Genomic DNA, 115,343 nt, shown 5'->3' with positions numbered 1-115,343 from the left:
TAAGTAACTATACCAATATAGTGTGCGTAGTCCTCTTAATTTTATGTCCGATTTACAAACCCCAACCTCTACCCCTCTTACCGAATCCTTCGCCGCGCTGTTTGAAGAATCACTCGCTCGCCAGGATATGCGCGCGGGTGAAGTGATTTCCGCCGAAGTGGTGCGTTTTGACCATAATTTTGTGGTCGTTAATGCCGGTCTCAAATCTGAAGCCTATATTCCAGTTGATGAATTTTTAAATGATCAAGGCGAACTTGAAGCTCAAGTAGGCGATTTTGTTTCAGTCGCAATCGATGCACTGGAAAACGGTTATGGCGACACAGTTTTATCGCGTGATAAAGCTAAGCGCCTTGCTTCTTGGCTCTCGCTTGAAAAAGCGCTGGACGATGCCGCGCTGGTCACTGGCACAATTACCGGTAAGGTTAAAGGTGGTTTGACGGTTATGGTAAACGGCATTCGTGCCTTTTTGCCAGGTTCATTGATTGATACGCGTCCAGTTAAAGACACCACGCCTTATGAGGGTACGACAACTGAGTTTCGTGTTATTAAATTAGATCGCAAGCGCAATAATGTGGTGCTATCGCGTCGCGCTGTGATTGAAGCCTCACAAGGCGAAGAGCGCGCGAAACTGCTAGAAACGCTCCAAGAAGGCGCAGTGATTGAAGGCGTAGTTAAAAATATTACCGACTACGGCGCATTCGTTGATTTGGGCGGCATTGATGGATTATTGCATATCACTGATATTGCTTGGCGGCGTGTGCGTCATCCAAGTGAAGCGCTGACTGTAGGCCAAACGATCACAGCCAAGATTCTCAAATTTGATCAAGAAAAGAACCGTGTTTCGCTAGGGGTTAAGCAGCTCGGTGGCGATCCATGGGAAGGCATTGCGCGCCGTTATCCATCTAGCACGCGTTTGTTTGGTAAAGTCACTAATATTACCGACTATGGCGCATTTGTTGAAGTTGAATCCGGCATTGAAGGTTTAGTGCATGTGTCCGAGATGGACTGGACGAATAAAAACGTTGCTCCGGGTAAAGCCGTACAATTGGGTGACGAGGTTGAAGTGATGGTGCTTGAGATTGACGAAGACCGTCGCCGTATTAGCCTTGGCATGAAACAATGCAAACCTAATCCATGGGATGATTTTAGCCGTAACTACAAAAAAGGCGACAAAATCTCAGGCGCGATTAAATCCATCACTGATTTTGGTGTATTTATTGGCTTGCCTGGCGCGATCGACGGTTTAGTGCACTTGTCTGACCTGTCATGGAATGAAGCCGCCGAAGAAGCCGTGCGCAAATTTAAGAAAGGCGACGAGGTTGAGGCCGTGGTCTTAGGTATCGATGTTGAAAAAGAACGCATTTCACTCGGTATTAAGCAGCTTGAAGGCGATTCATTTAATAACTATGTTGCAGTGCATGACAAAGGTTCAGTCGTGCAAGGCACAGTTAAATCAGTGGACGCTAAAGGCGCTGTGGTGGCGCTGGCAACGGATGTCGATGCATATTTGCGTGCTTCTGAGATTGGCCGCGATCGAGTTGAAGACGCGCGCACTGTGTTTAAAGAAGGCGATGCGGTTGATGCGATGGTCATTAATATTGACCGTAAAGCGCGTAGCATTAATCTATCAATTAAAGCAAAAGATGCCGGCGTACCGCCTGATTTAAACCAACGTGATAGTGCAGCAGCAAGCGGGACCACCAATCTTGGTGCATTGCTTAAAGCCAAGCTGGATAGTCAGAACCAATAAGCGGGCATGACCAGATCTGAATTGGTCGCGCAACTCGCTGCGCGCTTTCCGTTACTTGTGCTTAAAGACACGAGCTTGGCGGTAAGCGCGTTACTCGATGCGATGTCTAGAGCGCTGGCTCAAGGCTATCGCATCGAGATTCGTGGTTTTGGTAGTTTTTCTGTTAATCGTCGTCACCCAAGAGTTGGTCGCAATCCAAAGTCAGGCGAGAAAGTCTTAGTGCAAGGGAAATACGCACCGCACTTTAAACCAGGCAAAGCATTGCGTGAGCAAGTGGATCGCTGAGTGCGCGAAGCTCTCTCCTCTCATTCGATTTCCCTATTAAATAAATAATTATAATCAATTTCTAATTTTAATTAGAAAAATCTATAATAATCCTCATAGCGTATAAACATATGCGCGGTAGTGAGTAGTTTTTCTCTCAGGAAAATTTGTGCAGATGCGCGAACTGGGCTGTGGAAAAGCACTCAAAGGGTTAGATTTTTCTTTTTTTAAGGTGATTGTGATGATAGGCGGATGTAGAAGTAAAAGAGGTCAGTGTCCTACTATAGTGGAGGAGAGCGAGTTAATTCAACGGACGCCTATATCTTTAACCAGACCCTCGCCAACTGCCTCCCAATTAGTACGTTTTGGAAATCTTGCACGCAATAGACCCTATGCTCCCCCATCAAATGAATGGATATTAATAAGTTCCGCATCGGCAAGAGTGAAACAAAGACGATTGCCTAAGTCAATCGAGCCTAAGCCTTTTGCAACGGTACTTCTGGGCTCATTAGAACCAGTAGGTTCGGTGCAAAACCAAAACCTTCTTGACCATAATATGAATAGCTGTGGCTCAAAGTTTACAGTTAAAGGGCCTTTATATGAGCAGCCAGCCTGCGTGGCTAGGCAGGTAGATTCGGCAGGATGCCAAACGAAAGTTTCATACAGACAAAAAGTAGGGCTGATTTTCGATCAGGCACAGCGTAAAATTTTAGGGAGAGATAAACAAAAATTTCATACGAGTAGTAAGAATAAAGTGAATATGAAACAAGCTCCTATTTCACATATCGGAATATCTTCAATAGATATTAGCCGGGGCGATGCTGATCTAAAACAGCTACGCCAGCAGCGATCTATCGAATGCGCATTAGTAGGGATTAATAAATTATTTACTACGGATGCAGATGGTGTATCCAATATACAAAAATTTCAGGAGTGGCTACAAAAGCAAGATATAGAAAGTGTAGCAAAGCTTAAAAAAAATGCAGATGCAAGTGGATTTATGCGCTCTTTTACTACTGCGCTAAAACTAGGTATAACTCTTTTAGAACAAAAAGAAACAAATTTTCCACAAAGTGAGAGGCAAGATGCGTTAGTAGAAATCGCGGAATTTTACAGAGAAAATCAAAAAAAACTTGTGCCGCTTGGTGATGGAAGTACCTATAGCGAAGAGTTTTTTAAAGGTTTGGTTAAGGATAAAAATAGCATTCGTGAAATAATGATTTTGATTAGAAAGGGTGTTGAACTGTTTCGGCCATTTTCGCAAGCTGAAGATATAGATGGGGTCCTACCTGAAAAAGAAGAGATTGACGCTATGTGGCTTCGCATGGATATAAATCCTTTATCTGCTGCGGAAAAAATATGGCTTGCAGAAACTCCAGAAAAGTCCCATTCATTCAAGCTCAAAAAAGGTATGTCTCGCCAGCCAATGACGAGCTCTCATTCCCTTAGATACTAATATGTAATCGTTATCAAAAAATCAGGGTCTAAAACGAAATAGCGGATAGGCTCGCCAAGCCTCCTTGTATCATTCTTTCTGCGATGGTTAGCTTTCCGGCAAAATCATTTTTCAGTTGTTCGATTGAAGAATAGAGTTTTCGTCGGAATGCGACCTGGTAAAACTCTTGCAGGATAGTTTTATGAAATCGCTCGAAAATTCCATGGGTCTTCGGGTGTCGAACCTTGGTCTTGGTGTGCTCAATGTCATTGAGATAGAGCCAATTTTCTAAGGATCGTTTTGCTTGATAACAGTAGCACGTCTGACTAATTCCAAATACCTCGCAGGCAAGCTGGATACTTACCACTTTTTTTGCATGGCTTCCTGAATGATTTCTGACTTCAATCTTTCTTCTGCATACATCTTCTTTAAACGACGATTTTCTTCTTCAACATCCTTCAACAATAAGATACAGCCAAGCGTGATAGTCTTGTATAAGAGTACGCTACTCCACTATAATTAGCTGCCTCTGACTTACTTTTAGGAAACTGCATGACTACCCCGATAAGCAACGCGCACCATGCGCACTACTCTAACTCTGCGATAGCTAGAATCCAGCCTGTCTCTCAAGATGATACGTTAGCAGCCCGCTCTTCGGAGGCAACGGGATCTGATTCAACAAGTGGTGGAGAAGCTCTGGCCAAAAAGTGCCCACCAGAAATATTACTCAACATTTTTAACAGGCTTCCTTTGAAGGATATAAAAGAAGCAAATCAAGTCTGTAGAAGTTGGGAAATAGCAGCGAGAGAAAGGATTAACATCGTAGTCAAGGTAGAGGCTGACAAAGTCTTAACAGAGGCGCAAGATTCATTGATGAGGCCAGATGCATTTAGGCCAGGAAGAGAATTTGATATCGAAATCAAATGTGGTCATCTTGCTTTCTTGAACACGTCTAAATCAACGCTCAATTGGGAAAATATAGCGCCTAATGAAGGGGCAAAAAGTTTAAATCTTTCCTTTCATGTTGAGCCTTCAAATTTTACGGGTAAAGAATTCGCTTCTTTGCTAAAAAAATTCCCTAATCTGGAAAAGTTAACCTTTCGTGGCTGTAGCTCTCGCACTTTTAACTCGGACGATGCGCTGTCCACTCTCGAAAATATAAAAGAATTAGACTTTTCTAATAGTGGTGAGCTCACCGCCGAGATACTCACTGTTTTTCTAAAAAAATGCCCCAAACTGGAAAAATTAAAACTTAGTGGCTGCCGCGAGCTCAGGCTTGATTTGATAGATATTTCGCTTGAAAATTTAAAAGAATTAGACCTTTCTAATGATAATTTGGGTTTCGCTGGCAATAATTTGAATCTCACCGGCAAGCAGTTCGTTGCTTTGCTACGAAAATACCCCAAACTGGAAAAATTAAGCCTTAGTGGCTGTCGTGATTTCGAGTTTGATTGGGTAGATAAGTTGTCCTTTTTTGAGGGGCTCGTTTTTCAAAATTTAAAAGAATTAGACCTTTCTCGTAATAAGCACACCGACGAGCAGTTCGTTGCTTTGTCACAAAAATTTCCCAAACTGGAAAAGTTATACATTGCTGGCTGTTCCTCTCTCACATTTGATTCGATAGATACGTGGCCCGTTTTTGGAAATGTAACAGAGTTAAGCCTTGCTTCTAATCCTCAGCTCACCGACGAGCAGTTCGTTGCTTTGCGACAAAAATTCCCCAAACTGGAAAAGTTAAACATTAGTGAGACTAGTCTCACGTTTGATTCGTGGCCCACTCTCGAGAATGTAACAGAATTAAACTTTGCTCGTAGTCGTCAGCTCACTAACGAGCAGCTCGTTGCTTTGCCACAAAAATTCCCCAAACTGGAAAAGTTATACATTAGTGGGTGTCCCGGTCTCGGGTCTGATTGGTTGGATGCGTGGCCCACTCTCATCAATGTAAAAGAATTAGGCTTTTGGGATAATAAGCAGCAGCTCACCGACGAGCAGCTCGTTGCTTGGTTACAAAAATTCCCCAATCTGGAAAAGTTAAGCCTTGGTCATTGTCCCGGTCTCAAGTTTGGTTCGGTGTATGCGTGGCCCACTCTCAAAAATTTAAAAAAATTAGACTTTGTTCGTGATCGCCTGCTCAGCGACGGGCAGCTCGTTGCTTTACTACAAAAACTCCCCAATTTGGAGCGACTCAATGGTAAAGACCCTGAGGTTTTTAAGTACAGTGGCGGCACTAGAATCCAACTGGACAGGGGCTTGGTATTGCGGAGAGGCATGTAGTCGCTATCGGTTATAAAATCCTTTAATCTACCAGTTCACAATATCAAGTATCAAGGCGAGCGCATGCTATAGCATGCGCTCGCCTTGAGGAATTTAAAAAAGCTTTACATAGGCGCATTGAGTATCCCAACAGTTTGCTTTCCAGCTCATGGATTGAACGAAGCCCTGAGAAGCCAGTAAGCGGCGAGATTTCTCACTGGCGTACTGAGATTGTAGAAGAACCTGTCGGCGGTTTTTGTTGTTACGCAACGTATCACACACAAGTAGGGCCTTCATGCGTCACTCATTGACTTGCCTACAATACGCCGATTCGCCAGATCGAGCACGCAGGCCTCGCATGGAGGGCTGCACTTGTTTATCAAGCGTTTCATTGGCTAAAGTTCGAGGGCTAGGGGCACGTGTGCATCATGAGTGAAGTCGCTACGAGAAACGTGCAAGCCGGCACATACGCAAAACCGGGTACAGAAGCGATGTATTTCAATCCAGGCGGACTTCACCGCAACCCCCGCGCGAAATACGCCCCCGCTTTTTTGAATATTTCATTATCCAGTTGTCACGACGCCTAGGCTTTTTTTAGTTCTCGCAACTCTACTTCTCGCTCTCCAGATGGTCGTTTAGCTGATACGCTCAATTTCCCTCTGTGATTAAATATTTTTATGCCCTCCGGCTAGTAGTTGCTTCGTTTATAATACGCTTTTGCTTCCTGCGCTGATAGGCGATTAAAGCCTTTCCGTTTTCCTGATCGAAGCATTCATGGGCTTATTTGCATGCGCTTTCTAGTTTGGTTGGTTCGTCTTCTTGTGTTTGCAGTAATGTTGTTATTGGCACTGGCTAATACGCAAACCGTAATCTTGAATTTTTTTGCGGGATATAGTTGGCAAGCACCTTTAATTACGATTGGGTTTGCTTTCTTTGCCGTAGGTGTATGCGCTGGATTACTTTTTACGCTTCCTACAAATTTTCACCGGCAATTTGAAATTGGGCGCCTTAAGCGTGAGCTCAAGCGTGTACGTGAACTACCGAATGCGCGTGATGAATTGCCGTCGCCATTGATCTAATCACAACTATAAGTACGGTCTGCGCATGGATCTTGATTTCTGGTGGCTGCTGGTTATTCCGCTCATTTTTGGTTTGGGCTGGATGGCGGCACGTTTTGATCTTAAACATTTGCTAGCGGAGGGGGCGAATCTGCCGCGCTCTTATTTCCGCGGCCTTAATTTTTTGCTAAGTGAACAACACGATAAAGCAATCGATGCTTTTATTGAGGTTGCCAAACTCGATCCTGAAACCACGGAACTCCATTTCGCGTTAGGCAATTTATTTCGTCGCAGAGGTGAAACGGAGCGTGCAATTCGAGTTCACCAGAATTTACTTAATCGTACTGATTTGCCAGTGGCTGAAAGGGATCATGCGCTTTATGAATTAGGGCAAGACTTTCTGAAAGCCGGTCTTTTTGATCGCGCCGAAGCCGCGTTTGAGCTGTTGGTGACAGGAACTTATGCAAGTGAAGCGCAACGTAGTTTATTAACAATTTATAGTATTCAAAAAGATTGGCGGCGGGCCATTGTAATTGCCGAGCGGCTCGAAGCGTTGGGCGTGCAGCCTTGCCGCAAGCAGATCGCACAGTTTTACTGCGAGCTCGCTGAGGAGGCTTTGCAGCATAAACAAATCGACGAGGCGCGTAGTGAGCTTGAGCGTTCGCTGGTGGCTGATCCGGCCAATCCACGAGCAATTATTCTGCAGGGTGACGTTGAATTTGTGTTGGGAAACCTAACCTCTGCTATAGATGCATGGACGCAAATTGAGAAAGCAAACGCGACATATCTGCCACTCGTCGCTGAAAAGTTAATGCGTGCTTATGAGCAATTGGGGCACGCGGAACAAGGTAGCCGCTTATTGATTGACTATCTTGAGCGCTATGCGTCAAATGATCTATTAGATATTGCGTATCCTTATATTGCGGAGCAGCAAGGAATTGAGGCCGCGCATGCATTGGCACGAGCGCAAATGCAAAAAGCGCCCAATTTAGCCGGCATGATTAGACTGCTTGAGGCGCAACGGGCCACGGCTACAGAGGCACACCGAAGCGAGTTTGAGTTAATGCGTAGGCTATTAGTCCAGCGTACAAAAAATTTGCCACGCTATATTTGTCGGGATTGTGGTTTTCGCGCTCGGCTGTTTTATTGGCAATGTCCGGGATGCCGTGGCTGGGAAACCTATGCGCCGTGCCGTACTGAATCTATGTCGCATGGCTAGACTTGGATTTTCTTTTCGCTAACAGTATTGACTCTATTGAGTTTTATCAAAACAAATAAGAACACATGAAGATTACGATTATCGGCACGGGTTATGTGGGTCTAGTCACCGGAGCTTGTTTGGCGGAGACGGGCAATCATGTATTTTGCATTGATGTCGCGGCGCATAAAATCGATCTTTTGAATCAGGGTGGGGTTCCTATTTATGAACCTGGACTACAAGAAATAATTGCGCGTAACCGCGCAGCCGGCCGGATTCATTTTTCGACTGATCTTGCAGCAGGTGCCGCGCATGGTGACATTTTATTCATCGCTGTAGGTACGCCGCCGGACGAAGATGGGTCGGCCGATCTGCAATATGTGTTAGCGGCGGCACGTAATATCGGCCAACACATGCAGGGTTTTAAAGTGATCGTGAATAAATCGACAGTCCCGGTTGGCACTGCGCAACGCGTACAGCAAACGATTGCAGTAGAGCTTGCCGCGCGTGCAGTAGAGCACTCGTTTTCCGTTGTCTCGAATCCTGAGTTTCTGAAAGAAGGTGCGGCGATTGGTGATTTTATGCGACCAGACCGGATTGTGCTGGGTTGCGACAATGATCAAAATGGCGCGCGTGCCGCCGAAATCATGAAGTGCTTATATGCGCCATTTAACGGTGACCATAAGCGTATTTTGCAAATGGACGTGCGTTCGGCTGAATTAACCAAGTACGCGGCGAATGCAATGTTAGCAACCCGTATTTCTTTTATTAACGAACTGGCTAATTTGGCTGAGTGCATGGGAGCTGATATTGAAGCAGTGCGCCGTGGCATTGGCACTGACCCGCGGATTGGTGATCATTTTCTATCAGCAGGATGTGGCTATGGCGGCTCTTGTTTTCCAAAAGATGTGCAAGCTTTAATTCGCACCGCCAGTGAATATCATCAATCTTTACCTCTCTTGTCTGCAGTTGAAGCGGTGAATGATGAACAAAAGCAGGTGTTAGTGCGAAAAATGGTTGCGCGCTTGGGTGAGGACTTGTCCGCTTTTCGGTTTGCTGTTTGGGGGCTGGCATTCAAGCCTAACACCGATGATATGCGCGAAGCGCCAAGTCGAATATTGATTGCTGCATTATTAGCGCGTGGCGCTCAGGTGGTGGCTTACGATCCGGTGGCAATGGACGAAGCTCGGCGTGTTTTTGCGCTTGATTTGCAGAATGCGCCGGCTGCATATGCCCGTTTGTCATTCTTGGATGATCCTATGCAAGCCGTCGAGGGAGCAGATGCGCTGGTGGTGGTTACAGAATGGGATGAATTTAAGAATCCTGATTTCCAGCGTTTACGTGCACAGCTCAAAAAACCTTTGATTTTTGATGGCCGCAATGTATATGAACCTGCCGAGATGAGCGAATTAGGCATTGAATATCATGCTATAGGTCGGGTTTATGAAGGACTTTAATGTATTTGCTGCCTTTACTGAAAAAGGGGGGCTATGACGATTGTAGATGAGAAGGTGCTGAGGCAAACTTGCCGCCGTACATCAGCGGTGGGGGAGCAACTGGCCCTCGCGCATGTATTGGTGGTGGGAGATGTGATGCTTGATCGTTACTGGTTTGGCGATACGGCTCGTATTTCTCCTGAAGCGCCAGTGCCGGTAGTGCATGTCCAGCGTTGCGAGGAGCGTCCAGGCGGGGCGGCTAATGTTGCGTGCAACATTGCGGTGCTTGGTGCGCAAGCGAGCTTAATTGGCGTAGTGGGTGATGATGAAGCGGGTCGCCAGCTCGATAAGCTACTGGCTGAAAGTGGCGTTGCTGCCTACCTTGAGCGTGATTGCACGCGTCTGACAACAGTTAAGCTGCGTGTTGTATCGCGCCAGCAGCAATTATTGCGCGTTGATTTCGAAAAAAAAGTAACGCCTGAAACGCCGTCAACTGGATTGACAGACTTTAAAGCATTGCTGGCCAAGCAAGCCGTGGTATTGCTGTCTGACTATGGCAAAGGGTATTTAGCGCCTTATATTGCAGATATGATTGCCACCGCCCGTTCTGCTGGCAAGCCGGTGCTGGTCGATCCGAAGAGCGATGACTGGACGTCTTATCGCGGCGCCACGCTGATTACTCCAAACCGCGCCGAGCTGCGTGCCGTGACGGGTAACTGGCAATCGGAAGACGATCTTAGGCAACGCGTTACGCAGTTGTGTTTGGCGCTTGATATTGAGGCTTTATTACTCACACGCTCAGAAGAAGGCATGACGCTTTATCACGGTGAGCACGTGTTGCATATTAATACGGTGGCCAGCGAAGTTTATGATGTGGCAGGTGCGGGAGATACGGTGATCGCTACATTGGCTGCCCTATTGGCAGCAGGGATGCCGCTGGCTGACGCAGTTATTTATGCGAATCGGGCGGCGGGCATTGTCGTTGGTAAATTTGGCGCAGCGGCGGTAGAATACGAAGAACTTTTCCCTACCTCTGACGAAAAAGTGAAGCAAGTTTGATGCTGCATAGGTGATCAGATGTCTTGCCACGAGGTAGCTTAAAACTGTAAGGAATATATTGATGACTTTGATTGTAACGGGTGCCGCGGGTTTTATTGGTAGTAATCTGGTCAAAGCTTTAAACGCGCGTGGCGAAGATAATATTATTGCAGTCGATAATTTAACGCGTTCTGATAAATTTAAAAATTTAGTGGAGTGTGAGCTCGCAGATTATCTCGATAAAACTGAATTTATCGAACGTTTTGCGCGCGGTGCGTTTGGCAGAATACGTGCGGTTTTTCATCAAGGCGCGTGTTCGGATACGATGGCTAGCGATGGTCGTTATATGATGGAGAATAACTTTGCGTATAGCCGCTCATTGCTCGAAATCTGCGGTGTGCAACAGATTCCTTTCTTATACGCATCATCTGCGGCGATTTACGGAGGGAGCCAGCACTTCACCGAAACGCGTACTTGCGAGCGGCCACTGAATGTTTATGGCTACTCTAAATTCTTATTCGATCAATTTGTACGTCGCAAATTGCCGATGACACAAACTCAGATTGCTGGTTTTCGCTATTTTAATGTTTATGGACCCGGTGAAGCTCATAAAGGACGTATGGCCTCGGTCGCTTTGCATAATTTTAATGAATTTCGGGCGCAGGGCCGGGTGAAACTATTTGGCGAGTACAATGGCTATGCAGCTGGGCAGCAGCTGCGTGATTTTGTATCGGTCGAAGATGTCGTCAAAGTGAATTTGCACTTCTTCGATCATCCTCAGCAATCAGGCATTTTTAATTTGGGGAGTGGCCGAGCTCAGCCTTTTAATGATATTGCGGTAAGTGTGGTGAATGCTTTGCGCCGCGCCGGTGGTGAAGCGGCTTTACCGCTTGCAGAGCTGGTGGCGCAGGGCTTGATTGAATATATCCCTTTTCCAGATGCGCTACGCGGCAAATATCAATGTTTTACCCAAGCTGATTTAACGCAGTTACGCAAAATTGGCTATAGCGCCCCATTTTTGAATGTTGAGCAAGGCGTTACACGTTATGTAAATTGGCTGATTGGCCAGCTATAATTGATTGCGCATAGCGCCTACACTGGTCTCCTTAAGCAATGCTAACTAGGGCATTGCGTTAATCACACTGCCAAAGGAGAGCCAGCATGCTCAAAAATCTGTTATTTATTGTATCCATCCTAACAACCTTCATCAGCGTTATCCATTCCGCCTATGCGCAAGTCGCAGTCGATGTGAATGCGGCTAATGCAGCCACTTTGCAAAGCATAAAAGGGGTTAACTCGGTCAAAGCAGAGGCTATTGTTAGAGAACGTGATACGCATGGCCCATATCAAGATATGGCCGATTTAGCTGCGCGCGTGAAGGGATTGGGCCAAAAGTCAGTGGCTAAGCTCCAACAGCAAGGGCTGGCCATTGGCACTGCAGTAAAATCACCGATTACTGTCAAATCAAATATAGTCGGCAAGTCTCGCCCCGCTGATAAAAAATAATATCAATGCGTGAAAACTGGCATCCTTTTTGCGCTAAGAAAAAATTGCTTAGTGTGTGAGGGAGTGCCAGAAGGGCGGCTCACGATATTCGGGGCAGCATCTTCCTTATCCGCTAAACCTCTAAGGAGTCGTTATTCAAACGACTTCGCTTCACGTACCATAATTTCGGTTTGATCGCCCAGATTAAGTACGGCTTGCTTATGCTCAAGGCATATTTGAACTCTGCATTGCCTAGAAGTAGTCGATGCGCTAACTAAGAGAGAGCATGATGACCTACCTTGATTGTGATGATGAAGTGATCTGGGGCTTGATCGATGTGATTAGTGCTGCGCTTGCTGGCGACGGCACTTTTCAAGCAAAAGATGGTGATGGGCCAGACCCAGGTGATATTGAATTGATGATCAACGTTGTACGCATTTTGCGGCCGAATTTACTTGAGTTTGAAGTCTATGACGCCATGCTACTTATGAAGCGAGGCTTACTTGATGATGCGGTCAGGACGCTTAATCGCATTATTAGTCTACGGCCCAATTTTAATTATGGTAAAGCCCTCTTGGCTTTTTGCTTATTGAGGCAGCGAGATCCTAAATGGAGCATTCTGGCTGACGAAGTGATAGAAGCCAACGAACCGCCAGAAGCGGTGAAATTGATTGCTTTGCTGCAAGAATACATAGCGTTTGCTGAGGGTAGGCTTGACCCCAATGAAATACAAACGGTTAAGAGTCTGGAAGAGGGCTCAGCAGCGCAGGTAGAGGCTCTTAATACAAGTACTGAATATTTCCCACGTGCCTAATGTTTAAATTTTAGTGAGTTTTGAGGAGTATAAATCATGGATCCTTTCTTAACTGCGCAGGTAACTTCTGCCATGCCGTCTGACTTAACCTCGCTTAGCAATCCGACTTATGTTGCCCAACAAAACGAAGCGCAGGTACAAAAATTTGAAGGAATGTTAAATGGCGATAGCCTACTCGTTGCCTCGGAACAGACTTCGCACGGTGTATCCGTGATTGGCCAAGTTGCACAAGAACAAGATGCAATGCTACGACATTCGATGCAAAATGCGATTGGCTTGATCGATAATATGCCCAATATGAGTCCACAACAAATGCACGCGGCCTCGATGCAAGTTTCGCTAGAAATGATGACGACTAACTTTAATATGCAAGGCAAATTAGCCGTCGTAGATGGTGCTAAAAAATCAGTTGAGACTCTTTTCAGGAATCAATAACTATGTTTTATACCCAGTTTGGCAGACGTTGGCGCTTGTTCGCCGCGATTGCGCTAATAGCGCTGCTGGCGGCTTGCCAGAAAGAGCTTTATGGCAACCTGGGTGAACATGACGCAAATGAAATGATCGTTGCGCTACTGCAAGCAGGTGTGGATGCGCGTAAATCGAGTCCTGATGGTGGCAAGACCTGGAGCATTGCTGTTTCGGGCGATCAAGTGGTGCGCGCAATGGAAGTGTTGCGCGCTAAAGGACTACCTCAGCAAAAGTTCTCTAATTTAGGGGATATGTTTAAGAAAGACGGTTTGGTATCGACTCCAACTGAAGAGCGGGTGCGTTTTATTTATGGTGTTTCACAAGAGCTTTCACGCACGCTATCAGAAATAGATGGCGTAGTGACCGCTCGTGTGCATATTGTATTGCCTAATAATGATCCGCTAGCGCAGCATGCACAACCTTCTTCGGCATCGGTATTCATTAAATATCGCCCTGACGCGAATGTCGCTACGCTCTCGCCGCAAATCAAAAATTTGGTGGTGCATAGCATTGAAGGCTTATCTTACGAGCAAGTGAGCGTAATTACTGTACCTGCGGAGCCCATTAATACGGCAATCGCTAATCCAGACAATGCCGTAGGCTGGCTAAAAACACTCTGCATCGTGTTCATCGCGTTACTAGTTGGAGCGGGTGCCGTATTAGCTTGGTTAAAACGTGATGTGCTGATGGCAAATCAACATTTACGTAAAATTGTGCAGCAAGTCCAAACATTGACAAAAGGTTCACGCAAGAAAAATGCGAGTGGGTCATAAATTTGACTCTAATCAAAAGCAAAATGGGAGTTGGGCACCATGGTTGCACAGGAGTCGCTACTTGCTACACACCAAGAGTATGCTGCATTAATTGCCGCTTATAGTAGAAATCTTACGGTGTTGCCGCGCTATATTCATGCCTCTTGGTGGGGTGGATTAGCTAAGCTGGCGGGGCTCGGTTACCAGGGCGAGGGACTTAAATGTACGCGTGCTTTATTTGCGCTGGCAGATATAAAACTCCCTCGATTGCACGACTTCCAAGGGCTGTCAGGTAAGTTAGGCGCTTTAGCGAGTCCCCAGGCATTACAGTGTTTCCGTTTGCGGGCATTGGCGTTTCGTCGTAGTGAGCTGCGTCACAGTATTGACCGGAAAAGCCGAGCACTACTGCGTACTTGGCTGGATGCGGCGGAGTTGGATCAACTGATGGCTTTACCCGGATCTCCGCAAACAGGGCTGTTGGAGCGTTCGTTTGAGATGAAACCGTTCGCTGCTTTGCAGCAAGCAGAGCTTGAATGGGAAGGGCTTTGTTTATTTGGGCGTGATCGCATATGGGTGCCAACCGGCCCGTTTGCTTGGTTGAAAATGCATTTTCCACGCGAGCAGGCACCGTTGCCATGGGTCATGGCGACGCGCAAGCAAGATGGCGGTATTGATGCGCGATTTGATCCTAATGGCAGTGAGGCGGTGTTGGCAATGTTGCCTGATTTAAATGGGGGGGAGCTATGTTGATCTGGCTGCGCTATCCAAAGCGCGCTAATGCTGCCAAGCTCGCGCAAGCAGGCATCGGCATTGAGGGAGAGGTGATTCCTGCTGCTGCGCTTGGGCGTTTGCTTGAGCTGGAGGATGGCTTTGCAGCACTCGCTGGCGAGCGAGAACAAGGGCAGCGCGAACTCGAAGAGAAAGCTAAAGAAGCATATGAAAACGCTTACAAAAAAGGGTATGCGGAAGGCCAAGCGCAGGCGGTTGAGGAATGGTATGAACGCGCTTTAGCGGCCATGAGTGATTATCAGCAGATTCGTTTGCGCATGCGCGAGCGGCTGGCAGGATTGGTCATCTCAGCGGTTGAGCAAATAGTGCAAACAGAAGATACCAAAACCTTATTTGTGCGCGCTCTGTCGACTTTGGATCAAATTGTTGAGGGCGCTTCTTCGCTTGCTGTCTCGGTTAATCCATCTCAGCTCGAAGCGGCTCAACAGACCTTTGAAAAATTTGTCAGTAAGCTAGGTCAATTAGGCCGGCCAATCAAATTAATTGTGCGCTCAGATAGGCGACTTGCGCTCGGAGCGTGCATCTGTGAATCTGATTTTGGCATTGTCGATGCAAGTTTAGACATTCAATTGCAAGCGCTACGCGCTGCTATTGAGCGAGCTCTCACCACAGACATTGCGCAAGCGCCCCACGCTGTAGCCAGCGAGGTGAATGTAGATGAAGAAGCATTCGATGAGCAGCAGTTAGAGGAAGAAGAGTTTAATGAAAATCAAGAAGAGCTGGATGACGAAGATTTAGACGAGGAAGATCCAGACGAGGAAGATTCAGACGAGGAAGATTCAGACGAGGAAGATTCAGACGAGGAAGATTCAGACGAGGAAGATTCAGACGAGGAAGATTCAGATGAGGAAGATCCAAACAAGGAAGGTTTAGATGAAAAAGATCCAGACAAAGTCAGTTCTGAAAAAGTTTCTACAAAACCTCATCCACCGTCTGCAGGTTAGATCAAATGAAACAATTGCGCGATTTTCAAGGCCTGACTGATTTAATTGAGCACGAGCTCAGGTTACGGCCGTCTGTCCAGCAAGCTGGCAAAGTCATCGAAGTCACCGGTACGCTGATTCGCGCTACAGGTATTGAGGTTAAACTGGGCGAGATGTGCGAATTGCGCAGTCCAGAGGGCAAGCTACTGCAATATGCTGAAGTGGTTGGTTTTGCCCAGAACGTTGCAATTCTTTCCCCTTTTGGTAGCTTAACCCACCTCTCACGCGCTACCCGCGTAATGGGTCTAGGGCGTCCGCTATCCGTTAAAGTTGGGCCGCAACTGTTGGGCCGTGTGATTGATGCGCTAGGCGCACCTATTGATCAGCGTGGTCCACTTGAATATGAGGCACTGCGGCCGATTTTAGCCGATCCACCTGACCCAATGAGTCGTCGGTTAATCGACGAGCCGTTTTATACGGGTGTGCGCGCAGTGGATGCATTTATGACATTCGGCGATGGTCAGCGAGTAGGGGTCTTTGCCCCGGCCGGAGTAGGCAAAAGCACGCTGATGGGCATGTTTGCGCGAGGCTCAGCCTGTGATGTGAGTGTCATCGCATTAATTGGCGAGCGCGGTCGTGAAGTACGTGAATTTATTGAGCAGATCCTTGGCGAAACAGCGTTAGCGCGCTCGGTGGTTGTCTGTGCAACCTCAGACCGTTCTTCAATTGAACGCGCGAAGGCCAGTTATGTAGCGACTACGATTGCTGAATATTTTCGTGATCAAGGATTACGTGTTCTGTTAATGATGGATTCCTTGACTCGTTTTGCGCGTGCACAGCGTGAAATTGGGTTAGCGGCGGGCGAGCCGCCTACCCGGCGTGGCTTTCCCCCTTCGCTATTTGCGGAATTGCCGCGTTTGCTAGAGCGTGCAGGCACATCAGATAAAGGTTCTATTACAGCACTCTATACGGTGCTTATGGAAGATGAAGATAGTAGCGATCCAGTGGCTGAGGAAGTGCGCAGTATTCTTGATGGCCATATTATTTTATCGCGTGAGATTGCTGCCCGTAATCAGTACCCGGCAATTGACGTGCTGGGCAGCTTATCGCGCGTTATGCATCAGGTTACTCCAGAGTCGCACCGGGAGGCGGCGGCGCGCGTGCGACGTTTATTGGCCAAGCATCGTGAAGTAGAAACCCTATTACAGCTTGGTGAATATCAACCAGGCAGTGACCCTGTGGCAGATGAGGCAATCTCAAAAATCGAGGCGATCCGTAGTTTGCTAACGCAGCGCACAGATGCGCTTGCCGATCCGATGGAGACCATTGAAACGCTACAGGAGCTCGTCAGCGAATGAAAGATCGTCGAATGATAGCGTTTACTACATTGCTCGCTGCGCGTAAGCGGCTCGCGGAAAAGCTAGAAAAAACCTATGCTATGCAACGCGCCGAATATGCTGAGCGGATGCAAGCAGTTGCCGCAAAGAATGACGAAATCGCTGAGCAATTGCAAGAGCAGCAAACACGTACGACTGTTATTAGTCATATGATGAGTGGCGAGGTGTTGCTTAAAATCGCTGAATTGGAAGCGGCCTGGCAGTATCTTAATCTGGTGAATGAGCGGCATAAGCAGCTAGAAGCTGAGTTAGTACCGCTCCAAAAAGCGGTGCAAGCCAAAGAAGCAGAAATACGCGAGACGCGTCAACGCATAGCCAAAAACGAGGCGCAAATTGAGGCTTATTCTAAGCTGGTGAGCGTAGCGCGCCGTGCACAATTGCGTGCTGCTGAGAATGCACTAGATGAAGAGGCGGAAGAAGCTTTATTAGCGCAACGGCGCTTACGCGATGACGCAAAACATAATCTCTAGGAGTGGGTTATGGAAGACTTGCTATTGTTGCACCATCTTACGGAATCGTTCATTGGGTTGTTAATGACGATTGGATTATGCAGTGTGCGAATTTTGATTGTCCTAGTGGTTTTGCCCGCTTTAAGCGACCAAATTTTGCAAGGTACGGCTAGAAATGGTGTCGCCATCATGTTTGGTTCTTTTGTTGCTTATGGCCAGCCAGTGAGTTTGCAAGAAATGCCTGCGCTGATGATGCTGTTAGTCGTAGGCAAAGAGGCTATGTTAGGGTTAATACTGGGTTTTGCTGCTTCGACTATTTTTTGGGCGGCTTCTGGTATTGGGGTATTAATTGACGATTTGGCGGGTTTTAATAATATTCAAATCAGTAACCCAATGCGTCAAGATATTAGTACCCCTATTTCTTCTTTGTTAGAGCAACTTACAATTGCCGCTTTTTGGGTTTTGGGCGGTATGATTTTCTTGCTGGGCGCGCTTTACCAATCTTTCCAATGGTGGCCGATTGGGAGTTTAACGCCTGTAGCAGGCTCGATACTTGAATCATTCGTCTTGCGTCAGACAGATACATTGATGGAAATTATTTGTAAGCTAGCAGCGCCAATGGTGCTGATTTTAGTTTTAGTCGATTTGTCGTTCGGATTTTTAGCTAAAGGCGCGGAAAAATTGGATCTTATGGCATATGGTCAGCCTGTCAAAGGAACCATCACATTGTTTATGTTGGCGATTTTTATTGGTATTTTTCTGAACCAAGTTCAGGCGCAACTATCCCTCAGAGATATTGCGGCCCAGTTTCAGAATTTGAGCAAGCCGCATTGAGTGGGTAGCCGTAGTATCGTTATGCTGGAGCAAATGTGTCAAATGTGCATTGATAGCAGATAACCTTGGGCATATGCTGAAGCTTGAATTGCCTCTCATTGCGGAGTTATAAGCAAAAATCGATATTGGCTTTTATAAAAAAAACCTTTAAAATGCGTGCTTCTTTAGGCTCGTAGCTCAGTTGGTTAGAGCACCACCTTGACATGGTGGGGGTCGTTGGTTCGAATCCAATCGAGCCTACCAACGAATATTTCATTTGATTGACACTAATGCGGTCTTAACGGGAGATGGTTAAGACCGCATTTTTTGCTATTCTTTTTTGTATAGCTGCGCTAGAAGTTATTGGCTTCTAAATGGCGGCTAGGAGCGCTTGATGATTTCAGTACATTTACTTGATGGCTCCGTGCGTGACTTTGAGCGCCCAGTCTCGGTGGCTGAAGTGGCGGCCTCAATTAGCCCCGGGCTTGCTAAAGCAGCGCTTGGCGCGCGCCTTGATGGAAAGCCGGTTGATACTTCAGCGCTCATTGAACGTGATGTATCTTTGGCGATTATTACAGGTCAGGATGAAGAGGGCCTGAACATCATCCGTCATTCAGCAGCTCATTTACTTGCTTATGCAGTTAAAGACCTTTATCCGGAAGCCCAGGTGACGATCGGACCTGTGATCCAAAATGGGTTTTATTATGATTTTGCGTATAGTCGCCCGTTCACGCCAGAAGACCTTGAGAAAATTGAAAAACACATGCGCGAGCTAGTGAAGCGCAACGAAGCGGTGTTGCGCCGAGAAATGCCGCGCGAGCAAGCGATTCATTATTTTAATGGGATTGGCGAACATTACAAAGCTGAGCTTATCGAGTCAATTCCACCAGGCGAAGTGATTACATTGTATTCGCATGGAGATTTCACGGACTTATGCCGCGGCCCGCATGTGCCGAACACGGGTAAATTAAAAGCCTTCAAATTATTGAAAGTAGCTGGCGCATATTGGCGGGGCGACGCGCGTAATCAACAGTTGCAACGGATTTATGGTACGGCTTGGGCGACCCAGGAACAGTTAGATGCTTATTTGTACCAGCTAGAAGAAGCTGAAAAGCGTGATCATCGCAAACTTGGCAAGCAGCTTGATCTTTTTCATTTGCAAGATAATGCTCCGGGCATGGTATTTTGGCATCCGTCAGGCTGGGCGATATGGCAACAAATTGAACAATATATGCGAGCTCGCCTTACCGTTGCTGGCTATCGTGAAATTCGTACGCCACAGGTGATTGATCGTGGGTTATGGGAACGCTCCGGTCATTGGCAGAACTATCGTGAAAATATGTTCACGACTGAATCTGAAAAACGTGACTATGCGATTAAACCGATGAGTTGTCCGGGGCATGTCCAAGTTTTTAATCACACGCTGCACTCATATCGTGATTTGCCACTGCGCTTGGCGGAATTTGGTTCGTGTCACCGTAATGAGCCATCGGGCGCATTACATGGCTTAATGCGTGTACGCGGTTTTGTACAAGACGATGCGCATATTTTTTGTACGGAAGAACAAATTATTGCTGAATCGATCGCCTTTAATACATTGGCGATGGAGATTTATAAAGATTTTGGTTTTACGGACATTGAAATTAAATTATCGCTACGCCCTGAGCAGCGCGCGGGTTCCGATGCAGATTGGCAGCGTGCAGAAGAGGGTTTGCGTCAGGCTTTATCCGCCTGCAATTTAAAGTGGCAAGAGTTGCCAGGCGAAGGCGCTTTTTATGGGCCCAAGATTGAATATCATATTAAAGATGCGCTGGGCCGTTCATGGCAGTGTGGCACGCTGCAACTTGATTTCGTCTTGCCAGAAAGATTAGATGCTGAATATGTAGCAGAAGATAATAGCCGCCGCCGACCAGTGATGCTGCATCGGGCTGTATTGGGGTCAATGGAGCGCTTTATTGGAATTTTAATTGAACACCATGCTGGTGCGTTGCCGGTATGGCTCGCGCCAATTCAGGCGGTGGTGTTGAATATCGCCCAAAGTCAAGCGACTTACGCGGGCGAGGTTGCTGAAACACTGAAAAAGCAGGGCTTCAGGGTTGAAGCTGATTTGCGCAATGAAAAAATTAACTATAAAATACGTGAACATACGTTACGTAAGGTCCCGTATTTGCTGGTTGTGGGTGACCGGGAACGGGATGCTAAAACGGTCGCTGTGCGTGCGCGTAGTGGCGTAGATCGAGGTGTGGTCTCGCTTAACGACTTTGTTGTGAGTTTGCACAATGAAATGTCGTGCTTTAAATAACATCGCTTAAAAAGCGCCTTTTATAATAAGGTAGTTTTATAACGCGTTTGGTTAAGTTAAGCGTATTCAGCACAGTGGTTTTTTGAATTTAAAAAGGAAATAACATCGCTACAGATAAGTCTTTGCACCGCCTAAATAGCGGAATTACAGCGCCCGAAGTGCGTTTGTTGGGTGTGGATGGCGAGGCCATTGGTATTGTAAAGTTGGCTGAAGCTTTGCGTTTAGCGGAACAAGCCGAGATTGATTTAGTCGAAATTGCGCCTCAAGCGGCCCCGCCAGTGTGCCGCTTAATGGATTATGGTAAGTTTAAATACCAGGAAGCCAAGAAAGCGCATGAGGCAAAGCTGAAACAAAAAGTGATTCAGGTCAAGGAAGTCAAATTCCGCCCGGGCACAGATGATGGCGATTACAATGTCAAATTGCGTAATTTGACGCGCTTTCTTGAAGAAGGCGATAAAACCAAAGTCACTTTGCGTTTTCGAGGCCGTGAAATGGCTCACCAGGAAATTGGTATGCGTATGCTTGAGCGTTTGCGCGCTGACCTGGAAGAGCATGGTCAGGTTGAGCAAATGCCCAAGATGGAAGGGCGACAGATTGTGATGGTGTTATCACCTAAGAAGAAAAAATAGCTGAATAGCTTAATGGCTATGTAGCGCAAGGTTTTAGCGATGACGTGGTAAGTTTGCGGGGTCGCTAAAAAATTCGGCGGATAATTGCCGGTATAAGTGGTCAAAGGTTGTTTAAGGGTAGCGTAGATAAGCTGCACACCTTTGATTCATGTTCGAAAAACAGGAGTTGTAATGCCTAAAATGAAAACCAAGAAAAGCGCAGCTAAGCGCTTTGTGGTGCGTCCAGGCGGAACCGTTAAACGGGGCCAAGCTTTTAAGCGCCATATCCTTACCAAAAAGACGACTAAAAATAAGCGTCATTTGCGGGGTAGCACACAAGTGTGTGCGGCTGATCTGGGCGCGGTGCGCGCCATGCTTCCATTTGCTTGATCTCACACTCATAGGAACAGGAGAAAACCATGCCTCGAGTTAAACGTGGGGTCACTGCACGGGCCCGTCATAAAAAAGTCATTGATGCTGCTAAAGGGTATCGTGGCCGTCGTAAAAATGTCTATCGGGTTGCCAAACAAGCCGTTATGAAAGCGGGGCAGTATGCCTACCGCGACCGCCGTAATAAAAAGCGCGTTTTCCGCGCTTTGTGGATTACACGTATCAATGCAGCAGTGCGCGAGCATGATATGACGTATAGCGTATTTGTGAATGGCCTGAAAAAAGCGGCGATTGAATTGGACCGTAAAGTTCTAGCCGATATGGCGGTGATGGATAAAGCCGCATTTGCAGCGATTGTTCAGCAGGTTAAAACAGTGGTTGTAAACTAACTATTACCCTATTGAGGCGCCTCGCGCAATTGTGTTGAGGCAATTTTATAGTGCTTTGAAATATGGGGTTCTTGCTGAACCCCATTTTCATTGTAGCGTTTGCAGCAACGTTATATTTGGAAAAACTGATGGATTTGGAGCAGATTGTCGCTGATGCTCGTCATGCTTTCGCGCAAGCAGCCGATACGGTTTCGCTCGAAAATGAGAAAGCCCGTTTTCTTGGCAAAGCGGGACAGTTGACGGAGCTTTTAAAAGCACTTGGCCGGCTTGATGCGGAGACGCGCAAGCGCGAAGGGGTACAGATTAATCTCGCCAAGCAGCAAGTGGAAGAAATGCTGCGCACGCGGCGTGAGCAATTAGCGGATAAGCTGATGCAACAGCGCCTTGCGGCGGAGGCGATGGATGTCACCTTACCTGGCCGAGGCGTGCGTAAGGGGAGTTTGCATCCTGTGATGCAGACCTGGGAACGGGTAGAACAGATCTTTCGCTCGATTGGCTTTGATCTAGCCGAAGGGCCTGAAATTGAAACGGACTGGTACAACTTTACTGCGCTGAATAGCCCGCTAAATCATCCGGCGCGCTCAATGCAAGATACATTTTATATCGATGCACGGGATGAGAATGATCAGCTTTTGCTATTACGCACACATACCAGCCCGATGCAGGTTCGCTATGCACGTATGAAGCAGCCACCCATCAGGGTGATCGCTGCAGGACGCACGTATCGCGTAGATAGCGACGCAACACATTCTCCGATGTTTAATCAAGTAGAAGGGCTTTGGATTGATGAAAACATCAGCTTTGCTGATCTCAAAGGCGTTTATACAGAATTTTTGCGGCGCTTTTTTGAGCGCGATGATTTGCAAGTGCGTTTTCGTCCGTCTTACTTTCCATTTACTGAGCCTTCTGCTGAAATCGATATGCTGTTTGAGCAAGGCAAAAATGCTGGAAAATGGCTCGAGATTTCTGGCGCAGGCCAAGTCCATCCAAGTGTGATTCGCAATATGGGTTTTGCCCCAGAGCGCTATACCGGCTTTGCCTTTGGCAGTGGTTTGGAGCGACTGACGATGTTACGTTATGGCGTGCAAGATCTACGCCACTTTTTTGAAGGCGATGTGCGCTTTTTGCAGCAGTTTGCTTAATTTTCTATCGATTTATTTTTACAGAGTGTGTCATGCAATTCCCGCAATCCTGGTTAAGGAGCTTGGTTGATCCAACTTTATCGACGGAGTCATTGGCCCATACGTTGACTATGGCGGGGCTTGAAGTTGAAGCGCTGCGCGTCGTCGCGCCACCGACCTCAAAGGTGGTTGTGGGGCAAATACGAGAAGTGGTTAAGCATCCAGATGCGGACCGGCTGAATGTGTGCCAAGTTGACGTTGGCGTGGCTGAGTTACTTACCATTGTCTGCGGTGCACCCAATGTTGCCGTGGGTTGTAAGGTGCCATGTGCGCTGATCGGGGCGGAGTTGCCCGCGGCAGAGGCGGGTGGCGCGCCTTTTCGGATTAAGCGGAGCAAGTTGCGCGGCGTAGAAAGCCAGGGCATGTTGTGTTCGGCGCGCGAGCTTCAAATCTCAGGTGATGGCGTCGGTTTGCTGATTTTGCCAGCAGATGCGCCGCTTGGGCAAGATATTCGGCAAGCGTTGCACCTGGATGAGATGATTTTTGACATTAAACTGACGCCTAATCGGGCAGATTGTTTGTCGATTTTAGGAATTGCCCGCGAAGTCTCAGCGATCACTGGCGCACCTTTGCGCCAACCTCAGTTTGAGTTCGTTGCCACGACTTTGACGGAAATTCTGCCGGTTCAAGTTGCCGCCCGCGATTTTTGCGGGCGTTTTTCAGGGCGGGTGATGCGCCATGTAAACGCGCGCGCGCAAACTCCTAAATGGATGGTAGAACGTCTTGAGCGTGCCGGTCAGCGCAGTATCTCAGCGTTGATCGATATTTCCAATTACGTAATGCTGGAATTGGGTCAGCCAACGCATATCTTCGACCTTGATAAACTGCAAGGCCCGCTTGAAGTGCGTTGGGCACAGGGTGGCGAATCGCTCAAATTACTCAATGGAAATACGGTTGAGTTGGATCAGACCATCGGCGTGATTGCTGATCAACAGGCTGTGCAAAGTATGGCTGGCGTGATGGGTGGGGATTATGCCGCGGTCTCGCTAGATACATGCAATATCTATCTCGAAGCTGCATTCTGGTGGCCAGATAGCATTCGTGGGCGTGCACGCCGGTATAATTTCACCACTGAAGCCGCGCATCGTTTTGAGCGCGGTGTGGATTATGCGGCTACCGTTGCTCAGCTTGAATATATGACCCGCTTGATTGTCGATATTTGTGGTGGGGAAGCTGGGCCGATTGACGATCAAGTGATTGCGCTGCCAGACCGTGCGCCAGTGGCGTTAGACGCTACCCGCGCGAGCCGTATCATTGGGGTGGCTATAAGCGTCAATGAAATTGCAGAAATATTGACGCGTCTTGGTTTATCTTTCGAGTTTCAAGATGAGCAATTTATTGTTACGCCCCCATCTTATCGTTTTGACCTTGAAATTGAAGCCGACCTGATAGAAGAGGTGGCGCGCGTTTATGGCTTTGAGAAGATCCCAGCGCGCCTGCCAGTTGCCCTTAATATCATGCGTGAGGCGACGGAGACTCGGCGTTCAGTGCATGCGATCCGGCATCAATTGGCTGCGCTTGGCTATACGGAAACGATTAATTTTAGTTTTGTAGATGAAGCATGGGAGCAAGATTTTGCTGGCAATGCGGCACCCGTGCGGGTATTAAATCCGATTGCAAGTCAACTCTCGGTGATGCGTAGCACATTGCTTGGCGGCTTAGTCAATCAGCTGAGTTATAACCTCAAGCGTAAAGCTGCGCAGATTCGCCTATTTGAAGTGGGGCGAGCATTCTCTTTAGACCCAGCTGCGCCAGCAGGCGCTTTAACGGTGGCTGGGTTAAATCAGCAATCATTGGTGAGCGCGTTAGCCTATGGGCCGGTGTGGCCGGAGCAATGGGGGGTGGCGACACGTTGGGTGGATTTTTTTGACCTTAAAGGGGATTTGGAGGCGCTTTTTGCGCCGGCTACGCCGCGCTTTACGGCAGCGGAGCATCCTGCCTTGCATCCAGGGCGTAGCGCACAGATTGAGCTGGCAGGCAAGCCGGCCGGTTGGCTGGGTGAGTTACATCCACGCTGGTTACAAAAATATGATTTACCGCGTGCGCCTATTTTCTTTGAGGTTGATCTAAACGCGTTGTGCGAACGGGCTGTGCCAACGGCGCTTGAGGTTGCCAAATTCCCGCCTGTACGGCGTGATATTGCGGTGCTTGTTAGCGATCAAATTAAGGCGCAGGAACTGCTTGACGAAATGCAAAAAGCGCGAGCTGATGAAGCCTGCAAATATGTACAGCAGATTACACTGTTTGATGAATTTCGCCCTCAAGCAGAAACGGATGCGCAACTTCCGCAGCAAAGAAGTCTTGCGTTTCGAATAACCTTGCAAGATACTGAAGGAACTTTGCAAGATGCAATGATTGATTTAGCCATTAAAACTTTGGTTGATCGCCTGGTGCACGCCTATGATGTGCGCTTGCGTAATTGACAGCTTAAAAAGTATGAATGCCATAGAATGGAGCGCAGATTTAGTGGAGCAACGGGCGATGTTAGAGCAGGAAAAGTTACCAGAAGATTCACCTAACAGCTTATGCGAAAGCGCTCAAAGTGAAGCGTTGGTTGAGAGAGAAGGTGAAACGCCAACCCTGACCAAAGCCGAACTGGCTGAATTTTTATTTGATCAGGTAGGTTTAAATAAACGTGAAGCCAAAGAAATGGTGGACGCTTTTTTCGAATCGATTGGCAGCGCACTTGAAAGAGGAGAGAGCGTAAAGCTATCCGGCTTTGGCAACTTCCAGTTACGTGATAAGCCGCAACGGCCTGGGCGCAATCTGAGGACTGGAGAAACGATCCCAATCGCGGCGCGCCGAGTCGTCACGTTCCATGCCAGCCAAAAACTTAAGACACTGGTTGAATCTAATATGCCGTCGGTGCAGGCATCAGCGTATACGCCGCTTTGATAGCCGGTTGAGGTGAGTTCAGTGGTGCAGCAAAAAGTAACATTGCTTCCGATTCCTGCAAAACGCTACTTTACGATTGGCGAAGTGAGTCAACTCTGTGCTGTAAAGCCGCATGTATTGCGTTATTGGGAGCAAGAATTCACTCAGCTTAGGCCGGTTAAGCGGCGTGGCAACCGGCGCTACTATCAGCATCATGAAGTCCTCTTGATTCGCCGCATTCGGGAGCTACTCTATGAACAAGGTTTCACGATTAATGGCGCGCGCAATCGCTTGGATAGCCATCAAATGTGCGTTGAGGGTAACCCATTGACGAGCGAGTTTGAATCTCCACCGCAAACTCATGCGCTGGATCTTAGTCAGTTACGTGCTGAGATTGAGCAAGTGATTAAAATTTTGCAAAAATAATCCGTTAAAACAACTTTGTTTTATTCGAGAAACACCAACCCACATTTTTGCTCTGTTATAATTCTTGCCTTCTTCGGGGCGTAGCGCAGCCTGGTAGCGTACATGCATGGGGTGCATGTGGTCGGAGGTTCAAATCCTCTCGCCCCGACCAATAAAATCAATGGCTTACAGATTCGCGTCTGTAAGCCATTGTTGTTTTCCGGCTTACGTTATCGTCTGGTTATCGGAATGTCGCCAACTTCTGGGGGGCAGTTCAAGAGGAGGTAACTCCAATACGAGTTTGCTCCTAGTTCTCAAACAATTAACTACAAACTTCAATACGCCCCAGATGGCGCTCAACGCCCTCGAAACCCTATCGCTAAGTCAGGAGGAAAAGCTTAAAGAACTCCCGAATCCCAGGCTATTCATCCTAAATGAACAGCAGTCATATCTCTTTAGGAATAAGTAGAAAGAAAGGAAGGGAAGGGAAGATTTTGCGCTAGAATGAAATTTCTCAAAATTAGAGAAAGCGCTTGAAAATAGGTAGCTTATCACTGGCGCTAGTAGAGAGCGCAGGTAAAAGAATTCCAATAAGGGGGCCGCTGTAGTGCAATTGAACCATATCATTCAACAGCAATACACAGATGCGCAATGCGAAGAGCATACGCTGAGCGTCAAACTTGAGCCGCTTGCATGGGAAAGTGAATTTTTCGCTCGCAATTGCGCCAGGCTGGTTTTTGATAATAAAGGCGCTCCGCCAGCGCAAATAGCGTTCACAGACTTTGATATAGTACAGAGCAAGATTCCAGCCAATCGGCTGGAGTTAGTCGATCAGCTCACTCCTCTTGGTTTCCAATTTGTCGAAGGTGAGGCTGATTTCATATTACCGATTGATACATTGGCCGATAAGCCACTTTATCGTGTTGCCTCGGAACAGGATATCCCCGCTGTACGCGCTATCGTAAAAGGGCTATTTTCTTTTAGTCGTTTCCGCATGCCTTGGTACACTAACCAGGAGCGCGATCGCTTCTACGAAGTTTGGGCGGAAAACGCGGTACACGGTCTTTTCGATGATGTGAGCCTTGTGATTGAAGACAAAATCGGAATTCATGGGTTTATTACTTTGCGTAAATTGGCGCACGATGTAGCGCGTATTGGCCTGCTAGCAGTCCGCCATGAGCGGGCTGGCTGCGGTTCAGGTAAATCATTAATCCAGTCTGCACAGCACTGGTGTGCGGGACTTAATATTAAGCAATTGTGCGTGGCAACCCAGACAAGCCATCTTAGGGCAATGAATCTTTATATTGCGAGTGGCGCTAAATTGGCTGGAATTTCCTATTGGCTCTATAAGTAAAATTATGATTCCATTTAACACCCCAGCTGTGGTCGGCACTGAATTAGCCTATATCCAATCTGCGTTGGCTAGCAATGTGCTGAGCGGCGATGGCAACTTTACGCAACGCTGTCAGGACTGGTTCGAACAGTATACGGGTAGCCATAAAGTGCTGCTTACGCCTTCTTGTACAGCAGCCCTGGAAATGGCGGCTATTTTGCTCGATATCCAGCCAGGCGACGAAGTGGTGATGCCCAGTTACACCTTTGTGTCTACGGCTAATGCTTTCGTGTTGCGCGGAGCCAAGATCGTTTTTGTTGACGTGCGCCCTGACACCATGAATATAGATGAGACTCAAATTGAAGCTGCATTAACCAGCAAGACGCGAGCTATTGTTCTAGTTCATTATGCCGGTGTTGCATGTGAGATGGATATCATTATGGCGCTGGCTGAGAAATATCAACTATGGGTCGTAGAAGATGCGGCACAAGGGGTAGCCGCGAGTTATAAAGGCCGTGCGCTTGGTAGTATCGGCCACATTGGTTGTTATAGCTTCCACGAAACCAAGAATATTACTGCCGGTGGTGAAGGGGGGGCTATTCTGATTAACCACGCTGAACACGTAGAACGCGCGGAAATTATTCGTCAGAAAGGGACGAATCGGAATCAATTTTTGCGTGGCCAGACGGATAAATATACATGGCGAGACATTGGCTCTAGCTATCTGATGTCCGAATTGCAGGCCGCTTATCTGTGGGCGCAACTGGAGGCAGTAGAGCAGATCAACAGGCGCCGCCTTGAATTATGGCAGGGCTATTTTCAGGCTTTTCAGTTTTTGGCGGAGCAAGAGCGCTTTGCACTGCCGGCTATTTTGGCAGACTGCGACTATAACGCGCATATCTTTTATCTCAAACTGCGTAATATCGAGGAGCGCAATGCTTTTATTAGCACGTTGCGCCATGCTGGTGTAATGGCTGTTTTTCACTATGTTCCGTTGCATACTTCTCCCGCAGGGCAGAAGTTTGGCATCTTTCACGGTGATGACAGATATACCACTCAAGATAGCGAGCGTTTGGTGCGGCTACCCTTATTTTATAATATGACAGATGCTACCCAGCGCGTTGTGATAGACGCTGTGATGAGCTACTCCGCCTGAATTTTCGCCTGGCATGCGTTATTTCGCCAAAAAAGTAACCAGCGGGGTACCTTAAATCGCACGATACAAGTATAAAGCCAGATATAGGCTGCAATAAATACTGCGACAAAACAAACCAGCAATGGGGTATGCCGCCAAAAAAGTGTCGCAGGAATCACTGCAATCAAATATAACAACCATAGATAAGGTGCGGTGAGTGCATTACACCGCGTAAACGTGCGCACACTGTGCACGCTAGCGGTTGGGCGTATAAGCCGTTTATAAATCAACGTATGTAAATGCCTGGCATCTGCTGTGATGATTGAAGTGTGGTGTAAGAAACGCCTGCGGTAAATTGAGAAAAGAACCTCAAAAGTTGGGTAAAGCAGCATCAAGACGGGATACCAAGCGGAAACTTCAGGGTGCTGCATGACCAGCAAGATAGATAATTCACCTAACATGAAGCCAATAAAATAAGCTCCACCATCACCTAAAAAGATCTGCCCTGTCGGAAAATTCCAGACAAAAAAACCGAAAATGGCTCCCATCATGATCAGTGCTGCCGAGAGTATGGTGGTGTCGGACACTTGGTAAGCAACATAGGCAAGTGATGCGGACATCATAAACGTGATCATTGAAGCTAAGCCATGAATGCCGTCGATAGAGTTAATCGCATTGGCCAATCCTGCTATGACAAGTAAGGTGAAGCAGCAGCCGATGGCAGGATAAGCAATCATTGCGTCAAGCAGTACAAGGCCGGTGCGTGTTACATGGAGGCCAAGCAAAAGGTAGGCCAATAAGGCAGCAGCCAGTGTACAGAGAAGACGGGCCAATGGAGTTACACGTTTAGTTAAATCTTCAGCAAGTCCTGATAAGAAAGCGGGCAGCCCGCAGGCAACGATCGAGAGTATGCCAAGAGCAAGATTTGGATCATTGAAATAAAGCTGGCTGGTCGCTACCACCAAGCTGACAAAGATGCCAATGCCACCGATACGGGGCACGGATTGCTGATGAATTTTTTGGGCTCCGGATGATGGAGCTTGATCAGCGGATAAATGCTCATGCAAATGCCTATAGCGCACAAGTAGTAGAATGACCAAAGTGGAGACAATAAAACTGAGTATGAAATTAAGCATAAGTTAGTTTTTTTATAAGATGACGCGTTTAACGTAATACTTCTTATTTACTTAGACTTAATGGTGCCGAAGTCTTATTGGTCTTATCCATCACAGCCATCTATATATAGAGGAAGATTGATAAAAAATCAAATTTCCAAATAGGATGAGTTTCGAAGGGGGATAGAATTTCTTATGACGCGCCGTTATTTTTTAAGTACAGCTCTAGGTATGGCGGCCGGTGGTTTGGCTTTGGCACCTTTAAAATTAAATGTCTCAAAAAATACAATCAGGCAAGTTGGGACAGTTGCTGACTTGATCGAGTTGGCTCTTACGCAACCCGTTAACGGTACAGTTGTAATTACACTAGGCTATTACAGTCCCGGCGATGGAGGAGGTCTGCTCGTTTATTGGGATGCTGCTTCAGAACGTATGAGCAACGGCGGCACGGTTATCGGTGCTGAGGGCAATGCTAAAGGACGTTGGATCCAATTGCATGAAGGTGTCGTGGATTTTAGGCAATTTGGGATTTTCGATGCACAGGTCAATGCCGATGATGCGCTAGAGACCATGGTGAATGATCCTTCGATTCATTGTATCGAAGCGCATACTCCACTCAATTTTGTGCGCCGCCATCATTTTTATCGCAGTAATCTCACGCTGGATTTTGGAGGACAGACGGTCACTACGGTTGGTATTGAGCCCGTTGTTGCGGGGCAAATTAACGCATTGGCGGCTGTGTTGTTTTTTGGCGGTAAGCCTCTTGCTAATACAATGACTGTTACATTGGATAGAGTATTGCCGGAACAGACGGATATTTTTCCGGTAACAGATTCAAGTCAGTTTTCTGTTGGGCAGTGGTATCAGCTTGAGTCGGACGCACGGGGTGGGCGTTTAGAAAAAGAGCTGCAAAAATTAGTACAAGTGACACAAATTGTCGATGCGAAGCAGGTTAGGGTCAATTATAAAAATGGCTGGGCCTTACCTATTGGACGGCAGCTCCGTTGGTCTCAGGTCAGTATTGTGGAACAAGTGCATATTAGCAATATGCGCTTTATCGGACACGGCACGGCTCCAAATACAAGTTCTCACCCGATTGCGTTTGAATATGCAGTGTCTTGCAATATATCTGAAGTTCATGCGGAATCAACTTTCTGGAGCGTTGTCATCAGGCGTTGGTGTACGAACTTTCGCACTGAACGGTGCTCATTAACCAATCCTGTAAACATAAAGTATGGCGGCGCAGGCTATTTAGCTCAGCATATTTATTGCCTCTACGGACATATTTCCGGTTGTAGCTCCGCCAATGCCAGACATCTGAATGATTTTGTTGCGAGTGCATATTGCACAGTGGAAAACTGCTGCAGCAACGGTGATAACGATGGAACTTTTGTGACTCACGGACAATATGAGCATGACCTGGTGTATTCAGGAAATTCGGGAGCGATCTCTTTTGCGAACTCAGGAAAGCAGTGGGGCGCATCAGCTAAACGCATTGCAGTGCGAAGCCATATCTGCACACTTTTTATAGCTAATGAGAAAGTGACTGATCTGACATTGGATGACGTCTATGTGCGCCGGGTAAATGGCCAGCCCACTACGGGTATTATGCGGCTTAATGCTGATGGCCTGCAAATCCGAGGCTGCACGGTCGAGAGTGAATTAACCCTGGTTCAGCACACGGATTTATCCTCTCGGCCGAACACCTTTAATGGGTGTAGTTTTAGATTGGATAGCCGGCACGATTTAACGAGCAGTGCCGAGGACCCTCTCGGGCGGTATTGCCAAACGCATTTGCCGCAAGTCGAAAGAAACTCGATTGATGCCCAGCGCGCGATTTTCTTTAATAACTGTACTTTTGAAGGCAATCAAGCGACGGCTTCTCTTTGGATCGCGGCGCATAAAGTGGCGTTAGATGCGTGCCAGATTAAAAACCTTGCTCTCTGTTTGACTGGCATGGCTGAACAGCACTTCACCTTATCTGGCAATACAACTTTGTTAAATACAACGAAGCAAGGTGTTCTATTATCTCGTACCGGGAACAATCGCCTTATTCATTGGCGCTTAGGGCCTTACCAAAGTATCGTAGCGCATCCTGACGTGATACATATTCAATTGATGAATGGAGTGAATCGCTATCAGGCAACCCAGGTTCATTTTGTGCGGGGCAAAATTTTGCTGGCACCGGCTGCTTTTAATGCGCCGTCATTTTTAGTTGAAACGGGGCGTATCGAAGAAGATAAACCTCATGCAGTTGGCCCCCCATTGGGTGACAGGGTAAGCATTCGGGGAACATTATTTGTCTAAATAACCGCAACTATACTGCGTTATTTTATTTAATAGGTTTTAAAGAGGCTATCTGCTATGCTCATCTTCCAATAAACCGACGACATCGATCAATAATACCGATGGTTTAAACAGCTCAGCCACTGCCTTGAAGGCATCGTGCTTGACTAATAGGGCGACCACGTCGGCTTCTGCTATCGCCTGCTTTAAATTTGCTAAGCGGGCGCTGGCAAGCTCAGCCGGTAATTCGTCAATAAAAGGTTCCACTAAAATAAAGCGTGCCTCTGAAGTTGTGACGAGTTTTCTTGCAATATGAACTGCTGGGCTTTCCCGAAAATCGTCAATATTTGGCTTAAACGCTAATCCTAGAAGAGCAACGACAACGTTTTGGCGGGACGAGCGTTTACCATTTGCAAGACATTGATCAATGGCTGTGTTGACTTTGTTAACAACCCACTCTGGTTTGTAATCATTAATTTCTCTGGCGGTTCGAATGAGTTTTGCCTGCTCAGGGGTTTTATTTACGATAAACCAAGGGTCAACTGCAATGCAATGGCCGCCGACTCCTGGACCCGGCTGTAATACGTTGACACGGGGATGATGATTGGTGAGTTTAATCAATTCCCATACATTAATCTTGAGCTGGTCACAAATCAGTGAAAGCTCATTGGCAAATGCGATATTCACATCACGGAAAGCGTTTTCCGTCAACTTGGCCATTTCTGCTGTGCGCGCATTGGTGGTTAGCAGTTCTCCCGTCACAAAGATACGATATAACATCTGTGCGCGCTGTGCGCAGTTCGCTGTGACGCCGCCGATAATGCGGTCGTTTTGCACCAATTCACGTATCACTTGGCCTGGCAGTACGCGTTCAGGGCAATAGGCAATATTAATATCAGGTGGTTCGTTTTTGTGATGCGAGGTAGGGAACGATAAATCAGCACGAGCTGCTTTGAGCCAGCTGATCATCTGATCAGTCGTTCCGACCGGTGAGGTAGATTCCAGTATCACGAGGTCACCCTGCTTGAGTACCGGGGCAATTGACTCGGCAGCTGCTCGTACATAACTCAGATCAGGGCTATGGTCTTCCTTGCTGGGCGTCGGGACAGCGATAACGAATGCGTCAGCCGCTTCAGGTTGAGCCGATGCTTTCAGGTATCCTTCTTTCACCACGGCGTGTACGATGATGTCAAGTTCTGGTTCAATAATATGAATCTTGCCTTCATTAATCGTATCGATTGTGTATTGATCGATATCGATTCCAGCAACTCGTATTTTTCGGGAGGCGAACATAGCGGCGGTAGGTAAGCCAATATAGCCAAGACCGATGACACATACTTTCTTAAAATGTGAATGTCTCATAGAAGTTTTTGTAAAAGATCCACAAGTCTTTGATCATGTTATTGAAAGGACCCAGTTGAACTGCCTGGTCAATTATATTTGATGGGTCGCGAGTGTTTGCACGATACGCTCAGCTGCCTTGCCGTCTCCGTATAAGCAATGTGTATCAGAGCTCATCTGGCTATATTGAGTGGGGTTGTCAAGCAGCCAGCTGACCTGTTGGCATAAGGTATCGATATCTGTACTGACAAGACGTACAATACCTGCCTCCAATGCTTCCGGGCGCTCAGTGTTTTCTCGCATTAACAGGACTGGCTTGCCGAGCGATGAGGCTTCTTCTTGCACCCCTCCTGAATCTGTCAGGATGAGCGTTGAGCGCATCATCAGGTAGACGAATGGTAAGTAATCCAGTGGCTCAATCAGGTGAATATTACGGATGCCTTTGAGGAAATGTTGGACAGGCTCTTGTACATTCGGATTGAGATGAACCGGATAAACGAAATCAACCTCTGGATAGCGTTTGGAAAGGGCTGCAATTGCTGTACAAATGCGTTTGAAGCCATCGCCGAAATTCTCTCTGCGATGTCCGGTAATTAAAATCAATTGCCGTGAGTGATTTAACTGTGGAAATTGTCTGGCAAGGCTAGCTGCCAGTCTAGGGTTCGTGGCGATTTTTTGTTTGACTTCCAAGAGCGCGTCAATCACGGTATTTCCTGTCACCACAATACGATCAGCGGCGATATTTTCTCTCAAAAGATTCTCGCGTGATTGCGCTGTTGGGGCAAAATGTAAACATGCGAGGGCGCCTGTTAATCTACGGTTTGCCTCTTCTGGCCAGGGTGAATACAAATTACCGGTGCGTAAACCTGCCTCAACATGTCCTACTGGAATTTTCAAGTAATAAGAAGCGAGCGAGGCGGCAAAGGTGGTTGCAGTATCGCCATGGACCAGAACAAAATCGGGTTGGTATTCCATTAGCACATGTTTAAAGTTTTCAAGAATGTTGGCTGTGATGGAAAAGAGATTCTGCCCGGGTTGCATAATATTTAGATCGAAATCGGGCTTGATCTTGAAAAGATCCAGTACTTGATCAAGCATCTGGCGATGTTGCGCGGTCACACATACTTTGGCCTCAAATTGTGTGCGCTTGCTAAGAGCGCGTACAACAGGCGCCATTTTGATGGCTTCCGGACGTGTGCCAAAAACAGTTAATATTTTTTTCATTGATCGCCTGCTTTTGATTTGGAATTGACCCATGCAGAGACAGATTTAACGAATGACGCTGTCTAAGCGCCGAATTTTCCCCCCCACCTGATTCTACGCTAGAATAACATCTCTTAAATCGGGGTGGGAAGTCTAAAGCAAATAGGTAGTAGTCCTATTGGTCACATTTATAAAGAGTACAGTATAGAAAATACTAATAGAGAGGCAGGCGGGATGCAATTCAAAATTAAATTACGTCACTCATGCCATCTCTAGCGCGAGCATGGGTTTGGTCTGCAGCCTCTATATTGATCAAATTGGGTGCAGGGCTGCTGTTGATCAAATGGTTAGCGCTCGCTTTTGGTCCAGAGGGGATGGGCCGGGCCGGAAACTTTATGGCGCTTATCACCGTGTTGAGCGTGTTATCTGGTGCGGGTATTTACAACGGGGTGATCAAATACGTTGCTGAATTTCAGTTTGATGTAGTTCGCCTGCATCGTCTGTTCAGCACCTCTATGGTTATCGTGCTGGGGTCTTCAACCTTGCTGGCGCTGGTGTTGATATGCGCGGCCGCTCCTCTTAGCCGATTACTGTTTGGCGATGAAGGTTTGCAGGATGTGTTGCGTGCAACAGCTTGCATTCAATTCGGGATTGCTTTTGCCAACTTTTTTTTGGCTATTCTTAAAGGTTGGCGTGATGCAGCGGGCACTGCGCTGTCGGTCATCGGCGGCAGCTTGCTCGGCCTGTGTGCATATTGGGCAGCTTTCCATTTCGGCGGCTATGCTGGGGCTTTGATAGGGTTGGTCTTGATGCCGGCGCTATTAGCATTACCGGCAGGGGTCGTATTGTTTAAGCGTGGTATTGTATCGCTGAGTCGGTTAAGGCTAACTTGGGATAAAAAACTGGCTCACGGTCTTTTCAAGTTTACCGCAATGGCGGTCACGACTTCCGTTACGCTGCCGATTGCTTATTTCATAATAAGAAAATTGCTGGCCGCTCATTATGGCTGGGAGGAGGTTGGCATTTGGCAGGGGATGAATAAGATATCGGATGCTTATCTACAATTGATCACGGCCCCTTTTACCGTGTATTTGCTGCCCACCCTATCCAGGCAAAAAAAACGAGCAGATTTGGCCCATGAGATTGGTCGCGCCCAACGCTTCTTGTTACCCCTGGCGCTGGCCATGAGTTTAAGTATATGGTTGCTGCGCGATATGGTCATCGCTTTGCTGTTTTCAGCGGACTTTAGGCCAATGCGTAACCTTTTTGCTTGGCAACTCAGTGGCGATATATTCAAGGTCGGCGCTTATCTGTTTGGCTATTTGATTATTGCTAAAGCCTCGCTACGATTTTATGTATTAGCAGAATTTACTCAGTTTAGTTTAATTATACTTTTTTCGTACTGGTTAATTCCAATGAGTGGCGCATTGGGAACTGTGCAGGCTTATGCGGCGACGTATAGTGTTTACTTTGCTGTGTGTGCGTGCGTATTTCTCATCTACTGTAAAAGGGGGGAGTGAGTGTCTGTAATCCATATCCTGGGCTCCGAGATTGAGCATCACAATCGAACAGTGTTGAATTTTTTCAATCAGATTTTAGCGCCAAAGCTATTGCAATCTCAAATGCCATTACGTTTTTGGGTGGTTGCCCGAGAGCCGACAAGTTTGGGCGATTACTCCGCTTTGCAGGTGAAGGTATTGCCGGATAGACGCACATTGGCGAAAGCCGTAGCGGCGTTAGCGAAAGAATGCCGTGCCCAACATTTCTTTTTTCATGGACAGTTTAATCCAGGCATTTGGCTTCTGCTCTTGACTGGCCGCATTCGCCCCGCACAAGCGAGCTGGCATATTTGGGGCGCAGATCTTTATGAGGATGCGACAGGCTTTCGATCTAAGCTGTTTTATTTGTTGAGACGGCGCGTACAAGGATGTTTTGCGCACGTGTTTGCCACGCGTGGAGATCTTGCTTATTATCAACAACGCTATCCACGGGTTCCTACGAGTTTGCTTTATTTTCCAACCCGCATGCCAGAGGTGAAAAATCTTCCTCGACCCCGGAAACCGGACACAAAGCTGTTCACGATTTTGCTCGGTAATTCCGGTGCCCGTTCTAATCGTCATATTGAAGCACTACACACGATTCATAAACAATTTGGCAAGCAGGTGCGTATCTTGGTGCCTTTGGGTTATCCGCTAGGCAACCCGCTATATATCAATGAGATCCGTGTAGAAGCTGAAAAACTATTTGCGCCGGGACAGGTAGAACTCTTAAATAGAATGATCGATTTTAACGAATACCAAAAGCTTTTAGAACAATGTGATCTGGGTTATTTTCTTTTTCAGCGGCAGCAGGGGGTGGGGACTCTATGCTTGCTGATCCAGCACGGTATTCCATTTGTCATTAGCCGACAAAATCCTTTCCAACAAGATCTTTTTGAGCAACGCATACCCGTATTATTTTATGGCGATGATTTGAGCCGAGAGATGGTGCGTGAAACCCAGCACCGCCTGGCTCAATTAGACCAGACCCAGATTGCTTTTTTTAGTCCCAATTACATCACAGGCTGGCAACGTGCTTTGGCAATTACGGATGGAAAGAAAGATTCTCTATGACATTAACTCATTGCATGATGCTTTTAATGCTCTGGTTAGCAGCCGGTTCATTTATTTTTGCGCTGGTCTGGCGTGAATTCCGGTTAGCTGGATTTAACTTGAATCTATGTTTCTCGCTGGCTTATCTATCCACTTTTTATCTTGGCTTTCCGTTATCCGGTTGGCTAGTGCTGTATTTTGGATTGCCTATCTCGCCGCCGAATTATTTAGCTTATGCACTGTTGCTGCCAGCCTGTTTCTATGCGATCTATTATGTAGTTTATAAAGCGAAACTCCCCCCCTTTTGGCGCGGGGCGCCACTGCCGGCAATGAAGCGTAAAGAGACCCATTTGTTGTGGGTGATTTTGATGCTGATTGCGGTCGCGGCATTGCTCATTTTTATTCTAAATAATGGCTTTCTATTTTTTAGCCCGCGTAGTTATGGTCAAAGGCTCTTTTCTAAAGACCTTGTTTTACTGCCCCTTAAGCGTCTTTTCTATTTTTTTATACCCGCCATGCTGGTGCTTTATTTTCTCCGGCCAAGCTTTAAATCCTGGGTGGTATTTCTTGCTATGACCATGAGCTTTGGAGTCCTGACTTATTTTGCTGTGGGTGGTACACGCGCTAATATCGCCTTGTCGTTCGCATTGTTTTTATTTATTGGCATCGCCAACCATCATATTCGCTTGAGAACGCTGCTGCTTACTGGAGGGGTAGCAATAGGTGTGATGACGTGGCTGGCGCTGCAGCGTTACGGGTTGAAGGTTCAGGGCGCGGAGCGGATAGAGACACTGCTTTACTTGACCCGTGATACTTTTTCGCCTTGGGAAAGTTTGGCATTATTGCTAGAAAAGTATCATCAAATCGATTTCCAGGGATTAGCGCCGATTATTCGCGATTTCTATGTCTATATTCCGCAGTGGTTATGGCCTGAGCGTCCGAATCTGGTTCTTAATACGGCTAATTACTTTACTTGGCAGGTGCGGGAATACTTTGCTGTAGCAATTTCACCAACCCTAATTGGCTCGCTTCTCATTATGGGAGGAGCGTGGTCCTTTGTGTTTGGAGCGATGGTGGTTGGCCTGATTATAAAATGGCTTGATGGTTTATACACTGCAGCCAGGCACGCACAGAATCGTTATACGGGTGCCACCATGCAGGCGTTTTGTTTTGGTCTGTTATTTCACCTTGTTGTGTTAGCGAGAGAGGGGTTAGATTCCTTTGTTTCGCGTCTAGGATTTTATTGCTTGATATTTGGCTTATGTCTGTTATTGGCCAAATTATTGTACCGTCTATATATGGCTATGGCTGGTCTGCGCCGGCGAGAAGAAATTGGAGGAGCTTGATGGATTCTATTCCAAAATATAATATCCGCGGCATCGACATTTGGGGATTTCAGAGAACTGTAGAACTTGCCGACTACCTGTTAGCTGATGGAGCATTAAAAACAGGTATGTTAGTGGCGATTAATGCTGAAAAAGTGATTTTAGCGGAACAGGACCGGGCTTTGTGCGAGCTGATCCAGGCCGCCAAATATAAATATGCGGATGGGGTCAGCATCGTTCGTTCGATTAAGAGAAAGTATTCTGACGCCTCATATCTACAACGCATTGCTGGAATCGATTTGTGGCTGGCGTTGATGAGGCGCGCTGGCGCGCGAGGGATACCGGTATTTCTCGTGGGCGGTGAGGCCGGAGTATTGGCCAAAGTAGAGCGGAAACTTATGACTGATTGGGGCGTCAAGATTGTGGGTAGCCATAATGGCTATTTTAAAGATGAAGAGCGTTCAACCCTGTTTCAGTTGATTCAAAAGAGTGGTGCAGCGTTGGTCACAGTTGCTTTGGGTTCGCCCAAACAAGAAATTTTTATGAGGCACTGCCAAAAGGTTTATCCAAAGGCACTCTATATGGGGGTGGGGGGCACGTTCGATGTCTTTAGCGGTAAGGTTAAACGGGCACCAAAAGCATGGCAACATTTAGGCCTGGAGTGGCTTTACCGAATTCTGGCCCAGCCGACACGCCTGCGGCGTGTGGCGAGATTATTTAAGTATGCCTGTTATCATTATAGTGGCCGGCTTTGAGTATTAGGCCTGCTGTTTTACGAACCATCCGCGTAGCCGATCCAGATATAAATAGACAATGGGTGTCGTATAAAGGGTCAGAATCTGGCTAACGCATAGTCCGCCAATAATTGCAATACCAAGTGGGCGGCGTAGCTCAGAACCTTCACCCTGGCCAAATGCCAGCGGCAGTGCGCCAAGCATAGCCGCGCAGGTGGTCATCATAATCGGCCGGAAACGCAGTAGGCAAGCATTGAAGATGGCGTCGCGTGTGGTGTCGCCGCGGCGTGTGGCCGCGATGGCGAAATCGACAATCATAATCGCGTTCTTTTTGACGATACCAATTAAAAGCGTGACGCCAATCAATGCGATTAAATTAAACTCGGTGCGGAATAAGAGGAGTGCAAGCAAAGCGCCAAGGCCAGCTGAGGGGAGCGTTGAGAGGATCGTAAGAGGGTGAATTGTGCTTTCATATAGAATGCCAAGCACGATGTAGACCGCAACAATTGCCGCAAGAATCAAGAATGGCTGGTTTGCTAGCGATTTTTGGAAAGCCTTTGCGGTGCCTTCAAAGCTACCGTGGATATTGGCTGGCACGCCGATTTCGTTCATCGTATCGTTAATCATTGTGGTTGCATCGGATAGCGATTTGCCAGGGGGGAGATTGAACGATAGAGTCGTCGCTGCAAAGAGTCCTTGATGGGACACGGCAAGTGGCGTATAGCTCGTTTGATAAGAGGCGAACGCGGATAATGGCACCATGCTTTGTGCCGTATTGTTATTCGATGTGCTGAAATAAATATCGTTGAGTGCCGTGGGATTCTGTGTATAGCGTGGGGCAAGTTCCATAATCACTTGATACTGATTCAACGAGTTATAGATGGTCGAGGCTCGCCTTTGGCCAAAGGCATCGTAAAGTGTGCTGCTGATTTGTGCTGGTGTAATGCCCAAACGCGCTGCTTTGTCGCGATTGATGACAATCATATTTTCCAGCCCTTTTTGCTGTAGGTCGCTATTGACGTCGGTCAGGGTATCCTTACGCTGTAGCGCTTCTGCCAGTTTTTGCCCCCACAGGTAGAGTTCAGCCGATGATTCTCCAAGTAAAGTGAATTGATATGACGCATTGCTTTGTCGGCTTCCAAGACGAATATCCTGGGAGACATACAGAAAAGCCCGACTGCCGGCCACAGCGCTGAGTTTTGAACGTAGCCGTTCGATCACTTGTGCAGCCGTCAACTGGCGTTCAGCCCGTGGTTTTAACGAGATGATCATGAAGCCTGCATTGCTGCGCCGTCCACCGATGAAGCCGGCTAATGTGTCAACCGCAGGATCGGATTTGATGATTTCCATTGATTGCGCGAGCTTTGTTTTCATGAGCTGGAATGAGATATTTTGATCGGCCCGGATGTTACCGACCAAGAGCCCGGTATCTTGTTGCGGAAAAAAACCTTTGGGGATTGCGGTATATAGATAAATATTGAGTGCGATAGTGGCAATTAGAAGAGTTCCGATCGATCTGGGATGCTGTAATGACCAGTTTAGAGAATCTCGGTAGCCACGCTGTAAAGCATCGAAGCAATATTGACTTGCTCTTGCCAGTCCTTGCGCTGGTTGCGCGGTTGATTTTTTTGTGCGCGCGCGCAAGAAGCGCGAGCACATCATCGGCGTTAGCGTAAGTGATACGAGCAGCGACATGCCAATCGCCAGCGAGAGTGTCAGCGCAAATTCTCTAAAGATCCGCCCAACAATGTCCTCCATGAATAAAATAGGAATAAAAACGGCAACCAGCGAAATTGAAATAGACAATACGGTAAAGCTGACTTCGCGCGCTCCTGCTAGCGTTGCGCGTAAAGGGGATTTCCCGGCTTCGATATGGCGTGAAGTATTCTCGAGCACAACAATTGCATCGTCGACGACAAAACCCGTTGCGACCGTGAGCGCCATTAATGACAGATTATCCAGGCTATAGCCAAGCAGATACATGGCGCTAAGAGTGCCGATGAGCGAAATGGGCACGGCCAGACATGGAATCAGAGTTGCTCGCCCATCGCGTAAAAAGGCGAAGACAACAAAAACGACCAGGCCGACCGCAATCGCGAGCGTATATCCGGCATCTTTTAAAGAAGCACGAATCGTTTTAGTGCGATCGGCGAGGGTTGTAATTTTGACGTCGGAAGGCAGCGTAGTTTGCAGTTTAGGGAGTAGCATCTTTACGCGGTCAACTGTTTCAATAACATTCGCTCCAGGTTGCCGGTATAAAATCACCAGCACGGCTGGTTCATTATTCAACAAGCCAAGCGTACGCACATTTTCAGTGGCGCGGGTGACATAGCCCACATCCGCTAATCGTACTGCCGCGCCGTTACGGTATGCAATGATCAGGTCACGATACTGGCTGGCCTGGGTCGCCTGGTCGTTCGTATAGAGTTGATAGCGCTGCGCGCCATACTCTAGGGCGCCTTTGGGCATATTCTGATTGGCTGCAGCAAGTGTCGTGCGCACCGTCTCCAGCCCAATTCCATACTTAAATAACGCATGTGGGTTAAGTTCAATGCGCATCGCCGGGTTTGCCGAGCCGCTTACCGCAACTTCACCAATGCCGGGTATTTGCGCTAATGCTTGCTGTAGTACGGATGCAGCGGAATCGTAGATCTGGCTGCGCGTCAGAGTTTGCGAGGTGAGCGCTAGGATTAAAACAGGCGTGTCAGCTGGATTGACTTTGTGATAGCTGGGGTTTTGTTTCAAATGGCTCGGCAGATCAGCGCGCGCTGCATTAATTGCCGCCTGTACGTCACGTGCGGCGCTATCGATATTTCGCTTGAGTTCGAATTGCAAAATAATTTGCGCCGAGCCGGTTGAGCTGACCGAACTCATTTCGGTTACGCCATCGATTTGTCCCAGGCGGCGCTCAAGCGGACTGGTGACGCTGGTGGCGACAACTTCGGGGCTGGCTCCGGGCAGGCTCGCCTCTACCGAAATGGTTGGAAAATCAACTTGCGGCAGCGGCGCCACAGGCAGTTTAAAAAAAGCGAAAACGCCAGCAAGCACGATGCCTGCTGACAGCAGCGTCGTGGCAATTGGGCGAGCAATAAACGGACGCGATAAATTCATACCGGGTTCAAGATTGGGCTTTTTTGAAGCGTGTTGCTAAGCGGTCGAAAGCCAGATAAATCACAGGTGTTGTAAAGAGGGTTAAGACCTGGCTCACAATCAATCCGCCAACAATCGCGATACCCAGCGGCCGACGCAGTTCGGCACCAACGCCTGAGCTGAGCATTAACGGTATTGCACCAAAAAGTGCCGCAAGGGTGGTCATTAAAATTGGCCGAAAGCGGAGTAGACAGGCCTGATAGATAGCGGCCTGTGGCGTGAGTTTTTGCTTGCGCTGCGCTTCGAGAGCGAAATCGATCATCATAATCGCGTTCTTCTTAACGATGCCAATTAACAGCACAATGCCGATGATAGCGATGACATCCAGTTCGTGGCCGCTTATCATGAGCGCTAGCAGAGCTCCAACGCTGGCTGATGGAAGTGTGGATAAAATCGTGACAGGGTGGATAAAACTTTCGTAGAGCACGCCAAGCACGATATACATCGTGATCACCGCCGCCAGAATTAAAAATAACTGGTTGGTGAGCGAGGCTTTGAAGGCGAGCGCTGCACCTTGAAAACGTAGCGTAAATGAGCTGGGTAGTCCAATCTCAGTAGAGGCCTTTTCAATCTCCTGGACCGCGGTGCTGAGCGCGGCATTGGGGGCTAGATTGAAAGAGACGGTAGCAGCTGGGAATTGGCCAAGATGGTTGATAACCAGCGGCGCACGCTGTTCGCTGAGGCTGGCAATCGCGGTGAGGGGAACTTGGCCATTTGTAGAAGTTGTCGATGGCAAATAGATCGAGCCAAGTGTGGCAAGTGCACTCATGCCCTGCTGAAATGCCGGATCGGCTTCCAGTATGACTCGGTACTGGTTTGACTGGGTGAAAATAGTTGAGATAATGCGTTGGCCAAAAGCCGTATAGAGCGCATTATCTACGGCTGCCGGCGTGATACCAAAACGCGCTGCTTGATCGCGGTCAATTTTTACGTAAATAGACAACCCCTTATTTTGCAAGTCAGTCGCGACATCAGCGAGAACCTTGGACTGTGTTAAGCGCGCGATCAACTTGGGTAACCAGGTCTCAAATTCATCCAATTCAGTGTTTTGTAAAGTGAATTGATATTGCGTGGGGCTAACGGTTGCATCAATTGCCAGATCCTGTACCGGCTGCATATAAAGTGACATGCCGGCGACAGAGGCGACGCGTTGCTGCAAGCGTCGAATAATTTCACTGGCATGGGCTGAGCGTTGCTTATGGGGACGCAGATTAATTAAAAAACGCCCACTATTTAAGGCAATATTTGTTCCATCAACGCCAATCAACGAAGAGAGGCTGAGCACATCCGGGTCTTTCAAAATCTCAGTAGCCAGCTCTTGCTGGCGCTGCGCCATTGCGGCATACGAAGTAGTTTGGGACGCTTGCGAAATGGCTTGAATAAGGCCTGTATCTTGCACCGGGAAAAATCCCTTCGGAATAAATAAATACAAGAGCACGGTGCACAGTACTGTGCCTAGCGCGAGGATGAGCGTGTGTGTTTGATGAGCCAGCACCCAGGTTAGAGCTCGCCCATAATAGGCAATCGTGGCTTTGAAAAAAGCCTGGGTTTTGGCGGTCATTGTTCGCTGGCGGGGGAAAGTGTTTGACGCAGATGTAGCAGTAGGGAGTAGATAGGCGCACATCATTGGCACCAACGTGAGCGATACCAGCGCCGAAATTAAAATAGCGACCGCTAAAGTGAGCGCAAATTCATGAAACAATCGGCCGACTACATCTTCCATAAAAAGCAGTGGAATCAGTACTGCAAGCAGCGAGATCGTGAGAGAAATGATGGTGAAGGCAATTTGCTGAGAGCCTTTGAGTGCGGCTTGTAGCGGACTATCGCCTTCTTCAATGAAGCGCGCAATATTTTCGATCATCACAATTGCATCATCGACCACAAAGCCGGTTGCAATGGTGAGCGCCATCAAAGACAAATTATTCAGTGAGAAGCCCCACAGATACATGATGGAAAGCGTGCCGATCAGCGATAAAGGAACCGATAGACTGGGAATTAAAGTGGCATAGAAGTTTGCTAAAAATACAAACATTACCAGCACGACGAGCGCAATCGCTAGCACCAGCTCAAACTGCACATCGCGCACTGAAGCGCGAATGGTTGTGGTGCGATCGGTCAGTACGGTAACCTGCACTGCTGCTGGCAGTGCTTGGTTTAATTGGGGGAGTAAGGCCTTGATATGGTCTGTGGTCTGGATAACATTGGCGCCAGGTTGACGTTGTACATTCAGGATCACAGCTGGGGTTGTATTGACCCAAGCGCCCAGCTTGTCGTTTTCTGCACCTTCAATCACGGTCGCCACATCAGCTAATTTAATCGGCCGGCCATTTTTATAAGCGATAATCGCTTGCGTATATTCTTGAGTGCTTTGCAGTTGGTCATTTGCGTTAATCGTATAGGCGCGTGAGGGGCCGTCAAAACTGCCTTTGGGTAGATTGACATTGAGCACGCCCAGCGTTGTGCGTAACTGCTCCAGAGTCAGGCCGTAAGCGGCCAGCGCGCGTGGATTTGCGCGAATCCGCACGGCGGGCCTGTGTCCACCGCTCAGACTGACTAGGCCAACGCCTGAGACCTGAGATATTTTTTGTGCTAACTGGGTGTGCGCGAGATTTTGCACCTGCGTTAATGGCAACGTAGCCGAAGTCAGCGCAAGCGTTAGAATTGGCGCATCGGCTGGATTGATTTTGGCATAAATGGGCGGAGCGGGCAGGTCGGAGGGAAGTAAATTGCTCGCGGCATTGATGGCTGCCTGTACTTCTTGCTCAGCGCTATCAAGCGGTATTTCAAGATTGAATAGCAAAGTGATGATGGAGGCCCCAGCTGAGCTTGCTGAGGCCATCTGTTTCAGACCTGGCATCTGGCCCAACTGGCGCTCAAGCGGGGCGGTAATTGACGACGTCATCACCTCGGGGCTGGCACCGGGATAAAAAGTTTGCACTTGAATTGTCGGATAATCCAGGGCTGGCAAAGCGGAAATAGGCAAAAAGCGGAGCGCCACCAAACCGGCCAACATAATGGCCGCCATCAATAAGGTGGTGCCAACTGGCCGTAGAATAAAGATGCGTGAGGGATTCATGCTGGTTGGGAGGGGGCAATGGCGATTTTTGTGCCTTCGCGCAAGCGGTCTGCGCCGTCAATCACGACCCGCTCTCCTGGCGCTAATCCAGTTTTGATGCTCGTGTACTCGGCTTTAACTGGGCCGGTTTTAAGCGTGCGCACGGAGACCGTGTTATCGGGATTGATGACATATGCATAGCTGCCGAGCGAACCGTTTTGAATGGCTGCGCTAGGTACAATAGCTACGCCCTCTAGCGTATCAACCAGTAGATTGATGTTAACGAACTGGTTTGGGTAGAGCATATCGTTTTGATTAACGAAGTGCGCCCGCAATTTTACCGTGCCAGTCGCTGGATCAATTTGATTATCGATGGTTTTCAGAAAACCCGTTTCAAGTACTGTGCTGCGGTTGCGATCATAAGCAGATACAGGTAACTTTTGCGTGGAGCGTAAGCGTTTGAGGACGGTGGGTAGCGTGTCCTCCGGTAAACTAAAAATAACGCTAGTCGGCTGCATTTGAGTAATCACGACGATGCCACTGCCATCGTTCGGTTGTACATAATTACCCACATCAACTTGCCGTAGGCCAACGCGACCGCTAAGCGGGGAGGTAATGCGGCAATACGTTAGATTCAGTTGGTACTGGTCGACTTGCGCCCGATCTGCTTGTACGATACCCAGATATTGCTCAACCAGGGAGGCTTGATCTGCGACTTGCTTAGCTGAGATCGAATCCTGTTTCAACAAAATTTGGTAGCGCTTAAGATCCGCTTGCGCTTGTTTCAGTAAAGCTAGATCTTTAGCAAGTACGCCTTGCGCATTTTGTAAGTTAATTTGATGCGGCCGCGGGTCAATTTGCGCGAGCAAATCGCCTTTTTGCACAAATTGCCCTTCTTTGAACGTAATTTTCATCAGCCTGCCTGCAACTTGCGTTTTTGCTGTGAAGCTGGCAAGCGGGGTGACGGTGCCTAGCGCATTGAGTTCAATTGGCATGGCACCGCGCATGACTTGCGCAATTCGTACGGTTTGTACTTGGTCGCTGCCTAGGCGTGAGCTGCTATGTCCTGTAACGGGTGCATTGGCGTGAGCTAAATAGAGCCATCCACGCCAGATGAGTAGCGCGAGCGTGAGCGCGCAAAGCGTGAGCAGGAAGATGCGCCGTCGCATGCCGTGCAGCTTCTTAAGCCCTTGTAAAAAAAAACGCTTTTGATCTGTAATGCGTTTTCCCGCGGTCATGTGATTTTCCTTTAGCGTAGCTTTTTCACGATGTTCTGACTATCGGTAACTGGGCGCGCGCCGCAAACGCGGCTGCTTCGCTTATAAACGCTATAGCGTACACCAGATAAGACGAAAAAGTTATCAATGCGGTATAACGCGTTGTTTAAATCTTTCTTCGAGCGAGCGCAATGCGTCAGCTCATCGCAAGCACCATGCTAGAATCTAGAATTACTGTGGCCTTTGCGCCAGAGTTCTTCTGATTTATACGGCGGTTTTTTGAATGATCCAATCTACTGTGATACTTCGTACAGTGGCGTGTTCTATATGTGTTCTGGCGCTAGCCAGTTGCAGCACGCCTAATCCTAGCGCTATTGATTATCAAGGTGCAGCAAAAACCAAAATCACGCCGCTCGTGCTGCCGCCTGATATGGCGCAGACTGTGGCTCATCAGCGCGGTCCCGCTTCTAATGGCACCGTAACGCTCTCTTCCTATTTGCGTCCTGAGCGGGTCGCCATGCCGTTTGAGTTGGCGCTTGAGCCGCTGGTAGGGATGCAGATTGAGCGTAAAGGGCGTCTGCGGAGGTTGCTGGTGGAACAACAAACTCCGCAGCAGCTATGGCCGCAGATCCGTCAGTTTTGGCAAGCGCAAGGCTTTGCCATAACACTTGACTCGCCTGAGCAGGGGGTGATGGAAACGGATTGGAAAGAAACCTATGCCAAGATTGACCAGGGCATGATTCGCAACACGCTGGCCAAAGTGTTACCGGGCGCTTATGTGACGGGTGAAAGAAATCGGTATCGCCTACGCTTGGAGCCGCGTGCGCAAGGAGGGGCCCATATCTTATTAAATCAGCAGGGTATGCATGAGGTATTGATTGGGCGTAACAAAGAAACGAGTGAGTGGCAAAACACGCCAAATGATCCAGTGCTTGAGGCTGAATATCTACAGCGTTTGATGTACGCGCTGGGGCCGCATAAAGCGAGTCAAACGCAAGCGGTAGCGGCGCAAGATCCCTCAGCTTCTGCCGCTCAGCTAAACGCGGCTTCCCCGGTTAGCGGGTCTCAAATCGATTTCGCTGAGCCATTTGAGCGGGTTTGGTTGTATATAGGCTATGCGCTTGAACGCAGCAACTTCACGCTTGAAACCGGCAACCGCGCACAGGGCATATACACCGTGCGTTATGTTGACCCGGCCGCTTTGAATGCGCCTCAACCTGGTTTTTGGCGTCAAGTTTTTCATGGCAAAAAAGAGCAAGTAGCGAAGCAATACAAGCTGCGCGTGCAGGCCATGACCCAGACTACAACCCATGTCGCTGTGGTCAATGAAGCGGGCGAGATCGATGCTTCCCCATCAGCGCAACGCATCTTAGCGTTGCTGGCTGATCAATTGCATTGAATAATCACGGCGAACACGTTAGAATCTCTGCTTTGCAGTAATTTGCGTGAGCAGAACCTGTGCCGACGTGGTGAAATTGGTAGACACGCTATCTTGAGGGGGTAGTGGCGCAAGCCGTATGAGTTCGAGTCTCATCGTCGGCACCATGTATTTTTTAATGTCAGCTTGTTAGCTTATGTTTGGGTTGGCATGATTGCTTGAATATATAGATATAGGGTTATGTCAGCGGGCGCCCAGCAGCGTTCGTGAACTAGCCTAGAACGATAGAGGATTGTCTTGAACCTCACAGCCTGGTTTCCTGTTTTGCTCTTTATCCTCACGGGCGTGGGCTTGGGTATGGTACTGCTCGGTATTGGCAAAGTACTTGGTCCTAAGCGCCCGAATAGCGAGAAAAATGCACCTTACGAGTGCGGCTTTGAGGCATTTGAAGATGCGCGCATGAAATTTGATGTGCGCTATTACTTAATTGCAATCCTGTTTATTATTTTTGATCTAGAAACCGCCTTTCTTTTTCCGTGGGGTGTCGCGTTAAGGGATATTGGCTGGCCGGGTTTTCTCGCGATGATGATTTTTCTGTTGGAGTTCGTGCTCGGTTTCGCTTATATCTGGAGAAGAGGCGGGCTTGACTGGGAGTAATCAGAGTGCAGCGGCAGGTGCGGATCGCATTGATGTCAAGCTGGAGCGGAGCGCAAAGTTATGAGTATTGAAGGTGCCCTAAAAGAAGGGTTTATCACCACGACCGCGGACAAGTTGATTAATTGGACACGTACCGGCTCATTATGGCCGATGACGTTTGGTCTTGCTTGCTGCGCGGTTGAAATGATGCATGCGGGTGCGTCCCGTTATGATTTAGATCGCTTTGGCGTTGTGTTTCGGCCTAGTCCGCGTCAATCCGACGTGATGATTGTTGCGGGTACGCTGTGTAACAAAATGGCGAGCGCTTTGCGCAAGGTTTATGAGCAGATGGCGGAGCCGCGTTGGGTGATTTCAATGGGCTCATGCGCAAACGGTGGTGGTTATTATCATTACTCGTATTCTGTGGTGCGAGGGTGTGATCGCATTGTGCCGGTTGATATTTATGTACCAGGCTGCCCACCAACGGCCGAGGCTTTAATTTACGGCATTATTCAGTTGCAGGCTAAGATCACGCGCACGAATACGATTGCGCGCTAGGTTTTCTGCAATACGCTTAAATCAGATTTTGATACGGTACTTAGAAGTGGGGCCTTTCTCGATGACAAACAAGCTCGAAGCGCTGATGGCGAATCTCGAGACAGTATTGGGTGCTGATTTGCGCATCAGTCATGCGTTTGGGCAGATCACGGCCGTGGTGAAAGCAGGCGATTATCTTAATGTAATGCGTCAACTACGGGATGAGCCCTCGTTGCGTTTTGAGCAAATGCTTGATTTGTGTGGGGTCGATTATTCAGCCTGTGCCGAAGAGGCTAAAAGCAAGCTGATGGCGGATCAAGGTGAGTCCGCGTCGGCTCGTTTCGCCGCCGTATTACAACTGATCTCGATTACGCATAATTGGCGTTTGCGCGTCAAAGTGTTTGCGCCCAATAACGAATTCCCAGTCCTGCCTTCGGTTGTCCAAATTTGGAACTCAGCTGACTGGTATGAACGAGAAGCATTTGATTTATTCGGTTTAGTCTTTGATGGGCATCCTGATTTGCGCCGGATTTTGACCGACTATGGCTTTATCGGCCATCCATTTCGCAAAGACTTCCCCGTGTCAGGTTATGTTGAGATGCGTTACGACCCTGAACAAAAACGGGTGGTTTACCAACCTGTAACCATCGAGCCGCGCGAAATTATTCCGCGCGTGATTCGTGAAGAAGGCTACGGTGGTTTAAAGCCAGGCCAATCTCATTAACTCAGACTACAACGGATTAAAGCGAAGATTAAGTTGGGATCGCTAAGATGGCAGAAATCAAAAATTACACGCTGAATTTTGGGCCCCAGCATCCGGCTGCCCATGGCGTATTGCGGCTTGTACTTGAGCTTGATGGCGAAGTCATTCAGCGGGCAGACCCGCATATTGGTTTGCTGCACCGAGCCACTGAAAAGCTTGCGGAAACCAGAACTTATTTGCAATCCGTGCCCTATATGGACCGTCTCGATTATGTATCGATGATGGTCAACGAACATGCGTATGTGATGGCGATTGAGCGGATGTTAGGTATTACAGTGCCAATCCGCGCGCAGTATATCCGCGTGTTATTTGATGAAATCACACGGATTCTGAACCATTTAATGTGGCTTGGCTCACATGCGCTGGATGTCGGCGCTATGGCGATATTTCTTTATGCCTTCCGTGAACGTGAAGATTTAATGGACGTTTATGAGGCGGTGTCAGGCGCTCGCATGCATGCTGCTTACTATCGTCCAGGTGGTGTTTATCGGGATTTGCCTGATGCAATGCCGCAATATAAAGCGGCTAAAATTCGCAATGCAAAGGCGTTGACGAAGCTGAACCAGGCACGTCAGGGCTCAGTGCTTGATTTTATTGATGATTTTAGCCAACGCTTTCCGAGCTGTGTCGATGAATATGAAACTTTGCTTACGGACAATCGGATTTGGAAGCAGCGTTTAGTTGATGTTGGGGTTGTGAGTCCCGAGCGCGCGTTGCAACTGGGCCTAACTGGGCCGATGCTGCGTGGTTCAGGGATTGAATGGGATTTGCGCAAAAAGCAGCCTTATGAAGTCTACGATCAGTTGGATTTTGATATTCCAGTGGGTGTCAATGGCGATTGTTATGATCGTTATTTAGTGCGGATTGAAGAAATGCGGCAGTCGACTCGGATTATTCGGCAATGCATAGGCTGGCTGCGCTGCCACCCGGGCCCGGTCATGATCGATAATCCTAAAGTTGCGCCGCCGAAGCGGCTTGAGATGAAAAGCAATATGGAAGCGCTGATTCATCATTTTAAGTTGTTCACTGAAGGCTTTTGCGTGCCAGCAGGGGAGACATATGCTGCAGTCGAACATCCGAAGGGCGAGTTTGGTATTTATTTAGTATCGGATGGGGCTAACAAACCTTATCGGCTCAAAATTCGCGCTCCAGGTTTTGCCCATTTGTCAGCTTTAAACGAAATGGCAAAGGGCCATATGATCGCGGATGCGGTAACCATTATCGGTACGCAAGACATTGTCTTTGGTGAAATTGATCGTTAATCAGGAATCGGGCCTAGTTGTAGTGGGTTGGTGGCTGCCTTTTAAGCGGTAATGTAATTAAGAGTGAACTGGAAAATGCTCTCTGCTGAAGCTTTGAAAGAAATTGATCGTGCGCTAGCCAAATATCCGGCTGAGCAGAAACAGTCGGCTGTGATGGCGGCGCTTGCCATCGCGCAGGACGAGCAGGGTTGGCTCTCTACGGACGTGATGGGCTTTATTGCGGATTATCTTGGCATGCCGGCGATTGCGGTACAGGAAGTCGCAACTTTTTATGCAATGTATGAAACGGCGCCGATTGGCGTGCATAAAATTACCGTTTGCACGAATCTGCCTTGCGCTTTATCTGGCGGGGAAGCCGCCGCTGATTATGTAAAGCATAAACTGGGCATCGGTTTTGGCGAAACTACGCCAGATGGCAAATTTACCTTGCGCGAAGGCGAATGCATGGGCGCTTGCGGGGATGCGCCCGTGTTGTTGGTGAACAATAAACGAATGTGTGGTTTTATGAGCCGTGACAAAATTGATCAATTGCTGAAGGAGCTTGGGCAATGACGTGTTTGCACGAACGCCACTTGCAACCATTGATTCTCGCTGGATTAAATGGCACTAATTGGCAACTCAGTGATTACGTCGCGCGTGGTGGTTACCAGCAATTAAAGCGTATTCTGACGGAAAAAATACTCCCTGAACAAGTGATTGCCGAAGTTAAGGCTTCTGGTTTGCGCGGGCGTGGCGGTGCGGGTTTTCCAACGGGGCTTAAATGGAGCTTCATGCCGCGTCAGTTTCCTGGCCAGAAATATCTGGTATGCAACTCTGATGAAGGCGAACCAGGCACTTTTAAAGATCGCGATATTCTGCTTTACAATCCACATGCGTTGATCGAGGGCATGGCGATTGCTGCTTATGCGATGGGCATTAGCGTTGGATATAATTATATTCATGGTGAAATCTGGCAAGCCTATGAACGTTTTGAGCAGGCGCTTGAGCAAGCTCGCACGGCAGGGTATCTAGGCGCTCATATTCTGGGCTCAGATTTTTCATTTGAGCTCCATGCGCATCACGGTTATGGCGCCTATATCTGCGGTGAAGAGACCGCGTTACTTGAATCCATTGAAGGCAAAAAAGGTCAGCCGCGCTTTAAGCCGCCTTTTCCGGCAAGTTTCGGCTTATTTGGCAAACCGACCACGATCAATAATACAGAAACGTTTGCTGCTGTCCCATTTTTGTTTGCGCTTGGGGGGCAGGCGTATTTAGAGTTGGGTAAACCCAATAACGGTGGGACTAAAATCTTTTCGGTTTCAGGCGATGTAGCCAGACCTGGCAATTACGAAGTGTCGCTAGGTACGCCATTTGCCGAATTATTGGCTTGCGCGGGCGGGATGCGGGACGGTGTTCAGCTCAAAGCGGTGATTCCCGGCGGCTCCTCGGCGCCAGTGGTGCCAGGCGCGATCATGATGCAGACGGATATGGATTACGATTCAATTGCGCAAGCTGGCTCTATGCTTGGCTCAGGCGCTGTGATTGTAATGAATCAAACGCGTTGTATGGTGCGCGCGCTATTGCGCCTAGCTTACTTTTACTATGAAGAATCATGCGGCCAGTGCACGCCATGTCGTGAAGGCACGGGTTGGTTATACCGCGTGGTGCATCGAATCGAGCATGGTAAGGGTGCTCACAATGATCTTGAGCTACTCAATTCAGTTGCTGAAAACATCATGGGTCGCACCATCTGCGCGTTAGGCGATGCGGCTGCGATGCCAGTGCGTGGCATGCTTAAGCACTATTGGCAAGAATTTGAGCATCATATTGAACACAAGCGCTGCCTGGTTGCGCAACCAGTAGAAGCTTTCTAATACGGTTTCAAAATGGTTGAATTGGAAATAGACGGCAAAAAAGTCGAAGTGCCTGAGGGCACGATGGTGATTCAGGCTGCCCAGCAAGTTAATACATATATTCCACATTTTTGCTATCACAAAAAACTGTCAGTTGCTGCCAATTGTCGGATGTGTTTAGTTGAAGTTGAGAAAATGCCCAAAGCGGTGCCTGCTTGTGCGACACCGGTAGCAGCTGGCATGATGGTCAAAACGCGCTCAGAAAAAGCCGTTAAAGCCCAGCAAGCCGTGATGGAGTTTCTCCTGATTAACCATCCGCTGGATTGCCCGATTTGCGATCAGGGCGGTGAATGCCAATTGCAAGATCTTGCCGTAGGGTATGGCAAAACACAGTCGCGCTATAGCGAAGAAAAGCGTGTAGTTTTTCATAAAAATATTGGCCCGCTCGTCTCAATGGAAGAAATGGCGCGCTGCATTCATTGCACGCGCTGCGTGCGTTTTGGTCAAGAAGTGGCTGGCGTGATGGAACTTGGGATGCTGGGCCGAGGTGAGCATTCTGAAATTACGGCTTTTGTTGGACAAACCGTCGATTCAGAGTTGTCGGGCAATATGATTGACTTGTGTCCGGTGGGCGCTCTGACCTCAAAACCTTTCCGTTACAGTGCGCGGACTTGGGAGTTAGCGCGTCGTAAATCAATTAGCCCGCATGATAGCGTGGGCGCTAACCTGGTCGTGCAAGTCAAAGGAAACCGGGTGATGCGCGTTTTGCCCTTTGAAAACGAAGCCGTTAATGAATGTTGGCTGTCTGACAAAGATCGTTTTGCCTATGAAGCGCTCAATAGTAGCGAGCGCCTCACGCAGCCCATGATTAAGCAAAATGGACAATGGCATGAAGTCGCCTGGCATAGCGCATTAACCTATATTACAGAAGGCTTAGGCAAGATCAAGCAAAGCCATGGCGCAGCTTCAATTGGCGCGCTTGCTAGTCCGCATAGTACGTTAGAAGAACTCCATCTATGGCAGCAGCTCGCGCGTGGGATTGGCACGGAAAATATTGATTTCCGTTTGCGGCAAATTGATTTTAATCAGGCTCTGCCTAAAGCGCCATGGCTTGGCATGGCCATTGAAGATTTATCCAACCTGGATAGCGCGTTGATTGTGGGCGCGTTGCTCTGTAATGATCATCCATTATTTGCTGCGCGTTTGCGGCAAGCGGCGAAGGCCGGTGCGCAGATCAATCTATTGCATGCGATTGATGATAATGCACTGATTCCAAGCGCTCAGCGGCTGATAGCGGCGCCTTCTGCTTGGCTGGGGGAATTGGCCGGGATTGCTGTGGCGCTGGCGCAGGCGCAGGGAATAGCCGCGCCTGAAGGGTTGCACGGTGTTACGCCATCGGCGGCTGCCCGAGAAATGGCGACGCGGCTTAACCAACCCGAGTTAGGCGCGCGGCGCGCACTATTCTTAGGTAATGCAGTGGTTCAGCATCCAGATTTTAGCTTGCTTTATGCGGTTGCTCAGTGGATTGCGCAGCACACTGGCGCACAGCTTGGTTTTTTAACTGAGGCGGCGAATACAGTTGGTGCGCATTTGGTGGGCGCTGTGCCGAGAGCTGGCGGTTTGCCTGCGGCGGAAATGTTTAAGCAAGCACGCAAGGCTTATCTATTGCTGAATGTAGAGGCGGACTATGACACGGCAAATCCAGCGCAGGCGCGTTCTGCGTTAGCACAAGCTGAGATGGTTGTGAGCTTATCAAGCTTTAAGCATGGGCTGGATTACGCTGATGTGTTGCTACCCGTTGCGCCGTTTACCGAGACCGCCGGGACTTTCATCAATGCACAGGGTACCGTACAAAGTTTTAATGGTGTAGTACAGGCGCTAGGCGAAGCTCGCCCAGGTTGGAAAATTTTGACGGCACTGGGTCAATTGCTTGACTTGCCTGGCTTCTCTTATGACTCGTCTGAAGCGGTGCGCGCTGCTGCGCTTAGCCGGATCGAGATTGCTGCGCAGCTGTCTAACGCTAGCCAGCTTGCGCCGGCGCTAGAAGCTCAGCATCTTAAATCAGCAGCTCAAGGTGAGATGGTGTTTGAGCGTTTACCTGAGGTGCCAATCTATCATGCCGATCCGCTGGTGCGTCATGCTGAATCGTTGCAACTCACCCGTACCGCGCAGGCCGCGGAGCGTGTATCGTTACCCACTGAGTTGTTCGACCAGTTGGGCTTGACCGAAGGCGATGTAGTCCGCATCAGTCAGGGAGAATATTCGGTAACGATGCCAGCGCTGCGCGATGCGCGTTTGCCGCAAACTGTGCTGCGAGTGCCAGCCGCAACTCGTGCTTCAGCTCAGCTAGCGGGCCTGTTTGGCGAGCTGCGGGTAGAAAGGGTGTAAGGCAAGGGCTCTGATTATGTTCGATACAATCAACACACTAGGTATGCAGGCGCTTGGCTCGGCCTGGCCCACTGTATGGATAATTTTACGCATTCTGGTGCTCTGCGTTGGCTTGCTATTGTCAGTCGCTTATTTGATCTTATGGGAACGCAAGCTCATCGGTTGGATGCATGTGCGCCTTGGACCCAACCGGGTCGGGCCATTAGGCTTGCTGCAGCCGATTGCTGATGTGCTTAAGTTGCTGTTGAAAGAAGTCATTAGACCGACTAAGGCAACTCACTGGTTGTATGGATTAGCGCCGATTATGACCGTAGCGCCGGCGTTAGCTGTATGGGCGGTGATTCCATTTCAGGCCAAAGCGGTTTTGGCAAATGTGAATGCCGGGCTTTTATATGTGATGGCGATTTCATCGGTGGGCGTGTATGGTGTGATCCTTGCCGGTTGGGCGTCAAACTCCAAGTATGCTTTTTTGGGCGCAATGCGTGCCTCAGCGCAGATGATTTCTTATGAAATCGCGATGGGGCTGGCTTTGGTCGTGGTGCTGATGACAGCCGGCAGTTTAAATCTGTCAGAGATTGTGCATTCTCAGCAGCGTGGTATGTTTGCGGACTTAGGGCTTAACCTCCTCTCATGGAATTGGTTGCCGTTATTGCCGGTGTTTGGCGTTTATTTTATTTCGGGTATTGCTGAAACCAATCGCCACCCATTTGACGTGGTTGAAGGTGAGTCAGAGATTGTTGCCGGGCATATGGTGGATTACTCAGGGATGGCGTTCGCGCTCTTTTTCCTGGCTGAATACATTAATATGATCGTGATCTCGGCGCTCACCGCACTCCTTTTTTTAGGCGGCTGGGATGCACCCTTGGCAGCGCTTTCATTCGTACCTGGCGGGCTTTGGTTCGCATTCAAAATTTTTCTGTTGCTGTCGATTTTTATTTGGGCGCGCGCGACTTTTCCGCGCTACCGCTATGACCAAATTATGCGCTTGGGCTGGAAGATTTTTATTCCAGTGACGTTGGTCTGGCTCGCGGTGGTGGGATTTTGGATTATGTCGCCCTGGAATATTTGGCGCTAAGGATCTTAAACCGAGCTCTGATAAAGTGACGTTGCGTGGTTTTGGCCGCGTTGCCAAGCCTATTGAACGGATCAAATTATGTTAACCGCGATTAAAAATTTCTTTAAGAATTTTTTCTTAATTGAGCTCTTCAGAGGGATGGCGCTGACCGGGCGTTATGCGTTTGCACGCAAAATCACCGTGCAATTTCCAGAAGAAAAAACCCCGCTCTCGCCACGCTTTCGGGGCTTGCATGCGCTGCGCCGCTATCCAAATGGGGAAGAGCGTTGCATTGCTTGCAAGTTATGCGAAGCGGTGTGTCCAGCGTTGGCGATCACGATTGAATCAGAATTGCGTGAAGATAATACGCGCCGTACGACACGTTATGATATTGATCTGACGAAATGCATTTACTGTGGCCTATGCGAAGAAAGTTGCCCAGTCGATTCGATTGTTGAAACGCAGATCCTCGAATATCACGGCGAAAAACGGGGCGATCTATATTTCACTAAAGAGATGCTATTGGCCGTGGGAGACCGCTATGAAGCTCAAATTGCCGAGACCAAGGCGGCTGACGCGCCCTATCGTTGATTGAGAGACTAAATGGAATTCACCACTTTACTGTTTTACATTTTTGCGTCGATCCTCGTCGTATCTGCGCTACGCATCATTACCGCGTCTGATCCCGTGCAATCTGCGCTTTTTTTAGTCTTGGCCTTTTTTAACGCTGCGGCGCTTTGGCTCCTTTTGCACGCCGAGTTTCTAGCGATTCTACTCGTGTTAGTTTATGTCGGCGCAGTGATGGTGTTGTTTCTCTTCGTTGTGATGATGCTCGATCTTGATTTAGGGAAGCTGCGGCGCGACTTTAAACGCTTTGTGCCAACCTCAATGATCGTTGGCGGTTTGCTGATTACGGAGATTGCTTTAATCCTATGGCGCGGGTATGGCGGAGCGACTGCGTCAGCGAATCATTTACACGTTGCTCAGGCCAATGATGATGCAGTCTCAAACACGCGTGCACTAGGCAAATTAATTTATACCGACTACATTTTTGCGTTTGAAATTGCCGGACTTTTATTGCTGGTGGCGATGATTGCGGCGGTTGCGCTAACGCTACATCATGGTAAAGATCGTAAACGAACTGACTCGGCAAAGCAAATTCGCGTGCGCCGCGAGGACCGGGTACGGATCGTTAAAATGCGCTCTGAAGCGAGAGTGGAGAGCGCTGCCAGTCCATCTGGATCGGTTGATCAAGCTCGTGACAAAAGCATAAGCTGAAGCAGAAGGAATAAACATGACCCTAACCCTGGCCCACTATCTAGTGCTTGCAGCGATTTTATTTGCAATTAGCATCGTTGGCATTTTTTTGAATCGACGCAATCTAATTGTGATTTTGATGGCGATTGAATTAATGTTGCTTGCGGTCAATACTAATTTTGTCGCTTTCTCACGCTATCTTGGCGACGCGCATGGCCAGGTTTTTGTCTTTTTTGTCTTAACTGTGGCCGCTGCTGAAGCAGCGATTGGGTTGGCGATTTTAGTTACCCTGTTTCGCAGGTCCGATACGATCAACGTTGAAGATCTCGATCAGCTTAAAGGTTAATTAGGTTATTTCATAATGACAGCAACACTTGACTCTAATTTGCTGCTGGCAATCCCGCTGGCTCCACTCGCCGGTGCTCTGCTCGCTGGGCTTTTTGGCAAAACTATTGGCCGCGCAGGCGCACATACGGTAACGATACTGGGTGTCGCACTTGCCTTTGGATTATCGGCCTTGACTTTATATCAGGTGATGGGCGGTGCAGCCTATAACGCAACCCTATACGAATGGATGCGCGTGCCGACCCAGTTAGGAACGCTTAAATTTGAGATTGGTTTTTTAATTGATTCATTAAGCGCTCTGATGATGTGTGTGGTCAGTTTTGTCTCGCTGATGGTGCATATCTATACGATCGGTTACATGCGCGATGACCCGGGCTACCAACGTTTTTTCTCATATATTTCGCTGTTTACTTTCGCGATGCTCATGCTCGTTATGAGCAATAATTTTTTACAGCTTTTTTTCGGCTGGGAAGCGGTTGGCGTTGTATCGTATTTGCTGATTGGTTTTTGGTACACTAAACCAACCGCTATTTACGCCAATATGAAAGCTTTTATCGTGAATCGGGTGGGCGATTTTGGTTTTATCCTGGGCATTGGTTTGCTGTTCGCTTATGCCGGCTCGCTTAACTATGGCGATGTGTTTGCACAACGCGAGGCTTTGGCGGCGCTCACTTTCCCGGGCACCCCATGGGGGCTTTTAACGGTTGCTTGTATTTGTCTTTTTATTGGCGCAATGGGCAAATCTGCCCAGTTTCCGTTGCATGTTTGGCTGCCTGATTCAATGGAAGGCCCGACCCCAATTTCTGCGCTGATTCACGCCGCCACCATGGTAACGGCAGGTATTTTTATGGTCGCGCGGGTGTCGCCGTTGTTTGAATTGACTGACAGCGCGTTATCTTTTGTTTTAATCATCGGCGCCATCACCACTTTGTTGATGGGGCTGCTGGGCCTGGTGCAAAATGACATCAAACGAGTCGTTGCTTATTCAACGCTCTCGCAGTTGGGTTATATGACCGTTGCATTGGGTGTGTCGGCTTATCCGGTGGCGATTTTTCATCTGATGACGCACGCGTTTTTCAAGGCCTTGCTATTTCTTGCGGCAGGTTCAGTGATTATCGGCATGCATCACGAGCAAGATATGCGCTATATGGGCGGCTTGCGCAAAGCGATGCCGATTACTTGGTTGACCTCGCTGATTGGCTCGCTGGCCTTAATTGGTACTCCATTCTTCTCGGGGTTTTATTCAAAAGATTCAATTATTGAGGCGGTTAAATATTCATCGATTGCAGGCTCTGGTTTTGCCTATTTCGCCGTAGTGGCAAGCGTCTTTGTCACGGCTTTATACTCGTTTCGAATGATGTTCTTGGTGTTTTATGGCAAACCGCGCTGGCATGAAGCTCAGCATAGCGCCGACCATAGCCATAGCACTCACGCTCACACTCCGCATGAATCGCCGTGGGTTGTCACCGTGCCGTTGATTTTACTTGCCATTCCCTCAATCCTGAGCGGTGCGCTAGCGATTGGCCCACTGCTCTATGGTGATTTTTTCGAGCACGGGGTGGCCTTTGAGCGAGTCATTTATATCGGTGCAAATCATCTTGCCTTGCACTCAATGGCCGCTGAGTTCCATGGCTGGGCCGAAATGGCGCGGCATGCATTGACTACGCTACCGGTATGGCTCATGTGCGCAGGGGTGGCGGTTGCATGGCTAGGTTATTTACGGTATCCCGCCGTGCCAAGTGCGATTAAAGCCCGTTTGCGCTGGTTTCATACGCTATTTGAAAACAAATATTATTTGGACAAGCTCAATCAAGCGGTGTTTGCGCGGGGCGCAGTTGTGCTGGGTGCAGGTTTATCTCGTACTGGCGAGCGCAAAATCATTGATGCCGCTGTGAATGGCAGTGCGCGTCTCGTGGGCTGGTTTGCAAGCGTCATGCGCTCTTTGCAATCGGGTTATATTTATCACTATGCATTCGCGATGATCGTTGGCATGTTAGCGCTGCTCACGCTCTTTGTCACGATTGGCGGCAAATAAGCAGAAAGAGAACCGTATTCAAATGCAATCTTTTCAATCCTTCCCATTTCTCAGCCTGGCGATCGGCCTGCCGCTTGCTTTTGGCGTTTTGGTTTTGATCAGTAGCGCTTACCTCAAACCCACATGCGTGCGTTGGCTTGCCTTGCTCGGCGCGAGCCTGAGTTTTGTCGTTACTTTGCCGCTCATGATCTACTTTAATGCGCAAACAGCGGCTTTGCAGTTCGTTGAGCGGGTCAATTGGATCGAGCGCTTTAATGTCTCATACTACCTTGGCATTGATGGTATTTCACTATGGTTTGTACCTCTCACGGCCTTGATCACAGTGTTGGTGATTATTGCTAGCTGGACCTCAGTGACGCGACATATTGCGCAATATCTGGCCGCCTTTTTGATCCTGTCTGGCTTGATGGTGGGGGTTTTTTGCGCCCAAGATGGCCTATTATTTTACGTATTTTTTGAAGCGACATTGATTCCGATGTACCTCATCATCGGTGTTTGGGGTGGCCCCAATCGGGTCTACGCAGCGTTCAAATTTTTCCTCTATACGCTTTTCGGCTCGCTGTTAATGCTCGTTGCGCTGTTGTATTTATATGCGAGCTCGGGCAGCTTTGAGCTTGTTGCTTGGCAGCAGTTACCGTTACCGATGCTACCGCAACTATTGTTATTCGGCGCGTTTTTTATGGCCTTTGCGGTGAAAGTGCCAATGTGGCCCGTGCATACTTGGTTGCCTGATGCTCACGTTGAAGCGCCAACGGGCGGTTCCGTGGTGTTAGCGGCGATCATGCTAAAGCTTGGCGCTTATGGTTTTCTGCGTTTCTCGCTGCCCATTGCGCCGGATGCCAGCCATTTCTTAGCGCCGGCGATGATTACATTGTCGCTCATCGCAGTGATTTATATCGGTCTCGTTGCGTTGGTGCAAACGGATATGAAAAAACTTGTCGCGTATTCATCGATTGCACATATGGGTTTTGCGACATTGGGTTTTTTCATGTTTGATACGCTGGGCATGGAAGGCGCGCTGGTACAGATGATTTCACACGGTTTTGTCTCGGGCGCAATGTTTTTATGCATTGGCATATTGTATGATCGTATGCATACCCGCTTGATGGCGGATTACGGCGGTGTCGCCAATGTCATGCCCAAATTTGCTGCGTTCTCCATGCTCTTTTCAATGGCTAATTGCGGCTTGCCAGGCACTTCAGGTTTTGTCGGTGAGTGGATGGTTATTCTAGCTGCGGTCCGATTCAATTTCTGGATTGGCTTGCTAGCGGCGCTCACTTTGATCTTAGGTGCAGCTTATACCTTGTGGATGTATAAAAAGGTGCAGTTTGGCGCAGTAGCTAACCCGCAAGTCGCGCAGCTCAAAGATCTCAATCGGCGCGAATTTTCAATCTTGCTAGTGCTGGCGGCATTCGTGTTAGCGTTAGGCGTTTGGCCAAAACCCTTGACCGAAGTGATGCATACCTCGGTTGCTCATCTGTTGTCTCATGTGGCGCAATCGAAACTACCATCATAAAGTCGCCGCAAACCGCGGTGCTCGGCTTGAGGTGGATTTGCCATAGATTTTATTGCGCTAAGCCAGCGCTGCTTTGCTTCATTTCAGTCCAATTATGCAAAACACCTATATGACCCTATTGCTGCCCGATGCCTTGTTGTTGTTGGCAGTCATCCTTGCTTGGCTTAATGATATTGTCACTGGCGCGACAAATCGGGCCGGACAGCGCATGACTTATGCGATTGCTGTGATAGCGTCGCTGCTTAGCGCGTTTGGCTATCTATGGCTTGCCGCCCAAGGCCAGTCGCATTATTTCTTCGAAAATATGTATGTGGTTGATCCGTTCGCCAACGTGATGAAAGCAACTGTGACCGCGGGGTTTGCCGTTGCGCTCATTTATTCGAGGAAATATATTGAGGAACGCGGGCTATTGCGCGGCGATTTTTATTTACTGGCAATGTTCTCATTGCTCGGACAGTTGGTGATGATCTCAGGTCATAACTTTCTGATGCTCTATCTTGGGCTTGAGTTGATGTCATTGTCGCTTTATGCATTGATTGCGCTGCGCCCTGATGATGACGCGCAGCAGCCAACTGCTTCACGCACGATGCCTAAATTGGCAGCAGAAGCTGCTATCAAATATTATGTATTGGGCGCATTAGCTTCAGGCTTTTTGCTCTATGGCATCTCGATGCTTTATGGCGCAACCGGTTCGCTTGATTTAGAAGAAGTGTTCCGCGCCATTGCCTCTGGCCGCATTAACTATACCGTATTGCTATTTGGGGTGGTTTTTATTGTGGCGGGTGTCGCTTTTAAGTTAGGTGCCGTACCTTTTCACATGTGGGTCCCCGACGTTTATCATGGCGCGCCTACTGCAATGACGTTACTCATCGGGGGCGGACCGAAGGTAGCGGCTTTTGCTTGGGGCTTGCGCTTACTGGTGGTTGGCCTACTGCCATTGGCTATCGATTGGCAACAGATGTTAGTGATCTTGGCTGCGCTTTCCTTGATTGTTGGTAATTTGGTTGGGATTGCGCAAAAAAGCATTAAACGCATGTTGGCTTATTCAGCCATCTCGAATATGGGTTTTGTGCTACTAGGCCTTTTGTCAGGTGTGGTGGGCGGTCGATTAGATAATATTGTTGGCGCTTATAGTGCTGCCACGTTTTACAGCATCATTTATTTACTGACCACGCTTGGTAGTTTTGGCATCGTTATGCTGCTTGCGCGCCGTGACTTTGAAGTAGACAGCATTGATGCATTTAAAGGACTTAACCAGCGTCACCCGCTGTTTGCATTCGTCATGTTGGTGATGATGTTTTCCCTTGCAGGAATTCCGCCCGCAGCAGGATTTTACGCAAAGTTTGCCGTGCTTGAGGCGGTGATGAATACCGGTTTGACTTGGCTGGTGGTATTGGCGGTGCTTTCCTCGCTCTTGGGGGCTTTCTATTATTTACGTATCGTTAAACTGATGTATTTTGATGCGCCTGTCGACCAAACGCCATTGGTTGCCTATGCGGGTGCGCGCATTGTGCTGGTGGCCAATGGTTGCGCACTGTTAGCATTGGGCTTAATGCCTGGTCCGTTATTGTCGCTGTGTACGCGCGTCCTCCAGCAAACTTTGTTTCCTTAAAATGTCAATAACGGGTTGGTTTATTGTAGGGCTGGCCGGGTTCTTGGCAAATGCGCCGTTTCTGAACCAACGGTTCTTTGGCATGTTGCCGTTGTCGTGGGTTCTCGCTAATGGTCGTAAACGAATCGGTTGGCGCTTGCTTGAATTGATGGTGCTTTACTTTGCAGTGGGGGCATTGAGCTTTTTGCTAGAAGCGCGAGCAGGGAATGTTTTTGTGCAAAGCTGGCCATTTTATGCGGTGACCTTTGGCTTTTTTTTAGTATTGGCTTTTCCCGGGTTTGTGTTTTGTTATTTGATGAAGCGCTGAAAAAATTTTGTTTGAAAAATAAAACGGAGGGAGAGTGTCCTCCGCAGGTTTTTACAAATGGCTTGAGTAGGGCGGAAGAGGAGCGCTCTCTTCTATATATTCCTTCAGTAACCTGATTGCCTCTCTATGTCCCTTGCGTTCTGCTATGATGAGCGGCGTATCTCGGCCTCTATTTTCTGCATGCGGATTGGCATGATACAAGAAGAGTTTAGCCATCGAGTTCGTCTGTCCAGCTGAAGCCGCTGTGTGCAAAGGGGTTCGTTTCAAATTATTGGCTGCCTCTATATCTGCCCCTAACTCGATAAGTCGTTCAACCAGCTCCGAGTTTCCGGTTTCGCACGCATAATGTAGAGCGGTATTTTCGCCAGCCGATTTTGTGGATATGTCAGCACCTGATGTCACCAGTGCTTCGATTTTTTGTATCTTCCCATCTGGTTTTTTAGCTTCTTTAAGTAATTTGCGATTGAGATCTTTTTGTTTTAACGATTGTTTTAATTTCCGAAAAAGGCCGATAGGCTCGCCAGGAGTTCTTGTATAACTAGGTGGTATGGCGTTATATGGGTTTTCATAACAAGGGGGAAATCGAACTGAGGACTGGTTTTCTGAGAGAGAGGGAGAGCGGATTAGCATTATTTATCCAAGCTGAAGTCAATTAAATTGAGTATATACAGTAAACTTTCAAAGTATTTTTGAATGGGCGAAGCTAATATCAGGTTGACGAAGGCTGCCTTGTTTGGTTCAAACTGCAGCTATCTAGCGAGCCGCCATAAATGCTGTTTTGTAAGCTTTAAAAGCCTATATCATGTCCATTTTGTGCATTTTAAAGATTCTTTATCGATCCGATGATCATTATCCTATCTCCAGCTAAATCACTTGATTACAAAACCCCAGCTCAGCTTGAGCACGCTACGCTACCTGCTTTTGTTCAGGATTCAGCTCAGCTAATTGATATACTGCGTACTTTCTCTCCGGCGCAGATTGCAAGTTTGATGGGTCTTTCGGATGAGCTCGCGCACTTGAATTTTCAGCGTTATGTAGATTGGTCGCCGGCGTTTCCCGTGGCCCAGTCAAAACAAGCCGTATTGGCTTTTAATGGCGATGTTTATGCTGGACTTAACGCAGCAACGCTGACGGCGGAAGCATTGATGTGGGCGCAAGATCATTTGCGTATCTTATCGGGCTTATATGGCGTATTGCGGCCATTGGATCTGATGCAGCCATATCGGCTTGAAATGGGCATTCGTCTGCCGAATTCTCATGGCAAAGATCTATATGCTTTTTGGGGGGAGAGAATAACCCAGGCTTTGAATGCCGAGTTAGGTCATACGATACACGGCGCGTCCCCAATTGTACTGAACCTTGCCTCGACTGAATACTTCAAATCTATTCAACCTAAGCTACTCAAAGCAACTGTAGTCACCCCAATTTTTGAAGACTGGAAGAATGGGCGTTATAAGATCATTAGCTTTTACGCCAAACGCGCGCGCGGTCTAATGGCGCGCTACGCGGTCTTGAATCAGATTGATGAAGTCGCGCAATTAAAATATTTTGATAGCGAAGGGTATCAATTTGAACCACAAGCATCTGATGAACTGAATTGGGTGTTTAGGCGGCGCATGGCGGCATAGGCTCGCCGCTCAAAAAGTAATAGCTGCTCAGACAAGAAATACGCGCTTAGCGTTTGGGCAGGCACGGTTGTTCTTGCTGCAACACATCTCTAACTTCTGTACAATCCTGGCTCTCTGGTTTACCGAGCCCGGCCGGCCAACACATAATTCTGAAATAGCCGGCTACGTTTGTTTTCAAGCCAGAGCGAGACCAAAAATTTCTAATAGCAACAATATAATTGAAAAGGAGGAGGCTAATGTTAGGCATTAATAACGGCGGCGTGTATCACATGGCTAACAAATTTTTGCCGTTTGCGTTGATTCCCCCCCGCGCTGGAACGCAAGAGAAAGCCGTGGAGAATTTGGCTCTGGAGGCTATGCCACCTCTCTCTGAAGAGCCAGCTCAAATGACTCATCGTCGGGGGCAAGGTTCGCCAAAGGCTAAACTAGATTCACTCCCTTTTGAAATCTTAGAAGACATCATAAAATATTTAGATACGCAGAGTAGAGAAAGATTGTTTGAGGCCTTAACTTTGGAATCTAAAAAGGGCTTTCTCGAAACGTTCATGAGCTGGCTCCCTTACAGTCAGTCAGCAGTTTTGTCTGAAACCAAGCCAGAAAATCTATTTTGGCGGAGAATTCCACCGAAATACCAGAAAATTCAGGCGCAATCAAATTTGTGTTTACAAACTTATGCTTTAAATCGAATAAAAGAACTATCGTGCTTAGGTAAGCTAGATAGAATCGTGGAGGGCCATCGGCTTTTCGACTTAATTCATCTCATTTCTAGTCCCGTGATATGGGATCTTTTTAAGCAAGAAATTCATGCAAAACCTAAATTAGAAAAGCTATGGAATTGGGTAGAAAGCTGGGGGGGTTCTGAAAGAACATTTGCTAAAGGTGACAGAGTCTCTGCGTCAAATGCTCAGCAAAAATCTGACTTAGAGCAAGCACTACTTAATTGGATCGAGCGCTCAAAAATCGAAGAGGTGCAACAGATGGCGGCGAGAGCCCTAACTCTATTGACTAAAGCGGAGGTGGATTTAAGTGAGCACGATTTTAATAAAATCCGTGCCCCAGGGGCAGATTTAAGCGACGGTCAGTTTAACAACACTCGGTTTAAAGGGGCGGATTTAAGCTATGCCAATTTCTACGGAGCATCGTTGAAAGGCGCTGATTTGCGAGAAGCCAATTTGGCGCAGTTGAATTTTTGGAGGCTGCCCACGGTATGGGTAGGCAGCTTAGTGCATGACTGCTGTTATTCGCCTGATGGGTATTGGTTAGCTGTGAGTACGGATGAGGGCCAAATTGGACTGTATCAAGCGCGAGCTTTAAAGCTGGCGCATACGCTGAATGGGCATAGTGCTGCTGTGACGCACTTGAATTTTTCGTCAGATAGTAAGTTTTTGGCTTCAGGGGGCAAAGATCACAAGGTAATGGTGTGGGATATAGAAAAGAAAGCGTTACTGCGTGAACGAGTCGAGCATAATGCTTCGATTACCAATATAAAGTTTTTGTCAAATAGCGAGCTGCTGGCGTCAGGAAGCGCTGATGGTACGCTGGTGCTGCATAATCTGCAATCTGGCGCGTTGAGGAGAATTCAGCACCCTATTGGCGGCACTATACTGGCTCTGGAGACGTTGCCTAATAACGGGTTTTTAGTGTCGTGGGACGGTGCTCAGGAGGTGCTCAGGTGGGATGGGGGCACGCAAGAAGCGGCCTGTTTTTGCCGAAATACAGAGGAGATCCAGAGTATAAAGGTATCGTCAGACGGTAAACTTTTAGCGCTGGGGGTGTTTAATACGGTAGAGCTGTGGAGCTTAGAGAAACAGAAAAAGCTGGGTGTTTTTGGAGGGCATCATGATCGAGTGAATGCTCTAGAGTTTTCACCAGATGACGAGTTTTTGGCATCGGTGAGCGACGATGAAACGGTCAGGCTATGGAATGTGCGAAGCGTGATTGCGTCAGGTAGCGATTTTTGGGTATCGGCGAGCGAAAATGGACCACCGATGCTTGCCTTGAAGAAGGAGGAAAGCATTGTATCGCCACACTCTCAGACCATTTCGCCAGATGGCGAACCTTTAGCGTCGGCGAGTGGCGTATTCAGGATGTGTGGAAGATTAAGCGCTGACTCGTATGTTCAGCTTAAAGGTTATAGAAAGGGGGCATGGGGAATGAGTTTTGCCCCCGATGGCAAGGTACTTGCATTGAGTGGAAATCAGGAGGTTGTATTGTGGAATGTCTCTGGCTGGAGAGAGGGATCATATTCTGACCTTTATTTATCTCAAGCAGAGCCGAGTGTCACGGGTATGGGTATCAAGGATGCCAAGGGGTTAGATTCCATAAATAAACACTTCCTGCAATGCAAAGGCGTAACTGAGAATCCTCTGTCTGCAGAGCGTAGCGCTCAATGTATTTGAGATAAAGCGGAGGAAACGAGGCAGGCTAGCGGGTCTTTAAGTAGCTTCGCTGGCATTTAGCAAAGTCATAAGATAGAGATACCTTCATCATGGATACTCCTGTCTATTCAATGGGTTAGATTGTGAATTCCCATTTTGGCGCATCGTGATGCCGTTTAGGGTGGGAGCGTCATCTCACTCACTGTATTATGAAAGAGTTTGAGTGAGGCTCATATTCAGTTGGCAATCCGATTGGAGCGTTCTTTTTTCTAGTGCGCAGATGAAGTGCTTTGCCTTTGATGCGTGCTTTTTACCGGCGCGGCCGTTTTACGTTTGACTGATGCTGGCTTGGGTTCGTTATAATCAAAAGCAAGCAGCTGATTGGCTAAATAGCCGCAACGAAATTCCAAAACATCAGGTTTAGACCGTTCAGCTTTGCGGTAGCCGACCCCGGATATGGAGACGATTGTATCCACTTTAACGCGCTGTTTTTTATTATTGAAAGGCTGATGCCAAGGCAAGAGGCTGGCCTGCCCATTATCTAAAGCACCATCTGGGAATTCAATCCGCGTGTAAAGTGGCAGTGTAGTCACAACAAAACTGGCATGGGCGGCACAGTCTGCAACAAGCGGTGTGGCTTGTTGTTGAGTGATAAATTGCTTGACCAAATCAAGATGCTCATCGCGCCGGCCAGCATGGCTTGGAAGCGGCAATAAAAGCATTAAGCAACCCACCAGCAGTACAATTATCTGCATAAACTGGCGTACCGGACAGATGATATAGAGAGTAAAAATTTGTATATTTGTATTATTGCAATGTGGTCGGGGCGACATGATTCGAACATGCGACCCTCTGATCCCAAATCAGATGCGCTACCAGGCTGCGCTACGCCCCGACAACAAGACCGCAATTCTATTAGATGTTGCGCGCTACGTCAAAAGATTCTGCGAAATAAATTGCGATGGTCTGGATCATGCAGTGGATCGGGGGTTTGCTGCGTGCTGCGCAAAGTACCATTTGAATCGAAATGAAAGTGATAGAGTACGTACCATACATCATTGTCCCTATAACGGTAGCTCCACACTTCGCGTTGCATGCGAGGGAACTTAGCGATTTCTAGGGGTTTGCCGAAATTGGTTAAAACATCGTGTCGAGTCCATAAGCCAATTTGTGCTTGCTCAAATTCTGATTCTGCCAAGACTTGCCGCACCTGAGAAATTTTACCGTCGGCATCGATGTCTATGGCTGTTGTTTTCTCACCGAAAGGCCGTGTGTGCCACATGAGGCGCTTGCTGCCATTAGGCAGCTCATAGACTTCACGCGGCTGGCCTAATTTTGCGATGGCAGAGGCTTCATCTGGGCCAAATTTCCCGTTTTGCCATGGAGTAGCGCAAGCGGCAAGAGCAAAAGTCGCTATACTCATCAGCATTTTGCACGGCCATGAGTTTGAGAAAAGAAGTCTAGAAATGAACCGTATCTGCATAAAAATTCCGAAATAAGGGGCAGTAAAGTTAGCGTAAATGGTTAATCTTGGAGGCGGTAAACTTCACGTTGGAACGTCTGACGCTTTTCTGTACAGTATGTACTATACAAAAAGCATAGTATACTTAGTTCTTCATGTTTTCATGAAAGTGCGAGCGCTTAGCTTAATAATAGTCGTTCAGATAAATTTATATAGGTTAAGTCATATTGTTTTTCACGGCGCGGCCTTTCTTCCGCGACCGCTTGTTTTTATAAAGGAATGTTATGTCAATTGTAGGTGAAAAAAAATCTGAAGTTATTGCGCAATTTGCGCGTGGCGCCAAAGATACCGGTTCGCCCGAAGTGCAAGTTGCTTTGTTGACGGCGCGTATTAATGAGTTGACCGTTCATTTCAAAGCCCACAATAAAGATCATCATAGCCGCCGAGGCTTGCTGCAAATGGTAAGCCGCCGCCGCAGCTTGCTGAAATATTTGCAAAAAAAATCACTGGAACGTTATCAAGCACTGATCCAAGCATTAGGGCTACGTAAGTAAATGCTGTATTGAGATCGTATGCCTGCATCAGCCTTGCTGCTGATGCAGGCATTTTGCTTTTTGCAGCACATAAAACAAGGAATATTATGTTGAAGAAAATTGTTAAAGAATTTCAATGGGGACGTCATACGGTCCGACTTGAAACGGGCGAAATAGCCCGTCAAGCGAGCGGCGCTGTCTTGGTCGATATGAATGAAACGGTTGTGCTAGCAACGGTAGTAGGTGCAAAAAGCGCAAAGCCCGGTCAGGATTTTTTTCCGTTGACAGTGGATTACATTGAAAAAACTTATGCGGCGGGCAAAATTCCAGGGGGCTTTTTTCGTCGTGAGGGGCGTCCTTCTGAAGGCGAAACGCTGATTTCCCGTCTTATCGACCGGCCTTTGCGCCCGCTTTTTCCGGAAGGCTTTTACAATGAAGTACAAGTTGTAGTGCACGTGTTGTCAGTCAACCCAGAAGTGCCAACAGACATTCCCGCTCTGCTGGGCGCGTCGGCTGCGTTGGCTATCTCTGGAATTCCATTTAATGGTCCGGTGGGGGCTGCGCGCGTTGCCTTGATTGAGGGTCAATATGTGCTTAATCCGAGTTTCAGTGAGCTCAAAACTTCTCAGCTTGAGCTTGTTGTAGCAGGGACTGAGCGAGCGGTATTGATGGTTGAATCAGAAGCGGATCAATTGTCTGAAGAGGTTATGTTAGGCGCTGTGATGTTTGGTCACGAACAGATGCAAACGGCAATCGATGCGATCTATGATCTAGTGCGTGAAGGCGGTCAACCGGAATGGGATTGGCAAGCTGCGCCGAAAAACGAGGTATTATCTAACCGAGTTAGCGCGCTTGCGTTGAACCCTTTGCAAGCGGCTTATCAGATCCGTCAAAAATCGCTGCGTAGTGAGCGTGTGCAGGCGATCTATAAAGAGGTGAATCAACAGCTTGTAGAAGAGGCGCTCGCAGCAGGCATGAGTGCGCCAGATGAGGTTGCGATTGGCCATATTTTATTTGAGCTTGAAGCGCAAATTGTGCGGGGGCAAATCCTTTCAGGTGAGCCGCGCATTGACGGGCGGGATACGCGCACGGTGCGTCCGATTTCAATCCGCACCGGGGTTTTGCCACGGACTCATGGTTCTGCTCTTTTTACACGCGGCGAGACACAGGCGTTAGTGGTTGCTACGCTGGGCACCAAGAATGATGAACAGATGATCGATGCGATTACGGGCGAATACCGCGACCGCTTCATGCTGCATTACAATATGCCACCTTTTGCGACGGGCGAGACGGGTCGGGTAGGAACCCCAAAACGGCGCGAAATTGGTCACGGCCGGCTGGCTAAACGCGCGTTGATAGCTTGTTTGCCTGACGAAAAAGAGTTTGGCTATACCATTCGCGTGGTTTCCGAAATTACTGAATCGAATGGTTCATCGTCCATGGCCTCTGTGTGCGGCGGCAGCCTGGCGCTGATGGATGCGGGTGTGCCTCTTAAGACGCATGTAGCCGGCATTGCGATGGGTCTGATCTTAGAGGCGAATCGTTTCGCTGTGCTGACGGATATCTTAGGCGATGAAGATCATCTAGGCGACATGGATTTCAAAGTGGCTGGCACGGAAGCGGGTATTACTGCATTGCAGATGGATATCAAGATTGCTGGCATTACCAAAGAAATCATGCAAGTTGCGTTAGCCCAAGCCAAAGAAGGGCGTTTGCATATCTTAGGCGAGATGAAAGGAGCGGTGTCTGGCGCGCGTACTGAATTATCGTCATTTGCGCCGCGCATGGTTACGCTTAAGATCAATCCAGACAAGATTCGTGATGTCATCGGTAAAGGTGGCTCGGTGATTCGGGCCCTCACTGAAGAAACGGGCACTACCATTGATATTTCCGAAGATGGGGTGGTCACGATTGCGAGCGCCAACAGCGAAGGCATTGCTGAGGCTAAGCGCCGCATTGAAAATATCACGGTAGATGTTACCGTCGGCCAAGTCTATGAAGGCACGGTGCTTAAGTTGCTTGATTTCGGTGCGATTGTTAATATTTTGCCAGGACGTGATGGTCTGCTGCATATTTCAGAAATCGCTAACGAACGGATTAAAGAGGTGAGCGATCACTTGAAGGAAGGGCAAGTGGTAGAAGTCAAAGTGATCCAAACCGATGAAAAAGGTCGGGTGCGACTGTCTGCCAAAGCTGTGATCAATGACAGAAATCCGGTCATGGAACACGCAAGCCCAACCTTAGAGCCGATGGACCCGATCCGTTAAGCGTAGTTTTTCTCGCTATGCAGGCCATCGCCATTACCGCTTACGGCGCGCCACAGGTATTGCAACCGGTAGCGTATAAGCGGCCTGTTCTGCAGCCTGGCGAAGGATTGATTCGGGTGAGCGCAGCTGGGGTCAATCGCCCAGATCTGCTGCAGCGTGTCGGTCATTATGCGCCGCCGCCGGGCGCTTCTGTGCTGCCTGGCTTAGAGGTTGCCGGTGAGCTTGTAGAGGGCGATTGGCAGCATGCAGATAATCGCTGGCGGCTTAAAAAAGGCGACCGTGTTTGCGCTTTACTGCAAGGCGGCGGCTATGCTGAATTTGCTGCCGCTCCTCTTGCGCAATGTTTGCCGGTGCCTGCTGGATGGTCAGAACTTGAGGCTGCTTCACTGCCTGAAACTTACTTCACGGTTTGGAGTAATCTATTTGACCGCGCGCAGCTCGGCGCAACTGAGCGCGGGCAAGATGAAACGTTATTGGTGCAGGGCGGTTCAAGCGGCATTGGCGTCGCGGCGATTCAACTCGCGCATGCGTTAGGTCACCGCGTCTTCGCGACAGCAGGTAGCGCGGCTAAATGTCTTGCTTGTGAAAGCCTTGGCGCAGAACGGGCGATCAATTACAAAACCGAGGATTTTGTGGCTGTTACCGCTGCGCTAACAGATGGACGAGGCGTTGACGTGATTCTTGATATGGTCGGCGGCGATTACATTGCGCGCGAATTAAAAGCCTTGGCGCAAGATGGCCGACTGGCCTTGATTGCATTTTTAGGCGGCGCTAAGGCCAATCTCAATCTGGCTGAGATACTAACGAAACGCTTGACGCTCACGGGTTCAACCTTACGCGCACGCTCCACCCATTTTAAAGCGCACATTGCAGCGCAGCTGAAAGAACGTGTTTGGCCGTTATTAGAAGCGGGTAAAATTCGTCCTGTCATCGACCGTGTTTTTCCAATGACAGAGGCAGCAAGTGCGCACGCCTGGATGGAAGAGGGGCGGCATATTGGCAAAATTATGCTGGCATGGTGAGGTTGGATTTAGGAATAACCTCAGTTTACCCAACGTAATCGCTTTGCTATTTCTCTATCCATCCTTCGATTTTAATTGAAACGATGTCGATGAATCACACAAGATAAGAGCTGACCTATTTATCGCATGATTTTTGTTAACTTTTAGTGCGCCAACGCTTTTTCGGGGAGCCGCTCGCACGGCGAATTGAGATGCTTACTGTCTCAGTCGGCACAATCGCGCATAATGGATGCGCATTTGTTGAGCTGTCGCCTCCATCAGCTTGCTTGCGATCTCGTCGACATGGCGCTGCTCCCATGATTCTAGAGGCGTTCCTTTGACCCATTGATTGAATGCGCCTAAGGCTGGTCCAGTTTTGGCCCACTTTATGCGGGTAAAGGTTATCTTTCAAAAAGACTCCGCCTTCATCTTCAAGCGCTGCATTAGTGTTATTTGCCCCCACTTCAGTTTGCGGTGCCGTAAGTATTGGTGCCTTGTTATTTCCCCCGGCCTTTAATATCTGTTCTGATCTTATAAGCTTAAAGTCATCACAAATGTTATCATTATATAGATGGAACTTTTAGAATCTAAGAACAAACTTATTGTCGGTAATTGGAAGATGCATGGCAGGTTGGCTGGAAATGCGCTTCTATTCAATGCACTTGCGGCGGGTGCGGCTAAACTTGATGCCTCTGTGCGGACTGCGGTATGTGTGCCATTTCCATACCTGGCTCAGGCGCAAACCCTGTTGCAGCAGAGCTGTGTTACATGGGGGGCGCAAGATCTTTCGCTGCATCTATCAGGCGCTTATACGGGCGAAGTGGCAGGCTCAATGGTTGCCGAATTTGGCGCGCGTTGGGTGATTGTTGGGCATTCAGAGCGACGTTTATATCATCAAGAAAGTAACCAACACGTGGTGCTTAAGGCAAAGCGCGCGCTTGAGGTTGGTTTGACGCCAATTATTTGCGTGGGTGAAACCTTGGCTGAACGTGAAGCTGGACAAACTGAGCAAGTGCTTGGCCAGCAGTTACAGGCGGTACTGACGGCGCTGACAGTGGCCCAAGCAGAGCGCATGGTGCTTGCCTATGAGCCGGTTTGGGCGATTGGCACGGGCAAGAGCGCAAGCGTGCAAGAGGTCTCTTCAGTACATCTGTTTTTGCGCCGTGTATTGGCTGCAGTGGATGCGAAGCTGGCTCACGTTACGGTGCTGTATGGAGGGAGTATGAAGCCGGACAATGCCCGTGCACTATTGGCTGAGCCAGGCGTGGATGGGGGCTTAGTGGGGGGCGCTTCGTTGCAAGCTGAAGATTTCTTTGCGATTTGCAAAGCAGCGCAAGCCTAAGCGCTCGCAATCATTTCTGAATATGTTTTATAGGTTAAGGTGAATCCATGCTGGTGTTAAAAAATTTGATTTTCGTTGCGCAATTCTTATCTGCACTTGGAATTATTGGTTTAGTGTTGTTGCAGCACGGTAAGGGTGCTGATATGGGCGCAGCCTTTGGTAGCGGTTCATCCGGCAGCCTTTTTGGCGCAACCGGCGCGGCAAATTTTTTATCTCGCACAACGGCAATATTGGCGGTCATTTTCTTTATCGCTACGCTTAGTTTGACTTTTATTGGCTCGCATAAGCCTCAATCTTCAGCGGGTGTATTGGAAGGTGTAATTACGCCGGCACCTGCATCTGTTGGCACAAATGCGGGCAAAGCAGCTTTGCCCCCGGTAGATGCGTCCGCACCAGGTCAAGATGTGCCAAAGTAAAACGGAATGCAAGCTAATCCGCAAGGGATCAATCGGTGAGCGAGTAAGACGAGAGAGTCTATTCTAGATAAAAATAAAAATGCGTATTGCCCTTGCTCAAATCAATGTAACGGTTGGTGATTTCGTTGGTAATCTAAAAATCATGGTTGCGGCTGCGCGTGCTGCTTATCAACAGGGCGCTCGTTTAGTCGTCATGCCAGAGTTAGCCCTATCTGGCTACCCGCCTGAAGATTTATTGTTGCGTCCATCATTTTACGTCGCTAGCGCAGCGGCTCTAACGCAACTTGCCTCTGAGTTAAGCGTTTTCGAAGGACTGCACGTCGTAGTAGGCCATCCTTATCGGATCAATGCGCATCAAAATCGGCCACTTAAATCCAATGTGCCACCAACGGATACATTTAATGCTGCCTCGGTTTTACGAGACGGTCACGTGCTTGGCACGTACTTCAAACAAGAGTTGCCCAATACCGAGGTGTTTGACGAAAGACGCTATTTTGCGACAGACCCAAAGCCTTACGTTTTTGAACTAGAGGGTATACGCTGCGCCGTCTTGATTTGTGAAGATATTTGGTATCCGACCGCAGTACAAAAAGCCAAAGCGGCAGGCGCACAGATTGTGCTGGTTCCAAATGGTTCACCCTATCACCTTGGCAAAGATAATTTGCGCTTAGAAATAGTGCGTGCGCGCATCCGTGAAAGCGGGTTGCCAATGGTTTACGTAAACTACGTTGGGGCGCAAGATGAGCTGGTGTTTGATGGGGGTTCTTTTGTTTGTAATGCGCAAGCGGAATGTGTTGCCCGGATGCCGCAATTTGAGGCGGGCGTTGCGTTGGTCGAGTTTGATGGAGTCACGCCGCAACCTAGCAAAATAGCGCCGGAATGTTCTCTCGAGGCGCAAGTTTATGCCGCTTTAGTACTGGGTGTGCGTGATTATGTAGAGAAAAACGGTTTCCCGGGTGTGCTGATTGGACTCTCAGGCGGTGTCGATTCGGCGCTGGTATTGGCTATTGCATGCGATGCGCTTGGGCCAGAACGTGTTCGTGCAGTCATGATGCCATCACCCTATACGGCCGAAATTTCAGTGATTGATGCGCGTGAGATGGCGGGTTGTCTTAAAGTTCAATACGACGAAATTGCAATCACTCCCGCATTTGATGCGTTTCGTTTATCGCTTGCTCAGGTATTTGATGGGTTGGCCGCAGATACGACAGAAGAAAATATTCAGGCTCGTATTCGTGGCACCTTATTGATGGCGCTGTCAAATAAATTAGGCTCGATTGTGCTCACTACAGGTAATAAGAGTGAAATGGCTGTAGGGTACTGTACATTATATGGCGATATGGCGGGTGGCTTCGCTGTACTTAAAGATATCGCCAAGACTTTAGTCTATCGGCTTTGCCATTACCGGAATGCCAGCGATGCTTTTGCATTTAAGCAAATTATCCCGGAGCGGATTCTAACGCGTGCGCCTTCTGCTGAGTTGCGTCCGAATCAGATTGATCAAGATAGTCTGCCGCCTTACGAAATTTTAGACGCGATTATGCAGCAATATATGGAAGCAGGCCGTTCAGGTGCTGACATTGTGGCGGCTGGATTTGAGCCAACAGACGTTGCGCGCATCACACAGTTGATTAAACAAAACGAATACAAACGGCGTCAAGCGCCGATCGGCCTGCGCGTTACTGCGCGCGCCTTTGGGCGCGACTGGCGTTATCCAATCACTTCGCGCTTTAGCGAAGTATTATGAACATTTACGCTATCTGCGATTAATGGGCTCTGATTAAAAAACTTCATGTGCCTCCTGACTTGCATCATTTCCACCATCTTGGCAACAGATGCGCCAAACGAAGCATTTTAAAAAATTTCATCGAGCGTTTGAGCGGTGAGGATGCGTTTACCCCACTGCTGCAAAGTATTTACATCGGCTTTATCCAGCCGTTGCTGATACGGCTTAGTCAACACGCCAAATTTATTTTCTAGCAAAGTTTTTAATAACGTAGATTGGCCTTGCTGCAAACCCTCACGTAAACCCTCGCGCACACCTTCTGCATGCCCTTGCTCTCTGCCAATGCGCTCGAAACTTGTCATATACGGCATGTTATGTTCTCCTTCAAGTTGCTTAATTGAACTATTATAGGTAATTTCAAACTATTTGGGTAAAGTTAATACCCCATCGATAAAATGACACAGATTGAAAATCGCCTCTCGCGTTAGCCCTTTTTTGTATAACTGCCGCATTAACGCAAATTTATGCTGGTAACGCGCATGCGGATCCGCACGCGTCTCTAACGCTGCAAGATGCGCGGCCACGATCGTGCCAAATGGGTTAGCGTGCTCCAATAAAGTGGCGCGTTGCGCTCGATAATCAATTAATTTGCTGGTTAGAAAGCGAAAATGGTTCACCTTATGGCCACAGACTTGCATCGGATAGCTTTTAGGGCGCCAGTTACACCGCTCATCGGTTAAAATTGCCAGCGTGAGGACTGGCTGTCGGTAACGATCATATAAGCGATAAAAATATTCAAACAACCGCTGCGCAAAGTCGACTTCATATTGACCCTGAAACTCAACGTGCAGCAACACGAAGCAGGTTGCACCACTTTTTAAGCGCACTCTGAGCAATTTATCAACCAGCTTTTTGCCTACTTTACTTTTTACGCCCAGGCTTTGCAGCTCTTTATCCAACGTCTGATATTGGACGTCCCAGGCAATTTGAGCCGCAATTTCCGGATAAAAAAATTGCATGAACTCTTGAAAATAAACCTCTAATGCGCTCTTCCAGGCTGCATCGGCATGGGAACGGGGCGTACGGATTAAATTCGCCATCAGAATCTTTTAGAAGCTAAGTGAATGAATGATTTAATCTACTGTATACGCTCAGCTTTGGTTTTGATATACACCAAAAGTTATAAATTGGATGCGCGGGCAGCGGGCATGAATGGGTTTTTTATATTGATTGCTCTCCCATCTTTGCCGCTATGTTTATCGATAGCAGCTTTAATCTAGTAAGGTGCTGTTTAGGGTAGGTGCAGGGCTTATTGTGTGGTGGATGAAGAAAGAGTACACCGTTTGACTTGTCAGGCCATTTTGATGGCCTGCATGGGTATGGTTCAAATTGCTCAGCTAACCGTTAAGCTTTCGAGGTAGCGCTGGGCATCGAGCGCAGCCATACAGCCCGTGCCAGCACTGGTAATGGCTTGTCGATAGATCGAATCTTGTACATCACCCGCGGCGAAGACACCCTCTATGCTGGTTGCAGTTGCATTACCAACGAGCCCAGCGCGGGTGCTGATATAACCATTTTTCATCTCAAGTTGTCCGGCGAAAAGATCGGTATTCGGTTTATGACCAATAGCAATAAATACGCCTTGCAAGGGAAGGTCGGTTATTTGATGGGTTTGTGTGTGCTTAACCCGAATGCCTGTGACACCTGTAGCATCGCCTTGCACTTCATCTAGCACATGATCCCATTTGATCTCGACTACGCCAGCCTTTTCTTTGGCGAGTAAGCGGTCCACCAGAATAGGTTCTGCCCGAAAAGTGTTGCGTCGATGAATAACGGTCACTTTTTTGGCGATCTGCGTAAGATATAAAGCCTCTTCGACAGCCGTGTTGCCGCCCCCGATGACTGCGACTTCTTGTTGTTTATAGAAAAATCCATCACAGGTCGCGCATGCGGAGACGCCTTTGCCCATAAATGCCTCTTCAGACGGCAAGCCAAGATATTGAGCGGAAGCGCCGGTGGCAATAATCAACGCATCACAGGTATACTCGTTTGTCTCGCCCAGCAGGCGCAGTGGCCGTTCATTAAGCTTTGCTGTGTGGATATAGTCAAACACTATTTCAGTATTAAAACGTTGCGCGTGCGCAAGAAAGCGCTCCATTAATGCTGGGCCTTGTAAACCTTTGGCATCGGCAGGCCAGTTCTCGACTTCTGTCGTGGTCATTAACTGGCCGCCTTGGGCAAGGCCAGTAATCAGCATTGGCGACAAGTTTGCGCGCGCTGCATAGATGGCTGCCGTATAGCCGGCTGGGCCAGAACCTAGAATCAGAACTTTTGCATGTTTTGTGGATTGCATATCGAGGACGAAAAATTTAGAGTTTGGGCGCTAAATAGCATATTATATGTTTGTTTAAGCGTGTCAGCTTACGCGATTGTGCGTATTTATAACCGTATGGTGTTGCGTTGCAGCTTACTTTCAGACTCTGCGCGCGTGCTCGTTCCTAGTCTAAACGACCTTAATCTCCTGGCGTTGGCTTCCTAAGCTGGAAATCGTAAATATTGGTTCATGGCAAAATCTTCTTTTTCATATAGTGCACAGGCGTTGCCGCGCCGGATCTCTCACCTGGTTATTGAAATTCGCTGGCTGTTGCAGCTTGCATGTGTATTTTTTCTATTGATGGCGCTGATGAGCTATAGCCCATTGGATCCAAGCTGGACTCATGCTGTGCAGGCCAACCGTATCGCCAATTGGGGTGGGCGCGTAGGGGCATGGATGGCGGATATTTTGCTCTTGTTCTTCGGCTTTTCGGCTTATTGGTGGGTGGTATTGCTTGGGCGTCGCGTGGTCTTGGGTTACTGGCGCATCGCGCATGCTCCGGGGCCGTCTGAGCTCAGTCAAAGGCCCACGGCAGCAACGCAGCAAGAGCATGCGCTCTTGCCGGAAGGGAGCTGGCTGCTTGAATTATTTGCTTTTGCATTCATCTTGATTGCTAGCGTTGGTCTTGAGTCAATGCGGCTCTGGTCCTTATCTGCTCACTTGCCGCGTGCGCCAGGCGGGGTGTTGGGGGATGCTATAGCGGCGCAAGTATTGCATGCTCTGGGCTTCACTGGTGGCACGTTGGCTCTTTTGCTGTTGCTGGCGATTGGGGGGTCACTTTTTTTCCGCTTTTCTTGGTTAAATGCAGTTGAGCGCATTGGGGATGGAATGATCGCTGCGCTGAGGCTCATTAAAATGCACTATGAAGCGCGCCGTGATCGAAAAGTAGGCGAGGTCGCTGCAGTCCGCCGTGAAGGCAGGCTTGAGCAAGATCGCGTGCGCGTTGAAGAACATGAGCCGGTGCGGATTGTGCCGGCAGTGAGCACCGTAGTGAAATCTGAGCGGATTGAAAAAGAAAAGCAGCAAACGCTTTTTCATGACTTGCCTGATAGCACTTTACCGCCGCTTGCGTTACTTGATGCGCCGTTAGCTGTGCAAGAAACGATCTCGGCCGATACTCTTGAGTTTACCTCACGTTTGATTGAAAAAAAATTAAAAGATTTTGGTGTTGACGTCGTCGTGATTGCGGCTTATCCGGGGCCTGTGATCACACGCTATGAAGTTGAACCGGCAGTGGGCGTTAAAGGGAGCCAGGTGGTTAACCTAGCAAAGGATTTAGCGCGTTCGCTTTCGTTGGTGTCGATCCGCGTTGTGGAGACCATCCCGGGCAAAAATTGTATGGGCCTTGAATTGCCCAATTTACGTCGGCAAACGGTCCGTTTATCTGAAATTTTAGGTTCCGAAGCTTATGCCGCTGCTACATCAGCGTTGACGATTGCGCTCGGTAAAGATATCAGCGGCAAGCCTATCGTCGCTGATTTAGCCAAAATGCCGCATCTGCTGGTAGCCGGTACGACGGGGTCGGGTAAATCCGTCGGAATTAATGCTATGATTTTATCGTTGCTATATAAAGCAACGGCTGAGCAGGTCAGGATGATTTTGATCGATCCGAAGATGCTTGAGATGAGTGTTTATGATGGTGTGCCGCATCTGTTATGTCCGGTGGTGACGGATATGCGGCAAGCCGGGCACGCCTTAAACTGGACCGTCGCTGAGATGGAGCGCCGTTATAAATTAATGAGTAAGCTTGGCGTGCGTAATCTCAGTGGCTATAACCATAAGCTGGATGAGGCGCACAAGCGCGAAGAGACCCTCCCGAATCCATTCAGCCTGACGCCAGATGCGCCTGAGCCGCTTGAACGGCTGCCCCATATTGTGGTGGTGATTGATGAGTTGGCAGATCTCATGATGGTGGTTGGCAAAAAAGTCGAAGAGTTGATTGCGCGCATTGCCCAAAAAGCCAGAGCCGCTGGTATTCATTTGATTCTTGCGACACAACGGCCGTCAGTTGATGTGATCACGGGCCTCATTAAAGCCAATGTACCGACGCGCATTGCTTTTCAAGTTTCATCAAAAATCGACTCGCGCACGATCTTGGATCAACAAGGCGCTGAATCACTATTGGGCATGGGCGATATGCTGTATCTACCGCCTGGTACGGGTTTGCCAGTGCGGGTGCATGGCGCTTTTGTGGCGGATGACGAAGTCCATCGAGTGGTTGAAAAACTCAAAAAGCAGGGGGAGCCCAATTATATCGAAGGTATCCTGGAAGGCGGCGTGAATAACGAGATGGATGATGGAACGGGCAGCCTCAACGGCGGCGGGCAAAGCGCTGAAGCTGATCCGCTCTATGATCAAGCAGTTGAAATTGTCATCCAACATCGGCGCGCATCCATTTCGCTGGTGCAGCGTCATTTACGCATTGGCTATAATCGCGCCGCTCGTTTGCTTGAACAAATGGAGCAAGCAGGGTTAATATCGACTATGTCGGCAAATGGCAACCGCGAAATTTTGGTGCCGAATCGTGATTCAAATTAGACGGGGCAAGCAATGAAGCTTAAAACAGCAACTTTATTGAACATTAAAATTGGACTATTTAACAGACTAACGGCGGTGTTCATTGCGATCAATGTTTTGTCGCCGGCCCACGCGAGTGAGCCTATGACTGCTACTGAACAGCTCAATGGCTTTATTGCGCAAGTGCAGACGGCGAAAGGCCGTTTTGTGCAGCAGCAGATTAAAACCGACCCAAAGAGCATGAAAGATATGAGTGACCAGGGTACCTGGCCACGCGAAGATTGCTGCAAATCAAGCGGCTTTTTCTTATTCGAGCGGCCCGGTAAGTTTATTTGGACTTATGAAGAACCTTCTCGCCAAATCTTGCAGTCTGACGGTGCCTATTTTTATGTGTACGATAAAGAACTCAAGCAAGTTATCAAGCGTAAGCTTGACGGTGTGCTAGGGGTCAGCCCGGCAGCGATTTTGTTTGGCAGTAATGATCTGAGCAAAAATTTTAAGTTGCGCGATATCGGTAAGAAAACAGGATTAGACTGGCTTGAGCTAAAACCTAAAGCGGCTGACACGCAATTTCAGCGTATTCTCATAGGTTTTCGGGGCGGCAATCTCGAAGCCATGAAATTGTTCGATCTGTTTGGGAATGTCACTTTATTGCTTTTCACCGATATGAAGAAAAACCCAAGCTTACCTCCTGATAGCTTCAAATTCACGGCGCCGCAAGGTGTCGACGTGGTTCAGGGATAAACTTTAGCGCGTCTCGTTTTCATGTTCTGCAAAAATAAAAAAGCGGTCTATGCTGTTTGCGGGTGACCCTTCCCCAGCCGCGCCGCTGGCTGAGCGGTTGCGGCCCAAAATCATTGATGAGGTGATTGGCCAACAGCATTTACTGGGACGCGGTAAGCCATTGCGAGTTGCTTTTGAATTAGGCCAACCGCATTCGATGATCTTATGGGGCCCGCCTGGAGTGGGCAAAACAACGCTTGCACGGCTTATGGCAGATGCCTTTAAGGCTGAATTTATTGCGCTTTCCGCCGTCTTGGCCGGCATTAAAGAGATTCGAGAGGCGGTTGAAACGGCGCGCATACATCAAACGCATGGCCGTCAAACATTAGTTTTTGTCGATGAAGTGCATCGCTTTAACAAAAGCCAGCAAGATGCATTTCTCCCCCACGTTGAAGCCGGCCTTTTTATTTTTATTGGCGCTACTACTGAGAACCCTTCATTTGAGCTCAATAACGCACTGCTCTCGCGCGCCGCAGTTTATGTCCTCACTAGCCTCAATGCGGGGGAATTAGAAGAGTTGCTAATGCGCGCTAGTGCCGCGCTGGGCGGTATTTCGTTGACGGCACTGGCGCGTGCAGCCTTGATTGAGGCGGCTGATGGAGATGCTCGCAAGCTATTGAATAATTTAGAAATTGCTGCTCATGCAGCCGTGTTGGAACAGACCAACGAGATTGACGAAGTCCTACTTGGCAATGCACTTGCAGGAAACCTACGCCGTTTTGATAAAGGCGGCGAGGCCTTTTATGACCAAATAAGCGCGCTTCATAAATCGGTGCGCGGTAGCCAACCAGACGCGGCTCTTTATTGGCTTTGTCGTATGCTAGATGGAGGTGCAGACCCGCATTATTTAGCACGGCGCATGATTCGCATGGCTTGGGAAGATATTGGCCTGGCTGATCCGCGCGCAGCGAACATTGCGCTGGATGCGGCGCAAACCTATGAGCGGCTTGGCTCGCCAGAAGGAGAGTTGGCGCTTGCGCAAGCCATACTCTACCTTGCCGCAGCGCCAAAATCGAATGCCGGCTACAGCGCTTACAATGCAGTGCGCAAATTTGTGAGTAAAGATTCATCCCGCGCAGTCCCAATCCATCTGCGTAATGCTCCAACTAAACTTATGAAAGAACTCGGCTACGGGCATGAGTATCGCTATGCGCATGATGAGCCAGATGCTTACGCTGCTGGAGAGCAATATTTGCCGGATGGCGTACCTAAGCTGCATTGGTATCAGCCAACTCCGCGTGGCCTTGAAGCAAAAATCGCTGAAAAATTGAAATGGCTAGAGGGGTTGGACGCCGCTTGGCGCGCTAAACATAAATAGCGGTTAACCCCAAACATAAGCGCAGCACTACCTTAAAACCTACGTTAAAATCGCAGTTTATTCTGTTCATCCTATCTTATTTCCCATGCTTGATATCCAGCTATTGCGTAAAGACCTTGATGGTATTGCGCACCGTCTTAAGAGCCGCGGTTACACGTTAGATTGTGCAACCTTTATGAAACTGGAGACCGAGCGACGCGAGCTGCAAGTGCGCACCGAAGAATTACAAGCGCGCCGCAATAGCCTGGCAAAGCAAATCGGTATTGCAAAAAGCCGCGCGCAAGAGTGTTCTGCGCTGATCGTTGAAGCGGACGAGATTAACCATGTTCTTAAAGATTCAGCGTCACGACTTCACGAGCTGCAAGCACGGTTAACGGAGTTTATGTTGGGCACCCCTAATGTGCCGCATGAGAGTGTGCCTTTGGGCCGCGATGAAACGCAAAATACTGAAATAAGCCGTTGGGGTACGCCGCGTCGGTTTGAGTTTGAAATTAAAGACCATGTTGATCTTGGGCTGCCGTTGGGGCTAGATTTTGATAGCGCGGCCAAGCTGAGTGGCGCGCGTTTCGCGGTGCTACGTGGCCCGCTAGCACGGTTACAGCGGGCTTTGGCCCAATTTATGCTGGATTTGCATACTAATCAGCATGGCTATACAGAAATTCAAGTCCCTTATATTGTCAATGCCACTTCTATGCGCGGCACAGGCCAGTTACCTAAATTTGAAGAAGATTTATTCAAGGTGCCGCATAAAGCCAGTGGTGAAAGTCATGCATCTGAGGATTTCTATCTAATTCCAACCGCAGAAGTTCCACTCACTAACTTGATGCGAGACACCATTGTTAGCGCGGATCAATTACCGCTCAGATGGGTTGCCCATACGCCATGTTTTAGATCAGAAGCGGGCAGTTATGGCCGTGATACGCGCGGTATGATTCGCCAACATCAATTTGAAAAAGTGGAGCTGGTGCAAATTGTGTCGCCTGAGCAATCTTATCAGGCACTCGAAGAGCTCGTGGGCCATGCCGAAGCGGTTTTGCGCAAACTTGAATTGCCTTATCGGAAAGTTTTACTGTGTACCGGCGATATGGGCTTTGGCAGCGCAAAAACATACGATCTCGAAGTCTGGCTTGCAGCACAGAACACTTACCGCGAAATTTCGTCTTGTTCAAATATGGAAGCGTTTCAAGCACGCCGGATGCAAGCGCGTTTTCGGCGTGGGCAGGGCAAACCTGAACTTGTCCATACGCTAAATGGCTCCGGCCTAGCGGTGGGGCGTACTTTAGTTGCGCTGCTTGAAAATTTCCAAAATGCGGATGGCACAATCAGCGTGCCAAACGTGTTGCAACCTTATCTAGGGGGTATAAAAAAGCTTGAGGCGAGCGCATCAGCCCTGATTTAAGTACTCCGATTTGACGGTGACTGGCCAAGGGAAAAGACCATAGAGTTTTATCGTCTATTTTCCTTTGGCATTAGATTAATATGGGTTTTTTTATTATAAGAATAAATATTGTTAATCGTATTTTCAGTCAATAAGTTTACCCGATGCTTTGCTAGGGCGATGGTTTCTTCGCTTATTAAAAATATAGCCGGTTTGTGGATAAAACAACATAAAAATAAGAAATTTCCTCTGACAGCTTATCTCGATGTTAATATCAATCAGATTTAGAAAAAAACAGCATAGTTCGCCTTTTGAATAACTAAAAAAATTGACTATGAGCAACTTAGTGCGATAGGTTTTAGCATATAGCCGCTCAAATTGACAGTGGGTGCGAATGTTTAATCCAGGATAGTTTTAAGAAAGGCAATGCGGGGAACAGGTCACGTTATCTGTGACGCGCTATCCCTCCTTGGTGTAAAAGCCATGGCTCTCCGCACAGGAAGATGTTTAAAGAGATTAATCAGCGACGTATTCGTTATTTCCATGAAGTGCTTGTGCGTGGAACGATTCGTGGTGCGGCAGAGCACTTAAATGTTGCTGCTTCAGTGATTACCCGACAGCTTCGTTTGCTTGAAGAAGAGTTGGCGGTGACACTCTTTGAGCGGCGTGCGCGTGGAGTCGTGCCTACCGAAGCGGCCGAGGTTGTCTTGCAATATTATCGGCAGTGTAATGCGAGTCAAGAGTATATGGAATCTTGCTTGCAAGAAATGCGTGGGATGCAGCGTGGGAGTATTCGCATTGGGGTTAATGAAGCATATGTTCCGCCATTAATGGATGATGTACTCAATGATTTTAGCCAGCAGTACCCGCGCCTCAATATTCATGTTGAAGTTTTGTTAACCACTGAGATTATTGCGCAAGTTATTCAAGATGAGATGCACCTAGGCTTGGCCTATAATCCACCGGAAAATCCTGATATTCGCTGTTATTTGAGAGCCAAGCGTCCGATCCGCTTACTGGTTAGAAAAGGCCATCCGCTGATTAATCAACAGCGTAAAATCGCTCTTGCGGATGTGATGGATTATCCTTTAGGTCTAATGTCCGCCACTTCTGGCGTAGCACAGACTATCCAACTTTTAGAGGCTGCAGAAAAAATTCGATTCGCGCCGATATTAACGACGAATTCAGTGCTCGTACTGCAAGAATTTATTAGAGGCGGTGGCATAGCATTTCTGGCTCCTGCGATGACTCATCCGAAGATTCTGAGCGGCGAAGTGATTGCGCTGGAAGTCGATCACCCGATTCTAACTACTCCAGAGATTCATTTATTTGTGAGGCAAGGGCGGCCACTTTCTGCAGCGATAAACCAACTTTTAAAGCAAGCTGAAACTAAATTATCGCTTTTCAAGTAAAAGGTCTGACATCAGGGCTGTTTCATTATAAAAATGCTAAGAGGGTCATGAATTTAGTAATCCAAGAGGGATAGAAAAGTTTCAGGATTCAAGCCTTTATATGAATAGATTGAATCGGCTTATGTGGATGAGGCGGGATTTGTACGATCAAATCTGAACTAATACAATTTACGTGGATCGAAGCTTGGTACAACCTCAAACTTAGGCATTCCGCTCTCGATTACGTTTCACCTATCCATTTTGAAAGGATACATTCGCAAAAAAACCACATTCAGCCTGATGACTCTCTACACGACTTAGGCGGTCTGAAGCTTGGCACAATGGATTCTGTTTTGCCTAGGGTTTAGGCAGACTTACACAATAATTTCAGATCTGTTTCCAATTGATTCATGGAAACCATTTACTGTCTATATGAACGCCTCCCGTTTGTGCAAGCTTTTCTTAAGTTCAGACAGATAGGTTAGGTTATTGTGATATGGCATCATGATGCCAGTCATAAGCTTCTGGCGATGTCCCTTGCTACGATCGACCACTTGCTTGTACCGGTATTTGACACGAGTTCTACTTGACGACGCTCAAAATATACTTTTGTTACTTGATGTTTACTTTTTTTTGTATAAAGTAATAGAAAAGGTTTAATAAAAATCAATTGTTCGATACTAGTCTTATGGAGAGGGGTGAGTGTCTGTAGGCATAGCAGCATTGTCAGTTTTGTAGTTTGTTCTTTTTGGCAAGAAGCGAGAACGGGTGTTCATTTAGATCAACTTAGTTCTTGGCAGCACGCAAGGTGAACTCATGGAAAAGAATAACTGGATGCGAATTCTGTATAGCAGGGCATTGATATTCGTATTTATGGCGCTGCGGCTGACTGTGCTATTTGTCTTTATCTTGCCCTCACGTCCAGCATATGCGGCACTCCCAAATAAGACCCTTCTTTATTGTTCTGAAGCCAGTCCAAGAAGTTTCGATCCTTCTCAAGCGGGGGCGCCCGTTGAATATACCGCGAGTGCTTTTACAGTGCATAATCGGCTTGTCGAGTTTGACCGCGATGCTATGAAAATTGGGCCTGGTCTTGCTACACATTGGGAGATCTCGGCGGATGGGTTGCGTTATACTTTTTATTTAAGGCGTGGCGTAAAGTTTCATACAACTTCATTCTTCAAGCCTACGCGGGATTTTAATGCAGACGATGTGCTTTTTACTTTTGGGCGGATGCATGATCCACAACATCCGTTTCGCAAGGCTTATCCGGTTTCGTTCCCCTATTTTACTAATCTGAGTTTGGATAAAGAAATTATAGAGATTAAAAAACTTGACGACTACGCGGTGCGCTTCACATTAAAATCGGTTAATGCCCCATTTTTGATGAATTTGGGATTAGGCTTTGCTTCAATCTTGTCCGCTGAATATGGGGCGCAATTATTAAAAACGGGCAGAGCGGCTGATATTAACCAGCGGCCAGTTGGTACGGGTCCTTTTATTTTTAATGACTATACCAAAGACGTATCAATCCGTTTTGATGGCAACCCCAATTATTGGAAGCCAGAAGACGTACAAGTAGCAAAGTTGGTTTTTCTAATCACGCCTGATCCTGCCTTAAGGTTACAAAAACTTAAGAAGAAAGAATGCCATGTGATTAATTATCCGAATTTAGATGATCTAGATGCAATCAAGAGTGATCCAAATCTCAGGTTACCCAGCCGACCTGCTCTGATCCTTCACTATCTTGCTTACAATATGTCGCATCAGCCATTTGATAATATTCTTGTGCGCCGGGCCTTGGATATGGCAATTAACAAGGACTCGATTAACCAGGTCGCCTTTCGTGGGACCGGGCAAGTAGCGGAAATACCTATCTCGTCGGTATTTTGGAAGCACGATGGGCCTCATGCGAATCGAGCATATAATATGCAAAAAGCCAAAGATTTATTGGTAGAGGCAGGCTATCCAAATGGCTTAAAGCTTTCGTTGTGGATAAACCCGCTGCATAAATCAAGGGAAGTCGCGGCTGAAATGATTCAGGCCGATTGGCGCAAGATTGGTGTAGAAGCGAAGATTAGGCTATACGAATGGGGCGAATACATTAGGCGCGCGCGCGCGGGTGAACATGATGTTGTGCTAACGGGCTGGACAGGCTCTCCTGATCTAGATGATTGGTTGGGGGTGTTACTGACCTGTGGGGAAAGAAATAACAACAATTTTGCGCAATGGTGCAACCCATCGTTTGATGGATATATCAAGCAGGCGCGCGCGACAATCAACCCCATTCAACGCGAGAATTTATATAAAGAAGCATTACAGATTTTTATTCTTGAGCAGCCCTTTACACCACTCACCCATGTGGCAGTTTATCAAGCAACTAGAAAGGAAGTGACTAACTTCAAGGTGAATTATCTTACCGCTGTGTTATTTACGGGGGTGGGTCTTGAATGAGTGAGTTCTGTCTCCTTTCTTATAGGGAACAGTTAGAATTTAAGCTGGATTTTTTTATTATTTAAAGTAAAAATGGAAGAGGAGTTAAAAAATAGTTTAACGCATTAGAAGTCATAACGCATCTAATCTAAAGTAAAAAATAGTGGCGGCATTAGAAGCCGCTCTAGTGCAAGCCTGAGTGCAGGCAAGCAGCGTCGAATGAGCAAAAAATTGTATAAGAGCGGGGTATTCGTCTCTAGCGCAAGAATACATTCGGTCGCTGTCCTTTATATCATCGATGCGTTGAGTTGCCGCCGCTGTTCTCCTGTCAAAGCTCTCTCACCAGCTCATTAAGAACATTTGTCAGATTAAGCATATTCGACATTGTTCCTCGATTAATTTCATCATTAATTGATTAAACGGTATGGTGGCTTATTGTTTTGCGCCAAATAAATTCAAAATTTTTCCGTGGGCTTGTTGTTTTCAGGAAATTATCCCGAAATGACGTTAAAAAGGTTATGATTAAAGTTACTTTGGTGGCGGGGAAGGCATTAAACAAATGGCGCGCGTAAAGACAAGTTATTTGATATAGAAAAGGCACAGGCTTTGCTAACCCAGGCAGCTCACTCTAAAGTTTTCAATTTCTCTAAGTTTTGTTGGGGTAACGCTGGTTTACGGGCGTTGATATGAAATAAAGGCAAATTAATGAACGAGATTAACCAACGGCGCATGCAGTATTTTTACGAAGTGCTTACCCAAGGCTCTATCCGTGAAGCAGCAGAGACTTTGAATACTGCCCCGTCGGTGGTGACTCGGCAAATTCGATTGCTGGAAAAAGAACTGGCAGTGACGTTATTTGAGCGTCACCCACGTGGTTTGCAGCCTAACGAAGCTTCTGAAATTGTGCTTGAATATTGCCGGAGCTGCCACTCACACCAAAAGCATTTAGAAACCGATCTGCAGGAAATGCGCGAACTACAGCGTGGTCATATCCATCTTGCGGTGAATCAAGGGTATATTGGGCCACTGATGGATGACGTACTGAATGACTTTTGCCGACAATATCCTCGCTTAAAGATTCATGTTGAGACGGTATTGACCAATGAAGCCGCGACCCAGGTGGCGCAAGATATTGCGCATATTGGTTTGGCGCATAACCCGCCGGATCTTCCTGAGTTGCGTTGCTGCGCTCGCACGAAACGATTCTTGCGTTTAATGGTAGGCAAAAATCATGTGTTGGCAAGTCAGCATAAGATTATGGTAGCGGATATCTTGCGCTACCCACTCGCACTTTTTTCCTCCTCTTCGGGCTTGTCGCAAATACTCCAAGCATTAGAGGAGTCGGAAAAAATAAGATTAACCCCCACCTTGACGACGAATTCAATTACTGTGCTGGAAAGGTTTGTGAATGCCGGTAAGGGCGTGGCATTTATGGTAACGAGTCTAAAGCCAGAGGTTGAAGAGGTTTATGGTTTGGTCCCTTTAGAGGTCGAAAATCTCGTTCGAAGCAATACTGAGTGTCGTTTATTTGTTAGGCGGGGCAGGCCTCTTTCCGCTGCGGTGAATCAACTGGTCAGGCGGATCATCACGCAGTTATCACTGTTTAAATAAAGTGCATTCGTTTGAGTTTGGCACTGGCGTCTCAGTCAATCTCTGATTTCTGCAATGACCGGAGCATGGTCAGAGGGCTGGAGCCAGCCACGCGGGGTTTTATCAATAATGCAGCGTTCGCAAGCCGCCGTCAGGGGAGGCGAGAGCAGGATGTGATCAATTCTGAGTCCGGCATTGCGACGAAACGAAAGCATGCGGTAATCCCACCAACTATAAGATTTTTCAGCTTGTTCAAAGCAGCGGAAGGCGTCGGTAAGACCCAGTGCGCACAGTTTGGCAAATGCCGCTCGCTCATCGGGAGAAACCAGATTGTGCCCTTCCCAGGCCAAGGGATCGTGTACATCGCACTCAGCCGGGGCAATATTGTAATCTCCGAGTAAGGCTAACCGTTCGTGTGCCGCCAATTCGCCCACCAGCCAATGACTTAGTGCGTCCATCCATTTGAGTTTATAAGCGAATTTGTCGGTTCCTGGCGCTTGGCCGTTCGGGAAATACGCGCAAATGATGCGGATGCCGTTCAGCGTAACTGCAAGCAGCCGTTGCTGCGGATCGTCAAAACCCGGAATATTGCGTTGGATGCTAGCTTCATTAAATGGTGTGCCGTCCCGCGCGAGGATAGCGACCCCATTATAGGTTTTTTGGCCTAAGTAGAAGCTGTGATAGCCAATGGCTTTTAACTGCGCATAAGGGAACTTTTCATTTGGCAGTTTGAGTTCTTGCAAACAAAGCACATCGACTGGATTAGCGCTAAGCCAGTCGATAACATGTGGGAGGCGGACGTTGAGTGAATTAATGTTCCAGCTTGCGAGTTTCATTTCACTAGTATAACTTGCCCGGATTTGAAACGGTTGACCAGATTAAGCGTTTAGGACTTAGGTAATGCGTGAAAGTGAGCCGTGTAGCACGCGCACTCGATGACCGGGTTGATAAGGGGGCGCATAGTGATAAGTAAAGGTTTGCCGGTAGCCGTTTTCCATTCTCACTCTGACTTTGTAAATAGCATGAGTGTTGAGATTGCGCTCGACTGAATTACCGGCGAGCCCACCGCCTAAAGCGCCAAGGAGTGTCATGGCAGTGCGGCCGCTACCACTGCCAAACTGATTGCCCACGACGCCGCCGGCGACGGCACCGCCTAGTGCGCCAACGCCAGTGCTATGCCCAGGCAATTGCACGACTCGTACTGACTCAACTACGCCGCATAATACGCATGACACGGCAGGTTGTGATTGGCTAACTACGGGCTGAGCGGTATCGGGTTGCACGGACTGGATTGGGCCGTTGGTTTGCACGGTGTGGGGTGGCTGTGCATCGCTTGCGACCGGCGCAGGCATGATCTGCGCTAAATGATTCGGCGCGCTTGAATTTGGTAGCGCTTGACTGGGAGTGGTTTTACTCAATGCGGTTGGCAGAACGTCCGTAACCGCGGCGACCACGATCAAGCACGTGATCAGCACAGCCGCTGTGGCGAGCGCAACCAGCGGATGAAGTTGATTAGAACGGTGAGTTGCAGGCGTGCTTGAGTTTTTCATGCTGGATCCCGTTGACAGACGTTTCGTTTGCTATGAAACGTAGTGTCTGTGATCCGCGCGTTGACAGTTGTTTAAATGTGTAAGAAATTGTTGAAGACGTATAAAATTAAGAAGAGTCGGATCGACCATGGCTCAATTGCGTTATGCCGGATCTTCGCGCCGTAGATGCGGGAACAAGATCACATCGCGGATACTCGCATTATCAGTCAATAACATAACCAGCCGATCGATGCCAATACCGCAGCCGCCAGTAGGGGGCATCCCGTATTCAAGTGCGCGAATATAATCGGCATCATAGTACATGGCTTCTGCGTCCCCAGCATTCTTCTGCTCGACCTGTTTCTTAAAGCGTGTGGCTTGGTCTTGCGGGTCGTTTAATTCAGAAAAGCCATTGGCAATTTCGCGGCCAGCAATAAAGAGTTCGAAGCGCTCGGTAAGGCCGGGTTGAGTATCTGATGCCCGCGCTAGCGGTGAGACTTCAAGCGGATAATCAATAATATAAGTCGGCTGCCATAGCTTGGCTTCAGTTGTCTCTTCAAATAACGCGAGCTGGAGTGCGCCAATGCCTGCATTGAGAAATTTGACATCGTGAATATTCACGCCTAGCTTTTTAAGCTCGTTGGTCAAAAACGATTTATCGCTTAAAGGCGCATCACGGTAGACACTATTATAGTGTGTAATCGCTTGCGTGATAGTTAAGCGCTGAAAGGGTGCTGTCAGGTTGAGCTCTTGGCCTTGATAGTGAATCTGGGCAGTGCCTAACGCGTCAATTGCAGCGTATTGAATCAATTTTTCGGTGAAATCCATCAGCCACTGATAATCAGTATAAGCTGCGTAGAATTCCATCATCGTAAATTCGGGGTTATGCCGCGGCGAGACACCTTCATTACGAAAATTACGGTTGATCTCAAAGACGCGTTTAAAGCCACCCACAATCAGCCGTTTCAAATAAAGCTCTGGCGCAATCCGCAAAAACATTTGCATATCGAGTGCATTATGATGCGTCTCGAAAGGCTGGGCGGCAGCCCCCCCGGGGATCGGGTGCAGCATCGGTGTTTCAACTTCAAGAAAATCCGCAGCTTCCATCTGGCGGCGGATAGATGAAATTGTGTTCGTGCGCGCGATAAAGGTTTTGCGGGTACTTGGCGTAACGATCAAATCGACATAACGTTGCCGATAGCGCATGTCCTGATCAGCGAGTCCATGGAATTTGTCGGGCAGCGGCCGTAACGCTTTCGTTAATAACCGTAGGCTGGTACAGCGTATCGACAGCTCCCCCTTATTCGTGCGAAAAAGTAAACCACGCGCCGCAATAATATCGCCGAGATCCCATTTTTTAAACGCTTCGTAGGTTTCTGGCCCGGCTTCGGCGGGAGTAATAAAAAATTGAATTTGCGCCGCGCCATCTTGAACCGTAGCGAAGCTGGCTTTACCCATAATACGCTTGAGCATCATGCGTCCGGCAAGCGTCACTTCGAGAGCGTGCGCTGCAAGCGTTTCTTTGTCAGCCTCCGCATATTGGGTGTGGAGCTCGCTGGCTTGATGGGTGGGCCGAAAATCGTTTGGATAGGCGCAACCTTGCGCGCGTAATGTGTTTAATTTTTCTTGCCGCTCATGAATACTGGTCGGCACTGGGGTGGCATCAGTCATAATTTATTTCTAGCGAATGTTTATACACCTTGTTTTAGGCTGGCGCTGATCAAGTCATCAAGATCGCCATCTAATACTGCGCGCGTATTGCTGATTTCGACACCCGTGCGTAAATCTTTAATACGGCTTTGATCCAGTACATAAGAGCGGATTTGATGGCCCCAGCCCACATCGGTTTTGTTGGATTCAAGTTTGTCTTGTTCGGCCTGCCGTTTGCGCAGTTCAGCTTCATATAAACGCGCCTTTAGCATGGCCATCGCTTCAGCCCGATTACGGTGCTGCGAGCGGTCGCTTTGGCATTGCACGACGATCCCGCTAGGCATGTGGGTGATGCGCACGGCGGAATCCGTTTTATTAATATGCTGTCCGCCTGCGCCCGAGGCGCGGAACGTGTCAATTCGTAAATCAGCTGGATTAACGTCTACTTCGATTGAATCATCCACTTCCGGATAGACAAATACAGAAGCGAATGACGTATGTCGTCCGCCAGATGAGTCAAACGGAGATTTACGCACAAGTCGGTGCACACCGGTTTCAGTCCGTAAGTAGCCATACGCATATTCGCCTTCGACCTTAATTGTTGCGCTTTTAATGCCTGCGACCTCGCCTGCGGATTCTTCTAGCAAGCTGGTTTTAAAACCTTTGCGTTCGCAGTAGCGGAGATATTGTCGCAAGAGCATAGAGGCCCAATCACACGCTTCGGTTCCGCCTGCACCTGCTTGGATATCCACAAAGCAATGATTAGGGTCAGCTGGGTGATTGAACATACGGCGAAATTCAATATCTGCCACGTGGACGGCTAACGTAGTGACGTCTACTTCGACGGCTGAAAGCATGTCTTCATCTGCTTCTTCGCGCGCTAGCTCGAAAAGGTCTTGGGTATTGCGTAAGTCACCATCCAAAGAAGTGAGCATAGTGACCACTCCTTCGAGCTGTTTTTTTTCTTTGCCAAGAGCTTGGGTGCGCTTTGTATCGCTCCAGATAGCAGGATCTTCAAGCTCTTGATTCAGGGCGCCTAAACGGATTTTTTTGGCATCATAGTCAAAGAAACCCCCGAAGCTCTTCAGCACGAGTGCATAAGCTGGTTAGGGTGGCATTGATGGAGTTTAGACGTTCTGCTTCCATATTAAGCGTATTCTTTGCTGAAAAAAAAGAATTATAGCGGATTGGCGAGGATGGCGCCCTATAAGCTTGGCCTCAGTCTGTATCTATGATTGAATCAATCAGGGCTGTTGTGAGCGCGACCGTCACCGCCCAAAGGTTTTGCTATGCGATGAAAACCATGGTTTAACCAAGCGCATGCTCCACCACCAATTGCAGGCGTGCAACGCCATTCCAAGTATCGCGTACCAGCCGGTAGGCAATCAGTGCGCGGGCCGGCAATGGCTCTGTGCGGTTGAACCAAATCGCTTGATAACGGTGTCTGCCGCGTATTAATTGGAGCTTTAGATGCCGCTCTTTGACTAATGCTTGTGAGGCAATCTCAAATTCAGTAGAGAAAATCGGTGCTGGAAAACCTTGCCCCCAAACTAAATTGTCGAGTAATTCAACAAACTGCGGGGTGAAATAAGCCTCTTCAAGATCGCCATCCGTTTCTAACACGCGGGTCAATGCGTTAGGACCCAGCCATTCTCGGCCAATTGCTTCAAAAGCTTGCTTAAAGTGCGGTACATCGACGGTGCGTAGGGTCAATCCAGCCGCCATTGCATGGCCGCCAAATTGGATTAATAAACCTGTATGCCGCTTTGAAATCAGATCGAGCGCATCCCGTAAATGAAAGCCTGGAATCGAGCGTCCAGAGCCTTTAACCAGCTCGCCACCGTCATCCGCTGGCGCAAAGGTTATCGTGGGCCGGAAAAAACGTTCTTTGAGCCGTCCTGCGACAATCCCTATGACGCCTTGGTGCCAACTTGGATTGAAGAGGGTCAGGGTGGCACAACCCGATGGATCAACCTCACTTAGTTCAGCAAATGCTGTTTGTTGCATCTCGGCTTCGATTTCGCGCCGCTCGCGGTTGATGGCATCCAGTTGTTGCACCAGCGCCCAAGCGCGCCCAACATCATCCGTCAGCAAGCATTCAATGCCAAGCGTCATATCCGCTAAGCGGCCGGCGGCGTTAAGGCGGGGGCCAAGCGCAAAACCAAGATCAAAACCTGACGCGCATTTCGCATCGCGGCCAGCGACGCGAAAGAGGGCAGCAATGCCAGGTTGCATCCGGCCAGAGCGGATGCGCGCGAGTCCTTGGGCAACCAGGATTCGGTTATTGGCATCGAGTTTAACCACATCCGCTACAGTGCCAAGCGCAACTAGATCAAGTAAGCTATCCAGGCGGGGTTCTGGACGGCTGTTAAAGGCGCCGCGCTTACGGAGTTCAGCGCGTAAGGCAAGTAAAACATAAAACATAACCCCTACCCCAGCGAGGTTTTTACTCGTAAATGTGCAGCCTGGTTGATTTGGGTTAACAATTGCGCGGGCAGTGGGTAATGTTGCTCCAGGCAGATGGTGATCCGTGATCAGCACATCTAGGCCGAGCGCCGTGGCGGCAGCAACCCCATCGACGCTGGCAATGCCATTATCAACTGTAATCAGGAGCTTAGGTTCTCGCTGAGCGGCCAGCGCAACGATATCCGGAGTCAGGCCATAGCCGTATGTAAAGCGATTAGGGACTAGATAATCGACCTGTGCGCCAAACAAGCGTAGACCCCGCACAGCCAGGGCGCAAGCGGTTGCACCATCGCAATCATAGTCTGCGATGACGATCATTTTGCCGCCTGTTTGAAGGGTATCGGCAAGCAAGGTGGTGGCGGCGCTCATGCCTTTGAGTTGATCTGGCGCGATGAGGCGCGCAAAGTGAGTTTCAACCTCATGGGTGTGGCAAATGCCGCGTGCCGCATATAAGCGGGCCAGCACAGGATGTAATCCGCTACGAATTAAAACTTCAGTACGAGCAGGCGCAGCTAGGCGCGGAATAATTTGAGTCATGCTTCAAGCAAAGAGGCAGTTGATCGGCGCCGCCAGAATTTGCGCAGATCAGCGCGCGTTGCGGTTAGTGTGATTGAAGAAACTTCGCCACATAGAGTTACAGTCAAGGTTCGCAAGGCTCCATTCTGTAGTGCAGCAAGTGCCGGGGCGAACCAGTTCTGCTCAAGAGCCGAGAGCGTGGCTGCCCAGCCAGGCCAATCTTGCTGCAAAAATGGCGCGCTTAGAGCATCGAGCTCAACCAGTATTTTGGCTGCGCCTGCGTGAGTCGTTGGCGCAGTGGTAAAGGGGGCAAGCAAGTTAAAGTGAGCCGGTGGAAAGCCGATTTGATGCGGCGCGTCTAATCCCGCGGCAAGTGCGAGGCCGCGTGCTGCAGGCGTTTTCGCTAAAATACAGGTGAACGGACGGGTGACGGGCCGCTCTGAGCCTTGTGCATAGAGCCAAATCGAATTTGCGGTATAAGCGCCACGGGTTTCGCGTGCATGATTGATCGGATCTTCAAACCAAGCCATCTGGACTTCATTTTGTACCTTCAACCATGTGCGTGAGGGCATGTCTGTTCGGGTTTCGCGCGGTAGCCAGATTTCAATATTACGCCCAGCGGCGCGTAGTGGCGAAGCGCCTGAGATCCCTTGCAATGAGGGCGCTGAAAGATACCAGCGTAATGGTGTGGGCGCCACCAGCGTGATGCCTAGTGAGGTCATGAGCGGCTGAGCTGTTTTAAGAAGGGCGGCGGCTTCATCCGCAGCAAGCATTAGATGCGTTGGATCAATCAGAATGAGATGATCATGCGCAAGTTGCAGATGCACCGGTTCTACGCACGCCCAAACAGTTGTCTCGTCTGGTTGAGCGATAGGATTGAGACGGCTATCCATGGCGGCATGAGCGGCTGTCTCAGCTTGGGCTTGTGCTTGATCGGCTAGCAGCATATAAGGCGCGAGCGGCGCTTCATCAATGGCAGTTGATTCAATCACATTAAAGCGCCGCGCCAGCCAGCGCTCATGCGGTAATGTACGCTGAAAATCTGTCCCGACCGATTTTTCTGTTAAGGTTGCACGGGCGAGGAATTTGGCTAGCGCACCTTGCTCTAAAGCGGGTAACGTATAGTCGGCAGCGCGCTGGGCCGGTAGCGAAAACGGCAATAGAAGGTGCAGCTCAGGAGATTGCATAGTCATAGCAACCGCATTGTATGGCAAACTCCACTCCCATTTAATATTGATTTTTGATTTTGGTAGCTTAACTTGAAACTTCCTTACGAATGGCAGATTGGCTGGCGCTATACGCGTGCAGGTAAAAGGACCACCGGCAATGGCTTTATTTCTTTTATTGCGCTGATGTCAATGACGGGCATTGCGCTTGGCGTAGCGGCGCTGATTATCGTGCTCTCGGTCATGAACGGTTTTCAAAAAGAAGTGCGTGATCGGATGCTGTCAGTGCTTGCCCATGTTGAAATTTTCGCGCCTAACGGGAGACTGACTGATTGGCGGCAAACCGCGCATGAAGCATTGCGCAACCCAGCCGTGCTGGCGGCTGCGCCGTATGTCGAGGCGCAAGGGTTATTGACTCGCCAAGGTGAGATGAGAGGTGTTGTATTGCGTGGGGTAGAGCCATCTCTTGAGCAACACGTATCGGGCCTAGGCGCGGAGATGAAGGCGGGGCGTTTAGCGGATCTAAAGCCGGGTGATTTTGGCATTGTATTAGGTGCGCAGCTAGCGCAACAGCTTGGGGCCGAAGTGGGTGATAAACTGATTTTGCTTGTACCGCAAGGCTCATTGACGCCGCTTGGCATGCTGCCGCGGTTCAAGCAATTTGCCGTGACCGGTATTTTTGAGTCGGGACATTACGAGTTTGATAGTGCTTTAGCCTTAATGAATATCGCTGATGCGCAGACGCTTTTCAGTTTAGCCGGCCCAACCGGCGTGCGGCTGCGTTTACAAGATATGCAGCGTGCGCCAAACATTGCTCTTGAGCTGACCCGCTCATTGTCAGGCAACCTTTATATCCGAGACTGGACTCGACAGAACCAGACTTGGTTTGCGGCGGTGCAAATTGAAAAACGTATGATGTTCATTATTTTGACGCTGATTATTGCAGTCGCTACCTTTAATTTAGTTTCCTCATTGGTCATGACCGTGACGAACAAGCAGGCTGATATTGCCATCTTACGCACGCTAGGCGCACAACCGGCTTCGATTATGAAAATCTTTATGGTGCAAGGCATGACCATTGGTTTGATTGGTACTCTGCTGGGCGTGGCGTTAGGCTGTTTAATTGCGGTCAATATTCCGACTATTGTGCCGTTTATCGAGCATATATTGGGTATCCGCTTTTTGCCCCCTAGTATTTATTTTATTAGCGAGTTGCCATCAGACCTCAAGCTATTAGATGTGACCAAAATTGGTGCCATCTCTTGTTTATTATCTGTGCTGGCAACGCTATACCCCAGTTGGCAGGCTGCCCGCGTGCAACCTGCGGAGGCTTTGCGTTATGAATAAACCCAGCCAGCCGCAAAATCCGGCTGCAGAAATCGTGTTGCAGGCCAGCGGAATTACAAAAACTTTTGCCCAGGCTAGCACACGCTTGGAAGTTCTACAGAATGTACAGTTAACAGTGCAGCGCGGAGAAAAGCTTGCCATTGTCGGTGCATCAGGCTGTGGCAAGAGTACTTTATTGCATATCTTAGGTGGGCTGGATGCTCCGGATAAAGGGGATGTGTCCCTGTTGGGTAAAGCATTTAGTGTGCTCAATGATCAGCAGCGTACTACGTTGCGTAATCAAGCGTTAGGTTTTATCTACCAATTTCATCATTTGCTGCCGGAATTTAGCGCACTAGATAATGTTGCCATGCCACTTTTGATCCGTCGCCTTACCCTGGCCAAGGCGCGTGATATTGCTGCGCAAATGCTGGCGCGCATGGGCTTGATGGCGCGTGCCAAGCATCGTCCAGGCGAGCTGTCAGGGGGAGAGCGGCAACGGGTGGCGGTAGCACGCGCCTTGGTTAATGATCCTGCTTGTGTGCTAGCGGATGAACCCACCGGCAATCTTGATGCCAGCACGGCCAAGACAGTATTTGAGTTGTTGCTTGAATTATCGCAGACCTTAAATACCAGTTTTGTGATTGTCACGCATGATGCCGAGCTTGCTATGCGTTGTGATCGGATCTTGCGGCTAAAAGAGGGCGCTTTACTCGCAACAAATGTTGTTTGACGGTTTTTTCTGGAATGGCTATAGAGGGGTTGAAACAAGGGCTTTTATAAAAATGCCCAAGGCCCCCAAGCCTGCAATCAGAATGCCGCCAACAATGGAGCTGATTTTAATCACTAAATGTAGTTGAAGACTCTCTAATTTAGCGTAAACCGCCGCAAACTTAGCGTCAACTGCCGCAAACTGCGTATTCATGTCTTTACGTAGATCGCTTATTTCATGGCGAAGTTCGATGGCTAGCTTTTCTAGGTCTGCGCGAATTCTGGATTCAAACAAACGGAGATCTATTTTAGTGACGAATTGCGCTATTTTATACGAATCATGCACTGCAGTAGAAATGGCTCTGGCTTGCTTTTCATCAATGCCTGTTTCGGTGAGAGTTTCAACGAATAATAGCGCATCAAACGGGATAGCACTCATTACATTCAACCTTATTTTGGTTTAAATTTAAACTTAATAATATCATGAATTAAGAATTTTTGAACACAATTTTTAATTCATTAAAACATAAAACAGCTAAACGTCGAAGGTAAGTTTTATAGGCCTAATAGCCAATTTTAGAGGCGCGTTAGGTCAGGCTAATGCCTATTTGCTCATAATTAAAGCAATCAGAAACTCAATATGAGCCAATATGGTAAGAGTCGCGCTAGTTTGCTTTGCTGCGGGGACTTGGGCATTACAGCAAAGTGCTGAACTTCCCTCGCTTTGGGGCTTATGCATAGGTGTTGCATCACTGAGCCTGTGGGCAGTGGCTCCACGTGTTTTACATCGTATGCAGTGGCCGCGGGGCAGAACTCTATGGCTCATGTGTGCGGCCTTTTTGGCAGGGTATAGTTGGGCTGCTTGGCGCGCGCAGCTGCGCTTAGCCTATACATTGCCGCTTGAATTCGAGCGGCGCGATATTAAAGCGACGGGCATTATCGCCAGTGTGCCATTAACTGATGCACGCCGTACGCGTTTTATTTTCAAAATTGAGCAGAGCGACCCCACCGCGCCTTTTATGCCGCGTTTGGTCCAACTCAGTTGGTACGCACAAGCGGGGCTGACGCCTGTACGCCTGCGTCCAGGCGAGCGTTGGACGTTCACGGTGCGGCTGGTGCGTCCACATGGCAATGCTAATTATCACGCGGCTGATCTTGAGGCCTCTATGCTTGAGCGTAATCTGCGGGCGACGGGTTATGTGCGTGAACACCCTACACCACAGCGCAGGTTGGGGCATGCTAATAGTCTTCTGATTATGCTTGAAGGTTGGCGTGATAGACAGCATAGGCGTATCAATGAAGTGTTAGGTAATGCACCCCATACAGGAATCGTGAGCGCACTTGCGCTTGGACTGCAAATGGGCATTTCTCCAGATGATAGGCAACGCTTTACGCGTACGGGTACCAATCATCTGGTGGCAATTTCGGGTTTGCATATTTCCCTCGTCGCTGGTTTTGCTGCGGCGCTAGCGAGCTGGTTATGGCGGCGCTCTTGCTGGATCGGCAAGGATTGGCCACTATGGCTGGCGGCGCCGCGAGTTGCTGCTGTGGCGGGTGCGGGCGCGGGTTTCCTCTATGCTGGCTTGGCTGGGTTTGGCGTACCCGCACAACGAGCATTGTTGATGCTCCTGATCGTTGGGATATCTTTTTTAAGTGCGCGTCGCGTTGCAGCCTCGGCAGTTTTGGCCTGGGCTTTGGCCGTGGTGGTTACGCTTGACCCTTGGGCGCTGACGTCGGCAGGCTGTTGGCTCTCGTTTGGTGCGGTGGCGGTGATTTTGCTGGCCGCTAGCGCCAGTCGTGTCACGCACTCTGAGTCAGTCGATCAGGTGGCTAAAGTCAAAGTCGGGCGTCAGTGGTCTATAGCCAGTATCCATCGTCGGCTAACATCTCAATGGCACCGAATGTTATTAGGGTTCAAGACAGCGGCTCAAATTCAAGTAGCGGTCAGCCTTGGTTTGATCCCATTGACGGCTCTTTGGTTTGCGCAAGTACCATTATTAAGCCCGTTAGCGAACGCCTTTGCAATTCCGTGGGTGAGCTTTTTAGTCACGCCTCTTGTATTGATAGGGATGGTAGTGCCAGCGCCACTTGATATTTTTGCGTTGCAAGCCGCCCATGCATGCTTGGTGGTGTTGGCCGCGGTGCTGGATGTGATTGCTGCCCCGTCATGGGCGCTGTATTCATTACGCACGCCAGATGCGTTAGCCCTGGCATTTGCTGCGCTTGGCATTGGCTGGAGTTTGCTGCTGCCAGGTTGGCCCTTGCGTGGTGCTGCGCCACTGTTATTTTTGCCATTGGCTGTACCGCCTTCATCCGCGCCCGCAGAAGGTGAATTTCGTATGACGGTGCTAGATGTAGGGCAAGGCGCCGCAGCCTTGATTGAAACGGCTCACCATCGCCTGCTGTTTGATACCGGACCGCGTTACGACGTAACTTCTGACGCAGGCCAACGAATTGTGATGCCATTTCTTCGTGCACGGGGCATCAAACAGCTCGATGCGCTGGTGATTAGCCATGCAGATACGGATCATGCAGGCGGTGCGAGGACAGTGTTGGCTGAGTTGCCAGTCGTTCGCATGCGCGCCTCCCTAGTGCCTAAGCATCCGTTATGGCGTCAAGCGCGCGCACAACACGTTAAGGATTCTGCTGAATGTCGTGCAGGCGAAAGTTGGGTGTGGGACGGCGTGACTTTTACTATGCTATGGCCTGATGAAAAATCTAAGCGTGGGACTCCCTTAAAAGCCTCTCAAAAAAATCGGGGACGTGAGCTGCGCAATCAAGTCAGTTGTGTTTTACATGTGAGTAACACGCATCATGCCGCATTGCTGCCAGGCGATATTGAGGCGCGTGAAGAGCGCGCTTTGTTGGCGCAGCAACCCGCGGCATTAAGCGCAACCATATTGTTAGCGCCACATCATGGCAGTCGAACCTCATCAAGCGCGGATTTTTTGGCGGCTGTGGCGCCGCGTGATGCAGTTTTTCAAGTCGGTTATCGCAATCGCTTTAAGCACCCTAATGCAGGGGTAGTAGCTCGTTATCAAGCGTATGGCATTACCTTGCATCGGAGTGACCAAGATGGCGCGGTGCAGTTTCAAAGCGCCGGCACTGAAATTTTTGTTGAACGCTATCGCACAGCGCGCCGACGTTATTGGATGGGACATTGATGGCATAAGCAGAGTTAAGCCAAACTAAGGCCAATTCGTTTAGGGCGCAGGCTAGCTGGTGCAAAATTGAAGTGCTCTAAAGACGTCAAAATCAAATATTTGGTAAGAGAGCATAAACACATAAACGCTTGCACACGGTATAATTCGGCTTTCCTGCGAGCAATTTAGCAATGACTCAATACGTGTTTGTGACCGGCGGTGTCGTCTCTTCTCTTGGCAAAGGCATTGCCGCTGCTTCACTGGCCGCGATTCTTGAATCGCGTGGCCTTAAAGTAACTCTGCTTAAACTTGATCCGTATATCAATGTCGATCCCGGCACCATGAGTCCATTTCAGCACGGCGAAGTATTCGTGACGGAAGACGGTGCAGAGACAGATCTTGATCTCGGTCATTATGAGCGTTTTATTAGCACTAAGATGCGCAAGGCGAACAACTTTACGACTGGGCAAATTTATGAATCAGTCATTCGTAAAGAGCGTCGTGGCGAATATCTTGGCAAAACCGTGCAAGTGATTCCGCATATCACGAACGAAATTCAGGCTTTTATAGAGCGTGGCGCGCGAGCGGCAACATGTGGCGAACCTGATGTTGCAATCGTTGAAATCGGCGGCACGGTAGGCGATATTGAATCCCTTCCTTTTCTTGAAGCTGCGCGGCAAATGAGTTCGCGCTTGGGGCGTCGTCAGGCTTGCTTCGTGCATTTGACGTTGGTGCCTTATCTAGAGGCTGCGGGTGAACTGAAAACCAAGCCCACTCAACATAGCGTGCAAAAGCTGCGAGAAATTGGCATTTTGCCGCATGCATTGCTGTGCCGTGCTCAAAGCCCGATTCCGGCCGATGAGCGCGCTAAAATTTCGCTCTTTACGAATGTGCCGCAAGAGGCTGTAATTTCAGTCTGGAATGTCGATAATATTTATAAAATTCCACAAATGCTGCATAACCAAGGCCTTGATGAAATCATCTGTAATGAACTTGGGTTAATGCCTGCACCCGCTAATTTATCGGTATGGGCTAAGCTGGTTGAGGCGCTTGAGCGCCCCCAACATCGTGTGGTGATTGGGATGGTGGGTAAGTATGTTGAGCTGACTGAATCTTATAAATCGTTAATCGAGGCGTTAAAACACGCAGCAATTCACACTTCGACTGAGGTCAGCATCGAATATATTGATTCAGAGCTGATCGAAAGAGACGGGCCATATAGTCTTGCGCATTTAGATGCAATTTTGGTGCCGGGTGGTTTTGGCCCGCGAGGTACGGCAGGTAAAATCGCCGCGATTCAATACGCGCGCGAAGCCAAAGTCCCCTATTTGGGTATTTGCCTGGGGATGCAGCTTGCGGTGATTGAGTTCGCCCGCCATGTGGCAGGGTTGAGCCAGGCCAATAGTACTGAGTTTGAACCGGCAACGCCGTATCCGGTAGTCGCGCTGATTACTGAATGGCAAGAGAGCGATGGCCGGGTTGAGAAGCGTAGTGCGAACTCAGATTTGGGCGGGACCATGCGTCTAGGCGCTCAGCGCTGTCCAATCAGACCAGCTACGCGTGCTGAAGCAATCTATGGCACTCATGTTAACGAGCGCCATCGTCATCGTTATGAGGTCAACAATCATTTCGTGCCAATGCTTGAAACGCAGGGAATGTTAATTAGCGCGCGCACTCCGACTGAAAATTTACCTGAGATGATGGAGTTACGTAGTGATTTGCATCCCTGGTTTGTGGGGGTGCAATTCCACCCTGAATTTACTTCGACCCCACGCGATGGGCACCCGCTTTTTAAAGCCTTTGTAACAGCCGCGCTTAATTATCAGTGTAGTCGTAGCGAGACTGCAGCCCCCACGGGGAGTCTTGCATGAAGCTTGGTAACCTCGAAGTAGGCCTTAACCAGCCATTTTTTCTGATTGCGGGCACCTGTGTTATCGAATCTGAACAACTTACGCTAGATACGGCAGGCACGCTCAAAGAAATGTGTGCTGAGTTAGGTATTCCGTTCATTTATAAAGGCTCATATGATAAGGCCAACCGCAGCTCAGGCCAGTCATTCCGTGGCTTGGGCATAGATGCAGGACTGCATATTCTGGCAAAAGTGAAGCAGCAGATTGGCGTGCCGGTGCTAACGGATGTGCACACCAAAGATGAAGTGCCGTTGGCAGCTGAAGTCGTCGATGTCTTGCAAACCCCAGCTTTTTTGTGCCGCCAAACGGACTTTATTCAAGCCTGTGCGCGTTCCGGTAAACCTGTGAATATTAAAAAAGGGCAGTTTCTTGCTCCGCATGATATGAAACATGTTATCGACAAAGCGCGTATCGCGGCACGCGAGGCAGGGCTTGATGAAGATCGGTTCATGGCGTGTGAACGGGGGGTATCATTTGGTTACAACAACCTGGTTTCTGATATGCGAGCGCTAGCGATTATGCGCGAGACGGGGGCGCCAGTTGTATTTGATGCCACCCATTCAGTGCAGTTGCCCGGTGGGCAGGGCACTGCTTCAGGCGGTGAGCGTCAGTTTATTCCAGTGCTGGCTCGGGCGGCAGTGGCGACGGGCATTGCTGGGCTTTTCATGGAAACCCATCCAGAGCCGTCTAAGGCAAAATCAGATGGCCCTAATGCGGTACCGCTTAAACGCATGCGCGCGTTGCTTGAAACGCTTAGCACATTAGATGCGGCTGTCAAGCGAGCTCCATGGCTTGAGCATGATTTTAATTAAATCAGGGCTTTTCAACCTAACGACTTTTTTGAGGAAAATATGAGTGCCATCGTTGACATTATCGGCCGCGAAATACTAGATTCCCGGGGTAACCCTACGGTCGAATGCGATGTATTACTCGAATCAGGCACCATGGGCCGGGCAGCGGTGCCATCAGGCGCTTCAACCGGCTCACGCGAAGCGATTGAGTTGCGCGATGGCGAGCCTAGCCGTTACTTAGGTAAAGGGGTGCTCAAAGCGGTCGAACATATTAATACTGAAATTTGCGAAGCAGTGATCGGTCTTGATGCTTGTGAACAAGCGTTTTTGGATAAAATCTTACTTGAGCTCGATGGCACTGATAACAAAGCGCGACTTGGCGCTAATGCATTGCTAGCGGTATCCATGGCGGTGGCAAAAGCGGCGGCTGAAGAAGCGGGCTTACCCCTGTATCGGTATTTTGGTGGCTCAGCCGCGATGCAAATGCCAGTGCCGATGATGAATATCGTCAACGGCGGCGCTCATGCGAACAATCGCCTGGATATTCAAGAATTTATGATTGTGCCGATGAGTCAGCCGAGTTTCCGTGAGGCTTTGCGTTGCGGCACTGAAGTGTTTCACGCGCTCAAAAAGATTTTGGTAAAGCGCGGGATGAGCACAGCGGTTGGCGATGAAGGTGGTTTTGCGCCGGATTTTGCTAGCAACGAGGAGTGTTTGTCGACGATATTGCAAGCGATAGAAGTGGCGGGCTACCGGGTGGGTGAAGATGTTTTACTGGCGCTTGATTGTGCCGCGACCGAATTTTATCGAGATGGGCGTTATCAACTTGCTGGAGAAGGGCTACAACTACACGCGAATGAATTTACTGATTATCTGAGCGCGTTGGCTGATAAATTTCCTATTGTATCTATCGAAGACGGCATGGCTGAAAACGACTGGGACGGTTGGCGGCTATTAACGGATAAATTGGGTAAAAAAATCCAATTAGTTGGCGATGATTTGTTCGTAACCAATACGCGTATTTTGAAACAAGGCATTGACAGTGGCATCGCCAATTCAATCTTGATCAAAATTAATCAAATTGGCACTCTGACGGAGACCTTTGCCGCGATTGAAATGGCAAAGCGTGCTGCTTATACAGCTGTGGTCTCGCATCGCTCGGGCGAGACGGAGGATGTGACGATTGCTGACATCGCGGTAGGTCTAAATGTGGGGCAAATCAAAACGGGATCGCTGTCACGTAGCGATCGAATTGCAAAATATAATCAATTACTGCGAATTGAAGAAGATTTAGGCGAGATTGCCAGCTATGGCGGTCGTGCCGCATTCTATAATTTGCGGTAATGGGTCACTGTAAAGCGGTGGTTTTTCATAGCGTTTATTTGCCTGGGCGATCACAACCGTGTGGTGCGTGAGCGCGAAATTTGTCGTGCCCTAGCCTTTTTGTCATACGATGCGGCTTGTTACAATTGTTTTAACCATTCTTTTGATTCTCATCCAGTATCCGCTGTGGTGGGGGCGTGGTGGTTGGTTGCGCGTGCATGAGCTTAAACAGCAGCTTGCACGCCAGCAGCAAAAGAATGCGGAGCTAAAATTGCGTAATGAGCAGTTAGTGGGAGAGGTGCGCGATCTGCAGAACGGCACAGCCGCCATTGAGGAGCGCGCGCGCTATGAATTAGGCATGGTTAAGAAAGGAGAGATTTTTGTTAGGGTAGCGTCTGATCCGCCGCCCCGTGTCGAAACAAGAGAAAACTCAGCTAAGCCTAAACCGACCCGTAAATAGCTGTACTCCGCCCAGCTGGCAAGAAAGTGAGCTGGGCAAAATGCAAAGACGAAATTTCTTTCATAGGCGATACGCTCGATGCAACCCATCCATACTCCTCCCTCTGAGCCCACGCGCGCTAAGCGTCATCCTCTATTAGATAAACGCAGGCTGTTGGCGTGGCTTGGCGGCGCTGCGGCAATTTTCTTGTCGTTAAGCGTGCTTTTCGCTATTTATCTGTTGCTTGTGGTTATCCCTAGGCTCCCAGCGCTTGATGCTCTGACCGATTACCAGCCCAAAGCTCCGTTGCGGGTCTACACTGCCGATCATGTCCTGATTGGCGAGTTTGGTATTGAGCGACGTCAAGCAGTGCACTTAGACGAAATCCCGCAGACCATGAAAAATGCTGTGTTAGCGATTGAAGACGCTCGTTTCTATGAGCATGGCGGGGTTGATTTGATTGGCATGGTACGAGCGCTGCTGGCCGATATATTGCGCACTGACGCGGTTCAAGGGGCCAGTACGATTACGATGCAAGTTGCGCGTAATTTCTTTTTAAGTAACGAAAAAAGCTGGGGGCGTAAACTCGTTGAAGTGCTGTTGGCCTATCGAATTGAAGCGACCCTGAATAAAGATCAGATTCTTGAAGCCTATATGAATCAGATTTATCTAGGACAGCGGGCATATGGGTTTGCTGCCGCAGCTAACGTGTATTTTGGTAAAGATCTTAAAGATATTACGCTCGCGCAAGCAGCCATGCTAGCGGGCCTACCTAAAGCGCCATCCACCAATAATCCGATTGTTAATCCAAAGCGCGCAAAAATCAGACAAGCGCACATTCTAAAGCGTATGCTTGATTTGCATTATATCGATGCGACGCAATATGAAGCGGCTTTACGTGAAGAATTACAACTTAAGAGCGCGAGCAATCCATTTAGCATGCATGCCGAACATGCTGCCGAAATGGTCCGCCAGTATATGTATGAACAATATAAAGAGGAAATTTACACACAGGGTTTTAACGTAGTCACCACGCTTCGATCAGTTGATCAAATGGCAGCTTATCGAGCCATGCGCAAAGGAATTATGGATTATGAACAACGCCATGGTTATCGCGGACCTGAAGCCTATATTAAATTGCCGGCCAAATCAGATGCTCGCGAGCAAGCCATTCTTGAAGCTTTGCAGAAAGAGCCCGACGAAGAATTGATAAGAGCGGTGGTGTTGTCAGCGTATCCAAAGAAAGTACAAGCTGAATTATTAAACGGCGATTTGATCATGCTGGAGGGTGATGATTTACGTTTTGCATCGCTCGCGTTAAGTACGGGTGCGCCAGAGGCTAAGCGTATTAAAGCGGGCGCTATTATCCGGGTGATGCGGACCAAGAACGGCCGCTGGGCGATTACACAAATGCCACAAGTGGAAGGCGCATTGGTATCGCTGACTCCTCAAGATGGCGCGATACGTGCGTTAGTCGGGGGCTTCGATTTTGGCAGAAACAAATTTAATCGCGTTACGCAAGCCTGGCGCCAACCTGGCTCTAGTTTTAAGCCATTCATTTATTCTGCCGCACTGGATAAAAAAATAGGACCGGCCACGATTATCAACGACGCACCGCTTTATTTTCCATCTGGTCCTGGAAGAAACGCATGGGAGCCCAAAGATGATGATCAACCCGACGGCCCAATGACTTTACGCACTGCCCTTGAAAAATCGAAAAATCTAGTCTCGATCCGTATTTTGAATTATATTGGCCTGCAATATGCGCGGGATTTTATTAGCAGCAAATTTGGTTTTGAAGAAAGTAAGCTTCCTCCGTATTTGCCATTGGCTCTTGGCGCAGGGTCGGCCACACCTCTACAAATGGCAAGCGCTTACGCAGTATTCGCGAATGGCGGCTACCGGGTGGTACCCTATCTGATTGCCAAAATAACCACCACAAACGGCGAAGAACTGCCGAGTCCGCCTCCCTTAATTGCTGGCCAAGATGCCCCGCGGGTGTTGGAAGAGCGTAATGCCTGGCTGATGACCCAACTGCTGCAGTCCGCTGCGCAAAATGGTACAGGGGCAGGGACAAATATTTTAAAACGCACAGATTTAGCGGGCAAAACGGGGACGACTAACCAGGCGCGGGATGGCTGGTTCACCGGTTTTCAGCATAACTTGGTGGCGGTTGTCTGGCTTGGATACGATCAACCCAAAAGCTTGGGTACCCGTGAATATGGTGCTCGGCTGGCTTTGCCAATTTGGGTCGACTATATGGGCCGTGCTTTGCGCAATGAACCCCAATATCAGGCTCCTATGCCTGCTAATATCGTCTTATTCGACGGCGAGTTCTATTATAATAACGTAACGCCAGGTGTGGGCTTCGTCAAAAAAATTGAGCTTGACCTTGAGCATATCGATGTATCTGAGCTTCCGACTGACGCCGAGGTAATCGAAGGGAGTGAACCTTCTGCTGAAGATGGACCTTCCGCGCTGCCAGCCGCAGCCGATTCGATTGAGCGCAACCAGATTCTTGATTTATTTAAATAGCCAACACCATTATTATTTGAGATACGTTGTCAGTTTGCAACAATTGCATCAAAGGGGAACTGGAGGCATGGTATCTAGCTGCTTTATAGTATCGGGTGGTGACCAAAGCATTGGCGAGAATGAGATACTAATTACATGGAACAAAGGCTAAATCGAGTGCAATGGTCGACCGCTGATATGCCATTTTGTGTGGGTGAGCATAAGCACGCGAAGCCATTGCTGGTAAGCTGGGCTCGCGATGAGGCGGATATACGCGCGGCGCAACGTTTGCGTTACAACGTATTCGCCGAAGAAATGGGTGCTCGCATTGGGGGCGCACCTGGCCTTGATAGCGACGAATTCGATGCGCACTGTGATCATTTACTGGTGCGTGATCCGCAAACATTTGAAATCGTGGGCACTTACCGCGTTTTACCACCGCACCGTGCCATTCGCCTTGGACGCCTATACGCGCAAGGTGAATTTAATATTGAGCAATTAGCGCCTTTACGCCATAAAATGGTTGAAGTAGGCCGCTCTTGCGTGCATCGTGATTACCGCCGCGGCATGGTCATTATGTCGCTCTGGACCGGTTTGGCTGAATATATGTTGCGGCACGGCTATGAAACCATGCTGGGTTGTGCGAGTGTTTCCGTGGCGGATGGCGGTCATTTTGCGGCTAATCTATACCGGGTTTTAGAAACTGCATCGATGACTACAGCGCAATATCGTGCCTTTCCGCGCGTCGCTTTGCCCATCGACACGCTGCAAACAGGGGCAAACGTTGCATTGCCGCCCCTGATTAAAGGCTATTTACGCCTTGGCGCAAAAATTTGCGGTGCACCGGCGTTTGATTCGGCTTTTAACACGGCTGACTTTCTTACATTATTCAATCTCTCGGAAATCAATCCCCGCTATGCCAAGCACTTTTTGGTTGCTGAGCAACATAGTGAGTGTTTTTAGAAAGTGCGGAAGGGCTATCGCAGTTGATGTGAATGCATAAGATTGCTAAATAGTACTAGCGAAAGAGCCTCGGGCTTTGTATAATGCGGTTCTTTCAGCGAGCCATTTCTTGGTTGGCAGATATGCGTTTTTCAGTGGTGGCCGTAGCTCAGTTGGTAGAGTCCTGGATTGTGATTCCAGTTGTCGCGGGTTCGAGCCCCGTCGGTCACCCCAGAACATAAGGCTTTGCGGGGAGTGTGTCCCTCAATTTGTCAACGAAATTCCAGATTTTTCAATTTTCTAATTTGTAGCCGCGGCCTTTTTAATCTGCCAGCGATCATAATGTTTGTGCGTGCTTGTAGGGTTTGCATCAGCTGCAAAATCCTATACATCCGCATCTCTACGCTCTAATTTTTTTGTGATTGCCGTCGGGCGACCATCGTTTAGAGTAAAGTGAAGTGTTTCTCTAATCTGGTTTTCGGGTTGGTTTAATTTCTTTGCCTCGGTTTTAATCCAAACTTGCATTGGCATCCTGCCACACTGCGCCCCAACCACTGCGCGTATAGCAAAGTCCTTTTTGTTTCCGAACAGCGCCGAACCGGAAAATGGTTGATTTTGCTGAGCTCGGGCAGATAAGATGGGATTGTGATAGTTTATTCGAAAAGGAAGTGAGCTTTTTATTACGCGGCCCAGTTGGCCAATAGCAAGGGAGCTTCAATTCGCTCAAAGTGGCCCATATTGTTTATAGCTGACTGTGCGCCAGCCGACAAAGAACGGCCAACATGGCCATTGGAGGCATTCCCCCAAAACACAAATGAGCTCTCGCAGCTTAGTGTTCTACTTTTAGAAACTATTAAATATGGGGGGATTACCGTAGCACAAGAAGCCAACAGATCAGTTAGCTTCCCTCCATCTAAAACATCTAGAAATTTTTCCGGCGTGGATTTGCTTTGCTGTTTTCCATAGCAAGGCGCAAAACCATAAAAAATCCTCTCCAGCCTCGACTCAACTCAATCGTTTTTCCTTGCATCTATCATTACGATCAGCCTGCCCACGAAACAGCCGAAATAACGCATTCCGAAGCAAAAAACCGGCGCAGAAGCGAGGATTTGAAATTGAAAACCCTTATAGAATTAGGGCTTTGGCGGAAAGGGAGGGATTTGAACCCTCGATACGGGGTTACCGTATACCGGATTTCGAGTCCGGCGCATTCGACCACTCTGCCACCTTTCCTAAATATTTCATATCGCCGCCGATCAAACGGCAAAGAGGCTGAATTTTATCAGAACAATGCGTGCGCTGCGTTAATTTATTATTTCTTTGGCTTTAATTTTTGTGGTCGGCGTTAAATTCTGGTTGGAATGCTAACGCGTTGAACATATCTTTTGCACGATCCCGCATTTGCGTTTGCATTTGTATAAATAAATTTTTCGATTGCTCAAGGTAGCTTGTCATCATCGTTTGCATTAAAGGGGCTTGCATATTGATAAATTGGGACCACATGTCGGCAGAGGTACTGCTATCGTAAAGGTCTTTCAGCTGTTCGGTAAATGTGTTCTGAATATCGATGAAAGCTTGTAGATTCTTTTGCAGGTAGCTGCCGATCATTTCTTGCATAGGGTGGCCATAAAAGTGAATGAGCTGCAGTAGCATTTCATGAGAAAAAATAGGTGTGCCAATACTTTCTTCCTCAAAGCTGATTTGTAGCAAGATACCACGCGTTAGATTCTCGTTGGTTTTTGCATCTACTACCTGAAATGGCTGTTTGTCTAGCACCAGTTGCTTCACATCGGCTAGCCTAATATACGTGCTCGTTTGCGTATCGTAGAGTCGGCGATTAAGGTATTTTTTGATTATGCGCAGGTTTTTTTCGTTGGTCATTTTTGCTCTTGTTGCTTACAGTTTTTATAGTATTCACTAAATTACGTGGATATGCCACTCATCTTAGCTTGGATGCTCGAGCCAGATAAGCGCTGCTTGACGTCCAGTCAGTAATTGCCGTCGATATGAATAAAAGCGTGTGGGATCTGATGCAGTGCACCATGCGCCGCCGCTGATTTGCTTAATGCCAGCGCGGATTAGCCGTAAGCGCGCTAATGCGAATAGATTGGCCCAATATTTTCCGGATAGATGCGGGCAAGGTCGGAAGGCGGCGGCAGTGGCAATGCTCTCAGCGGCAGTGGCTGTTGTTAAAAAGGCATCGCGTACATCATCGCCCACTTCAAATGTGCTGGGACCAATCGCGGGTCCAAGAAATGCATAGAGCTCTTCGTGTGGGTTTGTGAGGGCCGCCACTTCAGCCGCGGTGCGCTCTAGCACTCCGGCGGCAAGGCCGCGCCAACCGGCATGAGCGGCACCCACCGCGTGACCGGTATGGTCGCATATAAGTACGGGCAGGCAATCAGCCGTCATGATCGCGCAGGCAATGCCGGGTTGGGCCGTCACGCTGGCATCTGCGCGTGGGGGGGGAAGAGCATTGACGGCGATTTCTGCGCGTATGACGTCTGTTTTGTGAACTTGTTCAAGCCAGGCGATATGGGTTCCAGTGAGCGTGGCGAGCCGTTTACGATTTTCGGCTACGCATTTTGCTGCATCCCCTGTATGCAGGCCGAGGTTGAGGCCTCCCGCGGATTCAGTCCCGTTTTGCGATTGTCCATAGGGAGGGATGCTTACACCGCCCGCCCGTGTTGTAAAGAGTATACGCACGCGCGCTGCGACGGGCCAATTCGGCGTGAGGCAATCTGCCAGCGATAATGGGGCATATCCGGTGATGTCTGTAGTCATGTAAGCGGGTGTTTTTTGTCGTTATCATTTAACTCCTCAGCTTCAATTGTATCGTTAATCACCGCAGGCGTTAGTCCTAGTGCGTCTGCAAGCAGTAAAATATCCGCCGGCGCAGGTGCGCGCCAGGCACATATAAGGTTGTTGAGCGGATGGTTTAATTTGAGCTGCCAGGCATGGAGTGCCTGCCGCGCAAAGCCAGCCGCGCGGGTGGTTGCGAGTAATTGAGTGTAGCGGGCCGTTTTGCAATATAGCGGGTCTCCTATGAGAGGATGTCCAAGATGGGCTAAATGCACGCGAATTTGGTGAGTGCGTCCGGTTTCAAGGTCGCACTCCATGAGCGCGAAGGGCTGGCCTGCTAGGTTGCCCGTTGCAATTCTACGATAATGAGTACACGCAGGTTTGCCACTTGTCTCTGATACCACCGCCATTCTGATCCGATTGCGTGGATCGCGCCCGAGTGGAGCGTGAATTGTGCCCTGGGCATTGGGCGTACCCCAAACGAACGCAAGGTAGCGACGTTTAACGGTGCGTGCTTGTAGTTGGCGGATTAGGTGTGTTTGTGCAGTGAGCGTACGCGCAATGACCATTAAGCCAGAGGTATCTTTATCGAGGCGATGAACAATGCCGGCGCGAGGCAGCCCGGCGGCGGCTTTGCCGTAGCGGTGTAAAAGTCCGTTAAGCACGGTGCCGCGCCAATTGCCCGCGGCCGGGTGTACTACAAGTCCGGCAGGTTTATTAATCACGACCAGCGCTGCATCTTCGTAAATAATCTCAAGTGGCACAGGCTCAGCCGTAAATGCGGTTTCTTCGGGCAATAGCTCTGGCGCTATGAGGATGGAGGCGTCGAGTGGGGCGGCTTGCCGGATTTGGGCGGGTATGCCGTTGACCTTTACCCGCCCAGCTTCTATCCAGCTTTGCAAACGGTTGCGCGAATAATCTGGAAAGAGGCGGGCAAGCACTTTATCGAGGCGCTCGCCTGCCAATGCGGCAGGAATCTGTGCCATCAGATAGGGCAGCTCATCTGCTGAGGCCAAGTCGGCCGACTCTGAATCCAGCGCGGATGCATCATGGGCGTGTATATCCGTGTCAAATCCAGTGGTAGAGTCGGGGCTTGAGCTATAATCTTCTACGCGAAAACGAGTCATTGAGATTGAAAAGGCGAATGCAAGTGTTGAATAAATTTAAGTTAGTTGTTTTGTTAGGAAGTATCGCGGCCATTTTGGCTGGCTGTAGCGGTTTGCCTGAGAAAATTGATGAAACAACAACCTGGTCGAATGAAAAATTATACTCGGAGGCTCAGGAAATGCTAACCGGTGGCGATTGGGCGCGCTGTGCAAAATATTTTGAAGCGCTTGAAGGGCGAGATCCTTTTGGCGAATATGTGCAGCAAGCTCAAATCAATGTCGCTTATTGCAACTGGAAAGATAACGAAACAGCGGCTGCTTTGCAGGCTGTGAATCGTTTTGTTCAATTGCATCCGAATCATCCAAAGATTGCTTATGCTTACTATCTAAAAGGCATCATCAATTTTAATGACGAGCTGGGTTTATTTGGTCGCCTAAGCCGGCAAGATATTAGTGAGCGTGATCCAAAGGCGATGCGTGATTCGTATAATGCCTTTAAAATAGTCGTTGAGAGCTACCCTCAAAGCCCATATGCACAGGATGCGGCACAACGCATGCGTTATATTGTTAATGCGTTGGCGGCTCACGAGGTGC

Annotated in this window: 95 protein-coding genes, 6 tRNA genes and 2 pseudogenes (1 of these 103 running past the window's edge); 78 read left to right on the top strand and 25 right to left on the bottom strand. The window is 48.6% G+C overall.

The annotated features are described in order from the left end of the window. The first annotated feature begins 43 nt into the window (after positions 1-43). The 3 genes from rpsA to MPB2EB_RS06070 all read left to right on the top strand — a co-directional run bounded on the left by rpsA (position 44) and on the right by MPB2EB_RS06070 (position 3,470). Positions 44-1,750: a 30S ribosomal protein S1 gene (rpsA, locus tag MPB2EB_RS06080; RefSeq protein WP_185181457.1), complete on the top strand. Its 1,707-nt coding sequence runs from the start codon at positions 44-46 to the stop codon at positions 1,748-1,750. Positions 1,751-1,756: 6 nt separating this feature from the next. Continuing rightward, positions 1,757-2,035, top strand: coding sequence for an integration host factor subunit beta (locus MPB2EB_RS06075; RefSeq protein WP_185181456.1), 279 nt, complete (start codon positions 1,757-1,759; stop codon positions 2,033-2,035). A gap of 154 nt (positions 2,036-2,189) precedes the next feature. Next, positions 2,190-3,470, top strand: coding sequence for a hypothetical protein (locus tag MPB2EB_RS06070; RefSeq protein WP_232534423.1), 1,281 nt, complete (start codon positions 2,190-2,192; stop codon positions 3,468-3,470). A 256-nt stretch (positions 3,471-3,726) separates the two neighbouring features. On the opposite strand, the pseudogene MPB2EB_RS06060 reads toward MPB2EB_RS06070, so the two are convergent. Next, a pseudogene (locus tag MPB2EB_RS06060) lies at positions 3,727-3,911 on the bottom strand (IS3 family transposase); the annotation flags it as partial. A gap of 90 nt (positions 3,912-4,001) precedes the next feature. On the opposite strand from MPB2EB_RS06060, the gene MPB2EB_RS06055 reads away from it, so the two are divergent. The 27 genes from MPB2EB_RS06055 (at position 4,002) to rffA (ending at position 28,960) form a co-directional block, all read left to right on the top strand. Further along, on the top strand, positions 4,002-5,723 hold the full coding sequence (locus tag MPB2EB_RS06055) for an F-box-like domain-containing protein (protein WP_185181454.1): 1,722 nt from the start codon (positions 4,002-4,004) through the stop codon (positions 5,721-5,723). A 767-nt stretch (positions 5,724-6,490) separates the two neighbouring features. Beyond that, positions 6,491-6,781 (top strand): lipopolysaccharide assembly LapA domain-containing protein, encoded by a 291-nt coding sequence (locus MPB2EB_RS06050; protein WP_185181453.1) that lies wholly within the window; start codon positions 6,491-6,493, stop codon positions 6,779-6,781. Positions 6,782-6,806: 25 nt separating this feature from the next. Then, positions 6,807-7,979 carry a lipopolysaccharide assembly protein LapB gene (lapB, locus tag MPB2EB_RS06045; protein ID WP_185181452.1) on the top strand — a complete coding sequence of 391 codons (1,173 nt, stop codon included), beginning with the start codon at positions 6,807-6,809 and terminating at the stop codon, positions 7,977-7,979. Between the two features lie 65 nt (positions 7,980-8,044). Next, positions 8,045-9,415: a UDP-glucose/GDP-mannose dehydrogenase family protein gene (locus tag MPB2EB_RS06040; RefSeq protein ID WP_185181451.1), complete on the top strand. Its 1,371-nt coding sequence runs from the start codon at positions 8,045-8,047 to the stop codon at positions 9,413-9,415. Positions 9,416-9,448: 33 nt separating this feature from the next. Then, the gene (gene rfaE1 / locus MPB2EB_RS06035) at positions 9,449-10,453 is read left to right on the top strand and encodes a D-glycero-beta-D-manno-heptose-7-phosphate kinase (RefSeq protein ID WP_185181450.1); all 1,005 of its coding nucleotides are present in this window, start codon (positions 9,449-9,451) and stop codon (positions 10,451-10,453) included. A 61-nt stretch (positions 10,454-10,514) separates the two neighbouring features. Beyond that, a complete protein-coding gene (rfaD, locus tag MPB2EB_RS06030) occupies positions 10,515-11,507 on the top strand; it encodes an ADP-glyceromanno-heptose 6-epimerase (protein ID WP_185181449.1) in 993 nt (330 codons plus the stop codon). 86 nt (positions 11,508-11,593) lie between these two features. Continuing rightward, positions 11,594-11,938 carry a helix-hairpin-helix domain-containing protein gene (locus MPB2EB_RS06025; protein WP_185181448.1) on the top strand — a complete coding sequence of 115 codons (345 nt, stop codon included), beginning with the start codon at positions 11,594-11,596 and terminating at the stop codon, positions 11,936-11,938. 265 nt (positions 11,939-12,203) lie between these two features. Beyond that, the gene (locus tag MPB2EB_RS06020) at positions 12,204-12,731 is read left to right on the top strand and encodes an HrpB1 family type III secretion system apparatus protein (protein WP_185181447.1); all 528 of its coding nucleotides are present in this window, start codon (positions 12,204-12,206) and stop codon (positions 12,729-12,731) included. 36 nt (positions 12,732-12,767) lie between these two features. Continuing rightward, complete coding sequence (locus tag MPB2EB_RS06015; protein WP_185181446.1) at positions 12,768-13,166, top strand: hypothetical protein; 399 nt, start codon at positions 12,768-12,770, stop codon at positions 13,164-13,166. A gap of 2 nt (positions 13,167-13,168) precedes the next feature. Then, positions 13,169-13,972 carry a type III secretion system inner membrane ring lipoprotein SctJ gene (gene sctJ, locus MPB2EB_RS06010; RefSeq protein WP_185181445.1) on the top strand — a complete coding sequence of 268 codons (804 nt, stop codon included), beginning with the start codon at positions 13,169-13,171 and terminating at the stop codon, positions 13,970-13,972. 39 nt (positions 13,973-14,011) lie between these two features. Continuing rightward, positions 14,012-14,701 (top strand): type III secretion protein HrpB4, encoded by a 690-nt coding sequence (locus MPB2EB_RS06005; RefSeq protein ID WP_185181444.1) that lies wholly within the window; start codon positions 14,012-14,014, stop codon positions 14,699-14,701. Then, positions 14,695-15,684 (top strand): type III secretion system stator protein SctL, encoded by a 990-nt coding sequence (gene sctL, locus MPB2EB_RS06000; RefSeq protein WP_185181443.1) that lies wholly within the window; start codon positions 14,695-14,697, stop codon positions 15,682-15,684. Before MPB2EB_RS06005 ends, sctL begins: the two co-directional genes overlap by 7 nt. Before the next feature lie 5 nt (positions 15,685-15,689). Next, positions 15,690-17,021, top strand: a complete 1,332-nt coding sequence (gene sctN, locus MPB2EB_RS05995; RefSeq protein WP_185181442.1) for a type III secretion system ATPase SctN — start codon at positions 15,690-15,692, stop codon at positions 17,019-17,021. Then, positions 17,018-17,530, top strand: coding sequence for a hypothetical protein (locus MPB2EB_RS05990; protein ID WP_185181441.1), 513 nt, complete (start codon positions 17,018-17,020; stop codon positions 17,528-17,530). Before sctN ends, MPB2EB_RS05990 begins: the two co-directional genes overlap by 4 nt. A 9-nt stretch (positions 17,531-17,539) precedes the next feature. Continuing rightward, the gene (gene sctT / locus MPB2EB_RS05985) at positions 17,540-18,343 is read left to right on the top strand and encodes a type III secretion system export apparatus subunit SctT (protein WP_185181440.1); all 804 of its coding nucleotides are present in this window, start codon (positions 17,540-17,542) and stop codon (positions 18,341-18,343) included. A gap of 166 nt (positions 18,344-18,509) precedes the next feature. Continuing rightward, positions 18,510-18,586, top strand: a tRNA-Val gene (locus tag MPB2EB_RS05980). Between the two features lie 130 nt (positions 18,587-18,716). Beyond that, positions 18,717-20,624, top strand: a complete 1,908-nt coding sequence (gene thrS / locus MPB2EB_RS05975) for a threonine--tRNA ligase (protein ID WP_185181439.1) — start codon at positions 18,717-18,719, stop codon at positions 20,622-20,624. A gap of 122 nt (positions 20,625-20,746) precedes the next feature. Beyond that, on the top strand, positions 20,747-21,253 hold the full coding sequence (gene infC / locus MPB2EB_RS05970; protein WP_081677994.1) for a translation initiation factor IF-3: 507 nt from the start codon (positions 20,747-20,749) through the stop codon (positions 21,251-21,253). A 171-nt stretch (positions 21,254-21,424) separates the two neighbouring features. Continuing rightward, complete coding sequence (gene rpmI, locus MPB2EB_RS05965) at positions 21,425-21,622, top strand: 50S ribosomal protein L35 (protein ID WP_185181438.1); 198 nt, start codon at positions 21,425-21,427, stop codon at positions 21,620-21,622. A gap of 29 nt (positions 21,623-21,651) precedes the next feature. Further along, positions 21,652-22,011 (top strand): 50S ribosomal protein L20, encoded by a 360-nt coding sequence (gene rplT, locus MPB2EB_RS05960; protein WP_185181437.1) that lies wholly within the window; start codon positions 21,652-21,654, stop codon positions 22,009-22,011. 128 nt (positions 22,012-22,139) lie between these two features. Beyond that, complete coding sequence (gene pheS, locus MPB2EB_RS05955) at positions 22,140-23,153, top strand: phenylalanine--tRNA ligase subunit alpha (RefSeq protein ID WP_185182680.1); 1,014 nt, start codon at positions 22,140-22,142, stop codon at positions 23,151-23,153. Positions 23,154-23,185: 32 nt separating this feature from the next. Further along, a complete protein-coding gene (gene pheT, locus MPB2EB_RS05950) occupies positions 23,186-25,615 on the top strand; it encodes a phenylalanine--tRNA ligase subunit beta (protein ID WP_185181436.1) in 2,430 nt (809 codons plus the stop codon). Positions 25,616-25,628: 13 nt separating this feature from the next. After that, complete coding sequence (locus MPB2EB_RS05945; RefSeq protein WP_370576588.1) at positions 25,629-26,087, top strand: integration host factor subunit alpha; 459 nt, start codon at positions 25,629-25,631, stop codon at positions 26,085-26,087. 12 nt (positions 26,088-26,099) lie between these two features. Further along, entirely contained in the window at positions 26,100-26,492 is a 393-nt protein-coding gene (locus MPB2EB_RS05940; protein WP_185181435.1) for a MerR family transcriptional regulator, read from the top strand. A gap of 74 nt (positions 26,493-26,566) precedes the next feature. Further along, positions 26,567-26,643, top strand: a tRNA-Pro gene (locus tag MPB2EB_RS05935). A 435-nt stretch (positions 26,644-27,078) separates the two neighbouring features. Continuing rightward, on the top strand, positions 27,079-27,825 hold the full coding sequence (rffC, locus tag MPB2EB_RS05930) for a dTDP-4-amino-4,6-dideoxy-D-galactose acyltransferase (RefSeq protein ID WP_185181434.1): 747 nt from the start codon (positions 27,079-27,081) through the stop codon (positions 27,823-27,825). A 4-nt stretch (positions 27,826-27,829) separates the two neighbouring features. Next, complete coding sequence (gene rffA, locus MPB2EB_RS05925; RefSeq protein ID WP_185181433.1) at positions 27,830-28,960, top strand: dTDP-4-amino-4,6-dideoxygalactose transaminase; 1,131 nt, start codon at positions 27,830-27,832, stop codon at positions 28,958-28,960. On the opposite strand, the gene MPB2EB_RS05920 is transcribed toward rffA, so the two are convergent. Then, positions 28,948-30,075 (bottom strand): glycosyltransferase, encoded by a 1,128-nt coding sequence (locus MPB2EB_RS05920; RefSeq protein ID WP_185181432.1) that lies wholly within the window; start codon positions 30,073-30,075, stop codon positions 28,948-28,950. The two genes, rffA and MPB2EB_RS05920, sit on opposite strands and share 13 nt — an antisense overlap. A 174-nt stretch (positions 30,076-30,249) precedes the next feature. Here MPB2EB_RS05920 and MPB2EB_RS05915 point away from each other — a divergent pair, with 174 nt between their 5' ends. Continuing rightward, complete coding sequence (locus tag MPB2EB_RS05915; RefSeq protein ID WP_185181431.1) at positions 30,250-32,361, top strand: hypothetical protein; 2,112 nt, start codon at positions 30,250-30,252, stop codon at positions 32,359-32,361. A 48-nt stretch (positions 32,362-32,409) separates the two neighbouring features. On the opposite strand, the gene wecC is transcribed toward MPB2EB_RS05915, so the two are convergent. Next, complete coding sequence (wecC, locus tag MPB2EB_RS05910; protein ID WP_185181430.1) at positions 32,410-33,702, bottom strand: UDP-N-acetyl-D-mannosamine dehydrogenase; 1,293 nt, start codon at positions 33,700-33,702, stop codon at positions 32,410-32,412. A gap of 72 nt (positions 33,703-33,774) precedes the next feature. Then, positions 33,775-34,905: a non-hydrolyzing UDP-N-acetylglucosamine 2-epimerase gene (gene wecB, locus MPB2EB_RS05905; protein ID WP_185181429.1), complete on the bottom strand. Its 1,131-nt coding sequence runs from the start codon at positions 34,903-34,905 to the stop codon at positions 33,775-33,777. A 242-nt stretch (positions 34,906-35,147) separates the two neighbouring features. Between wecB and wzxE the strand changes: the two genes are divergently transcribed. Genes wzxE through wecG form a run of 4 tightly spaced genes read left to right on the top strand, consistent with a single transcriptional unit; the run spans position 35,148 to position 39,555 of the window. Beyond that, complete coding sequence (wzxE, locus tag MPB2EB_RS05900; protein WP_185181428.1) at positions 35,148-36,404, top strand: lipid III flippase WzxE; 1,257 nt, start codon at positions 35,148-35,150, stop codon at positions 36,402-36,404. Continuing rightward, positions 36,405-37,496 (top strand): TDP-N-acetylfucosamine:lipid II N-acetylfucosaminyltransferase, encoded by a 1,092-nt coding sequence (locus MPB2EB_RS05895; protein WP_185181427.1) that lies wholly within the window; start codon positions 36,405-36,407, stop codon positions 37,494-37,496. It abuts the gene before it with no gap. Continuing rightward, on the top strand, positions 37,493-38,821 hold the full coding sequence (gene wzyE, locus MPB2EB_RS05890) for an ECA oligosaccharide polymerase (protein WP_185181426.1): 1,329 nt from the start codon (positions 37,493-37,495) through the stop codon (positions 38,819-38,821). Before MPB2EB_RS05895 ends, wzyE begins: the two co-directional genes overlap by 4 nt. After that, a complete protein-coding gene (gene wecG / locus MPB2EB_RS05885) occupies positions 38,821-39,555 on the top strand; it encodes a lipopolysaccharide N-acetylmannosaminouronosyltransferase (RefSeq protein WP_185181425.1) in 735 nt (244 codons plus the stop codon). Before wzyE ends, wecG begins: the two co-directional genes overlap by 1 nt. A gap of 3 nt (positions 39,556-39,558) precedes the next feature. On the opposite strand, the gene MPB2EB_RS05880 is transcribed toward wecG, so the two are convergent. The 3 genes from MPB2EB_RS05880 to MPB2EB_RS05870 are packed head-to-tail and all read right to left on the bottom strand — an operon-like array spanning position 39,559 to position 46,977. Next, positions 39,559-42,645, bottom strand: coding sequence for an efflux RND transporter permease subunit (locus MPB2EB_RS05880; protein ID WP_185181424.1), 3,087 nt, complete (start codon positions 42,643-42,645; stop codon positions 39,559-39,561). Between the two features lie 7 nt (positions 42,646-42,652). Next, positions 42,653-45,760: an MdtB/MuxB family multidrug efflux RND transporter permease subunit gene (locus tag MPB2EB_RS05875; RefSeq protein WP_185181423.1), complete on the bottom strand. Its 3,108-nt coding sequence runs from the start codon at positions 45,758-45,760 to the stop codon at positions 42,653-42,655. After that, the gene (locus MPB2EB_RS05870; RefSeq protein ID WP_185181422.1) at positions 45,757-46,977 is read right to left on the bottom strand and encodes an MdtA/MuxA family multidrug efflux RND transporter periplasmic adaptor subunit; all 1,221 of its coding nucleotides are present in this window, start codon (positions 46,975-46,977) and stop codon (positions 45,757-45,759) included. Before MPB2EB_RS05870 ends, MPB2EB_RS05875 begins: the two co-directional genes overlap by 4 nt. 262 nt (positions 46,978-47,239) lie before the next feature. Between MPB2EB_RS05870 and bamC the strand changes: the two genes are divergently transcribed. From bamC to MPB2EB_RS05785, 17 genes are all read left to right on the top strand, one after another. After that, on the top strand, positions 47,240-48,355 hold the full coding sequence (gene bamC, locus MPB2EB_RS05865; protein WP_185181421.1) for an outer membrane protein assembly factor BamC: 1,116 nt from the start codon (positions 47,240-47,242) through the stop codon (positions 48,353-48,355). Positions 48,356-48,416: 61 nt separating this feature from the next. After that, positions 48,417-48,501: transfer RNA gene (locus tag MPB2EB_RS05860), tRNA-Leu, on the top strand. Between the two features lie 130 nt (positions 48,502-48,631). Beyond that, positions 48,632-48,991 carry an NADH-quinone oxidoreductase subunit A gene (locus tag MPB2EB_RS05855; RefSeq protein WP_026921270.1) on the top strand — a complete coding sequence of 120 codons (360 nt, stop codon included), beginning with the start codon at positions 48,632-48,634 and terminating at the stop codon, positions 48,989-48,991. 60 nt (positions 48,992-49,051) lie between these two features. Further along, positions 49,052-49,528, top strand: a complete 477-nt coding sequence (locus tag MPB2EB_RS05850) for an NADH-quinone oxidoreductase subunit B family protein (RefSeq protein ID WP_185181420.1) — start codon at positions 49,052-49,054, stop codon at positions 49,526-49,528. Positions 49,529-49,589: 61 nt separating this feature from the next. Continuing rightward, positions 49,590-50,231: an NADH-quinone oxidoreductase subunit C gene (locus MPB2EB_RS05845; RefSeq protein ID WP_185181419.1), complete on the top strand. Its 642-nt coding sequence runs from the start codon at positions 49,590-49,592 to the stop codon at positions 50,229-50,231. A gap of 47 nt (positions 50,232-50,278) precedes the next feature. Then, positions 50,279-51,532 carry an NADH-quinone oxidoreductase subunit D gene (locus tag MPB2EB_RS05840; protein WP_185181418.1) on the top strand — a complete coding sequence of 418 codons (1,254 nt, stop codon included), beginning with the start codon at positions 50,279-50,281 and terminating at the stop codon, positions 51,530-51,532. Between the two features lie 75 nt (positions 51,533-51,607). Beyond that, positions 51,608-52,084, top strand: a complete 477-nt coding sequence (gene nuoE / locus MPB2EB_RS05835) for an NADH-quinone oxidoreductase subunit NuoE (protein WP_185181417.1) — start codon at positions 51,608-51,610, stop codon at positions 52,082-52,084. Continuing rightward, the gene (nuoF, locus tag MPB2EB_RS05830; RefSeq protein WP_185181416.1) at positions 52,081-53,385 is read left to right on the top strand and encodes an NADH-quinone oxidoreductase subunit NuoF; all 1,305 of its coding nucleotides are present in this window, start codon (positions 52,081-52,083) and stop codon (positions 53,383-53,385) included. The genes nuoE and nuoF overlap by 4 nt, the downstream gene beginning before the upstream one ends. Positions 53,386-53,397: 12 nt before the next feature. Further along, positions 53,398-55,752, top strand: coding sequence for an NADH-quinone oxidoreductase subunit NuoG (nuoG, locus tag MPB2EB_RS05825; protein ID WP_185181415.1), 2,355 nt, complete (start codon positions 53,398-53,400; stop codon positions 55,750-55,752). 10 nt (positions 55,753-55,762) lie between these two features. Continuing rightward, on the top strand, positions 55,763-56,827 hold the full coding sequence (gene nuoH / locus MPB2EB_RS05820; RefSeq protein WP_185182678.1) for an NADH-quinone oxidoreductase subunit NuoH: 1,065 nt from the start codon (positions 55,763-55,765) through the stop codon (positions 56,825-56,827). 78 nt (positions 56,828-56,905) lie between these two features. Continuing rightward, entirely contained in the window at positions 56,906-57,397 is a 492-nt protein-coding gene (nuoI, locus tag MPB2EB_RS05815) for an NADH-quinone oxidoreductase subunit NuoI (RefSeq protein ID WP_185181414.1), read from the top strand. A 12-nt stretch (positions 57,398-57,409) separates the two neighbouring features. After that, entirely contained in the window at positions 57,410-58,084 is a 675-nt protein-coding gene (locus MPB2EB_RS05810; protein WP_185181413.1) for an NADH-quinone oxidoreductase subunit J, read from the top strand. A 16-nt stretch (positions 58,085-58,100) separates the two neighbouring features. Next, positions 58,101-58,409 carry an NADH-quinone oxidoreductase subunit NuoK gene (gene nuoK, locus MPB2EB_RS05805; protein WP_026921260.1) on the top strand — a complete coding sequence of 103 codons (309 nt, stop codon included), beginning with the start codon at positions 58,101-58,103 and terminating at the stop codon, positions 58,407-58,409. Positions 58,410-58,424: 15 nt separating this feature from the next. Continuing rightward, positions 58,425-60,443 carry an NADH-quinone oxidoreductase subunit L gene (nuoL, locus tag MPB2EB_RS05800; protein ID WP_185181412.1) on the top strand — a complete coding sequence of 673 codons (2,019 nt, stop codon included), beginning with the start codon at positions 58,425-58,427 and terminating at the stop codon, positions 60,441-60,443. A 22-nt stretch (positions 60,444-60,465) separates the two neighbouring features. Then, positions 60,466-61,959: an NADH-quinone oxidoreductase subunit M gene (locus tag MPB2EB_RS05795; RefSeq protein ID WP_185181411.1), complete on the top strand. Its 1,494-nt coding sequence runs from the start codon at positions 60,466-60,468 to the stop codon at positions 61,957-61,959. A gap of 94 nt (positions 61,960-62,053) precedes the next feature. Then, positions 62,054-63,571 carry an NADH-quinone oxidoreductase subunit NuoN gene (nuoN, locus tag MPB2EB_RS05790; RefSeq protein WP_185181410.1) on the top strand — a complete coding sequence of 506 codons (1,518 nt, stop codon included), beginning with the start codon at positions 62,054-62,056 and terminating at the stop codon, positions 63,569-63,571. 1 nt (position 63,572) lies between these two features. Further along, a complete protein-coding gene (locus tag MPB2EB_RS05785) occupies positions 63,573-63,878 on the top strand; it encodes a DUF2818 family protein (protein ID WP_185181409.1) in 306 nt (101 codons plus the stop codon). A gap of 51 nt (positions 63,879-63,929) precedes the next feature. On the opposite strand, the gene MPB2EB_RS05780 is transcribed toward MPB2EB_RS05785, so the two are convergent. Next, a complete protein-coding gene (locus tag MPB2EB_RS05780) occupies positions 63,930-64,508 on the bottom strand; it encodes an ankyrin repeat domain-containing protein (protein WP_185181408.1) in 579 nt (192 codons plus the stop codon). Between the two features lie 212 nt (positions 64,509-64,720). Between MPB2EB_RS05780 and yaaA the strand changes: the two genes are divergently transcribed. After that, entirely contained in the window at positions 64,721-65,506 is a 786-nt protein-coding gene (yaaA, locus tag MPB2EB_RS05775) for a peroxide stress protein YaaA (RefSeq protein WP_185181407.1), read from the top strand. Between the two features lie 236 nt (positions 65,507-65,742). Beyond that, a complete protein-coding gene (locus tag MPB2EB_RS05770; RefSeq protein ID WP_185181406.1) occupies positions 65,743-67,905 on the top strand; it encodes a pentapeptide repeat-containing protein in 2,163 nt (720 codons plus the stop codon). Between the two features lie 248 nt (positions 67,906-68,153). Here MPB2EB_RS05770 and MPB2EB_RS05765 read toward each other — a convergent pair whose 3' ends face one another. The 3 genes from MPB2EB_RS05765 to MPB2EB_RS05755 form a co-directional block, all read right to left on the bottom strand. Next, a complete protein-coding gene (locus MPB2EB_RS05765) occupies positions 68,154-68,639 on the bottom strand; it encodes a BspC domain-containing protein (protein WP_185181405.1) in 486 nt (161 codons plus the stop codon). 63 nt (positions 68,640-68,702) lie between these two features. Beyond that, positions 68,703-68,779, bottom strand: a tRNA-Pro gene (locus MPB2EB_RS05760). Positions 68,780-68,818: 39 nt separating this feature from the next. Next, a complete protein-coding gene (locus MPB2EB_RS05755; protein WP_185181404.1) occupies positions 68,819-69,313 on the bottom strand; it encodes a hypothetical protein in 495 nt (164 codons plus the stop codon). 317 nt (positions 69,314-69,630) lie between these two features. Between MPB2EB_RS05755 and rpsO the strand changes: the two genes are divergently transcribed. The 6 genes from rpsO to MPB2EB_RS05725 all read left to right on the top strand — a co-directional run bounded on the left by rpsO (position 69,631) and on the right by MPB2EB_RS05725 (position 76,652). Continuing rightward, positions 69,631-69,900 (top strand): 30S ribosomal protein S15, encoded by a 270-nt coding sequence (gene rpsO / locus MPB2EB_RS05750; protein WP_185181403.1) that lies wholly within the window; start codon positions 69,631-69,633, stop codon positions 69,898-69,900. A gap of 86 nt (positions 69,901-69,986) precedes the next feature. Then, complete coding sequence (gene pnp, locus MPB2EB_RS05745; RefSeq protein WP_185181402.1) at positions 69,987-72,146, top strand: polyribonucleotide nucleotidyltransferase; 2,160 nt, start codon at positions 69,987-69,989, stop codon at positions 72,144-72,146. A 17-nt stretch (positions 72,147-72,163) separates the two neighbouring features. Then, entirely contained in the window at positions 72,164-73,168 is a 1,005-nt protein-coding gene (locus MPB2EB_RS05740; RefSeq protein ID WP_185181401.1) for an NAD(P)H-quinone oxidoreductase, read from the top strand. A 550-nt stretch (positions 73,169-73,718) separates the two neighbouring features. Next, on the top strand, positions 73,719-74,489 hold the full coding sequence (gene tpiA / locus MPB2EB_RS05735; RefSeq protein WP_185181400.1) for a triose-phosphate isomerase: 771 nt from the start codon (positions 73,719-73,721) through the stop codon (positions 74,487-74,489). 47 nt (positions 74,490-74,536) lie between these two features. Beyond that, on the top strand, positions 74,537-74,905 hold the full coding sequence (gene secG / locus MPB2EB_RS05730; RefSeq protein ID WP_185181399.1) for a preprotein translocase subunit SecG: 369 nt from the start codon (positions 74,537-74,539) through the stop codon (positions 74,903-74,905). A gap of 73 nt (positions 74,906-74,978) precedes the next feature. Next, complete coding sequence (locus MPB2EB_RS05725) at positions 74,979-76,652, top strand: NAD+ synthase (protein ID WP_185182677.1); 1,674 nt, start codon at positions 74,979-74,981, stop codon at positions 76,650-76,652. Between the two features lie 107 nt (positions 76,653-76,759). On the opposite strand, the gene MPB2EB_RS05720 is transcribed toward MPB2EB_RS05725, so the two are convergent. The 3 genes from MPB2EB_RS05720 to trxB all read right to left on the bottom strand — a co-directional run bounded on the left by MPB2EB_RS05720 (position 76,760) and on the right by trxB (position 78,984). Next, positions 76,760-77,002, bottom strand: a complete 243-nt coding sequence (locus tag MPB2EB_RS05720) for a hypothetical protein (protein ID WP_198422332.1) — start codon at positions 77,000-77,002, stop codon at positions 76,760-76,762. 51 nt (positions 77,003-77,053) lie between these two features. Continuing rightward, positions 77,054-77,731 (bottom strand): cytosolic protein, encoded by a 678-nt coding sequence (locus MPB2EB_RS05715; protein ID WP_185181398.1) that lies wholly within the window; start codon positions 77,729-77,731, stop codon positions 77,054-77,056. A 293-nt stretch (positions 77,732-78,024) separates the two neighbouring features. Beyond that, entirely contained in the window at positions 78,025-78,984 is a 960-nt protein-coding gene (gene trxB / locus MPB2EB_RS05710) for a thioredoxin-disulfide reductase (RefSeq protein ID WP_185181397.1), read from the bottom strand. A gap of 210 nt (positions 78,985-79,194) precedes the next feature. On the opposite strand from trxB, the gene MPB2EB_RS05705 reads away from it, so the two are divergent. The 7 genes from MPB2EB_RS05705 to MPB2EB_RS05675 all read left to right on the top strand — a co-directional run bounded on the left by MPB2EB_RS05705 (position 79,195) and on the right by MPB2EB_RS05675 (position 90,436). Beyond that, positions 79,195-81,543 carry a DNA translocase FtsK gene (locus tag MPB2EB_RS05705; protein ID WP_185181396.1) on the top strand — a complete coding sequence of 783 codons (2,349 nt, stop codon included), beginning with the start codon at positions 79,195-79,197 and terminating at the stop codon, positions 81,541-81,543. 12 nt (positions 81,544-81,555) lie between these two features. Further along, positions 81,556-82,266: an outer membrane lipoprotein chaperone LolA gene (lolA, locus tag MPB2EB_RS05700; protein ID WP_185181395.1), complete on the top strand. Its 711-nt coding sequence runs from the start codon at positions 81,556-81,558 to the stop codon at positions 82,264-82,266. 49 nt (positions 82,267-82,315) lie between these two features. Further along, on the top strand, positions 82,316-83,623 hold the full coding sequence (locus MPB2EB_RS05695) for a replication-associated recombination protein A (protein WP_185181394.1): 1,308 nt from the start codon (positions 82,316-82,318) through the stop codon (positions 83,621-83,623). A gap of 85 nt (positions 83,624-83,708) precedes the next feature. Then, positions 83,709-85,022: a serine--tRNA ligase gene (gene serS, locus MPB2EB_RS05690; RefSeq protein WP_185181393.1), complete on the top strand. Its 1,314-nt coding sequence runs from the start codon at positions 83,709-83,711 to the stop codon at positions 85,020-85,022. 482 nt (positions 85,023-85,504) lie between these two features. Continuing rightward, entirely contained in the window at positions 85,505-86,413 is a 909-nt protein-coding gene (locus tag MPB2EB_RS05685; RefSeq protein WP_185181392.1) for a LysR family transcriptional regulator, read from the top strand. A gap of 795 nt (positions 86,414-87,208) precedes the next feature. Continuing rightward, on the top strand, positions 87,209-88,846 hold the full coding sequence (locus MPB2EB_RS05680) for an ABC transporter substrate-binding protein (RefSeq protein ID WP_185181391.1): 1,638 nt from the start codon (positions 87,209-87,211) through the stop codon (positions 88,844-88,846). Between the two features lie 684 nt (positions 88,847-89,530). Next, on the top strand, positions 89,531-90,436 hold the full coding sequence (locus MPB2EB_RS05675; RefSeq protein WP_185181390.1) for a LysR family transcriptional regulator: 906 nt from the start codon (positions 89,531-89,533) through the stop codon (positions 90,434-90,436). A gap of 35 nt (positions 90,437-90,471) precedes the next feature. On the opposite strand, the gene xth is transcribed toward MPB2EB_RS05675, so the two are convergent. The 6 genes from xth to MPB2EB_RS05645 all read right to left on the bottom strand — a co-directional run bounded on the left by xth (position 90,472) and on the right by MPB2EB_RS05645 (position 97,763). Next, entirely contained in the window at positions 90,472-91,251 is a 780-nt protein-coding gene (gene xth / locus MPB2EB_RS05670) for an exodeoxyribonuclease III (RefSeq protein ID WP_185181389.1), read from the bottom strand. Positions 91,252-91,308: 57 nt separating this feature from the next. Beyond that, positions 91,309-91,965, bottom strand: coding sequence for a glycine zipper 2TM domain-containing protein (locus MPB2EB_RS05665; RefSeq protein ID WP_185181388.1), 657 nt, complete (start codon positions 91,963-91,965; stop codon positions 91,309-91,311). Positions 91,966-92,106: 141 nt separating this feature from the next. Beyond that, on the bottom strand, positions 92,107-93,615 hold the full coding sequence (gene lysS / locus MPB2EB_RS05660; protein WP_185181387.1) for a lysine--tRNA ligase: 1,509 nt from the start codon (positions 93,613-93,615) through the stop codon (positions 92,107-92,109). A 20-nt stretch (positions 93,616-93,635) separates the two neighbouring features. Then, positions 93,636-94,740 (bottom strand): peptide chain release factor 2 gene (prfB, locus tag MPB2EB_RS05655; protein ID WP_185181386.1). Its coding sequence is split into 2 segments (ribosomal slippage): positions 93,636-94,667 and positions 94,669-94,740, totalling 1,104 coding nucleotides; the frame shifts between segments, so codons are not numbered across the junction. A 162-nt stretch (positions 94,741-94,902) separates the two neighbouring features. Beyond that, positions 94,903-96,597, bottom strand: coding sequence for a single-stranded-DNA-specific exonuclease RecJ (gene recJ / locus MPB2EB_RS05650; protein ID WP_185181385.1), 1,695 nt, complete (start codon positions 96,595-96,597; stop codon positions 94,903-94,905). Then, a complete protein-coding gene (locus tag MPB2EB_RS05645) occupies positions 96,594-97,763 on the bottom strand; it encodes a regulator (protein ID WP_185182675.1) in 1,170 nt (389 codons plus the stop codon). Before MPB2EB_RS05645 ends, recJ begins: the two co-directional genes overlap by 4 nt. 72 nt (positions 97,764-97,835) lie before the next feature. On the opposite strand from MPB2EB_RS05645, the gene MPB2EB_RS05640 reads away from it, so the two are divergent. Continuing rightward, positions 97,836-99,089, top strand: coding sequence for a lipoprotein-releasing ABC transporter permease subunit (locus tag MPB2EB_RS05640; protein WP_185181384.1), 1,254 nt, complete (start codon positions 97,836-97,838; stop codon positions 99,087-99,089). Next, positions 99,082-99,801 carry a lipoprotein-releasing ABC transporter ATP-binding protein LolD gene (lolD, locus tag MPB2EB_RS05635; protein ID WP_185181383.1) on the top strand — a complete coding sequence of 240 codons (720 nt, stop codon included), beginning with the start codon at positions 99,082-99,084 and terminating at the stop codon, positions 99,799-99,801. Before MPB2EB_RS05640 ends, lolD begins: the two co-directional genes overlap by 8 nt. Before the next feature lie 18 nt (positions 99,802-99,819). On the opposite strand, the gene MPB2EB_RS05630 is transcribed toward lolD, so the two are convergent. Continuing rightward, a complete protein-coding gene (locus MPB2EB_RS05630) occupies positions 99,820-100,218 on the bottom strand; it encodes a hypothetical protein (protein ID WP_185181382.1) in 399 nt (132 codons plus the stop codon). A gap of 211 nt (positions 100,219-100,429) precedes the next feature. Between MPB2EB_RS05630 and MPB2EB_RS05625 the strand changes: the two genes are divergently transcribed. The 8 genes and pseudogenes from MPB2EB_RS05625 (at position 100,430) to MPB2EB_RS05590 (ending at position 111,075) form a co-directional block, all read left to right on the top strand. Then, on the top strand, positions 100,430-102,943 hold the full coding sequence (locus tag MPB2EB_RS05625) for a DNA internalization-related competence protein ComEC/Rec2 (protein WP_185181381.1): 2,514 nt from the start codon (positions 100,430-100,432) through the stop codon (positions 102,941-102,943). 170 nt (positions 102,944-103,113) lie between these two features. Next, positions 103,114-104,793, top strand: coding sequence for a CTP synthase (locus tag MPB2EB_RS05620; RefSeq protein WP_185181380.1), 1,680 nt, complete (start codon positions 103,114-103,116; stop codon positions 104,791-104,793). After that, positions 104,790-105,644, top strand: a complete 855-nt coding sequence (gene kdsA / locus MPB2EB_RS05615) for a 3-deoxy-8-phosphooctulonate synthase (protein WP_185181379.1) — start codon at positions 104,790-104,792, stop codon at positions 105,642-105,644. Before MPB2EB_RS05620 ends, kdsA begins: the two co-directional genes overlap by 4 nt. Before the next feature lie 39 nt (positions 105,645-105,683). Then, entirely contained in the window at positions 105,684-106,967 is a 1,284-nt protein-coding gene (eno, locus tag MPB2EB_RS05610; protein ID WP_185181378.1) for a phosphopyruvate hydratase, read from the top strand. Positions 106,968-107,076: 109 nt separating this feature from the next. Beyond that, positions 107,077-107,382 (top strand): annotated as a pseudogene (ftsB, locus tag MPB2EB_RS05605) (cell division protein FtsB); the annotation flags it as partial. A gap of 93 nt (positions 107,383-107,475) precedes the next feature. Beyond that, a complete protein-coding gene (locus MPB2EB_RS05600) occupies positions 107,476-109,920 on the top strand; it encodes a penicillin-binding protein 1A (RefSeq protein WP_370576635.1) in 2,445 nt (814 codons plus the stop codon). Between the two features lie 177 nt (positions 109,921-110,097). Further along, complete coding sequence (locus MPB2EB_RS05595) at positions 110,098-110,862, top strand: GNAT family N-acetyltransferase (protein ID WP_370576634.1); 765 nt, start codon at positions 110,098-110,100, stop codon at positions 110,860-110,862. A 137-nt stretch (positions 110,863-110,999) separates the two neighbouring features. Further along, positions 111,000-111,075: transfer RNA gene (locus tag MPB2EB_RS05590), tRNA-His, on the top strand. A 908-nt stretch (positions 111,076-111,983) separates the two neighbouring features. Here the strand turns inward: MPB2EB_RS05590 and MPB2EB_RS05585 are convergent. From MPB2EB_RS05585 to MPB2EB_RS05570, 4 genes are all read right to left on the bottom strand, one after another. After that, a tRNA-Ser gene (locus MPB2EB_RS05585) sits at positions 111,984-112,074 on the bottom strand. 93 nt (positions 112,075-112,167) lie between these two features. Further along, positions 112,168-112,722, bottom strand: a complete 555-nt coding sequence (phaR, locus tag MPB2EB_RS05580; protein ID WP_185181374.1) for a polyhydroxyalkanoate synthesis repressor PhaR — start codon at positions 112,720-112,722, stop codon at positions 112,168-112,170. A 63-nt stretch (positions 112,723-112,785) separates the two neighbouring features. Beyond that, positions 112,786-113,613 (bottom strand): peptidoglycan editing factor PgeF, encoded by an 828-nt coding sequence (gene pgeF, locus MPB2EB_RS05575; RefSeq protein WP_185182674.1) that lies wholly within the window; start codon positions 113,611-113,613, stop codon positions 112,786-112,788. A gap of 8 nt (positions 113,614-113,621) precedes the next feature. Continuing rightward, a complete protein-coding gene (locus MPB2EB_RS05570; protein ID WP_185181373.1) occupies positions 113,622-114,770 on the bottom strand; it encodes an RluA family pseudouridine synthase in 1,149 nt (382 codons plus the stop codon). Between the two features lie 17 nt (positions 114,771-114,787). Between MPB2EB_RS05570 and MPB2EB_RS05565 the strand changes: the two genes are divergently transcribed. Further along, positions 114,788-115,343 carry the 5' portion of an outer membrane protein assembly factor BamD gene (locus tag MPB2EB_RS05565; protein WP_185181372.1) on the top strand. It continues 248 nt past the right edge of the window, so the window shows 556 of its 804 coding nt (coding positions 1-556); the start codon lies at positions 114,788-114,790; its stop codon lies beyond the right edge, outside the window.

It is taken from the genome of Mycoavidus sp. B2-EB (assembly GCF_014218255.1).
Taxonomy (GTDB): domain Bacteria; phylum Pseudomonadota; class Gammaproteobacteria; order Burkholderiales; family Burkholderiaceae; genus Mycoavidus.
This window is presented reverse-complemented; position numbering and strand designations above follow the sequence as displayed.

Coding starts and splice junctions, on each gene's coding strand:
- rpsA (WP_185181457.1), top strand. CDS start 44: ATGTCCGATTTACAAACCCCAACCTCTACCCCTCTTACCGAATCCTTC.
- MPB2EB_RS06075 (WP_185181456.1), top strand. CDS start 1,757: ATGACCAGATCTGAATTGGTCGCGCAACTCGCTGCGCGCTTTCCGTTA.
- MPB2EB_RS06070 (WP_232534423.1), top strand. CDS start 2,190: ATGCGCGAACTGGGCTGTGGAAAAGCACTCAAAGGGTTAGATTTTTCT.
- MPB2EB_RS06055 (WP_185181454.1), top strand. CDS start 4,002: ATGACTACCCCGATAAGCAACGCGCACCATGCGCACTACTCTAACTCT.
- MPB2EB_RS06050 (WP_185181453.1), top strand. CDS start 6,491: ATGCGCTTTCTAGTTTGGTTGGTTCGTCTTCTTGTGTTTGCAGTAATG.
- lapB (WP_185181452.1), top strand. CDS start 6,807: ATGGATCTTGATTTCTGGTGGCTGCTGGTTATTCCGCTCATTTTTGGT.
- MPB2EB_RS06040 (WP_185181451.1), top strand. CDS start 8,045: ATGAAGATTACGATTATCGGCACGGGTTATGTGGGTCTAGTCACCGGA.
- rfaE1 (WP_185181450.1), top strand. CDS start 9,449: ATGACGATTGTAGATGAGAAGGTGCTGAGGCAAACTTGCCGCCGTACA.
- rfaD (WP_185181449.1), top strand. CDS start 10,515: ATGACTTTGATTGTAACGGGTGCCGCGGGTTTTATTGGTAGTAATCTG.
- MPB2EB_RS06025 (WP_185181448.1), top strand. CDS start 11,594: ATGCTCAAAAATCTGTTATTTATTGTATCCATCCTAACAACCTTCATC.
- MPB2EB_RS06020 (WP_185181447.1), top strand. CDS start 12,204: ATGATGACCTACCTTGATTGTGATGATGAAGTGATCTGGGGCTTGATC.
- MPB2EB_RS06015 (WP_185181446.1), top strand. CDS start 12,768: ATGGATCCTTTCTTAACTGCGCAGGTAACTTCTGCCATGCCGTCTGAC.
- sctJ (WP_185181445.1), top strand. CDS start 13,169: ATGTTTTATACCCAGTTTGGCAGACGTTGGCGCTTGTTCGCCGCGATT.
- MPB2EB_RS06005 (WP_185181444.1), top strand. CDS start 14,012: ATGGTTGCACAGGAGTCGCTACTTGCTACACACCAAGAGTATGCTGCA.
- sctL (WP_185181443.1), top strand. CDS start 14,695: ATGTTGATCTGGCTGCGCTATCCAAAGCGCGCTAATGCTGCCAAGCTC.
- sctN (WP_185181442.1), top strand. CDS start 15,690: ATGAAACAATTGCGCGATTTTCAAGGCCTGACTGATTTAATTGAGCAC.
- MPB2EB_RS05990 (WP_185181441.1), top strand. CDS start 17,018: ATGAAAGATCGTCGAATGATAGCGTTTACTACATTGCTCGCTGCGCGT.
- sctT (WP_185181440.1), top strand. CDS start 17,540: ATGGAAGACTTGCTATTGTTGCACCATCTTACGGAATCGTTCATTGGG.
- thrS (WP_185181439.1), top strand. CDS start 18,717: ATGATTTCAGTACATTTACTTGATGGCTCCGTGCGTGACTTTGAGCGC.
- rpmI (WP_185181438.1), top strand. CDS start 21,425: ATGCCTAAAATGAAAACCAAGAAAAGCGCAGCTAAGCGCTTTGTGGTG.
- rplT (WP_185181437.1), top strand. CDS start 21,652: ATGCCTCGAGTTAAACGTGGGGTCACTGCACGGGCCCGTCATAAAAAA.
- pheS (WP_185182680.1), top strand. CDS start 22,140: ATGGATTTGGAGCAGATTGTCGCTGATGCTCGTCATGCTTTCGCGCAA.
- pheT (WP_185181436.1), top strand. CDS start 23,186: ATGCAATTCCCGCAATCCTGGTTAAGGAGCTTGGTTGATCCAACTTTA.
- MPB2EB_RS05945 (WP_370576588.1), top strand. CDS start 25,629: ATGAATGCCATAGAATGGAGCGCAGATTTAGTGGAGCAACGGGCGATG.
- rffA (WP_185181433.1), top strand. CDS start 27,830: ATGATTCCATTTAACACCCCAGCTGTGGTCGGCACTGAATTAGCCTAT.
- MPB2EB_RS05920 (WP_185181432.1), bottom strand. CDS start 30,075: ATGCTTAATTTCATACTCAGTTTTATTGTCTCCACTTTGGTCATTCTA.
- MPB2EB_RS05915 (WP_185181431.1), top strand. CDS start 30,250: ATGACGCGCCGTTATTTTTTAAGTACAGCTCTAGGTATGGCGGCCGGT.
- wecC (WP_185181430.1), bottom strand. CDS start 33,702: ATGAGACATTCACATTTTAAGAAAGTATGTGTCATCGGTCTTGGCTAT.
- wecB (WP_185181429.1), bottom strand. CDS start 34,905: ATGAAAAAAATATTAACTGTTTTTGGCACACGTCCGGAAGCCATCAAA.
- wzxE (WP_185181428.1), top strand. CDS start 35,148: ATGCCATCTCTAGCGCGAGCATGGGTTTGGTCTGCAGCCTCTATATTG.
- wzyE (WP_185181426.1), top strand. CDS start 37,493: ATGACATTAACTCATTGCATGATGCTTTTAATGCTCTGGTTAGCAGCC.
- wecG (WP_185181425.1), top strand. CDS start 38,821: ATGGATTCTATTCCAAAATATAATATCCGCGGCATCGACATTTGGGGA.
- MPB2EB_RS05880 (WP_185181424.1), bottom strand. CDS start 42,645: ATGAATTTATCGCGTCCGTTTATTGCTCGCCCAATTGCCACGACGCTG.
- MPB2EB_RS05875 (WP_185181423.1), bottom strand. CDS start 45,760: ATGAATCCCTCACGCATCTTTATTCTACGGCCAGTTGGCACCACCTTA.
- MPB2EB_RS05870 (WP_185181422.1), bottom strand. CDS start 46,977: ATGACCGCGGGAAAACGCATTACAGATCAAAAGCGTTTTTTTTTACAA.
- bamC (WP_185181421.1), top strand. CDS start 47,240: ATGATCCAATCTACTGTGATACTTCGTACAGTGGCGTGTTCTATATGT.
- MPB2EB_RS05850 (WP_185181420.1), top strand. CDS start 49,052: ATGAGTATTGAAGGTGCCCTAAAAGAAGGGTTTATCACCACGACCGCG.
- MPB2EB_RS05845 (WP_185181419.1), top strand. CDS start 49,590: ATGACAAACAAGCTCGAAGCGCTGATGGCGAATCTCGAGACAGTATTG.
- MPB2EB_RS05840 (WP_185181418.1), top strand. CDS start 50,279: ATGGCAGAAATCAAAAATTACACGCTGAATTTTGGGCCCCAGCATCCG.
- nuoE (WP_185181417.1), top strand. CDS start 51,608: ATGCTCTCTGCTGAAGCTTTGAAAGAAATTGATCGTGCGCTAGCCAAA.
- nuoF (WP_185181416.1), top strand. CDS start 52,081: ATGACGTGTTTGCACGAACGCCACTTGCAACCATTGATTCTCGCTGGA.
- nuoG (WP_185181415.1), top strand. CDS start 53,398: ATGGTTGAATTGGAAATAGACGGCAAAAAAGTCGAAGTGCCTGAGGGC.
- nuoI (WP_185181414.1), top strand. CDS start 56,906: ATGTTAACCGCGATTAAAAATTTCTTTAAGAATTTTTTCTTAATTGAG.
- MPB2EB_RS05810 (WP_185181413.1), top strand. CDS start 57,410: ATGGAATTCACCACTTTACTGTTTTACATTTTTGCGTCGATCCTCGTC.
- nuoK (WP_026921260.1), top strand. CDS start 58,101: ATGACCCTAACCCTGGCCCACTATCTAGTGCTTGCAGCGATTTTATTT.
- nuoL (WP_185181412.1), top strand. CDS start 58,425: ATGACAGCAACACTTGACTCTAATTTGCTGCTGGCAATCCCGCTGGCT.
- MPB2EB_RS05795 (WP_185181411.1), top strand. CDS start 60,466: ATGCAATCTTTTCAATCCTTCCCATTTCTCAGCCTGGCGATCGGCCTG.
- nuoN (WP_185181410.1), top strand. CDS start 62,054: ATGCAAAACACCTATATGACCCTATTGCTGCCCGATGCCTTGTTGTTG.
- MPB2EB_RS05785 (WP_185181409.1), top strand. CDS start 63,573: ATGTCAATAACGGGTTGGTTTATTGTAGGGCTGGCCGGGTTCTTGGCA.
- MPB2EB_RS05780 (WP_185181408.1), bottom strand. CDS start 64,508: ATGCTAATCCGCTCTCCCTCTCTCTCAGAAAACCAGTCCTCAGTTCGA.
- yaaA (WP_185181407.1), top strand. CDS start 64,721: ATGATCATTATCCTATCTCCAGCTAAATCACTTGATTACAAAACCCCA.
- MPB2EB_RS05770 (WP_185181406.1), top strand. CDS start 65,743: ATGTTAGGCATTAATAACGGCGGCGTGTATCACATGGCTAACAAATTT.
- MPB2EB_RS05765 (WP_185181405.1), bottom strand. CDS start 68,639: ATGCAGATAATTGTACTGCTGGTGGGTTGCTTAATGCTTTTATTGCCG.
- MPB2EB_RS05755 (WP_185181404.1), bottom strand. CDS start 69,313: ATGCTGATGAGTATAGCGACTTTTGCTCTTGCCGCTTGCGCTACTCCA.
- rpsO (WP_185181403.1), top strand. CDS start 69,631: ATGTCAATTGTAGGTGAAAAAAAATCTGAAGTTATTGCGCAATTTGCG.
- pnp (WP_185181402.1), top strand. CDS start 69,987: ATGTTGAAGAAAATTGTTAAAGAATTTCAATGGGGACGTCATACGGTC.
- MPB2EB_RS05740 (WP_185181401.1), top strand. CDS start 72,164: ATGCAGGCCATCGCCATTACCGCTTACGGCGCGCCACAGGTATTGCAA.
- tpiA (WP_185181400.1), top strand. CDS start 73,719: ATGGAACTTTTAGAATCTAAGAACAAACTTATTGTCGGTAATTGGAAG.
- secG (WP_185181399.1), top strand. CDS start 74,537: ATGCTGGTGTTAAAAAATTTGATTTTCGTTGCGCAATTCTTATCTGCA.
- MPB2EB_RS05720 (WP_198422332.1), bottom strand. CDS start 77,002: ATGCCGTATATGACAAGTTTCGAGCGCATTGGCAGAGAGCAAGGGCAT.
- MPB2EB_RS05715 (WP_185181398.1), bottom strand. CDS start 77,731: ATGGCGAATTTAATCCGTACGCCCCGTTCCCATGCCGATGCAGCCTGG.
- trxB (WP_185181397.1), bottom strand. CDS start 78,984: ATGCAATCCACAAAACATGCAAAAGTTCTGATTCTAGGTTCTGGCCCA.
- MPB2EB_RS05705 (WP_185181396.1), top strand. CDS start 79,195: ATGGCAAAATCTTCTTTTTCATATAGTGCACAGGCGTTGCCGCGCCGG.
- lolA (WP_185181395.1), top strand. CDS start 81,556: ATGAAGCTTAAAACAGCAACTTTATTGAACATTAAAATTGGACTATTT.
- MPB2EB_RS05695 (WP_185181394.1), top strand. CDS start 82,316: ATGCTGTTTGCGGGTGACCCTTCCCCAGCCGCGCCGCTGGCTGAGCGG.
- serS (WP_185181393.1), top strand. CDS start 83,709: ATGCTTGATATCCAGCTATTGCGTAAAGACCTTGATGGTATTGCGCAC.
- MPB2EB_RS05685 (WP_185181392.1), top strand. CDS start 85,505: ATGTTTAAAGAGATTAATCAGCGACGTATTCGTTATTTCCATGAAGTG.
- MPB2EB_RS05680 (WP_185181391.1), top strand. CDS start 87,209: ATGGAAAAGAATAACTGGATGCGAATTCTGTATAGCAGGGCATTGATA.
- MPB2EB_RS05675 (WP_185181390.1), top strand. CDS start 89,531: ATGAACGAGATTAACCAACGGCGCATGCAGTATTTTTACGAAGTGCTT.
- xth (WP_185181389.1), bottom strand. CDS start 91,251: ATGAAACTCGCAAGCTGGAACATTAATTCACTCAACGTCCGCCTCCCA.
- MPB2EB_RS05665 (WP_185181388.1), bottom strand. CDS start 91,965: ATGAAAAACTCAAGCACGCCTGCAACTCACCGTTCTAATCAACTTCAT.
- lysS (WP_185181387.1), bottom strand. CDS start 93,615: ATGACTGATGCCACCCCAGTGCCGACCAGTATTCATGAGCGGCAAGAA.
- recJ (WP_185181385.1), bottom strand. CDS start 96,597: ATGACTCAAATTATTCCGCGCCTAGCTGCGCCTGCTCGTACTGAAGTT.
- MPB2EB_RS05645 (WP_185182675.1), bottom strand. CDS start 97,763: ATGCAATCTCCTGAGCTGCACCTTCTATTGCCGTTTTCGCTACCGGCC.
- lolD (WP_185181383.1), top strand. CDS start 99,082: ATGAATAAACCCAGCCAGCCGCAAAATCCGGCTGCAGAAATCGTGTTG.
- MPB2EB_RS05630 (WP_185181382.1), bottom strand. CDS start 100,218: ATGAGTGCTATCCCGTTTGATGCGCTATTATTCGTTGAAACTCTCACC.
- MPB2EB_RS05625 (WP_185181381.1), top strand. CDS start 100,430: ATGGTAAGAGTCGCGCTAGTTTGCTTTGCTGCGGGGACTTGGGCATTA.
- MPB2EB_RS05620 (WP_185181380.1), top strand. CDS start 103,114: ATGACTCAATACGTGTTTGTGACCGGCGGTGTCGTCTCTTCTCTTGGC.
- kdsA (WP_185181379.1), top strand. CDS start 104,790: ATGAAGCTTGGTAACCTCGAAGTAGGCCTTAACCAGCCATTTTTTCTG.
- eno (WP_185181378.1), top strand. CDS start 105,684: ATGAGTGCCATCGTTGACATTATCGGCCGCGAAATACTAGATTCCCGG.
- MPB2EB_RS05595 (WP_370576634.1), top strand. CDS start 110,098: ATGCCATTTTGTGTGGGTGAGCATAAGCACGCGAAGCCATTGCTGGTA.
- phaR (WP_185181374.1), bottom strand. CDS start 112,722: ATGACCAACGAAAAAAACCTGCGCATAATCAAAAAATACCTTAATCGC.
- MPB2EB_RS05570 (WP_185181373.1), bottom strand. CDS start 114,770: ATGACTCGTTTTCGCGTAGAAGATTATAGCTCAAGCCCCGACTCTACC.